Source organism: Cupriavidus sp. Agwp_2, assembly GCF_040784895.1.
In the GTDB taxonomy this organism is placed as follows: Bacteria; Pseudomonadota; Gammaproteobacteria; order Burkholderiales; family Burkholderiaceae; genus Cupriavidus.
Window position 1 is genome coordinate 676,108 of the sequence record NZ_CP088083.1, and the last position, 113,889, is coordinate 789,996.

A 113,889-nucleotide genomic window follows, 5' to 3' on the forward strand; every position below is an offset into this window, starting at 1 on the left:
TCAACCGGATCCGGTCCAGGGTCCGGTCAAACGCCTCCAGCGTATCCGCGCGCAGTTCGGCAATGATGTCCCAGCGCCCATTGGTGGTATGCAGCGCCTGCACGTTGGGCTCGCCCCGCAGCGCCTGCAGCACCGTGCGCGCCTTGTTGCCTTCCACCGCGATCGTCATCCACGCGCGGATCCGGTGCGCCTCGGCCTCGGGCCGCAGGCGCACGGTATAGCCGACGATCAGTCCTTCCTTCTCCAGTTTGTCGATCCGGTTCTGCACGGTCGCGCGCGACACGCGCAGTGCCTGCGCCAGCGCGGTGACCGGCGTGCGTGCGTTGTCGCGCAGCAGGGAAAGCAGCTGTTGATCGGTGGCGTCCATGTGGGTATCGGGGGTTCTGGCGATTTGCCAGTGAAGTCTGTCGTTTTGCTAAGTGGAAGGCGCAAATTGCGCAACTTGCTGGCTATTAGTTAACACCAGCCTGCACCAGAATGCAATCGACTGATTTGTTTCCAGAACCCCAGAAAAAAGGAGCCGCCGTGATCCACACCCCCACGATCCTGATTGTCGAGCCGACCTTCTACGACGTGTCGTACAGCATCAATCCGTGGATGGACCCCGACGCCTGGGCGCGCGACCCGCGCGGCATGCACCGCAACGCCATGCAGTCCTTCGACGCGCTGCGCGCGGCGCTGGGCCGGGCCGGCTTCGCGGTGGAAGTGGCGGCCGGCGCCCCCGACCTGCCCGACATGGTATTCCCGGCCAATGCCGCCGTGGTGCTAGACGGCCGCGCACTGCTGGCGCGCTTCCGCTACCCGCAGCGGCGCGGCGAAGAAGCGCCGTTCGCGGCAATCTTCGGCGTGCTGCGCGAGCGCGGCCTGCTCGATGAAGTGGCGCTGCTGCCCGAGGGCTGCTTCCAGGAAGGCGCGGGCGACTGCATCTGGGATGCCGGCCGCGGCCACTTCTGGGCCGGCTTCGGTCCGCGCTCGTCGCATGAGGCGGCCACCGCCGTGTCGGAATTCTTTGGCAAGGAAGTGGTGGCGCTGGAGCTGGCCACCGAGCAGAGCTACCACCTCGACGTATGCTTCTGCCCGCTGTCCGGCGGCGAGATCCTCTACTATCCGCCGGCCTTCAGTGAAGCGGCGTTGCGCGAGCTGCGCGCACGCCTGCCGGCGCGCCTGCGCATCGAGGCCAGCGCCGACGACCTGCGCCACTTCAGCGTCAACGCCGTCAACCTGGACGACCAGGTGGTGATGACCCGCACCACGCCGCACCTGCGCACCGAACTGGGCCGGCGCGGCTACCAGCTGCACGAGGTCGACCTCTCGCCCTTCATGCTGTCCGGCGGCGGCGCGTATTGCATGACGCTGCGGCTCGACCGCAGCAGCGGGCCCGGCGTCGCCGCGGCCGCGGCCTGATGCATCCGCCATCGACAGCCAAGGAAACGATCATGAAAGAGACCGCCCGGTCGCTGTTCCTCGACGCCAACGACGTGGCCCGGCTGGTGGCCGCGGTCGGCGTTCAGCCCGCCATCGTGCAGATGGCCGACCATGTCCGCCAGGACTTCCTGCGTTGGGATGCCTTCGACAAGTCCGCCCGCCTGGCCAGCCATTCCGCCCGCGGCGTGATCGAGCTGATGCCGGTGAGCGACGGCATCCAGTACGCGTTCAAGTACGTCAACGGCCATCCGCGCAACGCGCAGCATGGCATGCCGACGGTGATGGCGTGTGGCATGCTGGCAGAGGTGGAAACCGGCTTCCCGCTGATGCTCGCCGACCTGACGCTGGCCACCGCGCTGCGCACCGCCGCCACCTCGGCGCTGGCCGCGCAGGCGATGGCGCGGCCGGGTGCGCGCACCATGGCGCTGATCGGCAATGGCGCGCAGGCCGAGTTCCAGGTGCTTGCCTTCCACGCCATGCTGGGCGTGCGCGAGATCGCCGCCTACGACATCGATCCCGCCGCCACGGCACGGCTGATGCGCAACCTTGCCGGCGTGCCGGGACTGGCGATCCGCGCCGCGGCATCCGTGCAGGCCGCGCTGGACGGCGCCGACATCGTGTCCACCGTGACCGCCGACAAGACCCGCGCCACCATCCTGACACCGGCGCAGGTGCGCCCGGGCATGCACCTGAACGCGGTCGGCGGCGACTGCCCCGGCAAGACCGAGCTGCATGCCGATATCCTGCGCCGGGCGCGCATCGTGGTGGAGTACGAACCGCAGACGCGCATCGAGGGCGAGATCCAGCAACTGCCTGCCGACGCGCCCGTGACCGAGCTGTGGCAGGTGCTGGCCGGCGACGCGCCGGGCCGTGTCACGGCCGACGACGTGACGGTGTTCGATTCCGTGGGATTTGCGCTGGAAGACTACGCCGCGCTGCGCTGGCTCTATGCCGCCGCGCATGCCCGGCGGGCGGGCAGGGCGGTGGAACTGGTGGCGATGCCGCCGGATCCGCGCAATCTCTATGGCTGGATGATGGCGCAGGCTGAAGACCGCGAGGCCGGGCTGGAACTGCCGCGGCTGGCATCGCTGGCCTGACCGCGAACGCGACTCCCCTCGTTGCGAGGGGGCGCTCGACTCAGCCGGCGCGCCCCATCATCAGCTGGGCGCGCAGGAAGCCCTTGACCTCTTCCAGCGAGGGCGTCTTCAGGAACACCATGATGCCCCAGTGCTGCAGCGCGTCGGCCACGCCATCATAGGCTTGCCGGTTGGTGATCACCGCAAAGATCACGTGCTGGCTGGCAAAGAAATTCTGCAATTTCTCGATGGTGGCCGACTCGGCGTCGTTGAGTTCGTCGACGTAGTACAGCACCACGCGCGGATGCGCGCTGACCGAGGTGATGACGGTGTCAAGCACATCGTCGACCACCACGCTCTTGAGCGGCAGGCCCCACTTGCCAAGCTGGCCGTGGATGCGCTGCGCTTCCTGGTGGTTGGGATGGAACACCACCAGGTCCAGGCCATGCGGCGCCGCCGCTTCGTGCCCGATGCGCGTCGCCAGCAGGCGATGCACGGTTTCCTTGTGGATGCGCCGGTGGCCGCCGTTGGTCTTCCAGGCGCCCAGTTCGCCGCGCTCTACCATCTTCTGGACAGTGCCCAGCGAGACATTGAGCAGTTTTGCCGCTGTACGCGTGCTGTAGTAAGGCTTTTCAGCTAGTGCCGGATCCAGTTTCATCCAATCACCCGTAGTCCTGAAGGCAGTCCGCGCCGGCAAGGCGCGCGCGGCACCAGACACCTGCGCCGCGTATGTCACTGCCAATGGTTGACTGACCCTGTGTCCTGGCCCGCTCCCCCGCCGGCCGGACGATTATTTATCGTCGAATTGACGTTTTTGTTATTTCCCGCAGACTGCCTGCAGATGATTGCTTTGCATGTCCCGGTTCCGGATTTGCCGGAAGCCCATAATATGCCGCAAAGGTCAGGCAATCAGTAAGAAAAAACTACAAATCCATCGCACTTTTGTTTTTCAACGCACATTGAAAACTGTGCCGTGCCATGGGAACGCGCAGTCAGTAACGCAGACACCGTGGTGCCCGGGTGGTTCCCCGCGCCGCTGTCCGATTTGTGGCAGTTGCTGAATTCAGCGGCCGCTCCAGAGCATGCCTGTCAGGCAATGATGCAACGCATGGCATGCGAGCTGCGATGACAGACCTACCGGTCTTGCAGGCCGTGCTTGCGCACCTTGTCGAACAGCGTGGTCTTGGCCACGCCAAGCGCCTCGCTGGCGCGGCTGAGATTGCCGTCGTGCCTGCGCATGGCATCGGCGATCAGCGCGCGCTCGAACTGGTCGACCGCCTGCGCCAGCGGCAGCGCTGCCGGAGCGGCAGTGCCATGGCCCGGGTTGCAGCCCAGCCCGAGGACGTGGCGCTCGGCCAGGTTGCGCAGCTCGCGCACATTGCCCGGCCAGGGGTAGGCGACCAGCGCCGCCAGTTCGGCCGCGCTTGCGGGCACGACCTCGCGCTCGAAGCGCAGCGCCGCCTGCGCGACGAAATGCTCGAACAGTGGCGGCACGTCTTCGCGCCGCTCGCGCAGCGCCGGCAGCTCCAGCGTGATCACGTTCAGGCGGTAGTACAGGTCGGCGCGGAACTGGCCGGCATCGGACAGCGTGCGCAGGTCGGCCTTGGTCGCCGCCACCACGCGCGCGTTGACGGGCACCGGCTGGTTCGAGCCGAGCCGCTCCACCACGCGCTCCTGCAGCACGCGCAGCAGCTTGATCTGCAGCGGCATCGGCATGCTTTCGATCTCGTCGAGGAACAGCGTGCCGCCTTCGGCGTGTTCGATCTTGCCGATGCGCCGGCGCGCGGCGCCGGTGAACGAGCCTGCCTCATGGCCGAAAATCTCGCTTTCGAACAGCTGCTCGGGCAGGCCGCCGCAATTGATGGCGACGAAGTGGCGCGCATGGCGCGGGCTGGCCTCGTGCAGGCAGCGCGCCACCAGTTCCTTGCCGGTGCCGGTCTCGCCGTGGATCAGCACGTTGGCGTCGGTGCCGGCGAGGTCGGCGATCAGCCGGCGCAAGCGTTCGACCGCGGGCGAATGGCCGATCAGGCGAGTTTCGAGTTTTTCGCGTCCGGCCAGACGTTCGCGCAGTTCTGACACTTCCAGCGCGAGCCGGCGCTGCTCCAGCGCGCGGCGCGTGGCATCGACCAGCTGCTCGGGCGAGAACGGCTTTTCGAGGAAGTCATAGGCGCCTTGCTTCATCGCCTGCACCGCCAGGCCCACGTCGCCGTGGCCGGTGATCATGATCACCGGCAGCGCGGGGTCGCGTTCGCGCAGCTGCGCCAGCAGCGCCATGCCGTCAATGCCGGGCAGGCGGATGTCGCTGACCACCACGCCGGCGTAGCCGCGATCCACCTCGCGCAGCGCCGCCTCGGCGCTGCCCACGCCGCGCGTGGCCAGCCCCTCGAGGCGCAGCGCCTGTTCGCAGCCCAGGCGCACGTCGGCATCGTCCTCGACGATCAGTACGGTCAGTTCAGCCGGCATGCTTGGGATCCTGTGCCCTGGCCTCGTGCGGCGCCAGCGGCAACACCAGCGTGAAGCAGGCACCGCCGTCGGGGTGGTTGGAGGCTGACAGGCTGCCGCCGTTCTCGTTGAGGATGCCGGCCGACAGCGTCAGGCCCAGCCCCAGGCCCTGCCCGGCGGGCTTGGTGGTGAAGAACGGCTCGAACAGCCGCGCGAAGGCTTCTTCGGACAGGCCTGCGCCGTTGTCGCGCACGGTCAGGTGGACCATGCCGCCGGTCACGTGCGCATGCAGCGCGATGCGCGGCGCGGGCCGGCCGATGACCGCATCGAGGGCGTTGCCGAGCAGGTTGACCAGCACCTGTTCGAGCCGGTTGGGGTCGCAGACCACGGCCAGTTCGGGATCGATGTCGCGCTGCAGGTCGGGCTGTACCGCTTCCACGCGGGTTTGCAGCAGGAACAGCGCGTTGTCGACCGCCTCGCCCAGCCGGGCATGCCTGAGGCCATTGCCCGACTTGCGCGCGAACGACTTGAGCGCGCCGGTGATGCGGCCCATGCGCTCGACCAGCCCGATGATGGTGTCGAGGTTGGTGCGTACGGTGGCATAGTCGCCGCGCTCCAGGAACTTGCCGGTGTTGCCGGACAGCGTGCGCAGCGCCGCCAGCGGCTGGTTCAGCTCGTGTGCGATGCCGGTCGACATCTGGCCCACCGCGGCCAGCTTGCCGGCCTGCAGCAGGCCGTCCTGCGCCTGGCGCAGCACGGTCTCGGCGCGGATGCGCTCGGTCACTTCGGCCTGCAGCCGGTGGTTGACGGCGGACAGGTCGGCGGTGCGCTCGGCCACCTTGCGCTCCAGCTCGCTGTTGGCGGCTTCCAGCGCGGCGCGCGCGGCCAGCCGCTCGTTGACGATGCGCCGGCGCACGTTCCAGGCCGCGCCCAGCAGCAGCACGAAGGCGGTCAGCACGCCCGCCAGCGCGGCACTGTTGAGCGCCGCCAGGCGCGCCTGAGAAGTATTGGTCAGCAGCGTCAGCTCCCAGTCGGTGCCGGGCAGGGCGGCGTGCTGGGCCAGCATCGGCGGGCCGCGGCGCAGGCGCACCAGTTCGTCGCTGCTGCCGACGTTGCCACCGGTGGCAACGGTGCCACCAGTGCCACCAGTGCCACCAGTGTCCCCGTTTCCGTTCGCGAGCTTGCGCACCGAGACCAGCGGCAACTGCGGCAGCGGCGCGCGGTTGTACTGCAGGCTGCGCGACAGCCGCTGGCGCGCCTCGTCTGACAGCGGGCGCAGTGCGGCCAGCTTCCATGACGGGTCCGAGGCCAGGATCACGACGCCGTTCTCGTCGCTCAGCAGCATCTGGCTGTCGGCGCCCTGCCAGCGGTTTTCCAGCGGTTCCAGCCCGATCTTGACCACCGCCACGCCGGACGGGTTGTCGCGCTCGCCAAGCGGTGCCGACAGGTAGTAGCCGGATTCGCTGCGCGTGGTGCCGACACCGTAGAAGCGGCCGAGCTGGCCCTCCATCGCAGCCTGGAAGTAAGGCCGGAAGCTGAGGTCCTCGCCCACGTAGCTGTCGGGGCGCTGCCAGTTGCTGGCGGCCAGCACCTTGCCGTGCGCATCGAGCACGTAGACCACGCGCGTGCCGGCGCGGGCATTGAGCGCGGTCAGGTATTCATTGGCGCGGGCCACGCGCGCGGTGTCGTCCGGGCGCAGCAGCAGCCCGGCGATGCGCTCGTCCAGCGACAGCAGGCCTGGCACGTAGTCGTAGTGCGCCAGCTCGCTCTCCAGCGCCTGCGTGTACAGGCGCAACTGCACCTGGCCGCGCTCGGCCTGGCGCGCCAGCGCGTTGTCGTAGCTGTAACGGTAGCCGAGCGCGCCGGCCAGCCCGACCAGCACGGCCAGCGCCAGCAACGCCAGCAGCGGTGCGGCGCCGCGCAGGCCGTGGGGCAGGCGGGCGGGCATGGCGTGCGTGGCTTGCGTGGCGGTGGGCGCGTGCGGGGTATCGCCGGGAGGGTGGAGCGGGCCGGTCATCAGGAAGTCTGGTCAGGCTAGGGGCGAAGCGGACGCGCCGGCAGGACAGTGATCCATGGCAGTCTTTTCCGGGGCCAGGGCGGCGCGGGTGCCTACTTTTACCACACCGGCGCGACCATGCCCGTGTCATGGATGCAAAAAGGCCCGGTTGCCTTGTCGGCAACCGGGCCCTGGCACACCTGGCAGGCTGTGTTACTTGCCGGCCACGGCCTGGACCGATGCCAGGCTGGTGGTGGTATCCGCGACGACGGGTTCTTCCTCGTCGGACAGTACCGGCGCGCCGATGGCGCCTTCGCTTTTGGCGACGACGGCGGTGGCAATGGCATTGCCGAGCACATTGGTCACGGTGCGACCCATGTCGAGTACGTGGTCGATGCCCAGCACCAGCAGGATGCCGGCCTCCGGCAGGCCGAACATCGGCAGCACGGCGGCGACCACCACCAGCGAGGCGCGCGGCACGCCGGCGATGCCCTTGCTGGTGACAAGCAGGACCAGCAGCATGGTGATCTGCTGGCTCAGCGACAGCTCGATGCCATACACCTGGGCCACGAACAGCGCGGCGAACGAGGTGTACATGATCGAGCCGTCCAGGTTGAACGAATAGCCCAGCGGCAGCACGAAGTTGGTGATGCGCTCCTTGACGCCGAAACGGGTCAGCTGGTCGATCACCTTCGGGTAGGCCGATTCGCTGCTGGCGGTGGCGAAGCCGATCATCAGCGGCGTGCGCATGCCCTTGAGCAGGCGGAACACGTCACGGCCCAGGAAGAAGTAGCCTCCCGCGATCAGCGCCACCCACAGCAGCGCCAGCGCCAGGTACAGGCTGCCCAGCAGCTTGGCGTAGACCGCCAGCACGCCCAGGCCCTGTGCGGCGATCACCGCCGAGATGGCGCCAAACACGCCCACCGGCGCGAACGCCATCACGTAGTTGGTGACCTTCAGCATCACGTGGCCCAGGCCCTCGATGCCTTCCAGCACCGGCTTGCCCACGCCGTCCTTGACCGTGCCCAGCGCGAAGCCGAAGAACAGCGAGAACACCACGATCTGCAGGATCTCGTTGTGCGCCATCGCCTCGGCGAAGCTCTTCGGGAACATGTGGGCGATGAAGTCGCGCAGGTTCAGCGCGCCGGTCTTCAGGTTCGAGGCGGCGTCCGCGGCCGGCAGCGGCAGGTTCATGCCGTGGCCGGGCTGCAGCGCGTTGGCCATCACCAGGCCGAGCAGCAGCGAGGTGATCGAGGCGCCGATAAACCACATCATCGCCTTCGTGCCGATGCGGCCGACGGCGCGGCCGTCGCCCATGCTGGCGATGCCGGCCACCAGCGTGGCGAACACCAGCGGGCCGATGATCATCTTGATCATCCGCAGGAACACGTCAGTCAGGATGGACAGGTGGTCCGCAATCGATTTCGCGGTGGCGGCGTCCGGCGCCATGTTGTGCACGGCGGTGCCGACCAGCACGCCTAGCAGCATCGCAATGAAGATCAGGGTGGGCAGTCGATTCAGTTTCATCGTGGATCAGGCCTGTGCGTCCGTTCCCCGCGGGCAGGGCCGGACGTCGGTATTGCGGGATGGCTGGCGGGCTTTGGAGGGCACGCACCGGCCATGCGGATTTTTTTCAGCGCGGCAACAGGTGCCAGCGAGTCGCCCGGGCGGCGAGAGGGGGGATGGGCAAGGCGGGGTCAGTCATGTGTTTCCTCCTTTGTTTTTTGGCGAGGCCGGCGCGTTGGGAAGCATGCCGGCCGACCTGTCTGGGCGCTGTAGCGGCGGCCTATATTGCACACGGCGTGCCAGGCGGGAGGGGCCGTCCGCGCTGTGCAACTCGTTGAATTCAAAGGGGAAATCGAAGTGACGCCGGCGCACGGTTCGGAGATCCGGATAGGCGGCGGGGAGGGGTGTTCGGGAATCCGAATGGTGTTCTAGGTGTAAACCCGCGATTTTGGAGGGGTTCGAGGGGCTGGGAGGGTTTGAAATTGCCGCTGGTTTGCCCCCCTCTCCCGCTTGCGGGAGAGGGGTTGGGGGAGGGGGCAGGAGGGTCAACGGCTGAGGCCTGTGGGTTAAACCGAGGGCCTTGCTTGATGTGGTGCCTTGCTAACCCACCCCTCTCCCCATGAGGCCATGAGGGGAGAGGGAGAACATCTTTGCTTAGGCTAGTTCGGGCGGTTTGGGTGCACCTTGCCTTGGCTAGTTCGCGCGGCTTGGGCGCACTTTTCTCAGGCCAGTTCGCTTGTCTTTGGTGAGCTCGCTTCAGCCACCCAACAACCGATAGCACAGCCGTGCCGCCACCCGCGCCCCACACCCATCGCGGTCATACAGCGGATTGAACTCCGCGATATCCGCCACGCGCAGCTTGCCGCTATCGCGCAGCCGCGTGGCGATGGCTTCCACCACCGGCAGCGGCACGCCGTAGGCGGCCGGCGCCGACACGCCGGGCATCACCGCGGCGGGCAGCACGTCGAGGTCGATGGTCAGGTAGACGTGGTCGGCCTCGGCCACCCATTCATCCAGCGCGGCCAGGCGTGCGTCGAGGTGGCGCTCCTGCATATCCACGTCCTCGACATAGCGCACCCCCAGCGTGCTGGCGCGCGCGAACAGCGCGGCGGTATTGCCGAGCCGGCTTACGCCCAGGCAGGCGTAGTCGAAGCGCAGGCCGCGGCGCTGGCAGTCGATGGCGATCTGGTCGAAGGGCGTGCCGGAGCTGGCGGGCCGGCTGCCGCGCAGGTCGAAGTGCGCGTCCAGGTTGACGACCAGCACGCGGCCCCGGTCGCCGTGCGCGTCCAGGTGCGCGCGCAGGCCCTGCCACGTGCCCCAGGCAACCTCGTGGCCGCCGCCAAGCACCAGCGGCCAGGCGCCCACCGCCAGCTCGGCGGCGACGGCATGGCCCAGCCGCTGCTGCGCGTCTTCCAGCGCATCGCCCTCGCAATGGATGTCGCCGCCGTCGATCAGGCGGCCGATACCGTGTGCCGGCACGCCCGCCAGCGCGCGGCGGATTTCGCGCGGGCCGTTGGCCGCGCCGGGGCGGCCCTGGTTGCGCAGCACGCCGGCATCGCAGCAGAAGCCCAGCAGCACCGGCACGCCGGGGGTGCGCGGCGCATCCGGAGTGCGGTGGCCGGCGACGATATCGAACAGGCGGCGGGTATCGCCCGCCTCGCCGGCATCGCGCCGGCCGCGCCAGACCGTGTCGCTGGACTGGGCGAGTTCGGCGAGGTCGCTCATTTCAGCCGGCGTCCCAGGGTTTCGGGCACCATCGCCAGGCCGATCAGCGAGACCAGGCCGCAGCCGATCACGTACAGCGCCGGGGCGTTGGCGTCACCGGTGATCTGGATCAGCCGGGTCGAGAAGTACTGCGCAAAGCCGCCGAAGATCGCGATCGCCACGCAATAGGCGATGGACAGGCCGGTGGCGCGCAGGCGCTGCGGCAGCACCTCGCTGACCAGCACCATCGACGCCGGCGCGGTCATCGACATCGGCACCGACAGGCAGCCCACCACCAGCAGCAGGCGTGCCAGCGACGGCTCGGCATTGATCAGCACGAACGCCGGGTAGATCATCACCAGCAGCGCCACGCGCGACCACAGCACCACGGTCTTGCGGCCGATGCGGTCGGCGAGCCAGCCGGCGAACGGCGACAGCACCACTTGCACCAGCGCTGCGACGCACGCGGCCCAGATGCTCAGCGACAGCGGCATCTTCAGCACGCTCACGGCGTAGTTGCTGATGTAGTAGACGACGATATAGGTGGACGAAGCCAGGCCGATCATCAGCAGGATGCTGGCCAGCACCTGGCGTGCGTGCGCACGCAGCAGCGGCCACTGCGCGGCGTGCTCGCCGTGGCGCGCGGGCGCGGCGGTTTCTTCGAGCCGGCGGCGGATCAGCAGGCCCACGGGGATCACCAGGATGCCGATCAGGAAGGCCAGGCGCCAGCCCCACGCTTCCAGGTCGGCCGGCGCCAGCACGTTGCTCAGCACCAGGCCGGTGATCGCGCCCAGCAGCGCCGCCAGGCCCTGGCTGAACGGCTGCCAGGCGGTATAGAAGCCGCGCGTGCGGTCATCGGCGTATTCGAGCAGCAGCGCGGTGGAGGCGCCCATCTCGCCGCCGATGGCAAAGCCCTGCACCAGTCGCGCCACCACCACCATGATCGGCGCGAGGATGCCGATCTGCGCGTACGGCGGCGTGACCACGAAGATCAGCGAGCTCAGGCCCATCAGCCACAGCGTCAGCGCCACCGCCGGCTTGCGTCCGGCGCGGTCGGCGTACATGCCGATCAGCAGGCCACCGAGCGGGCGCATCAGGAAGCCGACGCCAAAGGTGGCGAACGACATCAGCAGCTGGCCGGTGGGGTTGTCGACGGGGAAGTAGAGGCGGCCGATCAGCGTGGCAAAGAAGCTGTAGACCACGAAATCGTAGAACTCCAGGCCATTGCCGATGGTGATGGCGGCAATGGCGCGCGTGCGCGACAGCGGCGGCTGTGGCGCCGCGACCGCCACGCCGGCGGTGGTGTCGATGGACATGGGTGTCTCCGTGAAGGGTATGGCGACGGCCGGGCGCGCGCGTGGCGGCCCGGCCGGCAAGGCGGCTCTAGGTGGCCCGTGGTGGCCTGTAGCGGCCGAGATCAGCCGCGCAGCATCGGCAGGTCCAGGCCCTGCTCGCGCGCGCAGTCGACGGCGATCTGGTAGCCGGCGTCGGCATGGCGCATCACGCCGGTGGCGGGGTCGTTGTGCAGCACGCGGGCGATGCGCGCGGCGGCTTCATCGGTACCGTCGCACACGATCACCACGCCGGAATGCTGCGAGAAGCCCATGCCCACGCCGCCGCCGTGGTGCAGCGAGACCCAGGTCGCACCGCTGGCGGTGTTCAGCAGCGCGTTCAGCAGCGGCCAGTCGGACACGGCATCCGAGCCGTCCTGCATGGCTTCGGTCTCGCGGTTGGGGCTGGCGACCGAGCCCGAGTCCAGGTGGTCGCGGCCGATCACGACCGGCGCCGACAGCTCGCCGCTGCGGACCATCTCGTTGAACGCCAGGCCCAGCTTGGCGCGCAGGCCCAGTCCCACCCAGCAGATCCGTGCCGGCAGGCCCTGGAAGCTGATGCGCTCGCGCGCCATGTCGAGCCAGCGGTGCAGGTGCTCGTCATCGGGGATCAGTTCCTTGACCTTGGCGTCGGTCTTGTAGATGTCCTGCGGATCGCCCGACAGCGCGGCCCAGCGGAACGGGCCGACGCCGCGGCAGAACAGCGGGCGGATATAGGCGGGCACGAAGCCGGGGAAGTCAAAGGCGTTGGCCACGCCTTCTTCCTTGGCCATCTGGCGGATGTTGTTGCCGTAGTCGAAGGTCGGCACGCCCAGCTTCTGGAAGTCCAGCATGGCTTGCACATGTGCGGCCATCGAGGCCTTGGCGGCCTTCACCACCACGGCCGGCTCGCGCTGCGCGCGCTCGCGGTATTCGTCCCAGCTCCAGCCGGCGGGCAGGTAGCCGTTGAGCGGGTCATGGGCGCTGGTCTGGTCGGTGACCATGTCGGGGCGCACGCCGCGGCGGACCAGTTCGGGCAGCACTTCGGCGGCGTTGGCGCACAGCGCGATCGAGATTGCCTTGCCTTGCGAGGTGTAGCGGTCAATGCGGGCCAGCGCGTCGTCGAGGTCGGTGGCCTGCTCGTCGACATAGCGGGTCTTCAGGCGGAAATCGATGCGGCTCTGCTGGCATTCGATGTTCAGCGAGCAGGCACCGGCCAGCGTCGCGGCCAGCGGCTGCGCGCCGCCCATGCCGCCCAGGCCCGCGGTCAGCACCCAGCGGCCCTTCAGGTTGCCGTTGTAGTGCTGCCGGCCGGCTTCGACGAAGGTTTCATACGTGCCTTGCACGATGCCCTGGCTGCCGATGTAGATCCAGCTGCCGGCGGTCATCTGGCCATACATGGCCAGGCCCTTGGCGTCGAGTTCGTTGAAGTGTTCCCAGTTGGCCCAGTGGGGGACCAGGTTGGAGTTGGCGATCAGCACGCGCGGGGCGTCGCGATGGGTCTGGAACACGCCGACCGGCTTGCCGGACTGGACCAGCAGGGTCTGGTTGTCTTCCAGGCGGGTCAGGGCTTCGACGATGCGGTCATAGCATTCCCAGTTGCGCGCGGCGCGGCCGATGCCGCCGTAGACCACCAGTTCCTTCGGGTTCTCCGCGACCTCGGGGTCGAGGTTGTTCATCAGCATGCGCAGCGGGGCTTCGGTCAGCCAGCTTTTGGCGGTGAGCTTGGTGCCGCGGGGGGCGCGGATTTCGGTGTCGCGGAAGCGGGTGGTCATTTGGGTTGCTCCTTTGTGTGCTGGGCTGGCTTGGTCGGTCGCCTGGTTTTTGGCGACTGCATAGGCATGTATAATCTTGTATATACAAGTACGTATGAATCGGGGTTATCCCCTAGTCGGCTATCTTTTAGGTTCGTTTGTGGAACTACGAGCGCTTGGCGTTGCTTGGCGCGGGTTTTGTTCTGCGGTTTTTAGCCGTCTTCGCGATTGGTGACATGCTGTCGCCTGTTGAACCGCCTGGTTCCGCCCTCCTGGGCGGGTCACTTTTTGGCCGAGCGCCAAAAAGTAACCAAAAAGCGCGTCGCCTGAGCGGCTGGCTATCAATTTGGCGGCGTGGGTGGGTCGGGCGGCGGTGATTTCCGTTTTGGCTCAGTGCCCGTTCGAGCCTGCTAACGCTATGTGAGTCAGGGATAGTGCCTGGCGCTAACCGGCTCTTGAACGATCCCCATGCCGGCCGTAGGCCGCCTGCTACCCGGGATATTGGTGGGACGCCTTCGGCTGCGCTACGCGCGGGCCCAAGGTGGCAGAGCGGCCGATTTCGAACCGTTCACCGACAGCGCACTGCGAGCGCAGCGATGCAGATCCGTGCCCGAGCATGTCATCCGCGAGACTGAGCCGCGCGCAGCGCAGCCGTAGGCGATGACGCGATACCGCTCTCAGCAGGTGGCCTACACCCGTCCTGGGGATTGTTCAAAAGTCGGTTTTCGCCAGGCACCCACACTCACTCACCTGGCGTAGCAGGGTGGAATCGCGACCACGCCTCACTGAGACCAAAACCGCCCATATGACCAGAAGCGCCAAATTGGCTCAGCCAGCCGCAGGCGACGCGTTTTTGGTTACTTTTGCCGCTCGGGCAAAAGTGACTCGCCCCTTCAGGGGCGAAACCGGGGCACATCAACATCCACCAGATGTAAAGCCGCAGCCAGCGATCAGCAATCGATCAGCAAAAGCCTATGATGCAAACCGCCCTTCAAGCCGATGCAACGACCCCGGATGCACCAGCCTGACCGACGTCACAACCCGCCCCGCCGACCATGTCCGTCTACGGATCAGCAAACACGGCTCACCCTTGTCGATGTCGAGCAACCCGCATTCCTCCGGATGCGCCAGCACGGCTTCCACAACGTGCTCCCCTTCGGTCAGCGGCGCGACGCGCGTCAGGTACTGGTAGGGCGTTTCGCGCGTGAAGTCCTGCTCGAGGTAATCCGGCGCGACGGCGGCATTGACGTAGCGGTCTTCCAGCTGGATCGCAACATCGTCTTCATAGTGGACGATGACCGAGTGGAACACGCGCTGCTCCAGCGGTACATCCAGCGCGGTGGCCTGCGCCGGGCCGGCGCGTTCCTCCCGCACGCTGATGACGCGCGCATGATGCCGATGACCCCGCGCGGCAATGTCGTCCGCAATATTGTTGACCGCATACAGCGCCGTGCGCAGCTTGGGCTCGGCGACAAAGGTCCCGACCCCCTGCAGCCGCACCAGCATCCCCTCCGCCGTCAGCTCGCGCAGCGCCCGATGCACCGTCATGCGGCTGACGCCCAGCGCTTCGACCAGCTCGGCCTCCGAGGGCACGCGATGGTGGGGCGGCCAGCTGCCGTCAGCAATCCTGCTGCTGATGTGTTGCTTGACGCGCGCATAGAGCGGCGCCGGCGTGGATGCGAGCGGCAACGGTTTCCCCCGGGTGGCGACAGCCGCCGAATGTATCACGCCCCCTGGTGTTGTTCGACGCCGCGCGGCCCGCACGCTTCCAGGAACGCTTCGAGCGGCGTCGGCCGCCCGATCGCATAGCCCTGCGCATAGTCGACGCCGATTGCGCGCAGCGCGTCGAGCGTGCGTTCGTCCTCGACCCACTCTGCCACGGTCTTCACCCCCAGCCGGTGGCCGATATCGTTGATCGAGCTGACGATCTCGCGGTCGACCGCGTTGTCGGCGAGCTGGCGGATAAAGCTGCCGTCGATCTTCAGGTAGTCGACCGGGAACTGCTTCAGGTACGCGAACGAAGACAGCCCCGACCCGAAGTCATCGAGCGAGACGGTGCAGCCCGCGCGGCGCATCTCGGACACCAGCCGGTTGGCCGCCGACATGTTGTTGATCAGCGCCGTCTCGGTGATTTCCAGCCGGATGCGGTCGGCGGGCAGCGCGCTGGTATCCAGCTCGGCATGCAGGAAGGGCAGCAGGAACGGCTCGCCCAGCGAGTTGGCCGACAGGTTGATCGACACCGACAGCCCCGGCACCGCCCGCAGCCGCTCGCCGTAGCCGTGCAGCACGTTGTGGATGACCCAGCGGTCGACATGGCCCATCAGGTCGTAACGCTCGGCGGCAGGAATGAAGGCGCCGGGCAGGATCATTTCCCCGCTCTCGTCGACCATGCGCACCAGGATCTCGATGTGGCGGTGTTCGCCACGGCCTTTGCCGGCCGGCTGCAGCGCGCGGATTTCCTGCGCGAACAGGCGGAAGCGGTTGGCTTCCAGCGCCGAGTGGATGCCCGCGGCGACCTCCAGCTCGCGGTGGTGGCGGCGCGCGTCGCTCTCGTCGCGGCGGTAGACCGAGACCCGGCTGCGGCCGGCGGCCTTGGCGGCGTAGCAGGCCACGTCGGCGCGGCTCATCAGTTCGCTGACGGGCGGCACGTCGAGGTCGATCGCGGCGATGCCGATGCTGGCGCCGACGTCATAGACCCGGCCTTCCCACGGGAAGCGGCGGCCGCGGATGGCGTCGATCACGCCCTGGCAGACCTGCTCGGCCTGGTCCACGGTGCAATCCTTGAGCAGCAGCGCGAATTCGTCGCCACCGAGGCGCGCCAGCAAGTCGTCCGGGCGCACGTGGTTGCGGATCATGTAGCCGAGCTCGCGCAGCAGCACGTCGCCGGCGCCGTGGCCGGCGGTGTCGTTGACGATCTTGAAGCGGTCCAGGTCGATGAAGCAGAGCGCGGCGCGGTGGCCCTGCAGCCGCGCGTCGTCGCAGGCCTCGCGCAGGCGCTTCTCGAACCAGGTGCGGTTGGGCAGGCCGGTGAGCGCGTCGTGCATGGCCGAGCGCGCCAGCTCGCGCTGCAGCGCGCGCGCGGTGGTGATGTCCTGGAACACCAGCACCGCGCCCAGCACCTCGCCGCCGGCGGTCAGCACCGGCGCGGCGGAGTCCTGCACGTCGTGGCGCTCGCCGGTCAGGCTCTGCAGCACCGCGCCGTCCTGCAGGTAGGCGGGCGTGAGCGTGCGCAGGCAGGCCTCGACCGGGCTGGGGATCGAAGCGCCGGTGGCTTCGTCGACGATGCGGAAGACCTGCTCCAGCGGCAGGCCGCTGGCGCTGGCCATGGTCCAGCCGGTCAGCTGCTCGGCGATCGGGTTCATGAAGGTGACGTGCATGTTGGCGTCGGTGCAGATCACCGCATCGCCGATCGAGCGCAGCGTGATATGCAGCCGCTCTTTCTCTTCGAACAACGCCTCGGTCAGGCGGCGCTGCTCGGTGATGTCCCAGTTGGTGCCGACCAGCGCATGCGCCATGCCATCGGCGCCGCGCGAGACCATGGCCATGGCGCGCACATGGCGCACCGCGCCGCCGGGGCGCAGGATGCGGTATTCGGTATCGAACGGCGCGGCGCCGCGGATGGCCTGGCGCAACTCCGTGCTGACGCGGCTGACGTCTTCCGGGTGCAGCATGGCGATCCACTGCTCCGCCTGCGGCGTGCCCTGCGCGGGATCGGTGCCGTGCAAGGCATGCATGCGCGCATCCCAGGTGATGACGGCGCCAGCGAAGTCCCATTCCCAGATGCCGACGCCGCCGGCCTCCACCGCCAGCTGGATGCGCCGCGACAGCCGTTCCAGCTCTTCCTGCACCAGCCTGCGCGCATGGATGTCTTCCACCTGGGCGATGTAGTGCAGCGGCGCGCCGGTATCTTCGTCGCGCACCAGCGAGACCGCCAGCAGCGCCCAGCGGTACTGGCCGTCCTTGTGGCGGTAGCGCTTTTCCATGCGGTAGGACTCGATCTTGCCGTCCACCAGCAGCGCGGCCTGGCGCAGGTCGTCGGCCAGATCCTCGGGGTGGGTCAGCTGCTGGAAGGTGATCGCGCGCAGTTCCGCGTCGCTGTAGCCAAGCAGCTCGGTCATGGCGCGGTTGACGGTCTCCCAGCGGCCGTCCATGGCCACCAGCGCCATGCCGATGGCCGAGTGCTCCATGGCCTGGCGGAAGCGCTTTTCGCTGCCGCGCAGGCTGGCGCGGCCGTGGCGGTTCTGCTCGGTCAGGTAGGCGATGCAGACCGGGAACACCATGATCACCGCGGCCGACAGCGGCACCGCTTCATGGCCGTGCCCGACCAGCATCAGCGCCTGCAGCGACAGCGTTGCCACCAGCGTCAGCAGCGCGGTGGCGAACGGGTTCCCGGACAGCGCCACCAGCACCAGCGGCAGTGACATCGCGGCAAAGGGGTCGTGGCCCTGCCATTGCGCGAACGCGCCGATCGCCAGGCACAGCGCCAGCAGGCCGGCCTGCGGCGCCAGCGCCGGCCGTGCCAGCGCGGCGCGCACGCGCCCGGGCGTCATCGACAGCATCATTGGCAGCAGCAGCGCCATGCCCAGCGCGCTGGCCTGCCACCAGGTCCACCACACCGACGCGAACGCGGTGCCATGCAGGCTGGAGATGGCCGCGGCTCCGGCGGTGGCGCCCAGCGCCGGAGCGACGATGCCGGCGACCGCCAGCATGACCGCGAACGACGCCAGCGGCCCGTGGCGGACCAGCCCGGCGTGCCGGTCCAGCAGGCGCAGCAGGCCGGTGGCGCACAAGATCTCGGCCAGGTTGGCGCCGGCCAGCATCAGCGCGCTGGCGGTGCTGTCGCCGGCGGCATGGTTGGCCAGCAGGTTGGCGCCCAGCATGCCGGCCAGCAGCCACGGTGTTTCGCGTCGGGGCCGGTGCAGCAGCAGACCCAGCGCGAAGGCGTTGGGCAGCCATACCGCGGCCACGTTGCCCGGCAGCCGCGCCAGCCAGAGGCCAACCGCCGCCAGCACGAAATAGCCGGCACCGGCCAGCAGCAAGGGCTGCCAGCGGCGCGGCGCGGCGGAAAGGGCGGTGGCGGCCTGGTGGCTCGGCGGGGCCGTATCGGGCGTCATGGACGAGTGCGGTGCAAAGGGCGATGCGAATCGGTCGGAGCCGGGCGGCAGTTCCGGCGCGCCAGCGCGCCGGGGGTATGGGCCCGGCAAGGCGCGCGGACGGACTGCCGCCCAGCGTAGCGGCAACTGTAACGGGGATGGGCACCCGGGCAAAAGCCGGACAGCGGGGTGCCGGGGGCGTTGTTGCCACTGGTGTTCGGCCCGTTTTTTTGGTAGGGGGGGTGACGCGGCGGGCGCGATCGGGTATGGCCGGCGATGACCTCGCGGGTAATCGCGGCACTGCGCCGGGGCATCCATCATGCATCCATGGCCTGCCAGACGGGCCGAACGGATTCCCAACCCGCACAGGAGCACACCATGTCCGCCGCCGTCCAGTCTTTCCAGTCTGCCGCCCCCGCCGCTTCCGCCGCCCCCGCCGCTTCCGTTGATCACGCCACGCTCGCCGATCGCTACCTCGCCGCCTGGAACGAGACCGACCCCGCGCGCCGCCGCGAGCTGATCGCGCTGGCGTGGACCGAATCGGCCAGCTACGTCGACCCGCTGACGCGCGGCGACGGCCATGCCGGCATCGACGCCATGATCGCGGCGGTACAGGGCAAGTTTCCCGGTTTCCGCTTTACCCGCGTCAGCCCCGTCGACGCGCACGGCGAGCACCTGCGCTTTACCTGGGAGCTCGGGCCCGCGGGCGAGCCGGCGCTGGTGGTCGGCACCGATTTCGCCACCGTTGCCGCCGACGGCCGGCTGGCGCGCATGACCGGCTTTATCGACCGCGCCCCCGCCGGCCTGGCCTGAACGCGGCAGGCGCGCGCGCCTGTGTGGCCTGCCCCACCGACAGCCCCCCGCCCGCTGGCTGCAAGCTGTTGCATCCAGTGCGGCGGACAGGGGAGCGAAGATGGCGCGTGTTCTGCGGGTGGCGGCGTGGGGGCTGGCCGGCGTGGCCGCTGCCGTGGCCGTGGCGGCCTATGCCGCGGTCTGGGTTGGCGAGCGCAAAGCGTCGCGGACCGTGGCGGTGCAGGTCGCGCCGCTGGCCTTGCGCGACGACGCCGCCGCCATCGCCCACGGCAAGTACCTCTATGAATCGCGCGGCTGCATGGAATGCCACGGCGCCGGCGCCGGCGGCAAGCAGGTATTCGACGATCCCAAGGGCCTGCGCGTGCGCGCGCCGGACCTGACCCGCGGCAACCCGGCCATCGCCACTTACCGCGCCGAGGACTGGGTGCGCAGTGTGCGCCATGGCGTGGCGCCGTCGGGCCGGCCGCTGCTGATCATGCCGAGCGAGGACTACAACCGCCTCAGCGACGAAGACCTGGGCGCGATGGTCGCCTACCTGCGCAGCCTGCCGCCGGGCATGGGCGCGCCCGCCGAGATCACCCTGCCATGGATGGTGCGCGCGCTGTACGGCGTGGGCGTGGTGCGGGACGCTGCGTCCAAGATCGACCACAGCCTGCCGGTGCAGCCGGCGCAGGTGCCGGCGGCCACGGCGCAGTACGGCGGCTATGTCGCCAATGCCTGCCTGGGCTGCCATGGCCATGACTTCAGCGGCGGCAAGATTCCCGGCGCGCCCCCCGACTGGCCGCCGGCGGCGGACCTGCGCCCGGTCTCGGGCGGCGCCATGTCGCGCTATGGCCAGGCCAGGGGCTTTATCGAGATGATGCGCAGCGGCAAGCGGCCCGACGGCTCGCAGATCAGCCGCGTGATGCCGTTCGACTCGTTCGGGCGCATGAACGATACCGAGCTGACCGCGCTCTACCTGTACCTGGCGGACATGCCGCGGCGCTGACGTCGGGCTGCCAGCGCGCGCCTCGCATCATTGCCTTGCCAGCCGGCGTCCCGCGGCGATGCCCGGCAGCTCCACCCAGCGGTGCAGCAGCAGCGCCAGGACCAGCGCCAGGCCGGCGTCGATGGCAAAGCGCAGCAGCTGCAGGCCGGTCTGGTCGGGCGTCAGTTCCGGCATCAGCCGCTTGACGGCTTCGATCACGGTCGGGTGCACCAGGTAGAGCGCGTACGACAGCTCGCCCAGCCACACCAGCGCGCGCGGCACGCGCAGCATGCCGGTATGCTCGGCCGCGACCGCGCCCGCCAGCAGCAGTGCCGCCGGCACGCCGCGCCCGGCCAGGCTGAAGTCCGTGCCGACCAGCGGCAGCGACAGCGCGAACGCCGCGCAGCCGACGGCCAGCATCCCCAGCGCGATCGACTGCGTCAGCAGGTGGCGCCAGCGCGAGTAAGCCCACGCCAGCAGGCAGCCGAGCAGGAACTCCAGCACCAGCGGGTTGCTCGCCATCGCCAGCCATGGCGACGCGAAGGGGTAGCCTTGCGCGGGATCGGCGACCAGCGTGCCGAAGCGCCACCACGGCAGCACCAGCGTCGCCAGCGCGAACAGTGCCAGCACCACCCAGAGCGCGCGCCGCCCGGCCAGCAGCAGCCCGAGCGCGAACGCGGCGTAGAACGCGATCTCATAGTTGAGCGACCAGCCCACGTAGAGCGCCGGATAGCCGTAGTAGGGCGCATGCGCGGTCGTGGTGGGCAGGAACGCCAGCGACGCGGCGAACAGCGCGGGCGTCACCGGGTTGAGCAGCAGCGCGTGGATCACCGACATGGCCCAGTACGGCGGCGCCAGCCGGAACGCGCGGCGGACCAGGAAGCTGAGCGGGCGCTCCGGGCGTGGCCGCGCCAGCACCGCGACCCAAGCGATGATGAAACCGCTGATGACGAAGAACACATCGACGCCGACATGGCCGCGCTTGATCACGTTGGCGGTCAGCCAGCCCAGCACGGGCGCGTCGGGCCCGCCCAGCGCGAGGCCGGAATGGTAGACCACCACGAAGGCCGCGGCCAGGCCGCGCAGCGCCTGGATGCTGTCGAGCCGGGCAATGGCGGGGGAGGTGCGGGAGGTGGCGGGCGCGGCGGGCGCGTCGGCGCCGCGCGGGCGCGCCGCGGGCTGCACGGCGCGTGGCGGTGCTGGCGTACCCGTCAACGGATGGTGGCGTTCTGGAATAGTCGACGGCACTGTTTCAGCGGCAGGAATCCGCAAGCGGTGAATCCATGAGGGACAGCGGCCGGATGCACAAAGTTCGTGCAAACGCCGTCAAAACGCGCGTTTGCGCCGCGCGCGGCGCACGGCCTCCGGCAAGGTGACCGGAATTGCACTATCCTCCCTTGTCCCGTACGCCATGCTGCGTGCGCGGGCAGTGCCCCCGCATCCCCACGCCTTCGCCATGCGCCGGTTCCCGCTGGCGCGGACCGCGTGCGGGCCCGGGCACACGCCATGACCAGTGGGCAACGTACCCAAGGAGTGTCCCCCAATGACCACCTTCAACATCAACGTCAACGGCAAGACCCGCGCGGTCGACGTGGATCCGTCCACGCCGCTGCTGTGGGCGCTGCGTGACAACCTCGACATGACCGGCACCAAGTTCGGCTGCGGCATGGCCGCGTGCGGTGCCTGCACCGTGCATATCAACGGCCAGGCCACGCGCAGCTGCGTCACGCCGGTTTCCGCCGCCGCCGGCGCCAGCATCACCACCATCGAAGGCGTGGACACCGACAAGGTGGGCCGCGCCGTGCTCGACGCGTGGGTCAGGCACGACGTCGCGCAATGCGGCTACTGCCAGAACGGCCAGGTGATGAGCGCGATCGGCTTGCTGCGCAGCAAGCCGCGTCCCACCGATGCCGATATCGACCAGGCCATGGCCGGCAACCTGTGCCGCTGCGGCACGTACCAGCGTATCCGCGCGGCGATCAAGGACGCCGCGCGCGCGCTGGCCTCGGTGGCCTCGGTGGCCTCGGCGGCCTGAACCGGAGGAACCGATCATGCGAATCCGAGGCATCGAAGCACTGGCCGGCGGCCAGGGCGGCAACGACGGCGCGGCGCAGGGCGGTGGCATTGCCACGCTCAGCCGCCGCGGTTTCCTGAAACTCACCGGCCTGGCCGGCGGCGGGCTGGCGCTGGGCGTGGCCCCGCTGGCGCAGGCACAGGAGGCGGGCAGGCTCAAGGCACCGCCGCCGCAGGCGTTCCTGATCATCGCGCCGGACAACACCGTCACGGTGGCGGTGAACCGGCTCGAGTTCGGCCAGGGCGTGCATACCGCGCTGCCGATGGCGCTGGCGGAAGAACTGGATGCCGACTGGCGCAACGTGCGCGCGACGCTGGCACCGGCGGGCGACGCGTACAAGGATCCCGCCTTCGGCATGCAGATGACTGGCGGCTCCACCGCGCTCAACCACTCGTTCGAGCAGTACCGCGAGCTGGGCGCGCGCGCCCGCGCCATGCTGGTAACCGCCGCCGCGCAGAAGTGGCAGGTCGATCCGGCCAGCATCAAGGTCGAGCAGGGCGTGCTGGCGTCGGGCAGCCACCGCGCCACCTTCGGCGAACTGGCACAGGCGGCGATGGAACTCCCGGTGCCGCAGCGGATCACGCTGAAGGACCCGTCGCAGTTCCGCATCGTCGGCAAGCCGACGCAGCGGCTGGACGCGCGCGGCAAGATGGCGGCGACCACGCCGTTCGGCATCGACACGAAGCTCGACAAGATGGTGGTGGCCGTGGTCGCGCGCCCGCCGCGCTTCGGCGGCAAGGTGAAGTCGTTCAATGCCGACAAGGCGCGCGCGGTACAGGGCGTGCATGGCGTGATGCAAGTGCCGGTGGATCGCGGCGGCACCGGCGTGGCCGTGGTCGGCAGCGGCTACTGGCCGGCCAGGATGGGGCGCGAAGCGCTGGAGATCCAGTGGGAAGACGCGGGTTCCAAAGTCTCGTCGCAGGCGCTGTTCGACGAGTACGCGAAGCTGGCTGCGCAACCGGGTACGGTGGCACGGCCAGGAGAAGGAGACATCGGCGCGGCCATCAACGGTGCCGCGCGCAAGATCGATGCCGAGTTTCGCTTCCCGTACCTCGCGCACGCGCCGATGGAACCGCTCAACTGCACGCTGCAGCCCGAGGTGTCGGGCGGCAGGCTGCAGGCGGTCAAGGTATGGGTGGGGTCGCAGTTCCAGACCGTCGACCAGGCCGCGATCGCGCGCACGCTGGCCCTGGCACCCGACAAGGTGGTGCTCAATACCATGATGGCCGGCGGCGGCTTCGGCCGGCGCGCGGTGCCGACCTCCGACTACCTGGTGGAAGCGGCCAACGTGCTCAAGGCCTGGGTGGCCGCCGGGCATACCGAGCCGCTCAAGGTGGTGTGGAGCCGCGAGGACGATATCCGCGGCGGCTACTACCGTCCGCTGCACCTGCACCGCGCGCGCATCGGGTTCGATGCGCAGGGCAAGGTGGTGGGCTGGCAGCACACCGTGGTCGGGCAGTCGATCCTGAAGGGCACGCCGTTCGAGCCCTTCATGGTCAAGAACGGCGTCGACGCGACCATGACCGAGGGCATCGTCGAGAACGACTACGACCTGCCGCTGCAGATGTCGGTGCATCACCCGCAGGTGGATGTTCCGGTGCTTTGGTGGCGCTCGGTCGGCAACACGCATACCGCCTACGTCAAGGAAACGCTGGCCGACGAAATGGCCGCCGCCGCGAAGCAGGACCCGGTGGCGTTCCGGCTGGCGCGCCTCGACGAAAAGAAGCACGCGCGCCACCGTGCCGCGCTGCAACTGGCGGTGGACAAGTCCGGCTATGGCAAGCGCAAGCTGCCCAAGGGGCATGCGTGGGGCGTGGCGGTGCACGAGTCGTTCAGCACCGTGGTGGCCTACGTGGTCGACGTGTGGCTGGTGAAGGGCGAGCCGCGCGTGCACCGCGTGACCGCCGGCGTGCATGCCAACCGCGTGGTCAACCCGTTGTCGGCCGAGGCCCAGATCCAGGGCGGCTGCGTGTTCGGGCTGGCGATGACCAGGCCGGGGTTTGCCATCGAGATCGAGAACGGCGCCGTGAAGAACAGCAACTTCACGGACTTCCCGCCGCCACGCATCACCGATGCACCGGTGGTGGAGGTGTTCTTCGTGCCCTCGCAGGAGAACCCCACCGGCCTGGGCGAGCCGGGCGTGCCGCCGATCGCGCCCGCGGTGGCGAATGCGCTGTTCCGGCTGACCGGCAAGCGGCAGCGGCAGTTGCCGTTCGAGCTGGCGTAGGCGGCCGCCAGGGGCTGGCCGGATCACCGTGCCGATGGCGATATCGGCCACGCGGGCGCTATCGCGGTAAGGCAGCTCCGCCAGCTCACGCAGCGCCAGCACGTTGCGATAGGCCAGCGGCAGCTGGGGTAAGGGGGGTAGGCGGCCCTATTGCCTTTGCCCTGCGAGCCGCGTAGAACGTAGGGAAACCGGCGCCGCCAGCGGCGCCGCAGCCGCCTGCCATGCGCGGCAGCGCACAATGGAGGATCGAGGTGTGGCCATGGAGACCCAAGACAGCGCGCTGACGCTTGCCCTGTTGACCGAACCCGCGCGCGCCACGATCTGCCGCGCGCTGCTGGAAGCCGGCGAGGAAGGGCTGCCTGCCGCCGAACTGGCGCGGCTGGCCGGCCTGAGCCTGCCGCGCGCCGCGCATGTGTTCCAGGAACTGGTGCAGGCCGATGTGGTGGCGCTGGCGATCCGCGAGCGCCAGGTCTGCTACCTGCTCAAGGCCAGGCGCGCGGTGCGCGAGGCGCTGGGCTATATCGACAGCAGCGGCCTGGCTGACTGACCGGCGCGGCTGACACGCCGGCGCCATGCCGGCCGGCTATTTCCGCACCTGCTCCAGCGCCCGCTTGCGCGCGGCCTCCTGATCCTGCATCAGCCGGTAGGCCGCGTAGTACTTGAAGATGTTGCGCACATAAGTGGTGGTCTCGATGCCGATCTTCTCCGCCACCACGATCTCGACATTGTTGAACCACTTGTCGGGATCCAGGCCGCGCGCCGCCGCTTCCTTGCGCATCTTGGCGATATTGCCCGGCCCGGCGTTATAGCTGGCAAAGGCGAACAGCGGCCGGTTCGATTCCGAGAAATGCGCGTCGGGGAAGTACTTCGTCATCAGCCGGTCCATGTACTTGGCGCCGGCGTGGACGTTGGACTCGGCCATCCGGATATTGCCGACATTCAGCTCCTTGCCGGTAGCCGGCATGATCTGCATGATGCCGACCGCGCCGACGTGGCTGCGCGCCTCCTGGTTCAGCTGCGACTCCTGGAAGCCCTGCGCGGCCAGCATCAGCGGGTCGAAGCCATAGTCCTTGCCGTACTTCTCGAAGAAGGCGATGGTCTGCTGGAAGCGCTTGTACTCGGCATCCTCGGTGTTGTTCTTGATCTGCTTGACGCGCTGCATGGCCTGCTTGAGCCGGTACTCCGCCACGCCCTGCTTCTTGACGAAGTTGACGTAGAAGTCCTCGATCGCCTGCCGCAGCTGCGGGCTGTTCTTGCGGAACGCCCAGCCGACATGGCCGCCTTCGCGCACGGCCAGGTCTTCGCGCACCTTGATGTCCGGCAGGATCTGCGCCCACATCGCGGCCTTCCAGTCATCGACCACGACGATCTGCAGCACGCCCGCGTTAAGCATCTCCAGCGCGTCTTCATCTTCGAGCGCCTCAGGCAGCATGACCAGCTTCATCGGCGCCTTGCCCGCATGGCGCAGGCGGTCGTTCAGCACGGTCAGGCTGTCGAAATAGCTGCTGGCGCGCCGTACGTGCACGGTCTTGCCGGAAAGGTCGTCGAGACGCTGCAAAGCCGGCGCCTTCGGCCCGGTGACCACCAGCTCGCGCACCGGCTTGCGGTCGCGCGGCGCGGCGAAATCGACCTGCTTCAGCCGGTTCTCGGTCTCGGTCAGGTTGCCCGCGGCGATATCGCCAAGCCCCGCCATCAGGTCAGGCAGCAGGCGGTCGCGCGTGGTCGGGATGATGATGATCGTCAGCGGGCGCTTGCCGAGATCGTCGGCGTATTTCTTGTTCAGGTAGCGCTCGAAGTCACGCACCAGTTCCGCGGTCAGTCCGCGCTCGCGACCCTTGTCGCTGAAGTAGAGCGTGCGGCTGTATGGCACCAGCACGCGGATCACGCGGCTCTTGAACATCACGTCGAAGTCGCCGGTACGGGGCTTGTTGGCAAGGTTCAGGCCACGTGGCTTGGCGGGGATTGCCTGGCTTGGCGGCGCGGTCGCGGCAGGAGCCGTCGCAGCGGGCGCGGCTTTTTGCGACGGCGGAATTTGCTGCGCCACGGCAGAGGGCGCGCGCAGGCCGAGGATACCCATCAGGCCGGACAGAAGCAGGCCTGCCAACCAGAAAGACGGGCGGACAGCGGGCATGGCGTGGATTGCAAGCCGCGCAAGCATGCGCGCGGCTTGCCCATAACGAGTCTAGGCGCGATACGGCAGCTTGCAAGCGGGAGGCAGCGCGCGGCCCGCGTAAAGGCAGCGCAGGGATGCGCAATCCAGGAGGAGCGCGTCGAGGGAGTGAAAAGAAGGCGGCCGGCTTGCGCCGGCCACCCATGGCATTCGCGCTTGCGCGATGCCGCTATTGCTTGGGCGCTGCCATTTCCTGGCGGGCAGTGGAGTCCGCGGCCTTGTTCTCGACCTTGCGCTCTTGCTTGGCCTCGCTGACTTCTTCCTTGTACTCGCCCTTGGCGGCCTTCTTCTTCGCCTTGTATTCGTCGGAGGCGCGTTTGCGTGCCTCGCGGCGCTCGACCAGCGGGTCCTTGGGCGGTTCGATCTGGGTCACGCCGGGCGGCACGCCCTGCGCGCCCGACGGGGGTGCCGCGGGCGCGGCCGTGGTCTGGGCCAGCACGGTGGCGCAGCTGAGGCCTGCCAGGCCGGCGGCAATCGCGCCGACGATCTTGGGAAGGCTAGCGGGCTGTTTCGGATCCATGGAAAACCTCCAGAGTTGTTGTCGGAGGCGCCGGTAGTGGAGGGGCCCGGCGCGGCTTTGACCGCGCATCGCCGCCGTGGCGGGGATGCAGCGGTAGCACTCAGTCTAGGCAGCGGGGCGGTGTTGCGCTGTCGGGCGCACGCTGATGCGCCGCCGGCGTTACTCCTACACGGCCGCGTTGATGCCTGGCCGCAACAGACTCCTGTCAAGGGGCCCGGCCGCCACATCGTGGCCGGCGCGGTTCAGCGAAACGCAGCGAGGCTCAGCGAAACCCAGCGAGGCTCAGCGAGGCGGTGACAGCGCCACGCCGAGCAGCGCGGCGATCAGCGGGCGGTCCTTGCGCACGTCCAGGCAGCACAGCGCGTAGTCGATCGACAGCAGCGCATCGTCGACCGGCACTTCCTGCAGTCCCGGCAGCGGGATGCATTCGATCTGCGTGACGAAGCTGATGCCCATGCCGCTGGCCACGGCATGCAGCGTGGCCTCGCGGCTGTTGATCTCCATCGCGCAGTGCAATGCCACGCCATGCTGCGCGCAGGCGCGCTCGACGCGGTCGCGCGTCTTCGAGCCCGGCTCGCGCAGGATCACGGACTCGCCGGCAAGGTCCTGCAAGGTGATCGCGTGGCGCGACGCCAGCCGGTGCCCGCGCGGCACCACCGCGACGATGCGTTCGCTGCGGTAGGGGGCGATGTGCAGTCCCGGCACGGGATCGGGTTCGGCCACGATGCCGACATCGATGTCGAAATCCTGCAGGCCGCGCAGCACCGAGTCTTCCGAGCCGATCGTGACGGTGAGGTCCAGAGAAGGATACGCGCCGCGGAAGCTCCGCGCCAGCTCCAGCGCGATCGGCGGCGAGACCGCGCCCACGCGCACCAGCCCGGTCTTGAGCTTGTGCGCGCTGTGCAGGAACTGCATCGCTTCCTCTTCCTGCCCGAACAGTCCCTGCGTGATGGCGTAGAGGCGCGCGCCGGTATCGGTCAGGCGCACGGTGCGGCCGGCGCGCAGGAACAGTTCAACGCCGAAGCGCATCTCCAGCGCCTTGACCTGGTCGGTCACGGTGGGCTGCCCGATATGCAGGTACTGCGCCGCGGCAGTGAAGCCGCCGGTGCGCGCCACCGCGTGGAAGCAGCGGATCGCCTTGTAGTACTGGTGGAACATGTGGGGTCAGGGAGGACGGCCGCGGCCCGGTGCCGCAGGCGTCAAGAGTCTCCCACAGCCACACGCCGGCGCCCACGCAGGGTTTCCCCCGAGGCCACGCGATCCATCGGTTTTTCCGCATCGGCCCGTCAAAGATGCGATTGGACTGCCCTCTGGCGGTCTCCCACACTTCGGTCAACGCAGGGCGCGGCGCACGCCGCTCCCGCCCCGCCACAAAGAAAAGTGAGGAGCCCCCCATGATCCATGCGTATTACAACCCCGTCTCGATCCACTGCGGGCCGGGCAGCCTTGACCGGCTGCCTGCCTTGCTGCACGGCCGCCGTGCCGTGGTCGTGACCTTTCCCGAAGCCCGCGCGCTGGGGCTGGTCGCGAGGCTCGAGGCGCTGCTCGGCGCCGGCCTCGTTGCCGTGATCGAAGACGTACAGCCCAATCCCGACGTGGCGCAGCTGTCGGGCCTCTACAACCGCTTCTGGGAACAGCCCGACGCCTGCGACGCGATCGTCGCGGTCGGCGGCGGCAGCGCCATCGACACGGCCAAGGCGCTGATGGTCGGCACGGCCGGAACGACCGGATCAACGAGCGGCGGCCGCTTCGATTCGCTGCTCAGCCTGCTCGCCACCGGCAAGCCGTTCGCGCCGGCGCAGGTCAAGCCGCTGATCGCGGTGCCGACCACCGCGGGCACTGGCAGCGAAGTGACGCCATGGGCCACGATCTGGGACGCGGCCAACCAGAAGAAATACTCGCTGCACCTAGACGCGACCTGGCCGGAGGCGGCCATCGTCGACCCGGGGCTGATGGTGTCGGTGCCGCTGGGCACGACGGTCTCCACCGGCCTCGACGCGCTCTCGCACGCACTGGAATCGGTGTGGAACGTCAACGCCAACCCGATCTCCGACACCTACGCGGTGTCGGCGGTGGAAGACATTTTCGAGACCCTCCCGGCGCTGGTGCGCAACCCGGCCGACATCGCGCTGCGCGAGCGCATGGCGCTGGCCGCGCTCAAGGCCGGCCTGGCGTTCTCCAACACCAAGACCGCGCTGGCGCATTCGATCTCGTACGAAATGACGCTGCGCCACGGCCTGCCGCACGGCATCGCGTGCTCGTTCACGCTGCCGCTGGTGCTGGAGAAGGCGTGGGCGCGCCGCCCCGACCGCGACCGTACGCTGCAGCGGCTGTTCGGGCCGTCGCTGGAAGCCGGCCAGCAGCGCCTGCGCGCCTTCCTGCAGGGGCTGGGCGTGAAGACCGAGTTTGCCGACTACGGCGTCTCCGACGAGGAGGCCGGCGCCATGATCGCGCGAGCGCTGGACGGCGCGCGCGGCAGGAATTTCATCGGCGCCGTGCCGGCTTAGCGGGGCGTCCGCCACGGGCAAGGTTTACCCCGGCCACCAGAGCCCCCCAGAGCCCGCAATACGGGCCGACAATACAACAGGAGACAAGAATGGAAACTGCCGATCGCATCCAGGTGGGGGCGTTCGTCGCCCCGGCGGCGCAATCGTTCCGGCGCGCACAGTGGCGCATGCTGCTGGCCGCGATGTTTTGCTACTTCTTCTTCTACACCGGCCGCCAGACCTTCGGCTTCGCCATCCCCGGCATCCAGCAGGAATTCGGTTTTTCCAAGGAAGCGCTGGGCTGGGCCTCCACCTGCCTGTTGTGGTGCTATGCGATCGGGCAGGCCATCAACGGCAACCTTGGCGACAAGTTCGGCGGGCGCCGCGTGATGACTGCCGGCGCGATCCTGTCGTGCGCGGCCAACTGGGTGGTCAGCTTTGCCGTGGGGTTCAAGAGCCTGGCGATTCCCTGGGGCATCAACGGCTACTTCCAGGCGCTAGGCTGGGCGCCGGGCAGCCGGCTGCTGTCGAACTGGTGGGGGGCCGGCGAGCGCGGCAAAGTCTATGGCTTCTACGTGTTCGCCGCGGGCTGCGCGTCGGTGCTGTCGTTCGTCACGTCGATCGTGGTGGTCAATATCCTGCACCTGGACTGGCGCTGGATCTTCCGGCTGCCGGTGCTGCTGATGCTGGTAGGCGGCATCACCTTCTACCTGATCGTGCGCGAACGTCCGGAAGACCTCGGCTACAGGTCGCCGGATACCGGCGTGGCCAAGGGCGAGGATGGCGGCCAGGGCACGCATGCCGGGACCGATGCCGATGAAAGTTCCTGGTCGCGCTACAAGGCCGTGCTGCGCAACCCGCGCCTGCTGATCGCCGGCCTGTCGATCGGCTTCCAGAATGCCGCGCGCTATGGCCTGATCGTCTGGGTGCCGGTGCACTTCCTGGGCAAGGACTGGAAGCATGCCGACAGCCTGATCGACCCGGCCTGGATCTCGGTGGCGCTGCCGGTGGGCATGGCCTTCGGCGCGCTGTCCAACGGCTGGATCTCCGACCGCCTGTTCGGCTCCAGCCGCAGCAAGGCCATCATGCTCTACATGGTGCTGGGCGCGATCGCGTCGATGGTCATGTACCAGCTGCCCACCGGCATGGGTGCGATCGTGGCGCTGTTCCTGGCCGGCTTCTTCGTCTACGGCCCGGCCTCGTCGTTCTGGGCGCTGTGCCCCGACCTGGTCGGCGCCAGGCGCGCCGGCACCGCGACCGGCATCCTGAACTTCTTTTCCTACCTGCTCGCCGGCCTGGGCGAGCCGCTGATCGGCCGCATGCTGGACCACTCCGGCAACACCTCGCTGGTGTTCCCGATCGTCGCGGCCAGCTGCGTGATCAGTGCCGTGATCGCGGCCTTTATTCGTCGCTGAACCTCCGTCGCTGAACCTCCGCCGCTGAACGAAGCGGCCGGCGCCGCGCCGGCGCCTGCCTTGTTTCCATCCTGAAGACACGCCCTGAATCCCGGGGCATCGACATCATGAACGCATCCCACGCCATCCCTGAAATCCGCCACGACATCCGCCACCACATCCGGCACGAAGCGCTGCGCATCGCCGGCGAAAAGATCTACCGCGAAGACGTGATCGAGGTGACCTACCCGTACACCGGCGAAGTCATTGCGACCGTGCCCAAGGCCACGCTGGACGACGTGCGCCGCGCCTACCGCATCGCGCGTGATTACCAGCCCACGCTGACGCGCTACGAGCGCTACAGGATCCTGATGCGCGCCGGCGAGATCATCGCCTCGCGGCTGGACGAGATCTCGCGCACCATCACGCTGGAGTCCGGGCTGTGCCGCAAGGATTCGCTGTATGAAGTGGGCCGCGCCTCTGACGTGCTGCTGTTCGCCGCCAACCAGGCGCTGGTCGACGACGGCCAGGTGTTCTCGTGCGACCTGACGCACCACGGCAAGAGCCGCAAGGTCTATACGCTGCGCGAACCCTTGCTGGGCGTGATCACCGCGATCACGCCGTTCAACCATCCGCTTAACCAGGTCATCCACAAGGTCGCGCCGGCGGTGGCCACCAACAACCGCATGGTGCTCAAGCCCAGCGAGAAGACGCCGCTGGCGGCCTTCATGCTGGCCGATATCCTGTACGAGGCCGGCCTGCCGCCGCAGATGCTGTCCGTCGTCACCGGCGACCCGCGCGAGATTGCCGACGAGATGCTGACGCACCCCGACGTCGACCTGGTGACCTTCACCGGCGGCGTGCCGATCGGCAAGTACATCGCGGCCACCGCCACCTACAAGCGCCAGGTGCTGGAACTGGGCGGCAACGACCCCATCATCGTGATGGAAGACGCCGACCTGGAAGAAGCCGCCACGCTCGCGGCCAGCGGCTCGTACAAGAACTCGGGCCAGCGCTGCACGGCGATCAAGCGCATGCTGGTGCATGAAGCCGTGGCCGACCGCTTTGTCGAGCTGCTGGTGCAGAAGACCGAAGCCGTCAATTATGGCGACCCGATGGACCCGAAGGTCGACATGGGCACCGTGATCGACGAGGCCGCCGCGATCCAGTTCGAGACCGTCGTCAATGAAGCCATCGCCGCCGGCGCGACGCTGCGCTACGGCAATATCCGCTGCGGCGCGCTGTACTCGCCCACGGTGCTGGACCACGTCGATCCTGGGATGACGGTGGCCAGACACGAAACCTTCGGGCCGGTGTCGCCGGTGATCCGCTTCAGGGATATCGACGAAGCGATCCACATCTCCAACGGCACCGCCTACGGCCTGTCGTCGTCGGTCTGCACCAACCGGCTCGACTACATCACGCGCTTCGTGCGCGAGCTGAAGGTTGGCAGCGTCAATGTGCGTGAAGTGCCCGGCTACCGGCTGGAACTGACGCCGTTCGGCGGCATCAAGGACTCCGGCCTGGGCTACAAGGAAGGCGTGCTGGAAGCGATGAAGAGCTTCTGCAATACCAAGACGTATTCGCTGCCCTGGTAAGCCCTTGCCTTCAGGCGTTCGAGACTGGTCGCAGCGTGCGGAAATGCGCGGCGACCAGCGCGGCGAATTCCTCGGCGATGGTCGAGGGCGACCAATGGCCTGAAAACGCCATGCGGACATCCACGCCGCAGCGCGGGGACAGCGGCACCACGCGCAACGCGTGCGCGAACACGTTGGCAACGTACTGGATGCCGATGCCGATGCCGATGCCGGTGCCCTGCGCGGCCATCGTGCAGATCGTGCCGGAATAGGTGGTCTCGATGGTGGCAGCGGGCTCGGCGCCGACGCGGCGCATGCTTCGCTCAGCGCCACTTGCAGCGGGTCGTCGGCATTGAGCGTGATCAGCGATTGCCCGGCGAGGTCGCGCACATGCAGCGACGTGCGGCGCGACAACGGATGGTCCGGATGCATGACACAGACCGCGTGGCTCCGGTGCATGATGCGCACGTTGAACTGGGGATGGTCCAGCGGGCTGGTGCTCAGCACCAGGTCGTACTGCCCGGTCAGCGATCCGTCGCGCAGCGCATGCGCGCCGACGGTCTGCACGTTCAGGTGGATATCGGCATGCCGGGCCGAAAACTGGCCGACCACCGCGGGCAGCACGCCCAGCCCCAGCGACATCGCCAGCGGCGAGTCGCGGCTGATCCTGAGCTACCAGGCGTTGCGCCAGTTCCATCCGCGCGCGTCGATGGACAAGGCGATCCAATGGGTCAGCCACATCGAGATCAATCCCGCCTCGTCGCGCGTGCTGCTGCTGCATCGCTGGACCGAGCGGGTCGAGGACGAGACCTGCTTCCTGCACCGGCTCGTCACGGTCAATCCGGACGGCAGCGACTTGCGGCTGCTGGAGTGCTCGGACCATCCGCTGCCCCAGCTCGCCGACGATTTCGATCCGAACGCGGTCGGCACCTTCGACTACGAGAAGTCCGAGTACCAGATCTCGCATCCGCTCTGGCGCGATGACGACACCATCATCGTGTGGGGTCCGCATGCGGGCAGCATCCACTACCACCTGTACCAGGACCGCGAGGAGGGCAAGCGCGGCGAGGTGCGCGTGGTCGGCGACGGCGTGCTGACCGAGAACGGGCATATGACGTTCTCGCCGGTGAATCCGCGCTGGCTGCTCAGCGACACCTATCCCGATGCGCAAACCAACGAGCGCACGCTGTTCCTGTACGACATGCAGCAGGGCATGCGCCACGACCTGGGACGCTTCTACACCAGCCCCGCGCTGAAGAAGGAGAACCGCTGCGACCTGCATCCGCGCTGGAGCCGCGATGGCCGGCGGGTGTGCATCGACTCCATCCACGAGTCGGAGCGCCAGCTCTACGTGATCGACGTGTCGCCGCTGGTTGCAGCGTGATGGCGCGGCGGGCGTGCCCGGACACCAGTCACGCCCGCGCTGCGGCGCGCTATTCCGCCTTCACATTGGCGCCGCGCACCACTTCGCCCCAGCGCTTGAGTTCCGCCGCGGTGAAGTCCTGGAATTGCTTGCCAGGCATGTAGCTGGGCAAGGCGCCATCGGCCTCCATTGCGGACCTGAGCTTCGGCTGGGCCAGCGCCTTGCCCACGGCGGCCTGCAGCTTCTCCAGCACGTCCGGTGGCGTCTTCGCCGGCGCCACGATGCCGGCCCATGAAGTGACCTCGAATCCCGCCAGCCCCGCCTCGGACAGCGTCGGCAATTGCGGCAACGCCGGCGAGCGCTGCCCCGACGTGACGGCAAGGCCCTTGAGCTTGCCGGACTTCACGTGCGGGATCATGGCGGGAATGGTCTCGATCGTCATGGTGACCTCGCCGCCCATCGCGGCCAGCATGGCCGGGCCGCCGCCCTTGTAGGCGACGTGGGTCAGGTCGACCTTGCCCATCGACTTGACCAGCTCGCCGCTGAGGTGGCCGGGCGAGCCGGAGCCCGCCGACGAGAAGAACACCTTGCCGGGATTGGCGCGCATGTAGGCGAGCAGTTCTGCGGACGTCTGCGCCGGCAGCGCCGGGTTGACCGCCACCACCAGCGGGTAGCGCGCGACCAGCGCCACCGGCTCGAAGCTCTTTATCGGGTCGAATGCCAGCTTGGGGTAGATCCAGGGATTGATGGCCTGGCTGCTCAGCGTCGCCATGAACAAGGTATAGCCGTCCGGCGCCGCCTGTGCGACATACTGCGCGGCGATGTTGCCTGCCGCGCCCGGGCGGTTCTCGACCACCACCTGCTGCCCGAGCGCATCCTGCATCTCCCTGGCCAGCAGCCGGGCCAGCTTGTCGGTCGAGCCGCCGGCGGCGAAGCCGACCACCAGGCTGACCGGGCGCGCGGGATAGCCGCCCTGCGCGTAGGCAGCGCAGCACGCGGTCGCGGCCACGCCGAAGACGGCCAGGGTTGTGCGGAGGCGCCGGAAAGGTTGCCGCTTGCGCTGGGTGGCTTGCATGTCTGTCTCCTGTGTGGACGTTTGTCGTCGTCGTTGTTTTCGTTGTTGTTTTCTTTATAGTTTCACGCCGCGCCTGGATTGCCGGCAACCAGCGCTGGAACATCTTCGTGCATCGTGCCGCGCAGCGCACCGGGCATGCTTACCGGCGCGGCGCACAGCAGGGCGTTCATCTGTGACAGCTCGCGCAGCGTATCGAGGTGCAGCGCGCTGGTCTCCACGCTGGCCGTGCGCCGCTGCGACACCCGGGCGAGGTGGCGGGCGGTGAAGCGTTCGGCGCGCGCCTGGAAGCGCGCGGCGCAGTCGTTGAGCAGCGCGTGGGCGGCGCGGTCGCCGGCGACGAACAGCGACATCCGGGTACGCAGGTTGGCCGCCAGCATGTCGCATAGCTCCAGCAGTTCGGCGCTGCCCTCGTCCGAGAAGCAATAGTTGCGGCGCAGCTTGCGCTGGTCCAGGTCGACCAGGGTCCGCTCGGCGATATCGCCCGCATATTCCAGGTTGATATTGAGCAGCATGATCTCGTCCCAGCGCATGGCGTCCTCCGCGCCGAGCTTGCCGGCATCGACGTCGGTCAGGTACATCTTGACCGACGAGTAGAGTTCGTCGACGCGGTCGTCCAGCGCGCAGCAGCGCGCGTTCGCGGCACGGTCGTTGGCGACGATCGCCAGCTTCATGCCGGCGAGCATGTCCTCGATGACGTCGCCGATGCGCACGACTTCGCGGGTGGCATTGCCCAGTGCCACCGACGGATGCTGCAGGTCGCCCTGGCTCAGGTAACGCGCGCCGCGCGACGCCGCCCCGGCGGGCGCATCGGGCAGCCATCGCGCGCACAGGGCGGCCACCGGTCTGACAAACCAGATCAGCGTTGCCGCCAGCGTCAGGTTGAAGGCCATGTGGAAGTCGATGGCCATGGTGGCGGCACTGCTGCCGATGCCCGCGAGCAGCGGCGGCACGGCGTCCAGCAGCGGCAGGAACACCAGCACCCCCGCGATGCGGAAGAGCAGGTTGGCAAGCGATACGCGCCTGGCCGCGGGCACGCTGGCGGAATTGGCCAGGCAGGCTATCAGGCCGCTGCCGAGATTGGCGCCAAGCACCAGCGGCAGCGCGGTCTCCGGCGCGATGACGCCACCCATCGCCAGCGTTGCGGTCAGCAGGACGGCGGCCAGGCTGGAGTACGCCAGCAGGGCCAGCAGTGCGCCGATCACCACCGCGAGCAGCGCGTCATGGCCGAGCGAGGTAAAGATGGCGCGCACAAGGTCGGCATGCAGCAGCGGTGCGGCGTAGAAGCGGATCAGCTGCAGGGCCAGCGTGATCAGCCCGAGTCCCACCACGACCTCGCCCGCGCGCCCGCGCAGGCTGGCCTTGCCGGACAGCCGCATGGCGATGCCGGTCACCAGCAGCAGCGGCGACAGCCACGAGATATCGACCGACAGCAGGCGCGCCATCATGCTGGTGCCGACATCGGCGCCGAGCACGATCGGCAGCGCCGCCGACAGCGACACCAGGCCCTCGGCGACGAAGGCGCTGGTCATCAGCGCCGTGGCGCTGCTGCTCTGGATCAGCGCGGTCACGCCCAGCCCGGCCGCGAAACCGCGCGCCGGGCTTGCGGTGCCCGCTGCCAGCACCAGCCGCAGCCGTGGCCCCAGCAGTTCCAGCATGCCGTGGCGCGTGACATGCGTGCCCCAGATCAGCAGGGCAACGCCGGACATCAGGGAAAGCAGGATCTGCATGGCGCCTCGCTGTGCCTGCGTGCTTCGGTGGGCGTGTTTCGGTGGGGGTATTTCAGTCGGCGTGGTTCAGTCGGCGCAATTCAGCGCCAGCCGCAGGATGTCGAAATTGCGCAGCCGCTGGCCGGCCGGCGCGCTCACCTTGCGGTTGAACAGCAGCGGCACCTTCTGCTCGGACAGGCCGCCGTGCGAACGCAGCGGCACGTCGAGGCCGCTCAGGTCATGGCGTGCCGGCGTGGTGCCGATCACGGTCAGGCGCTCGCTGACCACCACCAGGTCGCCGATGCGGTCGGCCGGCAGTTCAAAGCGCTCGCAGGCGGCGCGCTTGTCGAGCACCAGCTCGATGCCCGGCAGCGCGGCAATGGCTTCGTGCACCGCGCGCTGGTCGGCGCCCGCCGGCAGGTACACCGTGGCGTATGACCCCAGTGCGCCATGGTGGGCGACGTACGGGTCGGTGATCGGCAGCAGCACGCGCGTGGCTGCCGTGCCAAAGCGATCGTCCAGCAGTTGCTGCAGGTACAGGATGTTGGCCTTGCCGAGCGAATCGGTCTTGGCATTCATGCCATGGTCGGCGGTCACGCCGATGACCGCGCCGAGTGCGTCGAGCCGCTGCAGGTAGCTGTCCATCATCGCGTAGAACGCATTGGCGCCGGCCGTGCCGGGCGCGTGCTTGTGCTGGATGTAGTCGGTGGTGGACAGGTACATCAGGTCCGGCCGCTCGGTTTCGAGCAGGGCCACACCGGCGGCGAACACGAACTCGGACAGGTCCGCGCTGTAGACCGAAGGCAGCGGCATGCCGACGCGGGCCAGCACGTTGTCGATGCCGTTTTCCTCGACACTCGCCTGGTCGGCCTTCTCCGCCGAGAAGCAGATGCCCTGCAGGCCGTGGCCGAGCAGGGCGCGCAGCTTGTCCTTGGCCGTCACCACGGCGACCTTCGCGCCAGCCTTTGCCGCGGCGGCCAGCACCGTGGGCGCGCGCAGGTAGCGGGCGTCGTTCATCAGCACCTCTTCGCCGGATTCGGTGTCGTAGAAGAAGTTGCCGCAGATGCCGTGCACCGACGGCGGCACGCCGGTCACGATCGACAGGTTGTTGGGGTTGGTGAACGACGGCACCACGCAGTCGCCGGTCAGCACCGTGCCGCGTTGCGCCAGGCTGGCAAAGAAGGGCGCGACGCCGGCCTGCACGGCCAGGTTGATGTACTCCTGCTCGCAGCCGTCGATGCAGACGATCACGGTGGGGCGGGCGGGAAGCTGGTAGCGGTGTCCGTTGGCTTCGATGTGGGCGTTCATGGCGGGTCTCGTGGGAGGGAGTCGGTAAGCCGCCGCCGGATGCGGGGCGGCGCGTTTTCTTGAGACCATGCTAAGGTTTCCAATAAACTCACACAAACGAGTTTATTTCCCACAATCTGTCAGGAAATATCACAGTGCCGCATAAGCTACCTCCGCTCAACGCGCTGCGCATCTTCGAGGTTGCGGCCCGCGCCGGCAGCTTTTCCGCGGCGGCGCGCGAGCTGCACCTGACGCATGGCGCGGTCAGCCGCCAGATCGAGATCCTGGAGCAATGGCTGGGGCAGCCGCTGTTTATCCGCCAGGGGCAGCGCATGGTGCCGACGGTGCACGCGCAGGCCTTCGGGCGCGAGGTCAGCGCCGCTTTCGACCATCTCAGCGCGGCGTCGGAGCGCTATGGGCGCATCGCCACGCGCAAGGTGGTGCGCGTGAACGCGCCCGCCACCTTCGCCATGCGCTGGCTGATCCCGCGGCTCGATGATTTCCGCCAGCAGCAGCCGGAAGTCGATGTACGGGTGTCAACTGCCTTCAGCAACGAGGCCGGGTTCAACGGCACCTTTGACGTCGCCATCCGGCGCACGCTGGAGCGCGGCGAGCAGTTCGAGTCCGTGCCGATCTTTGCCGAATACCAGACCGTGATCGCCAGCCCCGCGTTGCTGGCGCAGGCGCCGGTGCGCGATGTCGAAGACCTGGCCGACAGCGTGCTGCTGTACACGGAGACGCGCCCCGGCAGCTGGGAATCGTGGCTGCAGCAGGCCGGCCATGCATCGCTGCGGCCGGTGCGCACGCTGCGCTTCGACCATTTCTTCGTCACGCTGCAGGCGGTGGTGGACAGCCTGGGCTTTGCCATCGGCACCTTCCCGACGCTGGCGGCGGATCTTGACGGCGCACGCATTGCCACGCCGTTCGACGCTATCCGCGCGCCGGGCAACACCTACCACGCGCTGGTGCCACGCGATGCCGACAAGCCGCTGCACCTGCGCGCGTTCGTGGAGTGGCTGGTGCAGCAGGGCGAAGCGCCGGCGGCGGACGCCGGGCGCAAGGGCCGCCGCCAGCGGTGAGCGGTCAGGTCACCGCTTCAGATCACCCCTGCCGCGCGCAACGCCTGCATCTCCTGCCGGGTCAGCCCGGCCGCGGCGTAGATCTCTTCGTTGTGCTCGCCGACTGACGGCCCGGTCCGGGGCACGGCGGGCTCGTACCCGGAGAAGCGCGGCACGTGGCACGGCGCGGGGACCGAGCCCAGGTCCGGATCAGGCAGGCGCACGATGGCCTCGCGCGCGCGGAAGTGCGGGTCTTCCAGGATGTCCTGGATGGTGAAGATCTTGCTGAACGGGATCTGTTGCGCCTCCAGCGCCGCCGCGACGGCATGGTAATCGTGCGCCGCGAACCAGGCGCCGATCGCGTCATCCAGCGTGTCGAGGTGCTGCACGCGCGCCGGATTGGTGGCGTAGCGCGGATCGTCCGCCAGTGCCGGCTGGCCGATGGCCGCGCACAGGCGCCGGAAGATCGGGTTGGACGACGCCACCATCGACACCCAATGGCCGTCGGCGGTCGCATACATGTTGGACGGCGCCGTGTAAGTGGCCCGGTTGCCCGCGCGCTGGCGCACCTGGCCGAGCTGCTCGTATTCCACCGCGAGCGGCTCCAGCAGGCGGAACAGCGCCTCGGTGGCGGAGAGGTCGATATCCCGGCCGCTATCCCGGCCGCTATCCCGGCCGGGGGCGGCGGGATCGCGCCTGCGCTCCGCCGCGGCGGTGGCGATGGCGAATGCGCCAAACAAGCCGGCCACCACGTCGCCGGCCGGATAGTTCATGTGCAGCGGCGGACCGCCCGGTTCGCCGGCAAGGTTGGTGAAGCCGCTCATCGCTTCGAACACGCGCGCGAAGCCGGCGCGCGACGCATACGGGCCGGTCTGGCCGAAGCCGGTCAGGCGCAGGATGATCAGGCGCGGGTTCGCTTCGCGCAAGGTCTGCGCGTCGAGGCCCCAGCGGTCGAGCGTGCCGGTGCGGAAGTTCTCGACCAGCACGTCGAATTCGGGCAGCAGCCTGAGGAACAGCGCGCGCCCCTGTGGCTGCCGCACGTCGAGCGAGATGCCGCGCTTGCCGCGATTGGCCACCTTCCAGTAGAGCGGCAGGCCGTCCTTGACCGGTGCCAGGCCGCGCAGCGGATCGCTGCCGTCGGGCAGTTCAAGCTTGACCACGTCGGCGCCCATGTCGGCGCACAGCGTGCAGGCCAGTGGCGCGGCCAGCACCGTGGCCATGTCGAGGATGCGCAGGCCGGCGAGGGGGCCCTCGGTCTTGCCGTTGCCGTTCACAAGCGAGGTCTGGTTCATGCGTCCACCTTGATGTCGCGGGCCTTGATCAATGCCGCCCAGCGCGTTGCCTCGGCCAGCAGCAACTGGTCGAACTGCCTGGCGTCGAGCGGGAGGATTTCCGCATCCAGCGCCGCCAGCCGGTTGCGCACGTCGGCGCTGCCCATCGCCGCCTGCAGCGCGGCGCCAAGGTAGTCGACGATGGCCGGCGCCGTGCGTGCGTGGACGGCCAGGCCGTACCAGGACTGCACCAGCGCGTCGGGATAACCCGCTTCGGCGATGGTCGGGACCTCCGGCAGCGAGCGCGTGCGCCGCGCGGCATTGACTGCGAGCGGCCGCACGCGTTTCGACTGGATCAGCGGCAGCACCAGGTTCTGCGACACCAGCGCGAACTGCAGCTGTCCGCGCCCAAGGTCCAGCACCGAAGGCGGCTGGCCCTTGTAGCCGACGTTGGTCACGCGCACGCCGGTGGCTTCGAAGAACAGCTCCTGCGCCAGGTGCAGCGAGCTGCCGGCGCCCGGCACCGGCACGTTGACGGCGCCGGGGCGCGCCTTGGCCCAGGCCGCGAACTCCTTCAGCGTCTTCACCGGGACGTCGTTATGCACCACGAACACCGACGGCACCGCGGCCACCGAGCCGATGGCGCGGAAGTTCTGCACGCGAATGCCGGAGTCCGGGTAGAGCGTCTGCGCCACCGCCAGCACCGGCGTGACGCCCAGCATCGTGTAGCCGTCCGCCGGCGCGCGGCTGGCGAACTCGACGCCGATGCGGCCATCGGCACCGGGCTTGTTCTCCACGACCACGCGCTGCGGCAGGTCGAGCGACATGCGGTCAAGCGCGGCGCGCAGGGTCACATCGACCACGCCGCCGGCCGGGTAGGGCACCACCGCGCGCAGCGGCCGCTCGGGGAAGTTGCCCGGGCCGGTGCCGGCGCGGGCCAGCGCTGGCAAGAGGCCGGGCGCGGCCATCATCAGGGCGGTCTGGAACGCAGTCCTTCCGAATGCTCGGCGATCCATGCTGTCTCCTCGTTCTCGTATCTGTCTGGTCTATTTGCCTGCGGGCGGCAGGTAAGGGCGCAGGCATTCGAGCGACTGGCGCGTCTGCCGCACCAGCCGGTCCATGATCCGCGCCACGGGCTCGACTTCCTTTACCCAGGCCACGCTCTGGCCCGCCGCCTCGTACATCAGCGGGGCGATCCCGTGCTCTTCCACTGCCGCCAGCAGCCGGCCGGTCAGGGCCTGCTGGTAAGGCATGTCGAGAGGCGCCGGGGCGTCGGCCGCCGCCCATGCATCGGAGAAGGCGCTGCGCACCACGCGGCAGGGCTTGCCGCTGTGCGCGCGCGTGATCACCGTGTCTTCGCTGCCGGCGGCCAGCAGCCGCTCGGTCAGCGCGGCCGGCAACCGGTGCTCGGCGCTGCCCAGCCACACGGTGCCGAGCCACGCGCCCTGCGCCCCCATTGCCAGCGCCGCGGCGATCTGGCTGCCTTCGCCGATGCCGCCGGCGGCAAGCACCGGGCGCCCCTCGGCGGCCGCGATGATCTGCGGCACCAGCGTGAAGGTGCCGATCGTGCCGGTATGCCCGCCGGCGTCATAGCCCTGCGCGACCAGCACGTCGACGCCGGCCGCAATGGCCTTGCGCGCATGCTTGACGGCGCCGACCAGCGCCATGGTGGTCTTGCCGGCACGGCGCACCCTGGCGATGGTGTCGGCCGGTGTGCCGACACCCGCCGCGAACACCTCCACCTCGCTCTCCGCCACGGCCGCGACCTGCTCCTCGAACAAGGCCTGCGAACGCACGTACTGCGAGAAGAAGTTGCCCGCCGTGGCCGGCGGTACGGCAAAGCGCTCGAACAGGCCGTCGACGAAGCGGCGATGTCCTTCGGGAATCGCGGCGCTCACGTCCTCGGGGGTGGAGACGCCCGGCAGCGTGGTGGGCAGCAGCAGGTCCACGCCCACCGGCACGTCGGGGCACAGCGCGCGCAGGTCGCGCAGCTTTTGCGCCAGTTCGTTGGGGCCGTCGCGTGCCGCGGCATACACGCCGAGCCCGCCGGCATTGGAAATGGCCGCGGCGACTTCGATGCTGTGCGCGAGCCCGAACACCGGGTAGCGGATGCCCAGCCGGCGGCACAGCGCGTTGGCCAGGCTCTGGTCGGCGGTGCTTGCCATCATTGCGCTCCGAACAGGTTTGGCTCGAAATCGAGGCAGGGGTGTTGCGGCATCGCCGACGCCGTTTTCATCACGTGCCGGCCGATCAGGTTCTTGTGGACCTCGCTGGTGCCTTCGCCGATCTGGTTCATCTTGGCGTCACGCAGGAAGCGCTCGATCGGATACGCATTCAGGTAGCCGTTGCCGCCCAGCAACTGCGCGCAGTCCACCACCACGCGCATGCACAGGTCGGTGCTGTGCATCTTGGCGATCGAGGCGTGGATCGAGGTCTCGGGGTCCTTGCGGTCGTAGCGCTGCGCCGAACTGTAGACCAGGCAGCGCGCGGCCTCGATGCGCGCGGCCATGTCGGCCAGCATCCACTGGATGCCCTGGTGCTCGCCCACCGCCTTGCCCGACACCTGCCGGTGCCCCGCGTATTGCGCGGCAATCTGCAGCGCACCGGTCATCCGCCCCAGCGCGATCGCGGCATGGCCGACGCGCGCGCGCACCAGCGTGTCCTGCGCCAGCGCCATGCCCTGTCCCTCTTCGCCGAGGCGATGCGAGACCGGCACGAACACATCGTCGAGGCGGACCTCGGCGATCGGCACGCCATGCCAGCCGAGCTTGGGAATGATCGGCGAGACGCTCAGCCCTTCCGCATCGCGCGGCACCAGGAACGCCGTCAGCCCCTTGCTGCCGCCGGGGCCATCGGCAAGCGAGGCCACCGCGACAAACATGTCAGCCACGTTGGCGCGGGTGATGAACTTCTTCACGCCGGACAGTCGATAACCGCCGGGGGGCCGGCTGGCGACGGTGCGCAGCCGCGCGAGGTCCGATCCCGCGCCAGGCTCGGTCAGCGCGAAGGCTGACTGCTTGCTGCCGTTGGCCAGCAGCGGCACCGTCTGCGCGCAAAGCTCCGCGGAACCGCCGGCGACGATCGGGCGCGACGACAGGTCGGTGCCGGTGACGATCGATGCCGCCGTGCTGCACGTCCGCGCAATCTCTTCGATGATCCTGACGCGCAGCAGCATCGAGGCGTCGGTGCCGCCGAGCGCGGTGGGAAACGCCGTGGCGATGACGCCGCTTTCCGCCAGCGTGCGGAAGGTGTCCCACGCGAATTCGTCGTCGCGGTTCACCGCGTTGGCCCTGGGCCCGATGGTGTCGCGGACCAGTGCCTGGACACGGGCCAGCATGTCGTTCTCCGCCGCATCGAGCGGCGCCAGCGGATGGTGTTCGGCGGACAGGGGCATGAGGCGCAATCTCCTTGGTGGTGGTGTGCGATTGCCTCTAAAGATAGAGAGGCGGTATCCTCGGATCAATGCCGGTATGGGAAAGCAGATATCTCCACAGGAGATAGCAGGAGGGGATATGCATGCGGATGCGGGACACGACCTGACGCTCAAGGCGTTGACCACCTTCGTCGCCGTGGCGCGCACGGGCAGCGTTTCGGGCGCCGCGGCGCAGCTTGGCCTGGCACAGTCGGCGATCAGCCGGCAGGTCGCCGAGCTGGAGAAGATGTTTGGCGGCCCGCTGTTCTACCGCACGGGGCGCGGCGTGCGCCCGACGACGCTGGCCGCGCAGGTGCTGGCCGATGCCGAGCCGCTGCTGGACGGCGCCAGGCAGCTGGTCGAGTCGGCGCGCGGCCGTGCCGGCAACGTCAGCGGCATGGTCACGCTGGGGCTGGTGCCGGCGGTGGCGCCGCTGCTGTCGAGCCGGCTCTACGCCGCCGTGCAGGAGCGGCTGCCCGCGGTGAAGCTGCGCATCGTGGAGGGCTACAGCGGCGAGATGGAGACGCAGTTGACCCAGGGCAGCATCGATCTCGCCGTGCTGAACCGCTATCGTGCCGAAGGCCGGAACAGCTACCGCCGGCTGCTCGATACGCCGCTGATGCTGGTCGGGCGGCGCGAGACCCACCAGGCGCACTGGCGCGCCGCGGGCGGCAGGCCCGCTTCGATGTTGCTGCGCCAGCTCGGCGGCGTGCCGCTGGTGCTGCCGGTGCCGCCCAACGCCATCCGCAACCTGCTGGAAGAGGCTGCCGCCGCGCACCGCATCGCGTTCAACATCTGCATGGAGGCCAGTTCATCGGTGGTCATCAAGCGGATCCTGTCCGACCATGCGGCGTTTTCCGTGCTGCCATACCACGCGGTGGCGGCCGAGCTGGAGCGCGGGGAGTACGACGCCGTGCCGTTGGCGGACCGCGCCATGCGGCAGAGCGTGGTGCTGGCGACAAGCAGCCAGCGTCCCTTTACCGCCGCGGCGCGGCAGGTGGCGCAGATGATCCCCAAACTTGCCGAGGCGCTGATCGGCGAAGGGAAGTGGCGGCGGTGATGGCGTTCAGCGGGCGCTCAGCGGGCGCTCAGCGGGCGCTCAGCGGCGATCCCCGCTGTCCGCGCGCTCCAGCAACCGCCCCGGCAGCGCCAGCAGCAAGGCCACGGCACCCACCGCCAGCAGCGCGGCAAGCAGGTCGAAGGCCAGGTACAGGTCGCCGGTGCGGGTCTTGATCGCACCCACCGCGATCGGGCTGAGCAAGGCCGCCACGCCGCCCAGGCTGCTGACCAGCGCGATGCCGGCGGGGGCCTGGTTGCCGCCCAGGTAGGCCGGCGGAATCGTCCAGAACACCGGCAGCGCGGCCAGGCACGCGGCGGAGCCGACCGTCATGCACGCCACCGCCGGCATCAGTTCGCCGCGCAGGACGCCCATCAGCAGGAAGCTGGCGGCCGCCACCAGCAGGCAGCCCGCCACATGCCAGCGCCGTTCCAGGCGGCGGTCCGAACTGCGCGCGAGCAGGTACATCGTCAACAGGCCGAGTACATAGGGCAGGGTGGAGATCCAGCCGATGCGTGCCATGTGCGCTTCACCGAAGCCCTGGATCAGCGTCGGCATCCAGTAGGCGATGGTGTTGGTGCAGGCATAGATGGACAGGAAGGTCAGGCCGATGACATAGATGCGTGGATCCCTGAGCAGCGCCCGGATGCCGCCGTGCTGGCGCGCGTGGCCTTCCTTGCCGAGGTCGCTCGCGAGCATGGCCTTCTCCGCCGGCGTGAGCCACGCTGCCTGCGCCGGACTGTCGTCGAGGTAGCGCCAGGCAACCAGGCCCAGCAGCATTGCGGGAAGGCCTTCCACCACGAACAGCGCCTGCCAGTCGCGCAGCCCCAGCCACCCGTCCAGGTGCAGCATGATCGCCGCCGCCAGCGGGCCGCTGATCATGCCGGCGAAGGTGCCCGACATCAGGAACAGCGACGTGATCCGTCCGCGGCGCTGCGCCGGGAACCAGTAGGTCAGGTACAGGATGACGCCCGGGAAGAAGCCGGCCTCGGCCACGCCCAGCAGGAAGCGCGCGACGTAGAGCGCCTCGGGCGAATTGACCTGGCTGGTGGCGACGGTTGCGAGGCCCCACAGCAGCAGGATGCGCGTGATGGTCCGGCGCGCGCCGGTCTTCTGCATATAGAGGTTGCTGGGCACCTCGAACAGGATGTACCCGGCGAAAAAGGCCGCCGCGCCGATGCCGTAGGCCGCATCCGAGAGACCCAGGTCGCTGGCCATGCGCAACTTGGCGAACGAGATGTTGATGCGGTCGATCGTGTTCAGCACATAGGCCGCGAACAGGAACGGCAGCAGCCGCCACGTGATCTTGCGGTAGAGGGCGGCAAGCGAGCCGGCATCCTGCAGTGGTGCCGAAGCAATGGCCGAGGCGGGGGCGAGTGGTTGCACTTGGTACTCCTGGGCTTTGCGGCTGTTGTCTCCCCGCTCCCGCAAGCGGGAGCGGGGAGCAAGCCGGTCGCGGGGTCAGGCTGCGGTTTCCCGCATGGCGCGGTCCAGCATCGGCACCGCGAGTTCGCAGGTCTCGATGCCTTGCAGGCTGACGATCTTCAGCACGGCCAGGATCTGCGCGCGCGTGGCGCCGAGGCGCAGCGCGGCTTCGATATGCCGCTGGGTGCCGTGGCCGTACATGTGGGTGATTGCCGCATCGCCGGCGATGCAGAGGAACTCGATCCACAGCGGCGGCAGGATGTTGTCCTGCCACAGGCCGAAGCCCATCGCCAGGAATTTCTCCAGGTACTGCGGATCCCAGCGGTACAGCGTTTCCCACAGCGGATTGAACATGCCGTTGGCGCGCACCGCGTCGCACACGGGCGTGGCGCCGGGCGTGACTGACGCAACAGCGGGTTCATCGGAGATGCCGGCACGCGCCAGTTCCTCGGCCAGTGCCGGCACGCCGACCGCGCAGGCATGGATGCCGACCACGCTGGCGAGCTTGAAGACTTCCAGGATCTCGGCACGCGTGGCGCCCAGCCGGATGGCTTCGCGCACGTGGCGCGACACGCCCGGCTTGTACAGGTGCGTGGCGGTGACGTCGATATTCAGGCGGATCAGCGCCACCAGCTTGGGGTCAAGTACGCCTTCGGCCTGCGCATCGCGGGCCAGCGCGACCCAGCTGGCAATCCACTTGGGATCCCATTCGGTCAGCGGATCGAGCTCGCTGCCGAGCGCACCGGTGTCGCGCAGCGCCTTGTAGTGGGGAAAGAGGTTGTGTTGCATGGCTGTCGAAATCCGGGATGGGCTCAGATGGCCGAGCCGCCGTTGGGGCTGATGACCTGGCCGACCAGGTAGTGTTCGTCGCTGGCGAGGTGCAGCACGGTGGCGGCGTATTCCTCCACGGTGCCGAAGCGGCCCGCCGGGCAGCTTTGCCAGAGCCGGTTGCGGCCGTCTTCGCCGATCTTTTCCAGGTATTCATTGAAGGCCGGCGTCGCGACCCCACCGGGCGCCATGGCGTTGACGCAGATATTGGCGCCGGCCACTTCCAGCGCCACGGAGCGGGTGAAGGCAACCACCGCGCCCTTGGTGGCGCTGTAGTGCGGGCTGTGCGCGCTGCGGGACGAGATCCCGGCAATCGAGGCGATATTGACGATGCGGCCGTAGCGTTGCGGCTGCATCAGCCGCAGCGCCTCGCGCGTGCAGTAGAACGTGCCGTGTACGTTCACGCCCCAGTAGCGCAGCCATTCCTCGTCGGTGATCTCGCTGGTAAAGCCCAGCGACGCGCGCGGCACCGGTGTCTGCAGGTACGCGTAAAGCTTGTTGCGGCGCTCGGTGTCCACCGGTCGGTTCGGGGTCAGCGCGGCGTTGTTGACGAGGATATGCACCGTGCCGAAGGTCTCGCGCGCCTGCGCGAACATGTCGGCCACTTGCTGGCTCGACGATACGTCGCAGACGACGGAAAGGCAGCGGCGGCCTTCGGCCAGCACCGCTTCGCGCGCCGCGGCCAGCGATGCCGGGTTGATGTCGCAGATCACCAGGTCGGCGCCTGCGCGCGCCAGCGCCACGGCGATGCCCTGGCCCAGGCCGGGGCCGACGCCGGTCACCACGGCGATCTTGTTGGTCAGTTTCATGATCGGTTGCTGCAAAGGGGGCTGTGTTCAGAGGCCGACGGCACGCGCGGCCGAAGCATCGCGCGCCGTGGCGGGTGACTGCGCTCAGACGCTGCCGGGTACCGGGAAACCGCGTTGGCCCGGCTTGCGGTTCGGTGCCATGCCGAGCTGGCGGATGGTCTCGTCGGCGCTGTCGTACCACTCGTCGATCTTGTAGATGCGGCGCGCTTCCTTGCCGTTGGCCACATCGCGGCCAAGCTCGCGCGCCAGGCGCACGGTCTGCTCGATCTGCTGCACGGAGGTCATGCGCTCGCCCTTGCGGCCCCACAGGTTGTCTTCGATGCCCACGCGCACATGCAGGCCCAGCGCAATCGCCATCGCGTTCATCGGCAGCACCGCGCGCATCGCGCTTTCGATCGTCAGCACCGCGCCGTCCGGCGTGCGGCGCGCGAATTCGATCATGTCGGCCGGGTGCAGGCCCGCCGCGCCGCCGCCGATGGCGACGTAGTTCAGGATCAGCGGGCCGCGGTACAGGCCCTTGCGGATCAGGCGCTCCACCGTCTCCAGTTGCGCCACGTGGCCGAGCATGAAGTGCGGCTGGATGCCGGCCCTGGCCAGGCGCTCCAGGTGCTCGATGAAGAACGACGGCTTGGAGTCGACCACCATTTCGCTGTACGCGTTGAAGTATTCGGGCTTCTCGAGGATGGTGCCCTGCACGTCGTCGGCGGTCAGCATCTCGCAGATATTCATCTGGCTGGTGTTGATCGCGATCGTGACCTGGTCAGGCTTCGGATCGAGTGCGGCCAGCATGTGGCGCGTGTCATAGTCCAGCCACTCGGCGGCCTTGCCTTCGCCTTCGGGCGCGAACGAGATCGAGCCGCCGACCTGCAGCACCATGTCGGGCACGGCTTCACGCAGGCGCGCCAGCATCTCGTTGAACATCGAGATGCGCTTGGAGCCCTTGCCGTCCGACTCGCGCACATGCACGTGCAGCACCGTGGCGCCGGCGTTGTAGCAATCGACCGCCTTCTGGATCTGCGCATCCATGCTGACCGGGATGTCGTCCGAGTCGGAGGGCAGCCACTGCGGGCCGTAGGGAGCGACCTGGATCACCAGTTTTTCCTGGTTTTCGGGAAGCAGGCTGTCGTCGAGAAAATGCATGGATAGTCTCCTGATGGTGAAGCCCTCTGCACGGGGGCGGTGCAGGTATTCTGGACGCCGGCCGCATGCGGCGTTTATCCTGCTGTCACTATTTCCTATCCCTTTGGCACAGCTGGTGAAAACCCGAACGCTGGGGCCCGGGAAGCGCTCCGGGCACGGCTTGCCGTGCCATCCGCGCCGTGCTGGCATGACCAGTCGCTTATGTTTCCGCGGTTTTATTTCATTGGTTTTTGCGGCCGGACCGTGCGCAAAATCCCGGTGCACACACGCCACCGATGCCATCGGCACCATCGACCTCGGGCATCGCATCCACAGAAGCGGCGTGGGCTTACGGAGACAATATGAAATCAAGCCCGACATGCCGCGGCAAGCGCGCATGGCATCTCGCAGTACTGACCGCCACCGCACTGGCAGCCGCCCCCGTCCTCGCGCAGGGCACATGGCCGTCACGCCCTATCCGCATGGTCGTGCCGAGCCCGGGCGGCAGCGGCCCCGACGTGCTGGCGCGCGTGTTCGCCGAACAGATCTCGCAAGCACTGAAGCAGCCCGTGGTGGTCGACAACAAGCCCGGCGCCAACGGCCAGCTGTCGGTCGATGCCGTCGTGCGCGCGCAGCCGGACGGCTATACCGTGCTGCTGGCGAGTGCCTCGGCTACCGTGATGAACCAGGCGATCCAGCCGAAGCTGCCGTTCAACATCGTCGATGACCTGGTGCCGGTCGCGCAGATCGGCTCGGGCGGCGTGCTGCTGGTGGTCACGCCGGACTTTCCGGCCAGGGACATGAAGTCCTTCGTGGCAACGGTCAAGGCGCAGCCCGGCAAGTATGACTACGGCAGCTGGGGGATCGGCTCGGGCGGGCACCTTGCCATGGCGCAGCTGCACACGCTGGCGGGCATCGATCTGACCCATGTGCCCTACAAGGGCGTGCCGCCGATCCTGACCGACCTGCAGGGCGGCGTGCTGAAGATCGCCTTTGTCGATATCACCACCTCGGTGCCGCTGGTGAAGAGCGGCAAGATCCGCCCGCTGGGCATCACGGGCAAGCACCGCGCGCCGGCGTTCCCCGATGTGCCGACCATGGCCGAGCAAGGCTTCCCGATGACCAACGAGGGCTGGTACGGGCTGTTCGTGCCTAAAGGGACGTCGCGCGAGATCGTCGCGACGCTGAACCGGGAGATCAACAAGGCGCTGCGCTCGCCGGCGCTGGGCACGCGCTTCCAGCAGCTCAACATGATGACCGATCCGCCGCTGACCACGCCGGACGAGTTCGCGCGCACGGTGCGCAACGACTATGCCACGTGGGCCAACGTGGTCAGGATCAACGGCATCAAGCCGGAATAGCGGGGCGCGGGGGCGGGGCGCGGGGCGAACAGCAGGCAAGTCAGCCGGCCGCGGCCAGCTCCGCGCAATGCTGGAACAGCTCGATGGCCGGCGAGGGGGCCTTGCCGGCCAGCGTGAAGGTGGACACCGGCAGCAGCACGCCCGGTATCTCCAGCGGAAGGACATGGGCGAGGCCGCGCGCTTCATAGGTGCGCGCCAGGCGCCCGGTCATCATCGCCACCGCCTGCATCGCCTCCAGCAGGCCCAGCACCAGGCCAGCCGATACGGACTCGACATGGTTGGCCGGCACCTCCACCTTCATGCGCCGCAGCGACGCGTCCAGGCTCTGGCGCAGCCGCGCCGTGCGCGGCGGCACGACCCACGGGTACGCCACAAGGTCGGGCCAGTCCACCGTCGCGCAGGCCGCCAGCGGATGTTCCGGGTGGACCGCCACGCGCATCACTTCCTCATACAAGTGGCGCTGCTCGATGTCCCCGGCCGTGGCACGTTCCGATAGCGCACCCAGCACGATGTCCAGCCGCCCCGTGCGCAACTGGCCCATCAGCACGTCCATCGGCGCCTCGTACACCGCGATATTCAGCGTCGGCCTGCGCGCCTTGGCCAGCGCGATGATGCGCGGCGCGAGCGCCAGCGTCGAACCCGGCATGGCGCCGACGGCAATCGATGCGCATGCGCCTTGCCCCAGCGCCAGCAGTTCATCGCCGGCGCGGTCCAGTTCGTCCAGGATCGACTGCGCATAGCGGACAAAGATCATGCCGTGCGGCGTGGGCTCGATGCGGCGGGGCTGGCGCACGAACAAGGGGTAGCCCAGCCCTTCCTCGACCTCGGTCAGCGCCTTCGATACCGCCGGCTGCGTGATGTTCATCGCGTTCGCGACACGCGCGACCTGCCGGTACTCCTCCAGTGCTATGACCAGACGGAGATGGCGCAGCTTTAGTCCGCTGCGCAGGAAGCCGATCGCATCCATGCTGAAAACCCCTAGAAACCAAGCGTGATTCGTTGCGGCGCGGCCGGTGAAGGCAAGGCGTCGCCGTGGGCGATATTACCTTTTGGTTTGGTCAGTCGCATCACTTTTCATTAGTCATGCGCACGCTGCCTTCGCACAATGGCTGCACCGGCCCGGCACTGGCGCCGAGACAACAAGGAGACAGCAATGGAAGCAGCACAGACGGCAGCAGCACTGAAGGCGGTGGAGACCCCGGCGGCGTGGGAGGCCAGCGACATTGCCGCAAGGGAGGGTGAATGGGTGGTCTGGCTGGGCGCGGACGAAATCGCGCAACTCGACGCAGCGCTGGCGCATACGAAATCGCTTGGGCTCGCCGTGCCGGCCATCTGCAAGGAGACATTCCCCCTCGGCAGCCTTGCCGCGAAGCTCGAAGTCCTGCGCCATCGCCTGGAACGGGGGCTGGGCGTGGTGCTGCTGCGCGGACTGCCGGTCGAGCGCTATTCCAAGATGGATGCCGGCACGATCTACTGGGGCATCGGCATGCACCTGGGCCGCGCCGTCGCGCAGAACGCGTTTGGCGACGTGCTGGGCCACGTCTGGGACCTTGGCAAGGACCCGAAGGAAGACATGACGGCGCGCGGCTACCAGTCCCGCCATCGGCTGCCGTTCCATACCGATGGCGCCGACGTGGTCGGCCTGCTGTGCCTGCGCACGGCGCGCCGTGGCGGCATGAGCAGCATTGCCAGTTCGATGGGCATCCACAACGCCATGCTGCGCGAGCATCCCGAACTGCTGGCACGGCTGTACCAGCCCTTTGCCTTCGACCGCCGGCACGAAGAAGCGCCGGGCCAGGCGCCGTACACGATGACGCATGTCTTCAGCTGGCACAACGGCCGGCTGTTCAACCGCTATATCCGCAGCTTCATCAATACCGCGCAGCGCTTCCCGGACGCGCCGCGTCTGGCGCCCGAGGATATTGCCGCGCTCGACCAGTTCGACGCATACACGCAGGACCCGCGCTTCCGCATCGACATGGCGCTGGCGCCCGGCGACATGCAGTTCCTGAACAACTACGTCGTGCTGCACTCGCGCACCAGCTACGAGGACCATCCCGAGCTTGACCGCAAGCGCCACCTGCTGCGGCTGTGGCTGTTCACGCCGGGCCTGGCCGACGTGCCGGAGAGCTTCCGGCTGCGCTACCTGCTGACCGACGCGTGGGCGAAGAACCCGCGTCCGCCGATCTATGACGTCAACCAGATCATGGGCGTGACCACGCATTGATGCGTACCGCGCGCCAACTCTCTTCAGCCATCCCAGACAAAGGAACCCCGCAATGCACGCCCCCATGATTTCCCTGCACGGCAAGACCGCCTGGATCACCGGCGGCTCCAGCGGCATCGGCCGCGCCTGCGCGCTGTCGCTGTGGCAAGCCGGCGCGACCGTCGTGATCTCCGCGCGCAGCGAAGCGGCGATCGCCGCGCTGGCCGCCGAATGCGGCAATGAGCGCGTGATCGCGCTGCCGCTGGACGTCTCCGACCGCGAGGCCGTGGCCGCCGCCGGCCGGCAGCTGCAGGAGCGCGTCGGCGCCATCGACATCCTCGTCAACGCGGCCGGCATCAACGTGGTCAACCGCAGGCTGTCCAGGCTGACGCCGGCCGACTGGGACCAGGTCATCGACATCAACCTCAACGGCGCGTTCTACTGCATGCACGCGGTGCTGCCCGGCATGCGCGACAAGGGGGAGGGCACCATCATCAATATCTCGTCGTGGGCGGGGCGCCATGCGTCGGCGCTGACGGGCGCCGCCTACGGCGCCAGCAAGCACGCCATGGCGGCGATGACAACTTCCGTGGCGATGGAGGAGTGCGCCCACGGCATCCGCGCGTGCGCCATCTATCCCGGCGAGACCGCCACGCCGATCCTGATCAACCGGCCCACGCCGCCCGCCGCGGAAGACCTAGCCCGCATGCTGCAGCCGGAAGACGTGGCCGACGCCGTGGCGTTCGTGGTGTCCCTGCCGGCGCGCGCCACCGTGAACGAGCTGGTCATCAGCCCCACCTGGAATCGCGCCTTCCTTGGCTTCCAGCCGCCGCTTAAGCGCGGCTGAGCGCGGCTGAGCAGCTTAGCAGCACCGGCGGCCGACACGGCCGCTGCCATGGTGCGAGCAGCACCTGGCAGCGGCGTGCGGTCAATGCATGGCAGGACAATCCCGGAAGAAGACAACCATGAACCGACGCAGATGGTTGCAGGACCTGATCCCCGCCGCGATGGCGGCGTGCCTCGCCCCAAGGGTGTTCGCTCAAGCCGCGGCCCCTCCGGCGTGGCCATCGCGGCCGTTGCGGATGATCGTGCCGGGCGGCGCGGGCTCGGGCACCGACCTGATCGCCAGGGTGTTCGCCGAGCCGCTCGCGCGCGCGCTGCGGCAACCGGTCGTGGTGGAAAACCGCGCGGGCGCCAACGGCATCGTCGGCAACAACCTGGCGGCCAAGGCGGCACCCGACGGCTATACCATCCTCTTCAGCAACGCCTCCGCCATCGCAATCAACGCGGCCCTGCGCGACACCATGCCCTACGACACCCTCAGGGACCTCGCGCCGGTGATCCAGGTCAGCGCCGGCGGGGTGCTGCTGGTGGCGACGGCCGAGACCCCGGTGCGCGACCTCGCAGGCTTCGTCGAATACGTCCGCGCGCATCCCAACATTGCGTACGGCACCTGGGGCGTCGGCTCGACCGGACACCTGGCGATGGAAGCCATTGCCCGCGCGCGCGACCTGCGCATGCGGCATATCCCGTACAAGACCATGGGGCAACTGCTTACCGATCTGCAGGGCGGGGTCGTCAGCATTGCGTTCGTGGATGCACGCTCGCCGCTGTCGCTGATCCAGGCCGGCAAGCTGGTGCCGCTCGCCATGACCGGCACGCGGCGCTCGCCGATGTTGCCGGAGGTGCGGACGCTGAAGCAGCAGGGCTTCGACCTGGATCTCGATGGCTGGTACGGCGTATTCGTTCCGGCGCATACGCCTGCCGGCATCGTGCTGCGGCTCAACGAGGAAATCGCCAGGGTGATGGTGGCGCCGGCATTGCAGGCCAGCTTCACGCAGCAGGGCTTGCTGTGGGTCGAGAAGAACTCGCCGGAACAGTTCGCGCGGGTGATCCAGAGCGATATCCGGGCGTGGAAAGCGCTGGCGACGACGGCGCGGATCCAGGTCGACTGAGCAACGGTCCGCTACGGCGGACCGTTTGCTACGCGGCGGCGCGCGTAGGGTACAGCGCTTCGAGCGGCCGGCTCGCGCCGACAGACAGCGCCGCAGCGCGCGCTCCTGCGCATCTTTATACGTTCTTTATACGCACCGATCACCTTTCTACCCGGTTTTTACGACCCCGTCGCTAAGCTGCAAGGCGAAACCATTCAAAGGTGCTTTGTCATGGACGGGATCTACTTGATCGTATTGATCGGCTTCGCGGTGCTGAGCGCAGCCCTGCTCGGGCTTTGCGCTGCGCTCGCGCCCAACGCGCCGGCACGCAGCGAACACGGCGGCCCGCATCACCAGATGCCGGTAAAGAACAGCGCAACGGACAGGGGGTTGTGATGAGCTGGACGGACCTGTTGAGCGGCGCGCTGGCCGTTGCCATTTTTGCCTACCTCCTCATTGCGTTGTTCCGGCCGGAGAAATTCTGATGTCCTCCCAATTCGTGGGCCTGCTGGTCCTCTATCTCGCCGTCCTGCTGGCGTGCGCCCCTTTTCTCGGCCGCTATCTCCGGCGTGCGGTGGAGGACGGCAGCTATTCGCTGACCGCCTGGGGCCGTCCGCTGGAACGGGTGCTGTATCGACTGGGCGGCGTGCGTGCCGAGTCCGGGATGGGGTGGAAGCAGTACGCCATCGCGGTGCTGGCCTTCAACCTGCTTGGCGTGGTGGCGGTCTATGCGCTGCAGCGCGTGCAAGGCATGCTGCCATTGAACCCGCAAGGCTTCGGTGCCATTACGCCGGACTCGGCCTTCAACACGGCCATCAGCTTTGTCAGCAACACCAACTGGCAAGGCTATGCCGGCGAGTCGACCATGGGCTATCTGACCCAGATGCTCGCGCTCACCGTGCAGAATTTCCTGTCCGCGGCAACCGGCATCGCCGTGGTGTTTGCGCTGATCCGCGGCTTTGCGCGCCAGAGCGCCGCCACCATCGGCAACTTCTGGGTCGACATGACGCGGGTCACGCTGTACGTGCTGGCGCCGATCGCGACCGTGATTGCGCTGGCGCTGGTCAGCCAGGGCGTTATCCAGAATTTCGACGCCTACAAGGAAGCCAGCCTGGTCACGCCGGCCGAATACAGCCAGCCGAAGGTCGACGCGGCCGGGCAGCCGGTGCTCGATGCGCAAGGCAAGCCGGTGGCGGAAGACCTGAAGACCGACAAGCAGACGCTGGCGATGGGCCCGGTTGCCTCGCAGGAAGCCATCAAGATGCTGGGCACCAACGGCGGCGGCTTCTTCAATGCCAACTCGGCGCATCCGTTCGAAAACCCGAATGGCCTGGCCAACCTCATCGAGATGCTGGCGATCTTCCTGATCCCGGCGGCGCTGTGCTTCACCTTTGGCGAGATGGTGGGAGACAGGCGACAGGGTGTGGCGGTGCTGGCTTCCATGACGGTCATTTTTGTCGCGATGGCCTGCGTGGCGGCGATGTCCGAGCAGATGGCCAATACGGCGCTGGCCGGGCTGCCGGTGGATCACGCCGCGTCGATGTGGCAGGCCGGCGGCAACATGGAAGGCAAGGAAACACGCTTCGGCATCGCGGCATCGGCACTGTTCGCCACCATCACGACGGCGGCATCGTGCGGCGCCGTCAACGCCATGCATGACTCCTTCACCGCCATCGGTGGCCTGGTGCCGATGCTGCTGATGCAGCTGGGCGAGGTGGTGTTTGGCGGCGTGGGTTCGGGGCTGTACGGCATGCTGGTCTACGCCGTGCTCGCGGTGTTTATCGCCGGCCTGATGATCGGCCGCACGCCGGAGTACCTCGGCAAGAAGATCGAAGTCTACGAAATGAAGATGACGGCCGTGGCGATCCTGGTCACGCCGCTGCTGGTGCTGCTCGGCACGTCGGTGGCGGTGATGGCCGAGGCGGGGCGCGCCGGTGTGTTCAATCCCGGCACGCACGGCTTCTCCGAGATCCTGTATGCACTCTCGTCGGCGGCCAACAACAATGGCAGCGCCTTTGCGGGCCTGTCCGCCAACACGCCGTTCTACAACACGCTGCTGGCGGCGGCCATGTGGTTCGGCAGGTTCTGGATCATCATCCCGGTCCTTGCGCTGGCGGGCTCGCTGGCAGCCAAGAAGCGCGTCCCGGCGAGCGGCGGCACGATGCCGACGCACGGCCCGCTGTTTGTCGTCCTGCTGGTGGGCACGGTACTGCTGGTCGGTGCGCTGACCTATGTCCCGGCGCTGGCGCTGGGGCCGGTCGCCGAGCAGCTGCAGGGCACGGCGGCGGCAACGGTGGCCAGGTAAATCGACCTCTGACAAAAACATATCGAGCATTCCTGACACGTTCGGCCCCTGCACTGACTCGCCAATGCAGGTGCCGTCCGTCTCCAGCGGATTGCGGAGCAACCATGCGACATGAATCGACGGCCCCGGTGGCCAAGGGCGGCGCCAACAGGACCGGCGCATCTGCCTCCAACACGCCTCAGGCGAAGAGCGCGCCGGTGTCGGACCGGCAACACGGTTCGCACCATCATCGCCCGCCAGCGCGCAGCATGTTCGCGCCGGAGCTGGTGAAGCCCGCGCTGGTCGCGGCCTTCAGGAAGCTGTCGCCGCGCGACCAGCTGCGCAACCCGGTGATGTTCGTGGTCTACGCGGGCAGCATCCTGACGACCATTCTTTTCCTGAAGGCATTGGCCGCGCCGGCAGCCGCCGGTGGAGAATCCGCCGGCTTCATCCTGGCGGTTGCGGTGTGGCTCTGGTTCACGGTGCTGTTCGCAAACTTTGCCGAGGCGCTTGCCGAAGGCCGGAGCAAGCAACAGGCCGAGGCGCTGCGCGGCCTGAAGACCACTGTCACCGCGCGCGTGCTCAAGGACGGCAAGCGCGGCAGCGCCACCGAAGCGCGCCCAGCGACCGCGCTGCGACGCGGCGACGTGGTGCTCGTCGAGGCGGGCGAAATGATCCCGGGCGATGGCGAAGTGATCGACGGCGTGGCCTCGGTCGACGAAAGCGCCATCACGGGCGAATCGGCGCCGGTGATCCGCGAGTCGGGCGGTGACTTCTCGTCGGTGACCGGCGGTACGCGCGTGCTGTCCGACTGGATCGTGGTGCGCGTCACGACCAACCCCGGCGAAAGCTTCATCGACCGCATGATCACGATGGTCGAAGGCGCCAAGCGGCAGAAGACGCCGAACGAACTGGCCCTGACGATCCTGCTGGTGGGGCTGACCATCGTGCTTCTGCTGGCCACGGCCACGCTGCAGCCGTTCTCGCTCTACAGCGTCCTGGTGGCCAAGGCGGGCGTGCCGGTCACGATCACCGTGCTGGTGGCGCTGCTGGTGTGCCTGATCCCGACCACGATCGGCGGGCTGCTTTCCGCGATTGGCGTGGCCGGCATGAGCCGGATGATGGAAGCAAACGTGATCGCCACCTCGGGCCGGGCTGTAGAAGCCGCCGGCGACGTAGACGTGCTGCTGCTCGACAAGACCGGCACCATCACCCATGGCAACCGCCAGGCCTCGCGCTTCATTCCGGCGCCGGGCGTGTCGCCGTTGCAGCTCGCGGAAGCGGCGTGGCTGTCGTCGCTGGCCGACGAAACGCCGGAAGGGCGCAGCATCATCACGCTGGCCCGCCAGTTGCCGGGGGTGACCGCGCCGGCGATGGCAAGCCTGAAGCCGGAGTTCGTGCCGTTCAGTGCGCAGACCCGCATGAGCGGAGTGGATCTGCGCGATGACGGCGGCGAGCGTCACGTGCGCAAGGGTGCCGCGGCTGCCGTGCGCCGGTACGTCACGGAACGCGCCGGCAAGTTTCCCGATGCGGTATTGCAGGCCGTCGATGAGGTCGCCCGTGCCGGCAGCACGCCACTGGTGGTTGCCGACGCCAACGGCGATTCGGTGCGCGTGCTTGGCGTGATCGAGCTGAAGGACATCGTCAAGACCGGCATTCGCGAGCGCTTCGGCGAACTGCGCAGGATGGGCATCAAGACGGTGATGATCACCGGCGACAACCGGCTGACGGCGGCGTCGATCGCAGCGGAAGCAGGCGTTGACGACTTCCTGGCCGAAGCCACGCCGGAGGCCAAGCTCAAGCTGATCCGCGAGTACCAGGCAGAAGGGCGGCTCGTCGCGATGACCGGCGATGGCACCAACGACGCCCCCGCGCTCGCCCAGGCCGACGTGGCCGTGGCGATGAACAGCGGTACGCAGGCGGCCAAGGAGGCCGGCAACATGGTCGACCTGGACAGCAACCCGACCAAGCTGATCGAGATTGTCGAGATCGGCAAGCAGATGCTGATGACGCGCGGCTCGCTGACGACCTTCAGCGTGGCCAACGACATCGCCAAGTATTTCGCGATCATCCCGGCGGCCTTTGCCACCACGTATCCGCAGCTCAACCTGCTCAACGTGATGGGGCTGGCCACGCCGGCGTCGGCCATCATGTCGGCGGTGATCTTCAACGCGCTGATCATCGTCGTGCTGATCCCGCTGGCGCTCAAGGGCGTGGTCTACCGTCCGCTGGGCGCCGCGGTGCTGCTGCGCCGCAACCTGCTGATCTACGGCCTTGGCGGCATCCTGGTGCCGTTTGCCGGCATCAAGCTGATCGACATGATCCTGGCCCTGTTCGGCTGGGTCTGATTCGCTTCTCTCTCTCTCTCTCTCTCTACCCCTTCTACGATTCGGAGCATTCATGAATACGCAAGTGCAGTCCCGGCAGCCGTCTCCGGCACCCGTGCAGGGTGGCTTGTTGCGGCCAATGCTGGTGGTGTTCGTCGGCCTTTCGCTGGTGACTGGTCTGCTGTATCCCGGCGTGATCACGGCCATCTCCAAAGCCGTGTTCCCCCATCAGGCAGGCGGCTCGCTCATCGAGAAGGATGGCAAGGTGGTTGGCTCGGAACTGATCGGCCAGCCGTTCTCCGACCCGAAGTACTTCTGGGGCCGGCTGTCCGCCACCGCACCGATGCCGTATAACGGCGCGGCTTCGGTGGGGTCCAACCTCGGGCCCGCCAATCCGGCGCTGACCGACGCCGCTCGCGCGCGCGTCGACGCACTGCACGCCGCAGATCCGGACAATCAGGCGCCGGTTCCCGTGGATCTGGTGACGGCATCCGGCAGCGGGCTCGACCCGCACATCAGCCCCGCGGCCGCCGAATACCAGGTGGCGCGCGTCGCCCGCGTCAGGGGGATTCCGATCGAACAGGTGAAGCAGCTGGTTGCCGCACACACGGAAGCGCCGCTGCTGCCAGTGCTGGGGGACCCGGGCGTCAATGTCTTGAAGCTGAACCTTGCGTTGGATGCCATCGCACGGAAGTAGCACGGTGCCGCGTGCGTGCCACGACGCCGCCGCGCAGAGGCGCGGCGGCACTGGCCTGCCCGCGCGAAATCCCGGCACCTTTATCGAATTTGCACACGGACGCTGCAGCTTTTGATGCCGTTTTTACGCGTCAGTCCATATCGTGGCGAGGCTCCCGGTAACGGGGGATTCCTTCAACTCTCGTCGCATCAACAATGACTGACCTGCGCCATACCGCGGCCGTGCTGCTCGCATGTTCCGCATCTTCCATCCTTGCCTTCACTGCCATGCCCGCCATGGCGCAATCCCAGCCTGACGCCGAGCCGTCTGCGCATACGCTCACGGCCAACCTCTCGATCGCCACCGACTACCGCTACCGCGGTCTGATGCAGACGAACCGCCGGCCGGCGATTCAGGGCGGGTTCGACTACAGCCATGCGAGTGGGTTCTACCTCGGCAACTGGAATTCGAGCATCAGCTGGCTGGGAGACAGCAATCCCGAGGTGTCGGCCCCGATCGAGATGGATTTCTACGGCGGCTACAAGAATACGTTCGGTGGCGACTGGACCTACGATCTCGGCATGCTGCAGTACTACTACCCGGGCGACTACCCGGCGAACTACACGCGCCCGTACACCACCGAGGTGTACGCGGCCCTGGGCTACGGTCCGGTGACGCTCAAGTACTCGTACGCCCCGACCAATCTCTTTGGCTTCGCCGACAGCAGGCACAGCTGGTACGTAGACCTGACCGCCAACGTGCCGCTCAATGTCTGGGACCTTACGCTGAACACCCATGTGGGTTACCAGAAGGTGCAGGTCGCCAATGCATCGTATATGGACTGGAAGATCGGCCTGACCAAGGACCTGGGCAAGGGACTCGCGCTGGCCGTGGCCTACATCGACACCAATGCCGACAAGGCGGTGTACACCAATGCCAGGGGCCGCTACATGGGCCGTGGCACCGCATGGGCTTCCTTGACGAAGACGTTCTGAGCGCGCGTGGCCGGCGCTGCCGATTTTGATGCGGATTTAATGCGTCGGCCTTATCTCCTTACATCAAATTTAGACGGCGCTGGCTAGCATGAGGGCATGTTCAACACGTGACCCGCAAGCGCGGGTTCATCCCAACATGCGATAGTCAAGCCTGGCCCGTTGATGCTGGAGGAGGCCATTGCCCTGCTTCCTCAGCCATCCGTGGCGCGGGATGAGCATCTGGCAGCCTGAAAGTCCTGCCTGTCGAGACGACGATGAAACCCCCTGTCCCACTCTTCTTCACCTGCGCGGTGTGCGGGCACGTTCACTCCGAGACCTTGCAGGATCTGGTCTCGGGGAAGGCGCCGCGGCCGCTGACTTGTCCTGCCTGCCACCGCGAGCTGGGCATCGACTGGGGCTGGGTCACTGACCAGGCGGCCCAGCCAGGGCTCATCTCCACAGAGCGGTAGGGCACTCGCCCGTACCGCCTGCTCCCACCCCGATCGCCCGTCCGGGAAAACCCCCATAAAGCCGCTGTCTTGAAATGGCCATACCCTGTCCCTATAATTAGCACTCGTCGGGGGTGAGTGCTAACAGCATCAAGTGCCCCTTGCGACACCTGAACATTTCAGACGGCCGTCGCCTCGGTAGCCGGCCGATTTGTGATCGAAAACTCACTTTTGTATCTAGGAGTCCGTATGAACCTGCGTCCTCTGCACGACCGCGTGATCGTGAAGCGTCTGGACAACGAAACCAAGACCGCGTCCGGTATCGTGATTCCCGACAACGCTGCCGAGAAGCCCGATCAAGGCGAAGTGCTGGCGATTGGTCCCGGCAAGAAGGATGACAAGGGCAACAACATTGCCCTGGACGTCAAGGTCGGCGATCGCGTGCTGTTCGGCAAGTATGCCGGCCAGGGCGTGAAGGTGGATGGCCAGGAACTGCTGGTCATGCGCGAAGAAGACATCATGGCCGTGGTCAACAAGTAATTCGTTACTTGCAGCACACCACCCGTACAGATTTCAGGAGATTCAAGAATGGCAGCTAAAGACGTAGTGTTCGGCGACGCCGCACGTGCCAAGATGGTTGAAGGCGTGAACATCCTCGCCAACGCAGTCAAGGTGACCCTGGGCCCGAAGGGCCGCAACGTGGTGCTGGAGCGCAGCTTCGGCGGCCCGACCGTGACCAAGGACGGCGTGTCCGTGGCCAAGGAAATCGAGCTGAAGGACAAGCTGCAGAACATGGGCGCCCAGATGGTCAAGGAAGTGGCTTCCAAGACCAGCGACAACGCCGGTGACGGTACCACCACCGCTACCGTGCTGGCCCAGTCGATCGTGCGCGAAGGCATGAAGTTCGTTGCCGCCGGCATGAACCCGATGGACCTGAAGCGCGGTATCGACAAGGCTGTCGGCGCCGCCGTGGAAGAGCTGAAGAAGGTCAGCAAGCCCACCACCACCAGCAAGGAAATCGCCCAGGTTGGCGCGATCTCGGCCAACAGCGACACCTCGATCGGTGAGCGCATTGCCGAAGCCATGGACAAGGTCGGCAAGGAAGGCGTGATCACCGTCGAAGACGGCAAGTCGCTGGCCGACGAGCTGGAAGTCGTGGAAGGCATGCAGTTCGACCGCGGCTACCTGTCGCCGTACTTCATCAACAACCCGGAAAAGCAAGTTGTCCAGCTGGACAGCCCGTTCGTGCTGCTGTTCGACAAGAAGGTCTCGAACATCCGCGACCTGCTGCCGGTGCTGGAGCAAGTGGCCAAGGCCGGCCGTCCGCTGCTGATCATCGCTGAAGACGTCGAGGGCGAAGCCCTGGCGACCCTGGTGGTCAACAACATCCGTGGCATCCTGAAGACCGCTGCCGTCAAGGCCCCGGGCTTCGGCGACCGCCGCAAGGCCATGCTGGAAGACATCGCCATCCTGACCGGCGGCACCGTCATCGCTGAAGAAATCGGCCTGACGCTGGAAAAGGCCACCCTGAACGACCTGGGCCAGGCCAAGCGCATCGAAATCGGCAAGGAAAACACCATCATCATCGATGGCGCCGGCGACGCAGGTGCGATCGAAGGCCGCGTGAAGCAAATCCGCGCCCAGATCGAAGAAGCGACCTCGGACTACGACCGTGAAAAGCTGCAAGAGCGCGTGGCCAAGCTGGCTGGCGGTGTTGCCGTGATCAAGGTTGGCGCTGCCACCGAAGTCGAAATGAAGGAAAAGAAGGCCCGCGTGGAAGACGCCCTGCACGCCACCCGCGCTGCGGTGGAAGAAGGCATCGTCCCCGGCGGCGGTGTGGCCCTGCTGCGTGCCCGCGCTGCGATCTCGGCACTGACCGGTGAAAACCCGGACCAGAACGCCGGTATCAAGATCGTGCTGCGCGCCATGGAAGAGCCGCTGCGCCAGATCGTGCTGAACGCCGGTGAAGAAGCGTCGGTCGTCGTTGCCAAGGTCATCGAAGGCAAGGGCAACTACGGCTACAACGCGGCTTCGGGCGAGTACGGCGACCTGGTCGAAATGGGCGTGCTGGACCCGACCAAGGTCACCCGCACCGCACTGCAGAACGCCGCTTCGGTGGCTTCGCTGATGCTGACCACGGACTGCGCTGTTGCCGAATCGCCGAAGGAAGAGTCGGCTCCGGCAATGCCGGGCGGCATGGGCGGCATGGGCGGCATGGAAGGCATGATGTAATTTGTGCCGACCGACTGCCGGCAGGCTGTCACAGCAAAAACCCCCGCGGGTGCGAACCCGCGGGGGTTTTTGTTTTTAAACTGGGAACGCTTTCACCAAGATCCGCATGTTTCACCGGCGAATCATACTTTCCCGGGTTAAAGGACTTCGTGCTGAGCACCGCCATTTGACGTATATGGTTTTGCTGACAACGTGCCAGAATCTGCTCAGGGGGCAGGTATTGCTGCCATGTGCAAAGCTGGTGGTTCATTCAATACCCAGGGGAAAAACGGCTCCTGTGCGCACATTGAATGTCAAGTGGAGATGGCGAAATGGCTATTTTTTTACGATCGCAAAAAGGGGCCGCCGCCGTTGAATTTTCCCTTGTGCTTCCAATTTTCATCGTACTGGTTTTTGGAATCATTGAATTCAGTTTGATGCTTTATGACAAGGCCGTGATCACAAACGCTAGTCGGGAAGCAGCAAGAGCGGGGATCGTGCTGAAATCGCCAAAAATGTCGGTGGACGAAATCAAGGCGGTTGCCCTGAATTACTGTGAGAACTACCTGATTACCCTCGGTGGGGCGACTTCACCGGTCGTTAGTGTTCCGAGTGGTGCTGGCGGGGCATTCGGCAGCTCACTGACTGTTTCCATATCATATAACTATTCAGGTCTGGTTCTGGGGAAATTCATTAGTAGCCTTTCAGGGCCGATTTCCCTCGCCGCTACCACGGTGATGAAAAACGAGTAAGTTTAGTCTTGGGGTATGAGTCATGCGTCTTCATCAGAGTCGGAACTTATTGGCGTCGCAGAAAAAATCCGCCAGAAATTTGTACGGTAAGCGGTGCGGTACTACTCGGCACCGTGGTGGCATCGCCGTGTCGGCTGCCCTCATGATGGTGATGTTGATCGGTTTTGGGGCACTGGCGATAGACATCGGATACTTGCTCGTGGTCCGTAACGAGCTCCAGAACGCTTCAGATGCTGCGGCCCTGACCGGCGCCCAATGCCTGTATCCGCGTAGCGAGTGTTTGAACCAGACCAGCCCCAGCCCCGATTGGTCTACTGCGGAGCAGAGGGCAACAGCAGCAGTTTCCCTCAATAAATCGTCAGGTGTTGTACTGACTGATGGTCAGATAAATACCGGTTATTGGAACGTCAAGCGCACCCCGTACGGCATGCAAGCTCTTCCGATGACGCCGGTTGCAAACGATGCGGCAGCGATACAGGTCACCATAACCAGGCAAAGTGGGATGAACGGAGGGCCGGTTAGTACCTTTCTTGCCACTGTTCTGGGGGTCCCTTCCGTTCCGGTGTCTGCGACCTCCGTGGCTGTCATTACATATCCTGGTTCCGTGGGGCCGGGAGGTCTTTTCCCGGTTGCGATGACGAAATGCCTGTTTGACAATTATTGGGACTCGGCTAACAACAGGCCAAAAACTGCCACCAGCACCGACCCCCTTCCCGGGCAAACAGTTGGGCAAACCGTTGGACAGCCGTATGTGTTCCGGATCGGATCATCCTACCACGTGGGTCCTTGTGAGTCGGGGCAATGGACAACGTTTCAAGATGTGATAAACAGTGTGCAGGGTTTGCGTGACCTGATCTCCGATGGTAATGCAAAGGGAATAAGCATTGGGGATACTCCGGGTACCTATATACAGCCTGGCACGGAAAATGCGCTTTTCAATGACGTTGATGCCTGTAGCGCAGCTGGGGATAAATCGTGCGAGTATGTTACCATTCCCGTCGTGTCGACCCTTGATCCGAAGACATATCAGGTGATTTCAGCTTTTGCCTGTCTCCATATTCTGTCGGCGAAAAATGGGAGTGATCCGTATCTTCAGGTGCAAATGAGCGCAGATACTACCCATTGCGAAACGGAGAACGCGGGGGGTAGTGGGCCGGCTTATGGTGCGCTAACTCCACCGAGGTTAGCCTTATAGCGATTGCCTGCGAATTACCGCCGTTGGCTCTGAAAACGGCGGCAATCTCAACCTTGGTGTGCGTCATCGTCAGATATCAACTACGCAGCACCAGTCAAACCGTGGATTTTCCGGCTCGCCGGTCCGCCGGCTGACATAGCCTCGGGGATTGCACACCACGCGCGAATCGTCGATGCAATAGTCGAAACTGGTATGGGTATGCCCATGGATCCACAGGTCCGCCTGCGCCACCAGGTCTGGTCGGCGCGACAGGAACCCGCCTGACACCAGGTCATGTGAATAGCGCGGGTCGAGACTGCCCAGGTCCGGCCCATGATGGGTGACCACCACGGTTTTTCCCTCAAATGGCTGCGCCAGCTGCGCAGCTAGCCAGGCCGAAGCAGCCTTGTGGCGCGCCAGCGCGTCCTCCGGGGTGAAATGGCGGGCTTTGCCGTCGCTGCCATCAAGCTCGATGAGACGGTGATCGAGCATCACACCCGCGCAAGCCTCCATCGATGCCTCGCGCCGGTCAGCGCCGAACAGCGTGTAGTCTGTCCACCACGTTGTGCCCAAAATACGCACGCGGCCATTGGCGCTGTGGAACTCGGCAACGGCGCCGTTTAGCACCTGTATGCCAGGGTGCTCCGCCGCAGCTTCGGCCATCAGCCGCTCGACGGCGTCGAAACGGCCCTCGTAGTACTCATGGTTGCCGGGCACATAAACCACGGGCTGCGCAAACGTGTGCGCGGACCAGTCGATGCCGTCGCGGCCGTTGGCGATGTCGCCGGCCAGCACCACGACGTCGGCCTCGCAGCCAGGCACTTGCTGCGGCATGTTGTGCTCGATATGCAGGTCGCTCAGGATGCGCAGTTTCATGGGAACTCCGGGGCGATTGGGTCTGGCTGGTATGCGCCGCGCTGGCGGCGGGGGCAGTGGTGGCATTCTTAAGAAGCCTGGCGCCGCGGTCAAGTCCCCCGGCTCGTACGCGCGCCGCCAAAGCAAAAAAGCCCGGAACCAGGTCCGGGCAAGGGACTGTCTGGCCGGCGTTGCACCGGGAGACAGCCGGGGGAACCGTACGGGTTACCCGTGAGTCCTATCCTCCCTGTCCTGCCATGGACGGCAACAGGACGCGATAGATCTGGATAAACGCCGGCCCCAGCAGCACCAGCAGCAGCGAGGGGAAGATGGTGAAGATCAACGGGAACAGCAGCTTGAGCGCGATTTTGGCGGCCTGTTCCTCGGCGCGCATGCGGCGCTTGGTACGCAGCATGTCGGACAGAACGCGCAGCGATTCGCCCAGGCTGGTGCCGAAGCGGTCGGCCTGGATCAGCATCGAGGCAAACTTGTCCACATCCTCCACGCCGGTGCGCAACGACAGGTTGGACAGTGCCTTTTCTTTGGAGAAGCCTGAGCGCAGTTCCAGCAGCATCAGCTGCAGCTCGTCGGCCAGCACCGGACAGCGCAGCGACAGTTCATCCGCCACGCGCATCAGCGCCGCGTCGAGCCCGAGACCGGCTTCCACGCAGACGGTGAGCAGGTCGATGACGTCGGGGAATTCCTCGAAGACCGTGCGCTGGCGTTGGGCTACCTTGCGCGACAGCACGATATTTGGCACGTAGTATCCGATCGCCCCCAGCACCGCGAGCAGCGCGAACATCATAAAATGATCTTCGGAGCCGGGCTGGGCGCTGGCCACTGCTAACCCGATCATTGGCAGTGTGATCGCCAGCAAGGTCTTGGCGCCGAAGTACAGCGGCGCGGCGTTGGCGTGGCGCCAGCCTGCGTTCATGAAGCGCACGCGCAGCGGGGAGCTTTCCCAGCCCTCCTTGGGCAGTGACAGCCGCGAGACCGGCTGCGCCCACCGCACCAGCTTCTCGATCAGCGCATTGTGTCCGCCGGGCGCAGGCCCGAACTGGCCTGCCTGCCCGGACAGTTGCTCGACCCGGCCGCGCATGCGGTTGGGCGAGAACACATAGAGCACGCCGAAAACCGTTCCGAACGCCGCCACGAAGACCAGCGCAAGCACGATGAACTGGTCGGCCTGGAACCCCTGGATGATGCCTTGCATGATGGACTCCCGTCAGGATGGCTGTCCAAAGCCTGCTTGTCGAGACACTGCACTCTGCTTCCGCTCTCGCTGCCCACCCGCGTCAGACTCGGATGCGGATGATCTTGCGCATCCACAGCACGCCGAAGATCATCGACACCACCGCCACGCCGATCATCCGCAGCCCGAGCGGGTCCTGCCACAGCACCTTCATGAACTCCGGGTTCACCACCAGGATCATTCCCGCAGTGCCAAAGGGCAGCAGTCCAAGCACCCACGCCGACAGGCGGCCTTCCGCCGACAGCACACGGATCTTGTCGAACAGCTTCAGGCGCTCGCGCACCAGCGTGCCGATGGTGTCCAGGATCTCTGCCAGGTTTCCGCCGCTTTCGCGCTGAATCAGCACTGCGATGACGAAGTAGCGCAGGTCCGGCACCGGCACACGGATAGCGAGGTTGGTCATGGCCTCGTCCAGCGCCACGCCGTAGTTGATCTCTTCGAAGGTGGTGCGGAACTCGGGGCCGATCGGCGCCTTCATTTCCTGGCCAACCATTCCCAACGCGCCGCTGAACGCGTGGCCGGCACGTAGTGCGCGGCTGATCATGTCGACCGCATCAGGCAACTGCGCTTCCAACTGCTTGAGCCGCTTGGCGCGCAGCCGTATGACGTGGAGAATCGGCAGGGCGCCGGCGCATACGGCAAACGTGAACGTCACCGGGATCGGCAGTGGCAGCAGCGGGGTCAGCGCCACAGTGCACAGCACCACCGTCGCGCAGTAGCCTAGTAGCTGCGCCACCGACCAAGTGCTGCCGGACTGCTCTAGCCAGCGGTCGAGCCCGCCGATGCGCGGCATGCTCATCAGCCAGCGCTGCATGCGTGGCGAGTCGCTGAGAAGGCGCTTCTTCAGGATCGACAGATGCTCGGCGCCGACCTGTCCGCCTGCGGACAGGGCGCGCAGCCGGGCCTCGATGCGGCGGGCGGCAGGGCCGTGGTAGCTGTTCCACCACAGGTAGATGCCTTCGACGCACAGCACCACCGCCACGAACAGCAGGATGCCGAAAGCATAGAAGATGGTGCTCATTTGCGTCTCCCCGTTTGGCGTCGGTCCGTCGTGCCGCGCTCAGACTTCATAGCGCTGCGACGGGTCGTATGTCTCGTCGGGCAGACCCACGCCGAATACGCGCAAGCGCTCTGCGAACTTGGGATAGACCCCGGTGGCGCGGAAGTGTCCGCGCACCGTTCCGTCCTTGTCCACGCCGGTGCGCTGGAACGTGAAGATCTCTTGCATGTTGATGATGTCGCCTTCCATGCCGGTGATCTCCTGGATGCTGACGATCTTGCGGCGGCCATCGGTCATGCGTGCCGCTTGTACGATCACCGTGATGGCAGAGGCGATCTGCTGGCGCATCGCCTTGGCGGGCATGGTCAGGCCGGCCATGCTGATCATGTTCTCCAGCCGCGTCAGCGCGTCGCGTGGCGTATTCGCGTGGATGGTCGTCAGCGAGCCTTCGTGCCCGGTGTTCATCGCGTTGAGCATGTCGAGCGCTTCGCCGCCGCGCACTTCGCCCAGGATGATCCGGTCCGGTCGCATGCGCAGCGCATTGCGGACCAGCGAGCGCTGTGTGATTTCGCCCTTGCCCTCGATATTGGGCGGGCGCGTTTCCAGCCGCAGCACATGCGGCTGGCGCAGCTGCAGCTCGGCCGCATCTTCGATCGTGACTACGCGCTCGTCTTCCGGGATGAAGCCCGACAGGATGTTCAGCAGCGTGGTCTTGCCGCTGCCGGTCCCGCCCGACACCAGCACGTTGACCTTGGCCTGCGACAGCGCCTGCAGCATCTGCGCCATCGGCGGCGTCAGGCTGCGCAGGTCGACTAGGTCCTTGACCTGCAGCGGATTGACCGAGAAGCGCCGGATCGACAACAGCGGCCCGTCGATGGCCGAGGGCGGGATGATCGCATTCACGCGCGAGCCGTCCGGCAGGCGCGCGTCGACCATGGGGTTGGTCTCGTCGATGCGCCGGCCCACGCGCGACACAATCTTCTCGATCACCTTCATCAGGTGCGCATCATCGTAGAACACCACGCTGGTCAGTTCCAGCTTGCCGCGCCGCTCGACATAGGTCTGGCGCGCAGTATTCACCAGGATGTCTGACACCGTGGGATCCGTCAACAGAGGCTCCAGCGGGCCGAAGCCGAACATCTCGTCATAGATTTCCACCGTCAGCTGGCGCCGTTCGTTGTCATTGAGCAGTACCTTCTGCTCGTCGACGATCAGGTTCACCAGCGCGGCGATCTCCAGGCGCACCTGTTCCTGCGGGTAGCGCGCCAGACGTTCCAGCTCGACGCGGTCCAGCACGGTCTCGTGTACGTCGCGCTTGAGTGCGTGGTATTCCGCCGAGGTAGAGCCGCCGGCTGACGTCGCAAAGTGGATGGCCGCCTGGCCATTGGCGGCTAAGGCGGGAATGGACTGTGCCAGCAGTTCGCGGATCGACATGAGTGGCTCCTTGCGTGCGGATTCGTGTTTGTGGGGCGGGGTTTGTCAGGCACTCTTGGCGAGCAGCATCAGGCGGCGCAGCGGTGATACCGATTCGGGAACGCTACGGCGCGCGGTCTCTGGCGCGCTGGACAATTGCGCGGCCATTGCCTGAAGCGCGCGTGCGATGGCGCTGCGCCGTTTCAGCTTGGCGACGGGCTCGCCATGGTTGACGGCTTCGTCCACGGCCGGGTCTTCAGGTAAGACGTAGGCGGCTTCGGCGCCGAAGATTTCCTCCATCTTCGAGCGCGAGACGTCGTTCCTGCGTCCGGTCCGGTTCAGCACCAGGCGGACCTTGTCGCCGGGATAGTGAAGGGCGCGCAGGATATCGAGCAGCCGGCGGCCAGGGCGCCCACACGCAATGGTGGGTTCGGCTACCATGCAGATGCGGTCACTGTGGTCGAGTACGCTGATGGACACCGGATCGATGCTCTGGCCAAGGTCGAAGATCACGAAGTCATAGCCCGATCGCACCACGGAGAGAATCCATTCCAGCTTTTCCTTCTGAATCTGGCCAGCCTTGATGGGGTCGGGGGTTCCAGCGAGCACGTCAAAGCCATTGTCGACGCGTACCAGGCAAGCTTCGAGAAAGGCCGCATCAATGCGGTCAATCTGGCCGCAGATTTCGGGCAGTGTGGACGGCGGCGACTTGTCGCTGACGATGTATGACAGGTCGCCAAAATGGCGATTCACGTCCACGACCAGCACCCGCTTGCCGAAATGCCGGGCTAACGCGTCGCCAAGGTTGGCAGCGACGAAACTGGTGCCGGTGCCGCCTTTGCACGATATTACTGAGAGCACCTGTACGGACTCCTGCGCGCGCGGAACATGGGTAGCTTCCACTCGCTTCAGCGCATCGGCAAGCTGTCCCTTTTCCAGCGGCCAGGACAAGACGTCGCGGACACCGGCGCGCATTGCCTTGATCAGCACCTCGGAGCTGGGTGCTTGCGTGAGCAGGATGCACGGAAGGTCCTGATACTGCTGGCGCAGTGCTTCAATGGACTGGATCTGCGCCAGAGTGATGGCTGGCAGTTCTAGGATAAGGAGGTCGGCCATGCGAAGCCGGCTGGCATGGAAGGGGAGCCGCGCTAGGCCGTCCTGCAGAGAACTGACGTGAAAGTTCCCGACCGAGGCACAAAGCCGGTTGAGCTCCGTCAGTCGGTCGGTTTCTTCTGATGCGATCAGGATCTTCAACATGATGTGCTCTGGCTTCGATCGTTCATTGGCGTCGGTTGGATTCTTGATCGTCCTAGCGCGCGCCTCCCCCCATGCCGACGCCACCGTAGCCTCCGGCGCCGAAATCAATGGTGAGGCCGGGTGAGCCGCCTTGCTGACCGTTCACCAGCGAACGATCAAGGTTCTTCATGGCTGCCACCGCGGTCTTGCCATCGGTGCCAGTCACGGCAGGCAGTCCGGCAGGGGCATCGGGATTGATGATCTGCATTTGCGTGACCGTAGCCAGCGCCACACCTCGCTGGCCGTCCCACACTGGCGTGGAAGTCATGCAGCCCGCCAGCCCCAGGCAGCACACGCTGCTCAGTACCAGCGCGGCGGTGCCGCGCGTCAGCTTCAGTGTCTTGTTCATGGTCGTTCTCCCGGTTCTGCTGGTGCCGGCGGATCAGTTGCCGCCGGACGTGGTGCGGGCCGTCGTGCCGGTCTCCCTGGCCAGTGCCAGGCGTGCGGCGGTGGCTTCGATGCGGGCGATGCGCGTGGCTGTGTCTTCCGGCGGCGGAAGTGCCGCGGGATTGCGAGCGGGTGCCCGAGCCCCCTGCGGCGCCGCGGCCGGGGGCGGGGTTACGTCATCCAGCGGCTTGCCTGTGGGCACAGCTGAGATCGACGTAGACGGCGCGCCGTCCGCGCGGGGTGCCGTTGGCGCGGTGGCGGGTGCCGCTGCCGGCGCCGTCGGCTGCGATGGCGCCGGCGCCGGTTGAGGCGCGGGCTTGCCGCTGCCCTCCATATTGCCCATGAAGTACAGCGACAACGGGTTCGGAGTGGAGAAGCTGTCGGTTGGCAGCGGGTAATTGTTGGTCGCCATCGGCTTGACCAGGCGCGGCGTGATAACGAACACCAACTCGGTCAGGTCCTGCTGGTACTGGGTGCTGCGGAACAGCGTCCCCAGCACCGGCACTTCGCCAGCGCCCGGCAGCGCCTTGAGGGAGCCGCGCGCGCTATCCGTCAGCAGGCCGCCGATGGCAAAGCTCTCTCCATCGCGCATTTGCACCGTAGTAGAGGCGCGGCGGGTGGTGATTACAGGGAGGATGGTCTGGCCTGCCAGGGTGCCGCCGCTTACGGTGGCGCCGGTGGGCGACAGCTCAGACACTTCCGGCGACACCTTCAGGTGGATGCGGCCGTTGGCGAGGACCGTGGGCGTGAACTTCAGCCCCACGCCGAATTCTTCTTCCTGCAGCGTGACGGTGCCGGCGCCATTCAGCACATTGGCCTGCGCCACCGGGATATAGATCTTGCCGCCGGCGAGGAAGCTGGCTTCCTGGCCGCTGATGGTGACCAGGTTCGGTTCAGCCAGGATCTTCACGAGGCTGTCGTTTTTCTGCGCATCGATGGCGAACTCGAACGGCTTGTTGTTGGCCTTGCTGCCAAAGAACGCAGCCGATGCGCCGGTCAGCAGCGAGGTCACCAGGCCGCCGCTCCACGAGCCGAACCCGCCCTGCAGGTTGACCGAGGAACCGAGTTGGTTCAGCAGCGTCTTGGAGACTTCAGCCACCTTCACTTCCAGCATCACCTGCTGGGGCGTGTCGACCGACAGCATGTTCAGTACGCCGCCCTTCTTGCTGGCATCACCCTGCGCCGCATTCGCATAGGCCTGGGCAATGTCCATGGCCTGCTGCGCGGCTTGTGCGTTCGTGACGCTACCAGTCAGCACAAGGTTGTCCGCGGCGGTCATCACACGGATGCCGGGTTCGCCGGGCAACAGCTGCCCCAGCGAAGTCTGCAGGCCGCCTGCGTCCGCGTTGACCACCACATTGATAACGCTGCAACTACCGCTGCGACCTTGAACGATCATGTTGGTCGTGCCCACTGCACGGCCCACCACATAGAGCGTCTGTGGCGATACCATCGTCGCTTGCACCACGTTGGGATTTCCCAGCGTGCGGTTGCGGACCGGCTCCTGCAGCGAGATGAGCTGCGACTTGCCGACCGGCACCATCACGCTGGATTCATTGCGGATCGCACCGGTGCAGTTGGGCCCGCGCACATCGGCGGTTGGCACGGCTGCGGGTGCGGGGCCTTGTGCCAGCGTGGCAGGTGCGCCGGGCGTCATGCTGATGGTCAGCTGCATTGGGCCTTGCGTAGCCTTCGTCCCAGCGGGTGCGGTCGCTTTAGTCAGGTTCCCGGCTTCGATTGCCGCCTGCGCGGCGGCAGCCAGCGGCGTAGAGAGGATGGCGGCGAGCACCAGAATGCGGGTGGCGCCTGCGGCTTCGGAACGCTTATGGTTCATTTTGAATCTCCCCCCGGAGAGGCTGTGATGCATCACGATTCGTTGAATGCTGTGCGAGATGCTGTTCAGAAGCACTCGATTCCACCCTGAATGCCAGCCAGGACGCCGATACAGTTGCCGGAACGTGCCGGTTGTGCTGCCACCGTGCGCGTCTTGACCACCGTACGGGTTGCCGTCTGCGTGATCACCTTGGCTGCGGGTGCTTCCGGAGCCCGACCCAGGAGAGTGCCTTTGGTGGCACCGCCCGTCTTGGTGTCGGCAATGTCCAGCTGATTGCGCAGGACCAGGGACAGCGTTCCCACGCTACGTGCCACGTCCAGCTTCTCGGCCTGATCGGGCGTGACCTCCAGCGTTACCGCGTTGACGACCTTTGGCTGCGTGTCGTCGCGGCTGACCTGCTGGGCCACGGCCAGTACCAGAATCTTCTCCAGCACGATCTTGGAGATGCTGCCGTTCTGCGCCGTCCTGGCTTCCTCGTTGGTGTTGACGATCACGTCGACATAGTTGCCCGGCAGCGCGAAGCCCGCCACGCCCACCACATCGTTGACGCGGACCGTGATGGCACGCTTGCCGTCGTTGATCACCGCGGACAATCCACCCTTGGTACCGATGGGTGCTAGCTTGGCGTCCAGAATGGGCTCGCCACGCTGCAGGCTGGTGCGGACCACCCGGCCTTCCAGCAACTTCAGATCTTCGAACGCACCCGGGGGGACGCTGCCAGCGGGCCAGCTGACCAGCCGCAGTTGGCCGCCATTGAGCGGCTGACCCAAGTTGAGGTCGTTTGCGGCCACGACCACCTGCTTGACGGAGCTTGACGATTGCTGGACCAACCAGCGAGAAGCCGATACCACGGCTGCCAGGCCGGCGGCCAGGGCAATCAGTAGCATCAGGATTGCGCGTGTGTTCTTCATGATGACTCTCCCCCTAGTGTTTCTGAATTGACCGGTATCGCTCAGTTCGCGGCGCGGTGGTCGTCGGCCCCGCGGCGGGCGGCAACAGCCTTTGACATGCCGTCGCCCGACGCCCGTAGGCCGTAGTAGGCTTGCCAGGCAGCCAGCAGGCCTTCCTGTGTGACGTGAGGTGCGTGGCCGTGATAGCGCACGCCCGATGCCACCAGCCGGAGCAGGTCGCGCGGAATGCAGGCAAGTAGTGGCATGTCGCTGGCGAAGTGCAGGCTGTCGACCAGGAACTCGAAAGCAGCCTCGGTGCTGGCAAGCCCGAATTCGCTGGCGGTGCGCTGGTACACCTCGCGGTAGTCGTCCACGGAGAGCGGGCCCACGAAAAGCTTGCTGCCGAGTCGGCGCAAGAATGCGTCGTCGCCAAGCTCCGCCGGCTCCAGGTTGGTCGAGAACACCGGCCAGACGTCGAAGGGCACCGAGAAGCGCACGCCGGTCTGCAGTGTGAACATGTCGATGCTGCGGTCCAGCGGCACGATCCAGCGGTTCAGCAGATCGCTGACGCCAACGAGCTGGCGGCCCAGGTCGTCGACGATGTAGATGCCGTTGTTGGCTTTCATGTGCGGCGGTGCCTGGTAGAAGCCGGCGGTGCGATCGTAGCGCAGGTCCAGCATCGAAAGCGTCAGCTCCCCGCCTGACAGCACGACCGGGCGGTGACACAAGACCCAGCGCCGATCCAGCGTCCGGCGTGCCAGCGACGCTTCGCTTTCATCGAAAGGCACATGAACCAGCGGATCAAATACCTGGATGATTTCGCCAGCGACCGTGATGGCATGCGGAACCGGCACGGCGCCAGGCAAGAGCATGCCCAGGCGCTGCGCCAGATAAGTCTTGCCGCTGCCTGCCGGTCCGTAGATCATCAGGGCCCTGCAGGTATTCAATGCCATGCCGATAGCGTCCAGCAGATGGACCGGGATCACGAGGTCATGGAAAGCCGCGGTGACGTCTGCTTTAGTCACTGCGGCATGGCTCACGGAGTGACGCTTTACGGCGTGGAGGTAGGCGTCCAGCGTAACCGGCGCGGCGCCGGTGTAGCTGCAGCGTGCCGACGCTTCTGCCGCACGGGCATAGCCGGCGTCGGTAAGGCGAAAGCGTACGTCCAGGTCGCTGGCGCCGCGGTGGGCAATTTCCAGCAGGCGCTCGCGTACGGCCACTGTCGCGACCTCATTCACTACGGTGGCCGGGAGCTTCAGGGTCTCGGTCAGCACCGAGAGCGTGACAGTGCGGTGCAGGTAAGCAGCCTTCATCAACAGGCTGAGCAATTGTGCGATCTCGAGGCCAGTATCGGCGATGGAGCGCGGCAGCACATGCCATGGCGGCAAAGGCAGGACGCCGTGTTCCGTGTCGGCGTTCTTCACGGTCGCGACGGGCTTCAGAAGCCGCGGTGTTTGACCTGTGTGGTGAAGCTCGTTCATTGCCGTCCCCCGTCTGCTGATCTGTGCGTGCCGGTCTTGAATGGCCTTGCCGTAAACCGGGCCTGTTGTGTCATGGTCGGCGATGTCAGGTGGCGGAGAAGAGCATCGCCAGCGTCCCCACCGCGATGGCTACGCCATAGGGCATGGACCCCACGGAAGCGCAGCTTGATCCCGTTCGGAAGATGGCGCCGAGATTTCGCACCAACAGCTTGTGTTGCCCCGACATTGCTACCTGCACGAGCGCCCATGCACCTCCCAGCACGAACGCCGCCATAGCAATCTTGAACGCCACGGTGGCACCGAGCCATGCGCCAACCGCCGCCATCAGCTTGACGTCGCCGGCAGCCATGCCTCGCAGCAGGTAGAAGGGTAGGAAGATGCCAAGACCAGTCAGCCAGCCGAGCGCCCATGCGTTTGCGCCGGCGGTCGCGCCATGAAGGGCGAACTGCGCCGGCAACGCCAGCATCCAGGCGCCAAAGGTGAGCCAGTTTGGGATGCGGCGGCGATGCAGGTCGATCGCTGCGGCAGTCAGCACGATCGCGATGGCGGTCGGGCCAATGAAAGGGGAGAGGTCGAACGTAGCAAGCATGATTGGCTCGATTGATTCTTTACTGCTATGCAGCACTCAGGGCATCGACGGCATCTTGGTGGCAACCATTTCGTAGAGGGCTTCCACCGCATCGCCCAGGATGCCTACGCCACCGAGGGCTGCCATCGCAATCAGCACGCAGATCAAGGCATACTCGATCGACGTCACGCCGCGCGCATGTCGACGAAGATGCATTCTTTGCAAAATGACGGGTGGCATATCGGGGCTCCGGCAATCTCATCGAATCACGCTTCGGAATTGCGCGAACCGGGATCCGGTCCGCGCAACCTTGCTTCTTGCCTGTCCGACTACTTCTGCGGCAGCTCGGCACCAATCCAACTGAAGACCGAGTTGAGCTTGGTGCCGATGGTTTGCACGGATACGAGGATCACGACCGCGATCAAGGCAGCGATCAGGCCGTACTCGATGGCGGTGACGCCGTCTTCGTCGCGGACGAACTGCTTCAGGGCTTGGGTCAGGGTTTGCATGACAATCTCCTTTTGTGGCAAGGTGGCCCGAAAGTGGGCTTCACGAATCAACTGCAGAATCAGCGTCGGGAAAATCGGCTACTCGGCGGCGCGCAGATGGCACAGGCATGGAACGGCCAGCAGCCGGCACCGGCACCTATTCTGCGCGGGCTGCGAGCCAGCAGACGGCGCTTGGCCGACGCGTGAGTCGAGCGCGCAGCGTGGTGGCCATGGCTGCTGGGCGCTAAGCTGCGCAGCGGCACACTGCCGCGCCGACGCGCATGGGCAGCGTAGACGGCTTTGCGGTGCGAAACGTCGGATTCGCGGTCAGCTGGCATGTGAGGCTCCCCTTGTTTGCATTCGCTGCCTGCAATCGCTGTGCGGGCAGTTACAGAGCGTGAAGCAGTGCGCTGCGTGCTTGGCATAGGCAAGGCGTGGGCCAGCTCCCCGCAGATCGTTGTGGCACAAGGGCTTGCGGACGGCGGCCAGGCATGAGGGGGCCTGGCTCGCTGGAAAATTGCGGCATTTCGGGGGGCGTAGTTGCCGCCTGGAAACGCTTTCCACGTAAATGAATATGGATGACGCGACTTTTGGATGAGGGACATTGCAGGGGAGCGCCGGGCGCGGTGGCGTGGCCTTGCTGCGCGCCTCAACCAAACGCATGAGGTTCCGTCCGGTTCCTACCGCGCTTGGGTGAGCGCCCTCCCCGCTGGCGCGAGTTGTCTTCGCTGCCGAACGACAGATGGACGAAGCGCCGGTCTTCAAGGCGAACGTTTCCGGATAGAAACGTTGGTCGCCGCGGCAAGCGCGGAAGCGACAGCATTGCGCAATGGGCTACCGCCCTGGATCCGTTTCCAGGCATAGGTTTTATCCTGTGCGTAGGCATTGATTCAAGATCGAAACGTTGGCGGCTGCGGTGCTGTTTCTCGGAGCAGAAGGCGTGCAGACGTGTCGGACCCGCCTTGCATTCGGCCTGGGGCGCTATAAAACTGAGCGAAATCCTAGCGCTTTAATTGCCAGGCCCGGGGCGGGCATTGCGCGCACAGACAAGAGAAAAGAGCGGGGGCCATGATCCAGACATCCATGCAGCCAGCCAGGCCCGAGCAGGGTGCACGCCAGGCGTGGCTTGGCCTGGAGCGCGTGCGTCTCTACAGCGCCGCCTTCCTGGTCTTGTTCGTGCTGCTGTTGGCAACCTGGGCCTGGCATAGCAAGGGCTTCACCGACAGCAACGTCACTCGTCCTGGGGTCGATTTCTCGGTGTTCTGGAGCGCGTCCTATCTGGCGTTGAGCGAAGGCCCCGTACATGCCTACGACATTGCAAAGCATCTTGAGGTAATGAGGGAATACGGTGCGCAGGGCGTTGGTAGTGAGACCGTGCTGCCGTGGCTGTATCCGCCCACTTTCCTGCTGATGGTGTTGCCGCTGGCGCTGCTGCCGCTGGCGTTCAGCTATGTGCTGTTCGTGTTCGGCAGCGGCTACGCCTACCTTTGTACTGTCAGCTGCCTGCTGAATGCGGGTGCGCCCGCCCGCAGTGGGTGGTGGGTGCCGGTCGTCAGCGCGCCAGCAGTGCTGCTAGCAGCCATCCTGGGCCAGAATTCTCTGTTGACCGCAGCACTCGCCGGCAGCGCCGTAGGGCAGCTCGGCAAGCGCCCGGTGCTTGCCGGCGTGCTGGTGGGGTTGCTGGCAATCAAGCCACAACTGGCGTTGCTGTTGCCGGTGGCGATGGCGGCTGGCAGGCACTGGCGTGCCTTGATGAGTGCCGCGGCGACGGCGGCACTCTTCTTTGCCACCAGCGTGGCGGTCTGCGGCTGGGAGACGATCCCTGCCTTTCTACAAAGCCTGGCTTGGGCTCGCGAGAACCTGATCGAGGGCACTATCCAGGGCTGGTATGGCATGCCATCGGTACTTTCGGCGGCGCAGCTTGCAGGGCTTCGGCCGACAGCCGCGTATGCAGCGCAGGCACTGTGTGGGCTTGGCGCTGTATTGGCGGTCGCGTACGTCTGGTCCCATACCATCGAGACGCCGCTGCGGGCCGCTGTGTTGGCCGCAGCAACCCTGTTGGCCGCCCCCTATGTGCGCCACTACGAGCTGACCTGGATGGGCATTGCCGTAGCCGGCCTGATTGCCGACGGCCTTCGTCATGGCCTGTCATCCAAAGAGCGGCTGCTGTTCGTGGCGGTGTGGCTGCTGCCTTTGTTCGAGCATGCCAACCCGCAGCTTCAAATGCCGCAGATTGGCCCGCTCTTGTCCGCGCTGTTGGTGATCGATGTCATGTGGCGCGTCATGTCGCGGCCGGCTGTACCGACCGCACCGGCCACCGTTAGGGACTGACATGCAAGCAGCGCGCTTCGGTCCCCGCCGGCAACTGTTTGGCACTGACGCAGGCCACTGGCTAAACATGCCGCGCGTGCGGTTATACGCGTGCGTGGCGCTGACGTCTTACGTGTTATGTCTTTCGATCTGGACGGTCCGGGCATGCGTGCTGCAAGTGCCTGGTGTGTTCCCGCCCGGCGGAGATTTTGTGGTGTTCTGGAGCGCAGCAAAGTTGGCGTTGGGCTGGGGCGGGGGCGCACCCTATGACTACGCGCTGCTTAAGCAGGTAGAGCAGGCGGCTGTACCCGCCCTAGCCGTCGGCGATGGCGTTTTGCCCTGGTTGTATCCGCCGACTTTCCTGTTGTTCGTCTTGCCGCTCGGACTGTTGCCCTATGGGCTGGCCACATTTCTCTTTATGGCGGGGGGCGCCAGCTGGTACGCCTGGGTCACTTGCCGCATGCTGCCGCGCGAAATCTGGGTGGCGGGCATTGCATTCCCGGGGATGGCGGTAGTGCTGCTTACCGGCCAGAACGCGTTGTGGCTGGCGGGCTGTGCAGGGCTTGCATTGACCAGCCTGCGTACCCGGCCGGTACTGGCGGGTGTGCTGATGGGGTTGGTCACGGTGAAGCCGCACTTGGCGCTGATGTTTCCGGTCGCGCTGATTTGTGCGCGCAACTGGCGCGCATTGGGCGCCATGGCGAGCACAGCCCTGGGCTTGTCGTTGATTTCACTGCTTGCATTCGGCACGGAGCCTTTCGTCGAATTCCTGCAAAATGCCGGGGCCGCACGCGCGGAGCTGGAGCGCGGTGCGGCGCTGTTGACACGCATGCCAACCGTGTTTGCTGCAACGACGATGCTGTCGGGCCGTCTGCCCTGGTCTTATGCGCTGCACTGCAGCGTTGCTGCGGTGGCGCTCGCGGCGGTGATTTATGCGTGGGCGCGCCCATGCAGTTTCGCGCTGCGTGCAGCGGTGCTTGTCTGCGCCGGACTGCTGGTACCACCTTACCTGTACGACTACGACCTCGCCTTTCTGGGCCTCGCCATCTGCTGGCTGGGCATGCACGGTTACCGCAACGGCTGGCTGCGAGGCGAGCGCGAATTACTGGTTGTCTTGTGGTTGTTGCCGCTGTGCGGCATGTCACTGTGCAGTTGGATCGGCTTCCAGCCGATGCCGATTGGACTACTGTCCGGGCTGGCGCTCGGCGTCTGGCGGATCTGGCAGGAGCGGGCAGGCAAGGCATCGCGCGATGCCTGATGAATAGGCGCGCTGCAGTTTAAGCGCAGGGGAGGGAATGGTCATGAGCAACTATGCTGGGTCGCCGCTGCTGTCGCTGGTGGTACCTTTCTATAACGAGAGCGAGGCGTTGGATGCGTTCTTCATGCGTGTGGTGCCGATCCTGGAATCGATCTCGAGCACACGCTTCGAGATTGTCTGCATCAACGACGGCAGTTCCGACGATACGCTGGGCAAGCTGGTAGATGTTTCGCGGGGGGACGCGCGCATCCGCGTCATTGACTTGACGCGCAACTTCGGCAAGGAGGCGGCGCTGACCGCAGGCATTGACGAGGCGCTGGGCGATGCCGTGATCCCGATCGACGCGGATCTGCAGGATCCGCCGGAGCTGATTCCGACGCTCGTGCAGCACTGGCGCCAGGGCGCCGAGGTGGTGCTGGCGCAGCGAGCGAGTCGCGCTACCGACTCGTTCTTGAAGCGACTGACCGCGGCAGCGTATTACCGCGTGCACAACAGCCTGTCAGACCTCAAGATACCCGAGAATGTCGGCGATTTCCGCCTGATGGATCGCGCCGTGGTCAACGCACTCAAGCAGCTGCCTGAGCGGCACCGGTTCATGAAGGGCTTGTTTGCGTGGGTGGGCTTCAGCACGGTGGTTGTTCAGTATGAGCGCGCACCGCGCTGCGCCGGAAAGTCCAAGTTCTCGGGAAGGCGGTTGTGGAACCTTGCGCTGGAGGGTATTACTTCCTTCAGTTCGGTGCCCTTGCATACCTGGACCTACATCGGATCGGTCATCGCAGCGCTTGCATTCTGCTATGGCGTCTATATAGTCATTCGCACTCTGCTGCTGGGGGTGGATGTTCCGGGCTATGCGTCCGTGCTGTCAGTGCTTCTGTTCTTTGGCGGCTTGCAGTTGATTGGGCTGGGTGTGGTGGGTGAGTACATTGGTCGTATCTATGACGAATCCAAAGGGCGTCCCATTTACTTGGTGAGGCGCCGCTACCAAGAGCACCGTGAGGGTCGCACTGTCAGAAAGGGGAAAGTGATTTCCCTGGTTGCGAACGAGCAGCGTTCCTGACGCGGGCCACGTAAGGAACGGGGGGAGTCATGGATCGGAGCCATCGTCCGGGAAGCGAGTTGGAAGCAGTGAAGTCGCGCCATTGGCTGAGCCTGGCGCGAATCAAGACGTATAGCGTCGCCATGCTGGTCATCTACGTTTCCGTGGTGATGATCTGGGGCTTGAAAACAAAGGGATTTACCAGTGATTCGATCGTTCGGCCCGGCGTGGATTTTTCGGCATTCTGGGCGGCATCGTACCTGGCTCTGAAAGGGCAGGCTGCTAGCGTCTATGACTACGACGCGCTGAAACCGGTCATTGCCGCATTCGGCGCTGTGCCGGGGGGCGGGAAATTTTTCCTTCCGTGGGCGTATCCGCCGACGTTCCTGCTCTTTGTCGTGCCATTGTCCTTGTTGCCATTTGCGGCGAGCTACACCGTCTTCATCTGCGGAACTGCCGCCATCTACGTTTCCTCGCTCATCAGATTGATGCGCTTCTCTGGTGTGCCACGGCACGCAGTGTGGCTACCCGTGCTGGCCTTTCCCGGTGTCCCCGGCGCTGTCTTGATCGGTCAGAACTCTTTGCTGACGGCCGGTATTGCGGCGTGGTCGGTAATCCTGCTGAAGCGCCGGCCGGTTGTGGCAGGCGCACTGATCGGCCTGCTCAGTGTGAAACCGCAATTCGGGCTTTTGCTTCCCGTGGTGTTGGTAGCGGATCGCGCCTGGAAAACGTTCTTCACCGCCGGGGTGACGGCTATAACGTTGGGCGCTTGCAGTATCGCTCTTTGGGGATGGGAAACGGTACCGACCTTCCTGGGGAACGGCACGCATTTTAAGGAGACCGTGCTGGAGCAAGGCGGGGTCGGATGGCGCTTCTCGCCGACGATCTTTGCGATGTTGCGCCAGGCGGGAGGGTCGGTGGCGGCTGCGTATTGGATACATGGGCTATGCGCAGCGTTTGCCATCTGGGCTTTGATCAGGGTTTGGCGTAGCTCGGCTTCGACAGGTCTGCGCATCGCGGCCCTGGCGGCATCCACGCTTCTGTTCAGTCCATATCTCTGGTACTACGAACTGACGTGGCTGGGCGTAGCGATTGCGGGCCTGGCGGTCGAGGGTGTACGGCGCGGCTGGATGGCACGCGAGCGGGAATTGCTCGTGCTCGCGTGGTTGCTGCCTTTGCCTTTGGCGCTGAATGGTCACGGCTATTTTCCGCCGATCGGTCCTCTCGTGACTCTGTTGTTGCTGCTTGCCGTCCTGCGCAGGGCAGTGACGGACGGCAGGGAGAATTGACCTTCCGTAGCGCGGCAACGAGGTTGGCTGGAAATGCGGCGAGTCATTTATTTGTCGCGGACGTAAGCGACGGCAACCGCATCCTCATGGACCTTTTTCCATCCGGGGAAGCCGTTGATTACCGCTGCCGCAGGGCTGGATGGCTCCAGGACGGCCCAGGTAATCTTATAGTCCGCTATCAGTGCTTCCAGTACCTCGCCGTTGCCGGAATACGCCTCCATGTACCGGCGGACGAAATTGTCGCCGTACAGATCTGCGCGACCGTCGATTACCGGCGCAATGCCGGAGAAGATCAGATAGCCACCGAAGTTGTAGCTGTTGAATACTGGTCCGGAACCCCCAGCTGCTTTGGCTGCACGGACGGCATTCGTGGGAAAGGTCGGACCGTCATCACGATTGATGCCGTGGGCGAGGAATGCAGCACTGCAAAGAACGAGGATCGTGCATAGGAGAGTCGTTGCGCGAAGACGCTGGAGCGAGGGCAATAGCTTTACCTCTGGTCGAATTGCTGCGCGGAGTTGCGGCGCGACGGACGGCAGCAGGAGGAGCGGAGCAAGCAGCCCGGGAAGCTCGGCATATCGGACGGATGTCAACGCTAGATAAACAAGCCCGAAGACCATTGCTATCCTGGTCGCGGGCAAGCGGAATCCGAAGTACAGCGCACCAAACAGGAGGAAAACCAGCCAAAGCACTATCGGTTGGAATAGCCGGAATTCGGGTGGTTGCCATTCGCTGATGATGCTGAGCGCATAAGGCATATTGGAAACATGGAAGACGAAGAACAGACCGTCCATGCCATTTGGTGTCATCAGTCCCATCAGGACGGTGAGTGCCAGAAACGGTGCCCATGCCTTCGCAGCCTGGACTGGTTTGCCATCCATGAGCACTGCCTCGAATGCCAATGCGCTGGCCAGCACGATGCCGAGCAGAAAGCTGGCATGCAGGTTGGCCCAGACGAGCATGACAACAAGAAGCCAGGGGGATGGGCGTTCTCCGCGCTCGCGTGCAAGGACAAGCGGGGATGCCCAGACTACCAACAACGGCCAGGCCAGGGTATGAGGGCGTGCCAGCAGATGTTGAGCGAGCGTCAGGAAGGCCAGCGCTACGCCGGCAGCGGCATGCAGCGGTTCAATGTAGCGCAGCAGGAAACGCAGTAGCATGGTCAAGGTGAGGCCGGCTGCCAGCGCCGCGACCAACACCGGTCCGGCCCAGCCCAGCCAAGCGTAACCGATGGCAAGGATAACTTCCGCGAGCCACTCGTGCGTGATCCATTTTTCTCCCCGAAAAGAAAACGAGAAAGGGTCTGTCATGGGCACTGCGTGGTTGGAAATGATCCATTCCCCAGCAGCAATATGCCAAAGCGTGTCCGCGTCGGCCAGCAGGCGGCCCCCACTAAACGAAAGGAGCGATGCCAGGCTCAGGCCGAAGACGGCAAGCCAAAACCACTGTTTGGTCGCCGCCTTTTGTAGCGGGCTCCTTTTTTGGGCCTTCGCCATCCAGGTTGTAGAGAGTTTCATGTGCGTCTCAATGGCTATAGTGCGAAGCGGATCCGTCAGCCGCGGAACAGCTTCACTGGAACAGTTCAGTGGTCAACTTGCATGGCGTGCATCCTCGCGCTGAATGCCCGTCAGGATGCCTCTAGCGCAGAGGCAGGGAAGCGGCTAATTTTTTTGCAAGATACGCGCCATCGTCCGCCGCTCCATTGCGTCGCTGGCTGTTGCTTTTCTTATCCGTGCGCCTGGTGCGTTGCCGGCAACGCCATGGTCCTGCTGTTTCGAAGACGATTCGTGCTTAATATTCGGAAATTTGTTGCGAAATCTCGGCTTCGCTGCGCGTGCGGCCAGGGTTTTGCAAAAAAGAATGAGTCGGATCGCAGCGCATGCGGTGCGGTTGGGCGCATAGGCGCAAATTTCCATAGCGCCTGCTTCGGCGAGGCGGAGGTGTGGGGTTGAGAGCAATGGGGATGCTAGCGTTTCAGCAAGGAAACGCAAGACGCCGATGTTGACGCCCCCGCTCTCGATCGAAATAGGAAAAGTTGAAGCGGCACGCGGCAATGCATCGAATCGGGCAGTGATTCACTCTGGAAACATTCATGTCGGGCACCTATTACAGCGAGCCGGACAGGTCGGATTCTGCTTGTATATCGTTTCGTCGCTAAGGAAAATAAGGCGAGCATTCTTCCAAAAAAATAGCGCCAGACTCGCGGTGCTGCAGCCCAATATGAAGAACGGGGGAGCGATGAGCCAGGACCATAGCGCGCAAGCTGCGCCAGGATCGGTAGTCTCGCAACATTGGCTGGGCTTGGAGCGCATCAGGATGTACAGCGTTGCGATGCTGCTCGTCTATGGCGGCCTGCTTCTGATATGGGGCTTGCGGACCAAGGGATTCACCGCGGATTCGTTGGACCGGCCAGGTGTGGATTTTTCAGCCTTTTGGAGTGCGTCGTATCTGGCGATGAAGGGGCAGGCGTTGCGAGCCTACGATTATGAGGTGCTCCAGCCTGTCATCGCGGCATTCGGCGCCGCGCGGGGCAATGGAAGCTTCTTCTTGCCGTGGGTCTATCCACCGACATTCCTGTTGTTGGTGATGCCGCTGTCCGTGTTGCCCTTTGCCGTGAGCTACCTTATCTTCATCGGTGGCACGGCTGCCCTATACATCGCTGCCGTGCTTAGAATCTTCGCCGCGTCCGACATACCGCGCCATGCGGTGTGGTTGCCGGTGTTGGCTTTCCCGGGAGTCCATGAGGCCGCGATGCTTGGCCAGAATTCCCTATTGACAGCGGGTATGGCTTCCTGGGCGATGATTCATCTGAAGGCTCGGCCAGTGTTGTCGGGTGTGTTGATTGGCTTGCTGAGCGTCAAGCCACAGCTGATGGTAATGCTGCCAATGGCCTTGGTTGTGGATCGCGCATGGACGGCTCTCGGCAGTGCCGCGGCGACGGCAGCAATGTTAATGGCCAGCTGTATTGCCTTTTGGGGGTGGGAATCCGTCGCCGCTTTTTTGGATGTCGGCACGCACTTCAGGCAGACGGTACTGGAGCGTGGAGAGATTGGATGGCGTTCTTGCCCGACTGTGTTTGCCATGATGCGCATGGCGGGCGCGTCGGTGGCGGCAGCATACGCAGGGCACTTTCTCTGCGCGGTGTTAGCAATCGCAGTCTTGCTCAAGGTCTGGCATGGCCGCAATTCCCTGGCACTGCGCATTGCAGTCGTGGCCGCGTCGAGCCTGCTAGTGAGCCCATACCTTTGGCATTACGAGTTGACCTGGATGGGAGTTGCGATTGCGGGCCTGGCGGTCGATGGTGTTCGACGCGGTTGGATGTCAGGGGAACAGGAGCTGTTGCTAGTGGCTTGGCTGCTCCCTTTGGTGTTGAGCTTGAACCACCAGGGATATTTTCCCCAGTTCGGGCCGCTGATTATGCTGCTCCTGCTGATAGCTATCCTCAGGAGGGCATAGACTATTCGCGATAGGTCCAGCACCGATGCGCCAGGTAAGTGAAGGCCGGCACCGTCAGTACGACGCCGGTCAGGCCGGCCCAATAGCTGGCGCCCAGCGACTGCGCGCTCCATGAAATGCCCGTGGTCAGCCCCAGCCCGAGCAGCGAGACCGTGGCAAAGCGGGCGAGGGTGTGGCTGTGCAGGCTGGAAGAGAAACTCCACAGCGTATTGAGCAGGCACGAACAGGCGGTCGCGCAGGCGAAGGCAATACAGTTTGCGGTGACCGGCGAGACCTGTGCCGCGCTGACCAGCGTTGCCGTGACGGCGACATGGACCCCCGTCGAACTCGCACCGGAAACCAGGAACCGCGCTACCTTGCGTAGTTCAGCCGCGCTGGCGCCGGTCTTCACGATGCGCGCACGATCGCCATCAGCGAAATGCCGAACGGAAGCGTGCCGCGTGCGAGCCAGTGGCGTTCGGTGCTGAACAGGGCGTGTAGCGTCCGGTTGACCGGCTGGGAGGGAAGCCCCGCACCCGTTGCCTCGTCGCTGCCGCGTAGGCGGTCGCTGACCCGGGCGCCAATCGCCAGCGGGGACAACAGCGTGTTGAAGTAGGAGATTCGGTCCAGGCGCAGGCCACATCGCGCCACCAGCGATTGCAGCGATTGCCTGCTGTAGCGGCGCTGATGGTGCAAGAACACATCGTGGCGGCTCCACAGCCACTGGTAGGCGGGCACAGTCACCAGTACGGCCCCGCCGGGCTTCAGCAGTCGTCCCGCGCAGGCCAGAGACCCGGCATCGTCCACAATGTGTTCGAGGCAGTCGAGCAGGCAGACCAGGTCAAAGCTGTGGTCCGGGAAGGGCATGTCGTCCGGACACTTTCCGCTGCGTATGTCAAAGGCCCCTTGGGTCTTGATGCGGGCCAGCCGCAGGGCCGTGCCGTCCATTTCCACGGCGCTCACGTTGCCGAACTGCGCAAGCATGGCCAGGTTGCCGCCGGTGCCCGATCCGATCTCCAGGATAGCGGCATCACGCGGCAACGCCATGCCGGCCAAGATGGTGGAGAGTATGTCGCGCCGTCCGCGGAACCACCAGTGGCTGGCTTCCATATCGGCCATTTCAAGATAGGCATCTGGGGACATCTTCGATTCCTCTGCAAGCGGAACGGTCAGCCCTGGACGCAGACCATGCCAAGGTCCCCCTTCTTCACCTGCAGCTTGTAATCCCGCATCAGCCTGAACAGCGTCACGCGCGAAATCCCAAGCTCCGCGGCGACGTCAATGAGCCGTTCGTGATTGCGTTGCAGCGCCTCGATAATGGCGTTCTGCTCCGCGGCCTCGCGGATTGCCGCGAGCGTCAGCGGGCGTTCCTCGGCGGGTGCGGCCAGCTCCAGGTCCGCCGGCTGGATCACGCCGTCTTCGCACATTGCCGCGGCGTGGCGGATGCGGTTGATCAGCTCGCGCACATTGCCCGGCCAGTTGTGTTGCTGGATCGCACGCAAGGCCAGCGGCGAGAAGCCGCGGATGCGTGCCGGCGACTGCTTGCGTACGCCTTCGAGCACGTGCTCGGCGATCAGCATGATGTCGCTGCCGCGTTCGCGCAGCGGGGGCTGGCGCACGCGCAGCACGCACAGGCGGTGGTAAAGGTCGCCGCGGAAGCGCTCGGCGGCAATGGCGGCCTCGAGGTCGACGTGGGTGGCGGAGACGATGCGGACGTTCACCTCGACCGATTCGGTGCCGCCCAGGCGCTCGATGCGCCCGGTCTCCAGGAAGCGCAGCAGGCTGGTCTGGCTTTCCAGCGGCATGTCGCCGATTTCATCGAGGAACAGGGTGCCGCCCTGCGCCATCTCGATGCGGCCGGGCTTGCGCTTGGTCGCGCCGGTGAAGGCACCGCGCTCGTAGCCGAACAGCTCGGACATCAGCAGCGTGGGCGGGATGGCGGCGCAGTTGACGGCCACGAACGGGTGCGAGGCGCGCTCCGACGCGCGGTGGATCGCTTGCGCGGCCAGTTCCTTGCCGGTGCCTGACTCGCCGGAGATCAGGACAGGGGTGTCCCAGCGCGACACCTTCTCGATGCCGCGGAACAGCGTCTGCATGGCCGAGCAGCTGCCGATCATGCCGTCGGGGCGCAAGGTGCCGGGGGTGGCGCGCTGCACACCGGGCCGCAGCTGCGCCATGCCATGCGCATGGCCGAGCGAGTGGGCCAGCTCGGCGTGCTCGAACGGTGCGGTGTAATAGTCGACGAAGTACAGGCCAAGCAGCCGTCGCGCGGTCTCGGTCAGCGCCTCGCGCCCGGCGACGGCGCCGATCCAGCCGATCTGGGGTTGCGCGAGCCAGGGCTCGAACGATTCCAGGTCGGCGTCACTGAAGCCGCTGTGCAGGTCCAGCAGCGCGGCATGGGGCTGGTTGCCGGCTGGCAGGGCATGGAGGTCTTCCAGGCAGGACGCGAAGCTGAGTTTCCAGCCACGTTGGGCAAGGACCCGGCACAGCATGGCGTCGTGGTGCTGCGACAGGTACAGCAGCGGGCGGTTGGCATACGCGCTCATACGATTTCCCCGGATTTCTTCTTATTTAACGAAGCCGGCGGCGGCGGTTGCCGCGCACCGGATTCGGTGGCCCTGAGGCCCGCGCCAGCGCCACGCACTATGGATGCGTCACGCGGGCGTCCTCCCCGAATTCTGTTTTGCCGTCCCGCTGTTGCGCCGCGTAGTCCGCCGCTGCCGCGCCGATGTCGATGGCATCGGTCACGGCAGCGGCGTCTCGCCGCGCCTGCATGGCAGGCCGGTCAGCACCCCATTCATCCAGACGCGCCGGCAAGCCGGTACATCCGCGTTCCCCTTTGCCGCCCGGTGGTCCGGACTGGCGGGGTCTTTCCAGGTTCCACGGGCCGCGCGCTTGCGCGCGGCCCGTGTCCCGAAAGACCTCCTCTGATCTTGTCGGCAACCGCTGCAAAGCAGGCAGCAGCAAGCTCCGGTGCGGGCCAGTTCCAGCCGCGTGGCCCAACGCTTACAGCACCAGCCCGACGCCCCACCCTGGGATGCGAGGGTCGTTCTGAAACTGATCTTCGGCGAACGCGTGCCATATGTTTGCCGCTTCCGTTTCAGACTTCCCCTGTGTCGGGCTTCTGTTCGCGGAGACATAAGTGCGACGAACGTGCCAGAGTGCAGCAGGCCTTTGATTTGAAAAGGAAATCGTGAAAAGCGCGCGCGCGGGTCGCCGGCGAGCCGTCAAAAAACGTTCGGATTTTGATACATCGTTGGCAAGTTTCATGCTGCAGTGCAGCATGTCAACGGTGACACATGCCAGCGATACGTCACACGTTAACCAGATGATGTGTCGAATGGCGTACCTGGAGGCATCCGTTGCCATCCGAAAGAGGGGAAGCGGTAATTTCAACGCTCAGGCGTCATGAAACCTATGCTGCACGCGGAATCGCGCTCCCGGAGGTTTCATTTCCGTTACAACCAACTGGATCTTTTGCAGCCGGCGTGGCCTGCCGAAGACACCTTGTCTCAGCCTTTTGGCGCTTTGCAGCCAGGTGTGTCTGTGCCGGGAGGCGTCTGCGCCGGACGTTGACAGGCATTTGCGGGGTTCCGCGCATGAGCTGGCATGCCCAGCCTCGCCTGTTTGGATGAGTATCGTGGGACGTACACGCGTGCCGGCACGGTCAGCAAAATGGTTGCATCGGTGAAACTCGGAGGGATTTCGGATCCGGGCGAAAGTCCGCTTCCAAGGCACGGCGCCGCGGTTGTGATCGCCCGCCAGCCGTTGAAAAGCCTGGAGTTATCGAAAATGATTCGTATTGCCAACTTCGGCGTACGAAACAATTTCATGAATGAAACTGATGCTGTTGCCCGCCGACCGTTGGAGGCGTCTGCGTGGCCTCGGCGCGCACCTGCTCCTGCAGCCAGGCGTGGAAGGCATGGATCGCCTTTTCCCGCGGATTGCCTTCGCGCCAGGTGACCCAGTAGTGCAGGCTGGACGGAATGCGGGTCGAGCCTATCTGCACCAGCTGGCCGGTGGACAAGTAATCGTGCGCCAGTTGCGCGCGTGCAGTCGCCACGCCCAGCCCGGCCACCGCGGACTGCAGCATCAGCCCTGCATCCTGGAAGATCGGGCCGCGCTCGGGCTCGTCGCCCGGCAGTCCGGCGGCTTCCAGCCAGTCGCGCCACGGGCGCAGTGCAAAGCGCAGCATCGGCAGGCGCGGCACGTCGGCCAGTGTGAAGCCGGGGTAGCGCGCCAGCAGCGCCGGGCTGGCCACGGCGATGACGTGGTCCTCGATCAGGTTGTGGCATTCGAAGCCGGGCAGGTCGACGCGCTGGTGCCAGATGCCGACGTCGACGCTGTAGGGGTCCGGCGGGGTGATCTCAGCGTGCATCCGCAGGTGCAGGTCCAGCGACGGCACCTGCTCGTGCAGGCTGGGAAGCCGCCGGATCAGCCACGCGTTGGCCAGGTCCTCCATCACGCTGACCTGCAGCCGCACCACCGGCGGCGCGGCGCTGTTGCCAGCCTCGCGCAGCGCGCTTTCGATGCTGTCGAGCGCGGCACGCACCTGTTCGGCCAGCCGCGCGCCGGCGCTGGTCGGGGTCATCTGGCTGCCGGTGCGCTGGAACAGCTTGGTGCCCAGGCTGGTTTCCAGCCCGCGGATATGGTGGCTGATGGCGCTGTGCGTAAGCGCCAGCTCTTCGGCCGCGCGCGAGAAGCTGCGGTGGCGCGTGGCGGCCTCCAGCGCACGCAGCGCTTGCAGCGGAGGCAGGTGAACGGGGCGATTCGCGGGTTTGCCGGGTGATTTGGCCATGGCCGTCAAATTCTACTCACAATTGCCGCGGGTATGTTTCGTTGGCCTTGCACCGGAATGGGGACGACAATGCAGCCCATGACGACTACCACTTCTTCTGCCTTGTCTTCGGCCCCCGCGCCAACACAACAAGCTGACGCCCGCTGGCGCGTGCTGGCCGTATTCTCGCTGGGCTTCCTGGTTTCTTATGTGTTCCGGGGCGTCAACCTGGGCTTCGCGCCGCACCTGACGCGCGAGCTGGGGCTCAATGCCGGCGACCTCGGCCTGCTCACCAGTTTCTATTTCCTCGGCTTTGCCTGTGCCCAGCTGCCGGCCGGCATCCTGCTGGACCGTTTCGGCCCGCGCCGCACCGAGGCGGCGATGCTGCTGGTGGCGGTAGCCGGCTCGCTGGTGTTCGCGCTGGCGCCGGGCATGGCCGGGCTGGCCGCCGGCCGGCTGCTGGTCGGCGTGGGCGTGTCGGTGTGCCTGGGTGCCGCCATCCAGGCGCTGTCGATGTGGTTCCCGCTGTCGCGCATGCCGCTGCTCAACGGCGTGGTGATGGCGATCGGCGGGCTCGGTGCGGTGCTGGTCGGCACGCCGCTGTCGTGGCTGCTGTCGCTGACGGACTGGCGCACGATCAGCGCCGGGCTGGCCTGCGTGTCGCTGGCGATGGCGGTGCTGCTGTGGTTCGGCGTGCCCGACAAGCCGCGCGCCGGCAAGGAAAGCCTGCGCGAGCAACTGCGCGGCACGCGCCAGATCCTGGGCAGCGAGCGGTTCTGGCGCGTGGTGCCGCTGACGCTGCTCAACCAGGGCGTGTTCCTGGCGGTGCAGACGCTGTGGGTCGGTGCCTTCCTGCGCGATGTGTCGGGCTTCGATCCGGCCACCAGCGCGCGGCTGGTTTCGGTGATCGGCTTTGCGATGATGGCGGGCTGCGTCGGCTCGGGCTGGGCGGCGCGCCACCTGGAACGCATCGGCGTGAGCCTGTACGCCTTTGCCGGCATCGGCATGACCGGGTTTATCGTGGTGCAAGGGCTGCTGATGGCACAGGTGCCACTGCCGCCGGCGCTGCTGTGGGCAGCTTACGGTGTGTTCGGCTCCAGCGGCATCCTGACCTATGCGGTGCTGGCGCGCAGCTTCCCGGACGCGCTGATCGGCCGGGCCACCACGGCGCTGACGCTGACAGTGTTCCTGGCCACCTTTGCGTGCCAGGTAGGGGTTGGGTTGGTGCTGGACCTGTGGCCGTCGAGTGCAGGCCATTATCCGAAGGCGGCCCACCTGACGGCGTGGGCGGGGCTGGTTGGGCTGCAGGTGCTGGCTGCGGTCTGGTATCTGATGGGGGCGCGCCGCGCGCCGGCCCGCTAGATCACCATCGGCCGGTCATCCAGCTCATTGGGGTTGTGCCCGCCGTCCGACGGGAAATGGGTAGCCAGCAACTCATGGACGCGTGCCACCGTGGCCAGCACCGGTGCCACCGACAGGTCCTGCTTCAGCCCGTGTGCCAGCTCATCGCACAGTTCGCGCCAGATGGATGGCCCCACGCTGGCGTCGATGCCGCGGTCGGCCAGCAGTTCGACCGCGTGGTCGGCCAGGTTGATATAGAGCAGCACGCCGGTATGGTCGGCGGTATTCCAGACTTCGAGCGCGCCGAACAGGAAGCGGGCGCGCTCGCGCGGGGTCACGCCGGCCCAGGCGTGGCCCATCGGCAGGCTGGCTTCGATGACCACGCGGATCTCGCCGCGATGGCGCGCCTCGCCGGCATGCACCGCAGCATGGAGCTGCTGCTGGGCCTCGGGCGGGAAGTGCTTGCGAGCGGTGCCGGCGGTGGTGGCGAGATGGTGCAGGGCACGTCGGAGATGGGGCATGGTCGTCGCTTATCTGTTACCAGTTGCCGGATGCGCCGCCGCCATCGAAGCCGCCGCCGCCTCCGCCGCTGAAGCCGCCGCCACCTCCGCCGCCGCCGCCGCCGAATCCGCCGCCACCAAAGCCTCCGCCGCGCCGGCCCCAATCCTGCCCCATCCCATAGCCGCCCAGCCCGCCCAGGCCGCCGGCGATCACGTCACGGCCGCGCCGGGTAGTGACGATCTGCGGCCCGCGCGAGCGCAGCATGGCGCCGATAAAGAAGAACAGGATGATCGCCAGCGGGAACAGCACCGGCAGCCAGTCGTCCAGCCCGGAGGCCTGCTGCGCCTTGCGCGGCTGCGGGCCGGCCAGGCCTTCCTTGTCGATGGTGGCCTGGATCGCGGAGATGCCGGCCGCCAGCCCGCCGTAGAAATCGTTCTGGCGGAAGTGCGGCGCCATCACGTCCTGCAGGATGCGCTTGGACATGGCATCGGTCAGCGACCCCTGCACGCCGCGGCCGACCTCAAGGCGCATCTTGCGCAGGCCGGGCGGGTTGTCCTTGGCGATCAGCACGATCACGCCGTCGTCGATGCCCTTGCGCCCGGCACGCCAGGCGTCGGCCACGCGGATGCTGTAGGCGTCGATCGGCTCGGGATCGGTGGTCGGCACCATCAGCACGAAGATCTGGCTGCCGCGCTGCTGCTCGTATTCGCCCAGCACGTTTTCCAGGGCGGTGCGCTGCTGCGAGGTCAGCGTGCCGGTCAGGTCGGTGACGCGCTGGGTCAGCGGCGGCACCGGGACAAAGCCGTCGGCCGCCAGTGCCGGCGCGCACAGCCATGCCGCCAGCCATAGCAGCAGCGCGGCGAAGGCCGGCCGCCACGCGGACGGCCGCGGCATCGGGCTGGTCAGGCGCATGGCCGCTGCCTCAGAACTTGACCGCGGGGGGCGTCGAGATGGCCTTCTCGTTTTCCACCGTGAATGAAGGCTTGACCGGGTACTTGAAGATCATCGCGGTCAGGTTGGTGGGGAAGCTGCGCGCCAGGATGTTGAAGTCCTGCACCGCGGCGATATAGCGCTGGCGCGCCACGGTGATGCGGTTCTCGGTGCCCTCCAGCTGCGACTGCAGGTCGCGGAAAGAGGCGTCGGCCTTCAGTTGCGGGTAGTTCTCGGACACCGCCAGCAGGCGCGACAGCGCGCTGGACAGTTCGCCCTGCGCCTGCTGGAAGCGCTTGAATGCTTCCGGGTCGTTCAGGGTCTCGGGCGAGACCTGGATGCTGGTGGCGGCGGCGCGCGCCTTGGTCACCGCTTCGAGCGTCTCGCGCTCGTGCGTGGCATAGCCCTTGACGGTGTTGACCAGGTTGGGGATCAGGTCGGCGCGGCGCTGGTACTGGTTGATGACCTCGCCCCAGGCCGCCTTGACTGCCTCGTCCTTGGACTGGAAGTCGTTATAGCCGCAGGCGGTCAGCAGGCTGGCCATGGCCGCCAGCAGCAGCCAGCGCAGCACGGACAGCGGCGAGCGCAGTGGCAAAGGCAGGGAGGAAGAAGCGCGCATCGTGGGGCTCCGCAGGTTAGGCATGATGGCATGGACAAGCGAATCCCAAGTGTAGCGCACCGCCTTTCTGACAGGTGACGGCCAGGCGACGGCCAGGCGACGCCCGGCGCGTCGCCTGCCGGCGTGGCCTCAGGCCGCCGCGAACGCCTTGCGCGCGGCGTCGAAGGTGGCGCCCAGGATGGCGTCGTCGTGCTGTGCCGAGACAAAGCCGGCCTCGAACGCCGACGGCGCCAGGTAGACGCCGTTGTCCAGCATGGCATGGAAGAAGCGGTTGAAGCGCGCGGTGTCGCTCTTGGTCACTTCGGCAAAGCTGCCAGGCACGCCTTCGCGGAAATACAGGCCGAACATGCCGCCGATGGCATCCGCGGCGAACGGTACGCCGGCCGCCCGCGCGGCTTCGGCCAGGCCGTCGGCCAGCTTGCGGGTCTGCGCCGCCAGCTTGTCGTAGAAGCCGGGCGCCTGGATCAGCTTGAGCGTGGTCAGGCCGGCGGCCACCGCCAGCGGGTTGCCCGAGAGCGTGCCGGCCTGGTAGACGCCGCCCAGCGGCGCCAGCTTTTCCATGATGTCGCGCCGCCCGCCGAAGGCCGCCGCCGGCATGCCGCCGCCAATGACCTTGCCCAGGCAGGTCATGTCCGGGCGAATGCCGTAATGGGCCTGCGCGCCGCCCAGGGCCACGCGGAAGCCAGTCATCACTTCGTCGAAGATCAGCACCGCGCCGTCGCGGCTGCACAGCTCGCGCATGGCTTTCAGGAAGGCGTCGCTGGCGCGCACCAGGTTCATGTTGCCGGCCACCGGCTCGACGATCACCGCGGCGATCTCGCCGGCGTGCCTGGCGAAGGCCTGCTCCAGCTGCTCGACGTTGTTGTACTCCAGCACCATGGTGTGGCGCGTCACGTCGGCCGGCACGCCGGCCGAGGAGGGCGCGTTCTGCGTGGTGTCGGCAAAGGTCAGCAGGCCGGAGCCGGCCTTGACCAGCAGGCTGTCGGCATGGCCGTGGTAGCAGCCCTCGAACTTGATGATCAGGTCGCGGCCGGTAAAGCCGCGCGCCAGGCGCAGCGCGCTCATGGTGGCCTCGGTGCCGGAAGACACCAGCCGCACCTGCTCGATCGACGGCACCAGCTTGCAGATTTCTTCGGCCATGGTGATCTCGCCCTCGGTGGGCGCGCCGAACGAAAAGCTCTGGGCGCAGGTTTCCTGTACCGCGCGCACCACTTCAGGGTGGGCATGGCCGACGATCATCGGGCCCCAGGAGCCGATGTAGTCGATATAGCGCTGGCCGTCGGCATCCCACATATAGGCTCCCTCGGCGCGCGTAATAAAGCGCGGCGTGCCGCCCACCGAGCGGAAGGCGCGCACGGGGGAGTTGACGCCGCCGGGAATGGTCTGCTGGGCGCGGTCGAAGAGCTGCTGGTTACGGGACATGGCGTTGAGTGGAATCAAGGACTGCTGGGAACGTGGCGGCGCGGCCGGACAGTCCGTAGACATGCAGGCAATACCGATGAACTTCACGGCAATTGCCTGTCAATCCGGCGCTAACATGCGCGAACACGGCGGAACTGGCACGATTCTGGCTGCCGCCGGCTGGCGCGGGCGGCACGGTTTCGGTACCATCTGCGCTGGATTTTAATGGAGAGTGGCCAGAGCCTGTTATGGAATACAAGACTTGGATGTGCCTGATCTGCGGCTGGATCTACGACGAAGCCGCAGGCGCGCCGGAAGACGGCATCGCCCCGGGAACCCGGTGGGAAGACGTGCCCATCAACTGGACCTGCCCGGAATGCGGCGCGCGCAAGGAAGATTTTGAAATGGTGGCCATCTGAAGCTGGCCGCCTGAAGGCACGACGCCAGCTTGCGCGCCATCGAGGCTTCACAGAAAGCCGCCAGACTGGCAGCGCGCGTCGCGCCGATACGACAGAACGCCGGCAAGGGACCGCTGCCCCGGATTGACGGCCCAGCGGCGTCTTGTCACACTCTGTTGCAAATTATGTGGCCGTCCATCCGCCATTGGTAGGGAAGACGGCAGGCAGGTGCGGGGTCCACGCACCGCCGCTGCCGGGTCTGGCCCGGCCTTGAAGGGAAAGCAGAATTATTTGTCGGGGGTCCGTCGGGGCGCGCATGGGTCGCGCTGCTCCGCACGGGTGTTCTCTAGTGCTTGCCGGCGCGCCGCATGGTGTGGCCGGTCGCGGGAACAACATGCGGGTCGCTCAAACAGAAGAAAACCAGCGGGTCAATGCCGCCGGCGTCAGCGTTGCGGCGCCTGGCGTGCCAATGCCGGACACCCTGGCGCACGCGCGCCGCAAGGTCCTGGTCATCGACGATTCCAGCACCATCCGCCGTACGGCGGAGATCTTCCTGTCGCAGGCGGGATACCAGGTGATGCTGGCCGAGGACGGCTTCGAGGCGCTGGCCAAGGTCGGCGAGCTGCATCCTGACCTGGTCTTCTGCGACATCCTGATGCCCCGGCTGGACGGCTACCAGACCTGCTCCCTGATCAAGAAAAGCCCGCGCTTCCACACCATCCCCGTAATCATGCTGTCCTCGCGCGACGGCGTGTTCGACCGCTCGCGCGGGCGCCTGGTGGGAGCGCACGACCATCTTGCCAAGCCGTTCACCCGTGAAGCGCTGCTGCAGGCCGTGCAGGCCTGCCTGCCGGACCACGGCGCCGCCTTGCCGGCATGCTGACGGCCTGAACGAATCGAAGGAAACCTCATGACCGCCATCAACAAGATCCTGATCGTCGACGATTCCCCGACCGAAGCGCTGTTCATGTCCGACCTTCTCGGCAAGCGCGGCTTCAAGGTCTCGGTCGCCGGCAACAGCGACCAGGCCTTCGCGCGCCTGGAATCGGAAAATTTCGACCTGATCCTCATGGACGTGGTGATGCCCGGCCAGAACGGCTACCAGGCCACCCGCGCGATCAAGCGCGACGACCGCTTCAAGGACATCCCCGTGATCATGTGCACCAGCAAGGGCCTGGACACCGACCGCATCTGGGGCATGCGCCAGGGCGCGTCGGACTACATCGTCAAGCCGGTGGACGGCGAGGAACTGCTGGGCAAGATCGCCGCGCTGTCGCACTGAGTTGCCAGCGCCAGCCGTACGGGATGCCACTGCCACCAGTACCGGGGACCGCCACATGAACGCGCCACGCCAAGACCTACGCGCCCGCCAGACCCGCCTGCAGGACTACCAGGCCATGCTGGCCCGGCGCCTGCGCGAGGCGCGCAGCCTGCCCGCCGCCGACAGCTACCTGGCGCTGCAGATCGGCACGCGCCACTGGCTGCTGCCGCTGGCCGAGACCGGCGAGGTGCTCGACATGCGCCAGCCCAGCCGCGTGCCGCTGACGCAGCCGTGGTACAGCGGGCTGGTCAATGCACGCGGCAGCCTGCTCGGCGTGATCGATTTCAGCCTGTTCTGCGGCGGCGCGCCGACGCCGGTGCAGCCAGGCAGCAAGCTGGTGGTGCTGTCGCGCCAGGTGGAGCGCGCCTGCGCGGTCCTGGTTACGCGCGTGGCGGGTTTGCGCCATGCCGCGGATTTGGGCCTGCCGCACGAAGAGGCGGCACAAGAACCAGGCGAAGCGCCGGCTTGGGAGGGCCAGCGCTTTGCGGATCGTGAGGGACGCGACTGGCAGGTGCTCAACGTGCGTGCGCTGCTGGAGGCGCCGGCGTTCCTGCAGGTGGGCCGCAGCGCGGACTGAGGCGGCGTGAACCACCCCACGCCGCAACCGGGCAGGAAATACCGGACGCTACAACCGGGCGCTACAACCGGGCAATAACAACCAGGCAATAACACGCGCGGGCCACGGGCTGGCGCACCCGGCACGAGCCGCCGGGCACAACAACGAATAACGGAAGAGGGTGCCATGGGTTTCAAGAAATTCAGCCTGGGCCGGCGTACGCCGGCAGCCGACGCCGCCGCTGCGGCCGCCCTTGGCGGCGGCCCGGAAGCCGCACCCGCCGCACCTGCCGCACCCGCGGCGCCCGCCGGCCTTGGTGCCACGCCGCTGGAGCACGTGTCGGCGTGGCTGGGGCGCATGCCGTTCTCGTCGCAGCAGCGGGCGCTGACGGTGGGCGTGGTGGTGTCGCTGGTGGCGCTGCTGGGCTCGGTGTACCTGGACAACCGCATCGCCAACAATGCCGCGGCGCAGATCGAGATCGCCGGCGACATGCTGATGCACTCGCAGCGCCTGGGCAAGGCGGTGCCGGTGGCGTTGCTGGGCAATGCGCAGGCCTTCAAGCAGCTGCGCGAGTCCAAGGAAACGCTGGCGAACGACTTGAAGGCGTTGCAGGAAGGCAGCGACGAAAAACGCGTGCGCGCCACCAGTGGCGACGCCGGCCCGCTGCTGGAAGCCGCGATGACCTCGTGGAAGCGCTCCGAGAAGAGCGCGGCCGATGTGCTGGCGCAGCAGCCGGTGCTGACCACCATCGGCCAGACCCTGCAGGTCTTCAACGCCTCCAACCCCGAACTGCTGGAAGCCGCCGAGCAGGTGGCCGCGATCAAGCTGCAGTCCGGCGCCAATGCGCGCGAGGTGGCGGCGTCCGCGCAACTGGTGATGCTGACGCAGCGCCTGGGCAAGAACCTGAACGAGTTCCTGGCCGGTGAAGGCGTCAACCCCGAAACCGCGTTCCTGCTCGGCAAGGACACCAACACCTTCCGCGAGACGCTGGACGGGCTCATGAACGGCAGCGAAGCGCTGCGCCTGGGCGCGGCCACCGATGACGAGACGCGCGGGTACCTGAAACAGCTGTCGCAGCGTTTCGACGCGGTCCAGAAGACCACCCAGACCATCCTGCAGAACCTGCCCGGCCTGATCGCCGCCAAGCGCGCGCAGCAGCAGATCTTCAACGACAACGAAGCGCTGCGCGGCGAGCTGTCGGCGCTGCAGCGCGCCTATGCCGAGTCGGCGCGCTTGCGCCCGGTGACGCTGGGCGCGACCGTGGTGTCGGCGCTGCTGACGCTGCTGTGCCTGGTCGGCCTGGCCGCGCTGTACCTGCGCGATTCGCGCATGCGCGCGCTGGAAGCCGAGGCGCGCGAACGCGAGGCCGAATCGCGCCGTCTCGACGAAAAGCGCAACAACGACAACACACAGAAGGCCATTCTGCAGCTGATGAACGAGTTGCAGGACATCGCCGACGGTGACCTGACGCGCCAGGCCACGGTGACCGAGGACATCACCGGCGCCATCGCTGACTCGGTCAACTACACTGTGGAAGAACTGCGCGAGCTGGTCGGCCGGGTGCAGCAGACTGCCGGCGAGGTGACGCAGGCCTCGGGCCAGGTGCACGCCACGTCGACCCAGCTGGTGTCGACCACTGAAGAGCAGTCGCGCCAGATCCGCCAGACCGGCGAATCGGTGGTGGAGATGGCGGACCGCATCACGCAGGTGTCGCGCGGCGCGGCCGAGTCGGCCAACGTGGCGCGCGCCTCGCTGTCCGCCGCCGAGCAGGGCCAGCAGGCGGTGCAGAACGCCATCACCGGCATGAACGACATCCGCGAGCAGATCCAGGAGACCTCCAAGCGGATCAAGCGGCTGGGCGAGTCGTCGCAGGAGATCGGTGAAATCGTCGAGCTGATTTCCGACATTACCGAGCAGACCAACGTGCTGGCACTGAACGCCGCCATCCAGGCCGCATCGGCCGGCGAAGCCGGGCGCGGCTTCTCGGTGGTGGCTGAAGAAGTGCAGCGGCTGGCCGAACGCTCCGGCGAGGCTACCAAGCAGATCGGCGCGCTGATCCGCACCATCCAGACCGATACCCAGGACGCCGTGCACGCCATGGAGCGCAGCACGCAGGGCGTGGTCGAAGGCGCGCGGCTGTCGGACAACGCCGGCGCGGCGCTGGTCGAGATCGGCCGCGTGTCGCGCCAGCTGGCGGAGCTGATCGAGCAGATCTCGCAGTCCACCTCGCACGAAGCCGACCTCGCCACCACCGTGGCGCGCCATATCGAACGCATCCTGCAGGTCACCGAGCAGACCACCACCGGCACGCGCCAGACTGCGCAGTCGGTGCGCCAGCTGACGCTGATGACCGAGGAGCTGCGCAACTCGGTGCAGCGATTCAAGATCGCCTGAGTGGCCGGATGACGCCTGCGACCGCTTCCGCGCTGCGCGGCGCCTGCTGCCACGCCTGCTGCCACGCCTGCCAACAAGCCAACCCAGCGCCTGCCTGCCGCCGCGGCGGGCCGCCCGCGGCCGCCCTGGCGGCGCCGCAATGGAAGCCGTCATGTCCATGAATTTCCCCATCCCGCGCGAAGCGGACGGCGCCGGCGCATCGGCGCCGGCCATGCCCGAACCGGAAGCAGCACCGCTGCCGCCGCGACAGACAGCCACTGCCGGGCCGGCCGACGCCGGCGGCGCGGCGCGCGACCTGTCCGGGCTGGCCTGGCTTGCGCCGAGCCTGCGCGGCGCGCTCGAAGACGCGGCCGCGGAACTGGGCCACTACGTCGAAGAAATCCGCCAGGCGCCCGAGGCGCTGGGCGCGCGCGATACCACCTCGCTGCGGCTCGCCGGCCAGCACCTGCACCAGGCCGCCGGCGCAGTGCATATCGTCGGGCTGCGCGGCACCGACCCGTACTGCCAGGCGCTGCGCCGCCTGCTCGAAGCCATCGATGCCGGCCAGCTCGCCGCCGATGCGCAGGCGCTGGCGGTGTTCCGTGCCGGCGTGCAGGCACTGGCTGAATATGTCGACGACCTGATGGCCGGCGACGACGAGGCCCCGCTGCGGCTGTTCCAGCCTTACGCCGGCGTGCTGGCGCAACTGCGCGAGGAGCGCGTGCATCCGGCCGACCTGTGGCTCGACGAGCTGCAGATGCTGCCCGGCATGCTGCTGCCGGCGCGCAGCCCCGCCGCCATCACGCGCGCGCGCCAGCAGTTCGAAGCCACGCTGCTCAAGGCCATGCGCCTGCCCGCTGCGTGCCAGGACGCGGCCCTGCTGCGCGAGGCCTGGCTGCCGCTGCATGCGGCGCTGGACGAAGTGCGCGCCAACGAGCAGGAACCACGCCGCGCCGCCGACCATCCGGACCGTGGCGTCTGGCATGTGCTGGGGCTGGTGTTCCGCGCGCTGGCGCATGGGCTGCTGCCGTCCGACCTGCTGGCAAAGCGCTTTGCCGGGCGTGCCAACCTGCTGCTGCGCCAGTACCAGCAAGGGCATGTGCGCGTGCCGCAGGCGCTGCTGAACGACGCCGTGTTCCTGCTGGTCTGCACGGGTCTGGCGAAGACGGCTCCCGGCGATGCCCTCCAGGCCGATGGCGCCGCTGCCGTGCGCAGCGACATCGCCCGTACGCTGGTGGCTTTCCGCCTCGATGCCGCGCACGCGGTGGCCGATGCCGACTTCCGGCTGCGCTACTACGGCTGGCTCGACCCGATCGATACGCGCAACCTGCAGCAGGCCGCCGCGGGGCTGGAGCAGGCGGCCGCAGGCGACCAGGGCGGCTGGGAAACCGCGCTCGCCGCGCTGGCCGAAGCCGCACAGCCGCTGGCCCAGCCGGGCCTGCAGCACTGCCTGGCACAGGCGGCGGCGTCCGCCGCGGGGTGCGACTGGGAACGCAGCCGGGCGGGAGCGCTCGGTGCCACCGGCATCGCGCTGTTCCTGACGCGCGCGCTGGCCCTGCCGTGGCGCGTGCACGGACAATCCGCGCATCCCGCCGCGGCGCGCTTTGCCGCGCAGTGCGAGGCGCTGGCCGATTGCCTGCACCAGTCGGTCTCGGATCCAGACGTGGGCGCGCCTGCGTGGCTGGCCAGCATGGTCGACGAAGCGCGCGCGCAGGCGTTGCGCAGCGAGGCCGTGGCGCAGCTGCGCGCGCAGCTCGACAGTGGCGAATCGTGGCTCGACAGCTATGACCGCAATGCGGCGCGCGCCGATGGCGCCGGCCACCTGCGCGATGCGCGCCAGGCGTTCGCGGCGCTGGGCAACACGCTGGAGCGGCTGCAGGCGACGCCGGCGCTGCCGGCTGTGCTGGCCGGCGACGCGGCCAGGGCCACGGCTGCGGTGCAGGCCGTCAACGCGCGCCTGGCCGCGGTTGGCGATGCCTCATACGCTTCCGACGCCGCTACGCGCACCGAACTGCTTGCCGCCGTGGCGGCGGAGCTCGGCACCGTCCATGCCTTTGCCGATGCACTGGAATTCGGCCGTGCCCGCCGCCACGACCTGCCCGCCGAAGCGGCAGCCGTCGAGGATGTGCGCGCACCGCAGCATCCGCTCGCTGCCGCCCGCGATGCCGCGGCTGAAGCCCTGCAGGCCGGGCCCATGCCCGACGCGCCGCAGGTGCAGCGCCTGCGTGCCGCGCTGCAGGCGCTGGCCGACCAGGCCGCGATCGACGACAACGCGCCGCTGCGGCGCCGCGCCGCCGACGCCACCACGCAGTGCAATGCCTGGCTGGCCGGCAGCGACGATGCCGCCGGGCGCCTGATGCTGGCGCTGGCCGATGCCGCGGGCGAACCCGATCCCGCGCCGCTGCCTGCCGCCGCCACAGCGCCGGCTCTGCCTGCTGCTGGTGACAGCGCCGCGGTCGATGCCGAACTGCTCGACATCTTCCTGAATGAAGCCGACGAGGTGCTGGGCGGCATTGCCGGCGACCTCAACGCAGGCGTCGAGGCGTTGCGCGATACCGATACGCTCAGCCGCGTGCGGCGTGCCTTCCATACGCTCAAGGGCTCGAGCCGCATGGTCGGGCTGCATCGCTACGGCGAAGCCGCGTGGGCGGTGGAGCAGGTGATGAACCTGTGGATCGCCGAGGCGCGCGCGCCGGTGCCGGCGCTGCTGTCGCTGCTGCGCCGCGCGCACGCCGAGCTGTCGGCGTGGGTGGCGCAGCTGCATCGCGACGCGGGCGCGGCGCACGATATCGCGCCGCTGGTGGCGACTGCCGACACGGTGCGCGACGGCGTCCAGCCGAATGCCGACGAGGCAGTCCCAGCCGAGCCCTCCATTCAGGAGGAGGCTCCGCCAGCGGTGTCCGCGGACGACAACCAGCCGGGCGCGGCGGCACCGCAGGACACGGCCGCAGACGAAGACAACGTCATCCCGTTCCGCCTCGCCGGCGGACTGTCCAGCGACGAGGACAACTACAAGGTCATCGGTCCGGTCCGCATCGGCCTGGCGCTCTACAACGTCTACCTGCAGGAGGCCGACGACCTGCTGCGGCAGTTCGCCACCGATATCTCCGAATGGCGCCACGAGGGGCGTCCGTGCCCGAGCGAGCTGGCACTGCGCGTCGCGCACACGCTGCAGGGCAGTGCCTCGACCGTGGGGCTGGAGCCGGTGCGCGAGATCGCCGAAGCGCTGGAAGGATTGCTGCTGCAGCTGGGCTCGCACCCGGTGGCGATGCATCCGGGCGACTTCCGCCTGCTGGAGCAGGCGGCGGAGCGGCTGCGCGGCATGCTGCACCAGTTTGCCGCGGGCGTCTGGCCGCAGGCCGATGCCGGCCTGCGCCGCGGCCTGGTGGAATTCGGCGAGCGCGCCTTGCTGCGTCCGCGCGTGGCCGTGCCGGCGTCGCCCGCGCCGGTGGATGGGATGGCGCAGCTTTATGGCCAGCCGCTGCACGCGGACAACGAAGCGCCGCTGGTGCCTGCCCCGGCCCGGCCCGCGCCGCCTGCGCATCATGATGCCGTCGTGATTGCGCTGCCGACCTCGCACCGGCCGCCGGTCGCGGCGGAGGCCGACGACGGCGACGGCGCCGCACCCGACCCCGCGCTGGTCCAGATCTTCCTCGAGGAAGCCCAGGGTACGCTGCCCGAGCTGGGCAAGCTGGTGCGCACCTGGGAGGCGGCGCCGGTGGACACGCGCCACGGCGGACTGGTGCTGCGCGCGCTGCATACGCTCAAGGGCAGTGCGCGCATGGCCGGCGCCATGACGCTGGGCCAGGCCGCGCACGAGATGGAGACGCTGCTCGATGCCAGCCTGCGTGCGCAGGCCGGGCAGGGCGTCGACCCGCAGCTGTTCGCGCGCCTCTACGCCTGGTACGACCGTATCCTCGCGCACGCTGAAGCGCTGCAGGCCGGCCGCCTGCTGCCCGCAGACGACCCCGACGTGGTCAACGGCCTGGGCGTGTCCCCGCGGGATGAGGCAGAACCCTTTGCAGAAGCGCAGCCAGGAGCGCTGCCAGAGGCGCAGCCAGGAGGGGCCGCGGATCCTGTTGCCGATGCCGCCGTTGCGGTTGCCATGCTGCCGGTCATGCCCGGGCCCGCGGACGTGATGGTGCCAATGCCGCCCACTCTGCCCACGCCTGCCGCCGAGCCGCAGCGTGCGCTGGTGCGCGTGCAGGCGCGCGCGCTTGACACGCTGATCAACGAGGCCGGCGAAGTCGGCGCGACGCGCGCGCGGCTCGACAGCGAGCTCGACGCGATGCGCACCTACCTGGGCGAACTCAACGACAACGTCGCGCGCCTGCGCGGCCAGTTGCGCGAGATCGAGATCCAGGCCGAATCGCAGATGGCGTCGCGGATCGCCGACGCACAGCACAAGCAGGAGTTCGACCCGCTCGAATTCGACCGCTTCACCCGCTTCCAGGAACTGACGCGGATGATGGCCGAATCGGTCAACGACGTGGCCACCGTCGAGCAGAACCTGCAGCGCGGCTTCGACCGCGCCGCGGGCGACCTGGCAGCGCAGGCGCGCCTGACGCGCGGGCTGCAGCGCAGCCTGATGCAGGCGCGCATGGTGCAGTTCGACGCGCTGGCCGAGCGCCTGTACCGCGTGGCGCGCCAGGCTGCCGCCGAGACCGGCAAGGAGGTGCGGCTGCTGATCAAGGGCGGCACGGTGGAGATCGACCGCTCCGTGCTGGATCGCATGGCCGGCCCGATCGAACACCTGATCCGGAACGCGGTGGTGCACGGGATCGAGCCCGCGCTGCAACGCCGCGCAGCCGGCAAGCCCGCCACGGGCGCGCTGACGCTGGAAGTGCAGCAGGAAGGCAATGAAGTGGTGCTGCATTTCGTTGATGACGGCAACGGGCTGGACCTGGCGCGCATCCGCGCGCGCGCGGTCGAGCGCCACCTGCTCGCGCCGGACGACGACGCCGGCGAGGCGCGCCTGACCGAGATGATCTTCACTCCCGGCTTCTCCACGGCCGAGGCGGTCTCCGAGCTGGCCGGGCGCGGCGTCGGCATGGACGTGGTGCGCGCCGAGACCGTGGCGCTGGGCGGGCGCATCACGCTGGAATCGAAGCCCGGGCGCGGCACCACCTTTACCGTGCACCTGCCGCTGACCACGGCCATCACGCAGGTGCTGGTGTTTTCGCTGGGCGCGCGGCGCTATGCGGTGCCCAGCGGCATGATCGACCAGGTGCAGCAGCTGCGCGCGCCGGCGCTGGTGGAGGCCTACAACCAGGGGCGCCTGGTGGTGGCCGGCGCCGAAGTGCCGTTCTTCTACTTCGGCGCCTTGCTGGAAGAGGGCAACGCCGTCGCGGCTGGCCGCAAGTACTCGCCGGTGGTGCTGGTGCGCAGCGGCGCCGAACGTGTCGCCGTGCACGTGGACGAGGTGGTCGGCAACCGCGAAGTGGTGGTCAAGCACATCGGGCCGCACCTGGCGCGGCTGGAAGGCATTGCCGGCGCGACCACGCTCGGCGACGGCGAGATCGTGCTGATCTACAACCCGGTGGTGCTGGCGCAGCGCCTGGTGCGCGAGCGCGGCCAGCCCGCGCCGCAGCAGATGGTGCCCGCGCAGTCCGCGCCGGCGCTGGCGCCGCAGCTGGCGCCGCAGTTGGCGCCGCAGTTTGCGCTACCCGTGGCCGGGCCGCTGGGCGCGGTTGCGGAACTGGCCGGCGACGGCAGCGCCGCCCCGGTGGGCGGCCTGGCGCTGCAGCCCACGGTGATGGTGGTCGATGATTCGCTGACCGTGCGCAAGGCGACCCAGCGCCTGCTCAGCCGCGCCGGCTACCAGGTGGTGCTGGCGCGCGACGGCGTGGATGCGCTCAAGCAGCTGCAGGACGTGATGCCGGATGCGATGCTGGTGGATATCGAGATGCCGAACATGGACGGCTTCGACCTGACCCGCAACGTGCGTTCCGATTCGCGCACGACGCATATGCCGCTGGTCATGATCACCTCGCGCACGGCGGACAAGCATCGCCGCTACGCGGAGGAGATCGGTGTCAACGTCTACCTCGGCAAGCCGTATAACGAGGACCAGCTGCTGGCCACGCTGCAGCGCCTGCTGGGCGAGCGCGCGGCGGGGACGGCGGCTTCGGTGGCGCAGATGCTGGGCGAGGGGCCCCAGGACTGACGGTTTGCTCCCCTCGCCCGCTTGCGGGAGAGGGAGACCACCGGCAGCCGCTCGACCGCCTGCAGATAAGAAAAAGCGCGGCATCGCAAGACGCCGCGCCCTTCCTCTCCTCCGGCAACGCCGCGCTGCGGCGCTCCCATCCTCAACCTACCAGCGCATCTGGCTGTTGCGCCCGCCGGTGCTCACCGTGGCCGTCTTGGTCCGGCCCTGGTAAGTCGCCCGCACGTTGTACGTACCGCTCGGCGCCTTCAGCAGGCAGCGTGGCCCGTCCGCGACAAAGCTCGCGACTTCCTTGTTGCCGCGCATCAGCTTGACGTCGACGTCCGACAGGTACTCGCCGCGTTCGCCCTGCGTAAAGAGCAGGCTCATGTTGTAGTTGCGTGACTGCCGTTGCAGCGCGACCTGCTCGTCTTCGGCAACGCCGCCGCAGATATAGGTCACCGGCCCCGCAGTACGCTGCACCATCGCGTCACGCGGTGGCGGAGGCGACGGTGTCGTCAGCGGCGGGCGCGGCTGGGCCGCGGTGGGCGGCGGCGCGGCTACGGCGGGTGCGGCGGGTGCGGCGCCTCCCGGTGCAGGGGTGGGTGACGCCACTGGCGGCGGCGCGGCAGTGCCTGGCGCCGCAGCCGGCGGGGCAGGCTGTGCTACCGGCGGCGGCATGGCGGTCGGCGGCTGCGTTGCAGGCGCGGTCACGCCTGGGGTCGGCGCGATGGCACCGGCAGGAACTGGGGCAGTCGCTGCCGGGGCTGGCGCAGGTGCAGTCGCTGCCGGGGCTGGTGCAGGTGCAGCGGGAGCTGGCGTTGGCGTGGCTTCGACCACGGGTGCCTGGGCATGGCTGGCGGCAGGCACGACGGCGAGCAGCGCGACCACGCCGGCGCTCAGTGCAATCACGATGCGCTTGACGCGCGTGCGGCGTGCGAGACGCGCTTCAACGCGCTCAAGCGACTGGGTCGGGGCAAACGGGGGCAGGTGCGGCATCGTGGCCTCCTTGGCGAACTTCAGGATTCACATGCCCGGAGGACCCCGTGTGGATCACTCCGGGTGTCTTCCTTTCCATGCTAGGGCGCAAGCCGCGGCCACACTGCCGGGCTTGGTCCTACATCCGCGTCAGCGGACCGCGCGTCGTCGGCAGAGGGGCGGCGCGCCAGACACTTGCCGGAATCCCAAAGAAAAACGGCGCCTCCCTTGCCGGAAAGCGCCGTTGCCGGGCCTTGAGCGAAGCGCTTGCCTACCTTCGGCCCACCAGTCGTGCCGGCACCGACAGCGTAAGCGCCGCGCCCACCACCAGGCACGCGGCCAGCAGGTACATGCCGGAGTCCGTGCTCTTGGTCAGGTCCTTGAGCCAGCCCACCGCGTACGGGCTGAGGAAGCCGGCGAGGTTGCCCAGCGAGTTGATCAGCGCAATGCCGGCGGCCGCGCCGGTGCCCGCCAGGAACGATGTGGGCAGGCTCCAGAACAGCGGCAGCGTGGTCAGGATGCCGATGGTGGCCAGCGTCAGCGCGAACATGGCCAGCGTGGTATCGGTGGCCCAGTGCACCGACAGCAGCAGGCCGAACGAGCCAAGCAGCGCGGGGATCGCGATATGCCAGCGCCGTTCGCCGCTGCGGTCGGCGCTGTACGCCACCAGCACCATGCCGATCACCGCGCAGCCATACGGGATCGCGGTCAGCAGGCCGATGTCGAGCGCGCTCTTTACACCGGTCTGCTTGATGATGGTCGGCAGCCAGAAGCTGACGCCATACAGGCCCATGACGAAGCAGAAGTAGATCGCGCTCATCAGCCAGACGCGCGGGCTGAACAGCACGGTGCGGATCGGCGGGTCTTCCTTGTGTGCGTCTTCGGCGGCGATATTGCGCTCGAGCAGCGCCTTTTCCTCGGCCGTGAGCCACCTGGCGTGCGCGATGCGGTCGTCCAGGTAGGCCAGCACCCACAGCCCGACCAGGATCGAAGGCACGCCTTCCAGCAGGAACATCCACTGCCAGCCCGCCCAGCCATTGTGGCCGTCGAAATTCTGCATGATCCACCCCGACAGCGGGCCGCCGATCACGCCCGACAGCGCGATTGCGGTCATGAAGAAGGTGGTGGTGCGGCCGCGCCGGTTGGCCGGGTACCAGTAGGTCAGGTACAGGATGATGCCGGGGAAGAAGCCGGCCTCGGCAATGCCCAGCAGGAAGCGCAGCACGTAGAACATGGTCGGCGTGGTGACGAACATCATCGCCGCCGAGATCGCGCCCCAGGTGATCATGATGCGCGCGATCCAGATGCGCGCGCCCACCTTGTGCAGAATCACGTTGCTGGGCACTTCGAACAGGAAGTAGCCGATGAAGAAGATGCCTGCGCCCAGCCCGTAGACGGTCTCGCTGAACTTCAGGTCGTTGAGCATCTGCAGCTTGGCGAAGCCCACGTTGACGCGGTCCAGGTAGGCCACCACGTAGCACAGCAGCAGGAAGGGCACCAGGCGCCAGCTCACCTTGCGGTAGGTGGCGTCTTCAAAGGCGGCGCCGCCGACGCCAGGGTTTACTGCGGTCGTTGTCATGCTGTCTCCTGAGGATGGTTGCGTTCTTGCGACGCGGTACAGCGGTATTACGACAAAGGAAATTTACGACAAGGAAATGCCGGTGGGGCAGGGCTCAGACGCAGCGCCCGCCGTCGACTTCGATGCAGGTGCCAGTGATGAAGGCGGCTTCGTCGGAAGCCAGGTAAAGGCAGGCGTTGGCCACGTCCTGCGGGGTCGACATGCGCCCCATCGGGATGGTGGCGAGGAATCTGGCACGGTTCTCGGGCGTGTCGGGCATGCCCATGAATTCTTCGAGCAGCGCGGTGGCGCCGATCACCGGGTTGACGCAGTTGACGCGGATCTTGTCCGGGCCCAGCTCCGCCGCCATCGCCTTGCTGGCGGTGATGACCGCGCCCTTGCTGCCGTTGTACCAGACCAGGCCGGGACGCGGGCGGATGCCGGCGGTGGAAGCGATATTGACGAACACGCCGCCGCCGCGCTGGCGGAAGTGCGGGACAAAGGCACGCGCCGACCAGTAGATGCTCTTGACGTTGACCGCGTAGACGCGGTCGAACTCATCCTCGGTGATCTCCAGGATGGACTTGTTGCGATGGGTGGTGCCGGCGTTGTTGACGACGATATGCACGTCGCCGAAGGCGGCCAGCGCGGCCTCGCGCATGGCCTCGGTATCGTCGCCGCGCGAGACGTCGGCGCGCACCGCGCGCGCCTGGCCGCCGGCCTCGCGGATCGCCGCGGCAACGCGCTCGGCGGCGTCTTCGCGCAGGTCGGCCACCAGCACGCTGGCGCCCTCGCGCGCGAAGGTGTGGGCGATGCCTTCGCCGAAGCCGGAACCGCCGCCGGTGACGATCGCTACCTTGTTGGCCAGTCTCATCGCTTGTCTCCTTGTGTTGTGGTTTTCGGTGATCGATGCGGGTAAGCGTTCAGTGCGGCGATGTCAGTGCGAAAACGGCCCCCGTCCGCGCAAGGCATTCGCGACCATCATCACCGCCAGCAAGAACGGCAGCGCCACATACAGGCACCAGTGCACGCGATCGCCCATGACGTCGCCCCACTTGCGCTTGAACACCTGCAGCCGCGGCATGCCGGAGGGATTGGTGGCGCGCTTGTTCCGCACATGCCACGCCATCCAGAAAAAGAAGATGGCAAAGGCGATGGAAAGGAAATTGATGTTACCCATGTTGAATGGCGATGGTTTTCAGTGTGGTGAATCCATACAGGGCCTCGAAGCCCTTCTCGCGGCCGTAGCCGGACTGGCCGGTGCCGCCGAAGGGTAGCTCAACGCCGCCCCCCGCACCGTAGTTGTTGATAAAGACCTGGCCCGCGCGCAGCTTGTGCGCCAGGCGCAGCTGGCGGCCGCCGTCGCGGGTCCAGACGCCGGCGACCAGGCCGTAGGGCGTGCCGTTGGCCAGCGCGATGGCATCGGCCTCGGTGTCGAAGGGCATGGCCGCCAGCAGCGGGCCGAACACTTCTTCCTGCGCGAGCCGGTGCGCGGGCGGGACATCGCGGAACAGCATCGGCACCTGGTAGTAGCCGGCCTCGGGCGCCTCGGCCACGATCTGGCCCTGCGCCATGACTGCCACGCCGGCATGCTGTGCGTCGGAGACGAAGTCCCACACGCGCTGCTGCTGCTTGCGGCTGATCAGCGGGCCGCATTCCAGGTCGAGTTCGGCCGGGCCCACGCGCAGCGACTCGAACACCGACGCAATCCGGTCAAGCAGCGCGTTATAGACCGGCCGTTCCACCAGCAGGCGGCTGCCCGCCGAGCAGGTCTGGCCGGCGTTCTGCACGATGCCGTTGACCACCACCGGCACCAGCGCGTCGATGTCGGCATCGGCAAACACGATCTGCGGTGACTTGCCGCCCAGTTCCAGCGTGACCGGCACGTGGTTCTCGGCGGCCAGCTGCGATACCAGCTTGCCGGTCTGCGGCGAGCCGGTGAAGGAGATGTGGTTGATGCCGGGATGGCGCGCCAGCGCGGCGCCGGCCTCGTGGCCGTAGCCGGTGATGATGTTGAGCGCGCCTTCGGGCAGGCCGGCCTCGGCTGCGATCTCCGCCACGCGCAGCAGCGACAGGCAGGCGTCCTCGGCCGGCTTGACCACGCAGGCATTGCCGGCGGCCAGTGCCGCGCCCACGCTGCGCCCGAAGATCTGCAGCGGGTAGTTCCACGGAATGATGTGGCCGGTCACGCCATGCGCCTCGCGCACCGTCAGCACGGTGTAGCCGGGGGTGTAGGGGATGGTCTGGCCGTGCAGCTTGTCGACCGCGCCGGCATAGAATTCGAAGTAGCGCGCCACGGCGCGGGCGTCGGCGCGGGCCTGGCGCAGCGGCTTGCCGGTGTCGCGCGCTTCCAGCGCGGCAAGTTCGTCTTCCTGGGCGATCAGCGCCACGGCAACGCGGTTAAGCAGGCGCACGCGCTCGGCCGGGGCCATCTGGCCCCACGCGCCGTCGGCGGCCTGGCGCGCGGCGTGGACCGCGACGTTGATGTCGGTGGCGTTGCCACGGGCGATCTCGGCAAAGGGCTCGCCGTTGGACGGGTCGAACACCTTGATGCGCAGGCCGTTGTCCGGTGCGATCAGGCGGTTGGCGACAAAGTGCTGGGCATGCATGGGTGGCTCCGGGGCAGCACGGCGGCTGCGGCTATTCAGTGTCGGCTGAAGAATGCGCCATTATCGCGCACGGCGGCGTGGCTGCAACGCGTTGCACCGGGCAGAGAGGGCAGAATGGGGCTGGCTTGTCAGCAACCGGTCAGGCGCGAGCCGTTATAATGCCCGCCATCCGACAACATAGCGCAGGCATCTGGAGAACCGCATGAGCTTCAACCTCGTAACCCCGGGCAAGGACATCCCCAACGATTTCAACGTCATCATCGAGATCTCGGCCCAGAGCGATCCGGTGAAGTACGAAGCCGACAAGGAAACCGGCCTGCTGTTCGTGGACCGCTTTATCGGCACCGGCATGCGCTATCCGGCCAACTACGGCTACATCCCGCAGACCCTGTCGGGCGACGGCGATCCGGTGGACGTGCTGGTGCTGTCCCCGTTCCCGATCCTGGCCGGCGCCGTGGTGCGCTGCCGTGCACTCGGCATGCTGAAGATGACCGACGAGTCGGGTGTGGACGCCAAGCTGGTGGCCGTGCCGCTGGACAAGCTGTCGCCTGCTACTGCCTACATGAAGGGCCTGTCGGACGTTCCGCAGAACCAGTTGGACCAGATCAAGCACTTCTTTGAGCACTACAAGGCACTGGAAGCCGGCAAGTGGGTCAAGGTCGAAGGCTGGGCCGGCATCGAGGAAGCCCACAAGGAAATCACCGACGGCGTGGCGAACTACAAGAAGTAAGCTGAACCTTCGCTGAAGAAACCCCGCCGCGGCGGGGTTTTTTGTTGCCCGCCGCCTGATGGCGGTTAGGACCTGCCCGCGCGGCTTGCGCTACGCTGGGCCGGTGTCGAACGAGAAGGAGAACCACACCATGAACCGCACCACACCGGGCATCAAGCCGATGCAGAGCCTGCCGGAAGTGCTGTCGCCATCGCGCCGCTATGACCGGCTCGCGGTGGGCTTCCATTGGGTGGTGTTCGTGCTGGTAGCCCTCGCATATGCGGCCATCGAACTGAAGGGCAATTTCGACAAGGGCACGCCGGTGCGCGCTCTGGCCATGGATATCCATGAATGGGCCGGGGCGCTGGTGCTCATGCTGGCGCTGCCGCGGTTGCTGTGGCGGCTGGTGCGCGGCGCCCCGGCGCCCGAGCCCGGCCCGCGCTGGATGCGGCTGGCGGGCAAGGCCATGCACTGGATGCTGTACCTGTTTATCCTGGCGCAGCCGCTGCTGGGGCTGTTGGCGATGAATGCCGGCGGGCACCTGCTGGCGTTGCCGTCGCTGGGGATCGAGGTGCCCGCGCTGGTGGCGGCGGACCCCGCGCTGAAGGATACGGTCAAGGTTATCCACGAAACGCTGGGGACCGCGTTCTACCTCGTCATCGGGCTGCATGCGATGGCTTCGCTGTTCCACCACTACATGCTGGGCGACAACACGCTGCGGCGCATGTGGCGCTGAGCGCCACGGCGGCTCAGGAACGGGCGAAGGGATTGCGTTCGTTCAGTTCGTCCAGGTAGGCGTCGATGCCGTGGCGCTCGCGCGCGAGGAAGCGCTCCACGGCATCGGCAAAGTCGGCATGCGCCAGCCAGTGCGCCGAGCGCGTGGCCACGGGCAGGAAGCCCCGCGCCATCTTGTGCTCGCCCTGCGCGCCGCCTTCGAAGGTGCGGATGCCGTGGGCGATGCAGAACTCCAGCGGCTGGTAGTACGCGGTCTCGAAGTGCAGGCAGGGGTGGTATTCGAGTGCGCCCCAGTAGCGGCCGTACAGCGTGCTGACGTGCGGCGCATCGTCGTACACCAGCAGCGACGAGGCGATCGGCTGGCCCGCGCGCTCGGCCACCACCAGCAGCAGGTGCTGCGGCATCGCCGCGCCGATGCGCCGGAAGAAGTCCAGGTTCAGGTAGGGGGTGGAATGGTGCTCGCGATAGGTCTGGCGATAGCATCGGTTGAAGAAGCGCCAGGCCTCGTCGTCGATCTCGCTGCCGCGCAGGTGACGGAAGGTGATGCCGGCCTGCGCTACCTGACGCCGTTCGGCGCGGATGTTCTTGCGCTTCTTCTGTGACAGCGTGGCGAGGAAGTCGTCGAAGCTGGCGTAGGGTTTGCCACCGCTTTCGCCATTGCCTTCACCACCATTGGTCCAGTGGAACTGCACGCCGTGCCGCATCAGCATGCCGGCCTGCTGCATCAGCCCGGCTTCGGCCTCGTCGGGGAAGAGGACATGCAGCGACGACATGCCGCTTTCCGCCGCCAGCGCCAGCGCCACCTCCAGCAGCAGCCGGCGGGCTTGCGGATCTTCAGCGATCAGCCGCGCGCC

Annotated in this window: 97 protein-coding genes and 2 pseudogenes (2 of these 99 cut by a window edge); 41 read left to right on the forward strand and 58 right to left on the reverse strand. The window is 66.9% G+C overall.

Annotation, left to right across the window (positions count from 1 at the left end):
• On the reverse strand, window positions 1-367 hold the 5' portion of the coding sequence (locus LPA45_RS03160) for an Lrp/AsnC family transcriptional regulator (protein ID WP_116317273.1). Its footprint begins 53 nt before the window's first position; only the first 367 of its 420 coding nucleotides appear in the window; its start codon is at window positions 365-367; the stop codon falls past the left edge of the window.
• A 158-nt stretch (window positions 368-525) separates the two neighbouring features.
• Between LPA45_RS03160 and LPA45_RS03165 the strand changes: the two genes are divergently transcribed.
• Window positions 526-1,404, forward strand: a complete 879-nt coding sequence (locus LPA45_RS03165; RefSeq protein WP_116317274.1) for a dimethylarginine dimethylaminohydrolase family protein — start codon at window positions 526-528, stop codon at window positions 1,402-1,404.
• A 32-nt stretch (window positions 1,405-1,436) separates the two neighbouring features.
• On the forward strand, window positions 1,437-2,522 hold the full coding sequence (locus LPA45_RS03170) for an ornithine cyclodeaminase (protein ID WP_116317275.1): 1,086 nt from the start codon (window positions 1,437-1,439) through the stop codon (window positions 2,520-2,522).
• Between the two features lie 40 nt (window positions 2,523-2,562).
• On the opposite strand, the gene LPA45_RS03175 is transcribed toward LPA45_RS03170, so the two are convergent.
• The 9 genes from LPA45_RS03175 to LPA45_RS03215 all read right to left on the reverse strand — a co-directional run bounded on the left by LPA45_RS03175 (window position 2,563) and on the right by LPA45_RS03215 (window position 18,327).
• On the reverse strand, window positions 2,563-3,159 hold the full coding sequence (locus LPA45_RS03175; protein WP_116317276.1) for a helix-turn-helix domain-containing protein: 597 nt from the start codon (window positions 3,157-3,159) through the stop codon (window positions 2,563-2,565).
• A 476-nt stretch (window positions 3,160-3,635) separates the two neighbouring features.
• On the reverse strand, window positions 3,636-4,964 hold the full coding sequence (locus LPA45_RS03180) for a sigma-54 dependent transcriptional regulator (protein WP_116317277.1): 1,329 nt from the start codon (window positions 4,962-4,964) through the stop codon (window positions 3,636-3,638).
• Window positions 4,954-6,960, reverse strand: a complete 2,007-nt coding sequence (locus LPA45_RS03185; RefSeq protein WP_116317278.1) for an ATP-binding protein — start codon at window positions 6,958-6,960, stop codon at window positions 4,954-4,956. Before LPA45_RS03185 ends, LPA45_RS03180 begins: the two co-directional genes overlap by 11 nt.
• Window positions 6,961-7,152: 192 nt before the next feature.
• Window positions 7,153-8,466 (reverse strand): dicarboxylate/amino acid:cation symporter, encoded by a 1,314-nt coding sequence (locus LPA45_RS03190; protein WP_116317279.1) that lies wholly within the window; start codon window positions 8,464-8,466, stop codon window positions 7,153-7,155.
• A 735-nt stretch (window positions 8,467-9,201) separates the two neighbouring features.
• Window positions 9,202-10,170 (reverse strand): formimidoylglutamase, encoded by a 969-nt coding sequence (hutG, locus tag LPA45_RS03195; protein WP_116317280.1) that lies wholly within the window; start codon window positions 10,168-10,170, stop codon window positions 9,202-9,204.
• A complete protein-coding gene (locus tag LPA45_RS03200) occupies window positions 10,167-11,465 on the reverse strand; it encodes an MFS transporter (protein ID WP_116317281.1) in 1,299 nt (432 codons plus the stop codon). The genes hutG and LPA45_RS03200 overlap by 4 nt, the downstream gene beginning before the upstream one ends.
• Before the next feature lie 101 nt (window positions 11,466-11,566).
• On the reverse strand, window positions 11,567-13,234 hold the full coding sequence (hutU, locus tag LPA45_RS03205; protein ID WP_116317282.1) for a urocanate hydratase: 1,668 nt from the start codon (window positions 13,232-13,234) through the stop codon (window positions 11,567-11,569).
• Between the two features lie 951 nt (window positions 13,235-14,185).
• On the reverse strand, window positions 14,186-14,902 hold the full coding sequence (gene hutC / locus LPA45_RS03210) for a histidine utilization repressor (RefSeq protein WP_116317283.1): 717 nt from the start codon (window positions 14,900-14,902) through the stop codon (window positions 14,186-14,188).
• A 35-nt stretch (window positions 14,903-14,937) separates the two neighbouring features.
• On the reverse strand, window positions 14,938-18,327 hold the full coding sequence (locus LPA45_RS03215) for a diguanylate cyclase (RefSeq protein WP_116317284.1): 3,390 nt from the start codon (window positions 18,325-18,327) through the stop codon (window positions 14,938-14,940).
• A gap of 357 nt (window positions 18,328-18,684) precedes the next feature.
• On the opposite strand from LPA45_RS03215, the gene LPA45_RS03220 reads away from it, so the two are divergent.
• Together LPA45_RS03220 and LPA45_RS03225 are read left to right on the forward strand one after the other, a co-directional pair.
• A complete protein-coding gene (locus LPA45_RS03220) occupies window positions 18,685-19,119 on the forward strand; it encodes a nuclear transport factor 2 family protein (protein ID WP_116317285.1) in 435 nt (144 codons plus the stop codon).
• Window positions 19,120-19,219: 100 nt separating this feature from the next.
• The gene (locus LPA45_RS03225) at window positions 19,220-20,107 is read left to right on the forward strand and encodes a c-type cytochrome (RefSeq protein WP_116317286.1); all 888 of its coding nucleotides are present in this window, start codon (window positions 19,220-19,222) and stop codon (window positions 20,105-20,107) included.
• Between the two features lie 27 nt (window positions 20,108-20,134).
• Here the strand turns inward: LPA45_RS03225 and LPA45_RS03230 are convergent, their stop codons facing one another.
• Window positions 20,135-21,199, reverse strand: coding sequence for an acyltransferase (locus tag LPA45_RS03230; RefSeq protein ID WP_199414512.1), 1,065 nt, complete (start codon window positions 21,197-21,199; stop codon window positions 20,135-20,137).
• Window positions 21,200-21,629: 430 nt separating this feature from the next.
• Here LPA45_RS03230 and LPA45_RS03235 point away from each other — a divergent pair, with 430 nt between their 5' ends.
• The 3 genes from LPA45_RS03235 (at window position 21,630) to LPA45_RS03250 (ending at window position 24,934) form a co-directional block, all read left to right on the forward strand.
• The gene (locus LPA45_RS03235; RefSeq protein ID WP_116317288.1) at window positions 21,630-22,121 is read left to right on the forward strand and encodes a (2Fe-2S)-binding protein; all 492 of its coding nucleotides are present in this window, start codon (window positions 21,630-21,632) and stop codon (window positions 22,119-22,121) included.
• 16 nt (window positions 22,122-22,137) lie between these two features.
• The gene (locus LPA45_RS03240) at window positions 22,138-24,387 is read left to right on the forward strand and encodes a molybdopterin cofactor-binding domain-containing protein (RefSeq protein WP_367394884.1); all 2,250 of its coding nucleotides are present in this window, start codon (window positions 22,138-22,140) and stop codon (window positions 24,385-24,387) included.
• A 259-nt stretch (window positions 24,388-24,646) separates the two neighbouring features.
• A complete protein-coding gene (locus LPA45_RS03250) occupies window positions 24,647-24,934 on the forward strand; it encodes a winged helix-turn-helix domain-containing protein (RefSeq protein WP_116317290.1) in 288 nt (95 codons plus the stop codon).
• 36 nt (window positions 24,935-24,970) lie between these two features.
• Here LPA45_RS03250 and LPA45_RS03255 read toward each other — a convergent pair whose 3' ends face one another.
• The 3 genes from LPA45_RS03255 to LPA45_RS03265 form a co-directional block, all read right to left on the reverse strand.
• Window positions 24,971-26,518, reverse strand: a complete 1,548-nt coding sequence (locus LPA45_RS03255) for a transglycosylase SLT domain-containing protein (RefSeq protein ID WP_116317828.1) — start codon at window positions 26,516-26,518, stop codon at window positions 24,971-24,973.
• Window positions 26,519-26,726: 208 nt separating this feature from the next.
• Window positions 26,727-27,077 carry a hypothetical protein gene (locus tag LPA45_RS03260; protein WP_116317291.1) on the reverse strand — a complete coding sequence of 117 codons (351 nt, stop codon included), beginning with the start codon at window positions 27,075-27,077 and terminating at the stop codon, window positions 26,727-26,729.
• Window positions 27,078-27,359: 282 nt separating this feature from the next.
• Window positions 27,360-28,235, reverse strand: a complete 876-nt coding sequence (locus LPA45_RS03265) for a LysR substrate-binding domain-containing protein (protein ID WP_116317292.1) — start codon at window positions 28,233-28,235, stop codon at window positions 27,360-27,362.
• A gap of 236 nt (window positions 28,236-28,471) precedes the next feature.
• Here LPA45_RS03265 and psrA point away from each other — a divergent pair, with 236 nt between their 5' ends.
• From psrA to phnY, 3 genes are all read left to right on the forward strand, one after another.
• Entirely contained in the window at window positions 28,472-29,584 is a 1,113-nt protein-coding gene (gene psrA, locus LPA45_RS03270) for an iron-containing alcohol dehydrogenase PsrA (protein WP_116317293.1), read from the forward strand.
• Window positions 29,585-29,673: 89 nt separating this feature from the next.
• Complete coding sequence (locus tag LPA45_RS03275; protein ID WP_116317294.1) at window positions 29,674-30,978, forward strand: MFS transporter; 1,305 nt, start codon at window positions 29,674-29,676, stop codon at window positions 30,976-30,978.
• Between the two features lie 107 nt (window positions 30,979-31,085).
• Window positions 31,086-32,555 (forward strand): phosphonoacetaldehyde dehydrogenase, encoded by a 1,470-nt coding sequence (gene phnY / locus LPA45_RS03280; protein ID WP_116317295.1) that lies wholly within the window; start codon window positions 31,086-31,088, stop codon window positions 32,553-32,555.
• Between the two features lie 10 nt (window positions 32,556-32,565).
• On the opposite strand, the gene LPA45_RS03285 is transcribed toward phnY, so the two are convergent.
• Window positions 32,566-32,850: a hypothetical protein gene (locus tag LPA45_RS03285; RefSeq protein ID WP_116317296.1), complete on the reverse strand. Its 285-nt coding sequence runs from the start codon at window positions 32,848-32,850 to the stop codon at window positions 32,566-32,568.
• A gap of 35 nt (window positions 32,851-32,885) precedes the next feature.
• Window positions 32,886-33,176: pseudogene (locus LPA45_RS03290) on the reverse strand (LysR substrate-binding domain-containing protein); the annotation flags it as partial.
• Here LPA45_RS03290 and LPA45_RS03295 point away from each other — a divergent pair.
• Window positions 33,172-33,918 (forward strand): annotated as a pseudogene (locus LPA45_RS03295) (hypothetical protein); the annotation flags it as partial. The pseudogenes LPA45_RS03290 and LPA45_RS03295 overlap by 5 nt on opposite strands.
• 49 nt (window positions 33,919-33,967) lie before the next feature.
• On the opposite strand, the gene LPA45_RS03300 reads toward LPA45_RS03295, so the two are convergent.
• From LPA45_RS03300 to phnA, 3 genes are all read right to left on the reverse strand, one after another.
• A complete protein-coding gene (locus tag LPA45_RS03300) occupies window positions 33,968-34,972 on the reverse strand; it encodes a tripartite tricarboxylate transporter substrate binding protein (protein WP_116317297.1) in 1,005 nt (334 codons plus the stop codon).
• A 62-nt stretch (window positions 34,973-35,034) separates the two neighbouring features.
• Entirely contained in the window at window positions 35,035-36,699 is a 1,665-nt protein-coding gene (locus LPA45_RS03305) for a Na/Pi cotransporter family protein (RefSeq protein WP_116317298.1), read from the reverse strand.
• A 66-nt stretch (window positions 36,700-36,765) separates the two neighbouring features.
• Window positions 36,766-37,986, reverse strand: coding sequence for a phosphonoacetate hydrolase (gene phnA, locus LPA45_RS03310; RefSeq protein ID WP_116317299.1), 1,221 nt, complete (start codon window positions 37,984-37,986; stop codon window positions 36,766-36,768).
• Between the two features lie 134 nt (window positions 37,987-38,120).
• On the opposite strand from phnA, the gene LPA45_RS03315 reads away from it, so the two are divergent.
• On the forward strand, window positions 38,121-39,044 hold the full coding sequence (locus tag LPA45_RS03315; RefSeq protein ID WP_116317300.1) for a LysR substrate-binding domain-containing protein: 924 nt from the start codon (window positions 38,121-38,123) through the stop codon (window positions 39,042-39,044).
• A 17-nt stretch (window positions 39,045-39,061) separates the two neighbouring features.
• On the opposite strand, the gene LPA45_RS03320 is transcribed toward LPA45_RS03315, so the two are convergent.
• Genes LPA45_RS03320 through LPA45_RS03335 form a run of 4 tightly spaced genes read right to left on the reverse strand, consistent with a single transcriptional unit; the run spans window position 39,062 to window position 43,688 of the window.
• Window positions 39,062-40,315, reverse strand: a complete 1,254-nt coding sequence (locus LPA45_RS03320; RefSeq protein WP_116317301.1) for a CaiB/BaiF CoA-transferase family protein — start codon at window positions 40,313-40,315, stop codon at window positions 39,062-39,064.
• Window positions 40,312-41,310, reverse strand: coding sequence for a tripartite tricarboxylate transporter substrate binding protein (locus LPA45_RS03325; RefSeq protein WP_116317302.1), 999 nt, complete (start codon window positions 41,308-41,310; stop codon window positions 40,312-40,314). The genes LPA45_RS03320 and LPA45_RS03325 overlap by 4 nt, the downstream gene beginning before the upstream one ends.
• Window positions 41,311-41,340: 30 nt before the next feature.
• Entirely contained in the window at window positions 41,341-42,462 is a 1,122-nt protein-coding gene (locus LPA45_RS03330; RefSeq protein WP_233527946.1) for a nitronate monooxygenase family protein, read from the reverse strand.
• Entirely contained in the window at window positions 42,459-43,688 is a 1,230-nt protein-coding gene (locus tag LPA45_RS03335; RefSeq protein ID WP_367394885.1) for an acyl-CoA dehydrogenase family protein, read from the reverse strand. The genes LPA45_RS03330 and LPA45_RS03335 overlap by 4 nt, the downstream gene beginning before the upstream one ends.
• A gap of 118 nt (window positions 43,689-43,806) precedes the next feature.
• Here LPA45_RS03335 and LPA45_RS03340 point away from each other — a divergent pair, with 118 nt between their 5' ends.
• Window positions 43,807-44,766: a LysR family transcriptional regulator gene (locus tag LPA45_RS03340; RefSeq protein WP_116317305.1), complete on the forward strand. Its 960-nt coding sequence runs from the start codon at window positions 43,807-43,809 to the stop codon at window positions 44,764-44,766.
• A gap of 39 nt (window positions 44,767-44,805) precedes the next feature.
• Here the strand turns inward: LPA45_RS03340 and LPA45_RS03345 are convergent, their stop codons facing one another.
• From LPA45_RS03345 to LPA45_RS03360, 4 genes are all read right to left on the reverse strand, one after another.
• Window positions 44,806-46,149 carry an MFS transporter gene (locus tag LPA45_RS03345; protein ID WP_116317306.1) on the reverse strand — a complete coding sequence of 448 codons (1,344 nt, stop codon included), beginning with the start codon at window positions 46,147-46,149 and terminating at the stop codon, window positions 44,806-44,808.
• Window positions 46,150-46,224: 75 nt separating this feature from the next.
• Window positions 46,225-46,977, reverse strand: a complete 753-nt coding sequence (locus LPA45_RS03350) for a carboxymuconolactone decarboxylase family protein (RefSeq protein ID WP_116317307.1) — start codon at window positions 46,975-46,977, stop codon at window positions 46,225-46,227.
• 23 nt (window positions 46,978-47,000) lie between these two features.
• Window positions 47,001-47,825 carry an SDR family NAD(P)-dependent oxidoreductase gene (locus LPA45_RS03355; RefSeq protein WP_116317308.1) on the reverse strand — a complete coding sequence of 275 codons (825 nt, stop codon included), beginning with the start codon at window positions 47,823-47,825 and terminating at the stop codon, window positions 47,001-47,003.
• Between the two features lie 84 nt (window positions 47,826-47,909).
• Entirely contained in the window at window positions 47,910-48,965 is a 1,056-nt protein-coding gene (locus LPA45_RS03360; RefSeq protein WP_116317309.1) for a 3-keto-5-aminohexanoate cleavage protein, read from the reverse strand.
• Window positions 48,966-49,306: 341 nt separating this feature from the next.
• On the opposite strand from LPA45_RS03360, the gene LPA45_RS03365 reads away from it, so the two are divergent.
• Window positions 49,307-50,305, forward strand: coding sequence for a tripartite tricarboxylate transporter substrate binding protein (locus tag LPA45_RS03365; protein ID WP_158577628.1), 999 nt, complete (start codon window positions 49,307-49,309; stop codon window positions 50,303-50,305).
• Between the two features lie 40 nt (window positions 50,306-50,345).
• On the opposite strand, the gene LPA45_RS03370 is transcribed toward LPA45_RS03365, so the two are convergent.
• Window positions 50,346-51,272, reverse strand: coding sequence for a LysR substrate-binding domain-containing protein (locus LPA45_RS03370; RefSeq protein ID WP_367394886.1), 927 nt, complete (start codon window positions 51,270-51,272; stop codon window positions 50,346-50,348).
• 186 nt (window positions 51,273-51,458) lie between these two features.
• On the opposite strand from LPA45_RS03370, the gene LPA45_RS03375 reads away from it, so the two are divergent.
• The 11 genes from LPA45_RS03375 (at window position 51,459) to groL (ending at window position 63,387) form a co-directional block, all read left to right on the forward strand.
• The gene (locus LPA45_RS03375; protein WP_116317312.1) at window positions 51,459-52,532 is read left to right on the forward strand and encodes a TauD/TfdA family dioxygenase; all 1,074 of its coding nucleotides are present in this window, start codon (window positions 51,459-51,461) and stop codon (window positions 52,530-52,532) included.
• A 52-nt stretch (window positions 52,533-52,584) separates the two neighbouring features.
• On the forward strand, window positions 52,585-53,358 hold the full coding sequence (locus LPA45_RS03380) for an SDR family oxidoreductase (protein ID WP_233527947.1): 774 nt from the start codon (window positions 52,585-52,587) through the stop codon (window positions 53,356-53,358).
• Between the two features lie 118 nt (window positions 53,359-53,476).
• Window positions 53,477-54,466: a tripartite tricarboxylate transporter substrate binding protein gene (locus LPA45_RS03385; protein ID WP_233527948.1), complete on the forward strand. Its 990-nt coding sequence runs from the start codon at window positions 53,477-53,479 to the stop codon at window positions 54,464-54,466.
• 210 nt (window positions 54,467-54,676) lie between these two features.
• On the forward strand, window positions 54,677-54,841 hold the full coding sequence (locus LPA45_RS03390; protein ID WP_158577629.1) for a hypothetical protein: 165 nt from the start codon (window positions 54,677-54,679) through the stop codon (window positions 54,839-54,841).
• The gene (gene kdpF, locus LPA45_RS03395) at window positions 54,841-54,930 is read left to right on the forward strand and encodes a K(+)-transporting ATPase subunit F (protein ID WP_116317313.1); all 90 of its coding nucleotides are present in this window, start codon (window positions 54,841-54,843) and stop codon (window positions 54,928-54,930) included. The genes LPA45_RS03390 and kdpF overlap by 1 nt, the downstream gene beginning before the upstream one ends.
• A complete protein-coding gene (kdpA, locus tag LPA45_RS03400) occupies window positions 54,930-56,750 on the forward strand; it encodes a potassium-transporting ATPase subunit KdpA (protein ID WP_116317314.1) in 1,821 nt (606 codons plus the stop codon). The genes kdpF and kdpA overlap by 1 nt, the downstream gene beginning before the upstream one ends.
• Window positions 56,751-56,854: 104 nt before the next feature.
• Window positions 56,855-59,077 carry a potassium-transporting ATPase subunit KdpB gene (gene kdpB, locus LPA45_RS03405; RefSeq protein WP_116317315.1) on the forward strand — a complete coding sequence of 741 codons (2,223 nt, stop codon included), beginning with the start codon at window positions 56,855-56,857 and terminating at the stop codon, window positions 59,075-59,077.
• 52 nt (window positions 59,078-59,129) lie between these two features.
• The gene (gene kdpC, locus LPA45_RS03410; protein ID WP_116317316.1) at window positions 59,130-59,753 is read left to right on the forward strand and encodes a potassium-transporting ATPase subunit KdpC; all 624 of its coding nucleotides are present in this window, start codon (window positions 59,130-59,132) and stop codon (window positions 59,751-59,753) included.
• Window positions 59,754-59,947: 194 nt separating this feature from the next.
• The gene (locus tag LPA45_RS03415; RefSeq protein ID WP_367394887.1) at window positions 59,948-60,727 is read left to right on the forward strand and encodes a TorF family putative porin; all 780 of its coding nucleotides are present in this window, start codon (window positions 59,948-59,950) and stop codon (window positions 60,725-60,727) included.
• Window positions 60,728-61,404: 677 nt separating this feature from the next.
• The gene (gene groES, locus LPA45_RS03420; protein WP_008644494.1) at window positions 61,405-61,695 is read left to right on the forward strand and encodes a co-chaperone GroES; all 291 of its coding nucleotides are present in this window, start codon (window positions 61,405-61,407) and stop codon (window positions 61,693-61,695) included.
• A 48-nt stretch (window positions 61,696-61,743) separates the two neighbouring features.
• Complete coding sequence (gene groL, locus LPA45_RS03425) at window positions 61,744-63,387, forward strand: chaperonin GroEL (RefSeq protein WP_116317319.1); 1,644 nt, start codon at window positions 61,744-61,746, stop codon at window positions 63,385-63,387.
• 28 nt (window positions 63,388-63,415) lie between these two features.
• Here groL and LPA45_RS03430 read toward each other — a convergent pair whose 3' ends face one another.
• Window positions 63,416-63,637: a hypothetical protein gene (locus tag LPA45_RS03430; protein WP_367394888.1), complete on the reverse strand. Its 222-nt coding sequence runs from the start codon at window positions 63,635-63,637 to the stop codon at window positions 63,416-63,418.
• A gap of 61 nt (window positions 63,638-63,698) precedes the next feature.
• On the opposite strand from LPA45_RS03430, the gene LPA45_RS03435 reads away from it, so the two are divergent.
• Window positions 63,699-64,118 (forward strand): TadE/TadG family type IV pilus assembly protein, encoded by a 420-nt coding sequence (locus LPA45_RS03435; protein WP_367394889.1) that lies wholly within the window; start codon window positions 63,699-63,701, stop codon window positions 64,116-64,118.
• A gap of 142 nt (window positions 64,119-64,260) precedes the next feature.
• Window positions 64,261-65,313: a TadG family pilus assembly protein gene (locus LPA45_RS03440; protein ID WP_367394890.1), complete on the forward strand. Its 1,053-nt coding sequence runs from the start codon at window positions 64,261-64,263 to the stop codon at window positions 65,311-65,313.
• 69 nt (window positions 65,314-65,382) lie between these two features.
• Here LPA45_RS03440 and LPA45_RS03445 read toward each other — a convergent pair whose 3' ends face one another.
• From LPA45_RS03445 to LPA45_RS03500, 12 genes are all read right to left on the reverse strand, one after another.
• The gene (locus LPA45_RS03445; RefSeq protein WP_367394891.1) at window positions 65,383-66,168 is read right to left on the reverse strand and encodes a metallophosphoesterase; all 786 of its coding nucleotides are present in this window, start codon (window positions 66,166-66,168) and stop codon (window positions 65,383-65,385) included.
• Between the two features lie 217 nt (window positions 66,169-66,385).
• Window positions 66,386-67,360, reverse strand: coding sequence for a type II secretion system F family protein (locus LPA45_RS03450; RefSeq protein ID WP_367394892.1), 975 nt, complete (start codon window positions 67,358-67,360; stop codon window positions 66,386-66,388).
• A gap of 82 nt (window positions 67,361-67,442) precedes the next feature.
• Window positions 67,443-68,420 (reverse strand): type II secretion system F family protein, encoded by a 978-nt coding sequence (locus tag LPA45_RS03455; protein WP_367394893.1) that lies wholly within the window; start codon window positions 68,418-68,420, stop codon window positions 67,443-67,445.
• Between the two features lie 39 nt (window positions 68,421-68,459).
• The gene (locus LPA45_RS03460; RefSeq protein ID WP_367394894.1) at window positions 68,460-69,833 is read right to left on the reverse strand and encodes a CpaF family protein; all 1,374 of its coding nucleotides are present in this window, start codon (window positions 69,831-69,833) and stop codon (window positions 68,460-68,462) included.
• Window positions 69,834-69,878: 45 nt separating this feature from the next.
• Window positions 69,879-71,069, reverse strand: a complete 1,191-nt coding sequence (locus LPA45_RS03465) for a CpaE family protein (RefSeq protein WP_367394895.1) — start codon at window positions 71,067-71,069, stop codon at window positions 69,879-69,881.
• Window positions 71,070-71,121: 52 nt separating this feature from the next.
• Entirely contained in the window at window positions 71,122-71,457 is a 336-nt protein-coding gene (locus tag LPA45_RS03470; RefSeq protein ID WP_367394896.1) for a hypothetical protein, read from the reverse strand.
• Between the two features lie 33 nt (window positions 71,458-71,490).
• Window positions 71,491-73,329, reverse strand: a complete 1,839-nt coding sequence (locus LPA45_RS03475; RefSeq protein WP_367394897.1) for a type II and III secretion system protein family protein — start codon at window positions 73,327-73,329, stop codon at window positions 71,491-71,493.
• 65 nt (window positions 73,330-73,394) lie between these two features.
• Window positions 73,395-74,240: a Flp pilus assembly protein CpaB gene (gene cpaB, locus LPA45_RS03480; RefSeq protein ID WP_367394898.1), complete on the reverse strand. Its 846-nt coding sequence runs from the start codon at window positions 74,238-74,240 to the stop codon at window positions 73,395-73,397.
• 41 nt (window positions 74,241-74,281) lie between these two features.
• Window positions 74,282-75,700 (reverse strand): ATP-binding protein, encoded by a 1,419-nt coding sequence (locus tag LPA45_RS03485; RefSeq protein ID WP_367394899.1) that lies wholly within the window; start codon window positions 75,698-75,700, stop codon window positions 74,282-74,284.
• A gap of 85 nt (window positions 75,701-75,785) precedes the next feature.
• A complete protein-coding gene (locus LPA45_RS03490; RefSeq protein ID WP_367394900.1) occupies window positions 75,786-76,289 on the reverse strand; it encodes a prepilin peptidase in 504 nt (167 codons plus the stop codon).
• 36 nt (window positions 76,290-76,325) lie between these two features.
• Window positions 76,326-76,484 (reverse strand): Flp family type IVb pilin, encoded by a 159-nt coding sequence (locus LPA45_RS03495; RefSeq protein WP_367394901.1) that lies wholly within the window; start codon window positions 76,482-76,484, stop codon window positions 76,326-76,328.
• Between the two features lie 113 nt (window positions 76,485-76,597).
• Window positions 76,598-76,777 (reverse strand): Flp family type IVb pilin, encoded by a 180-nt coding sequence (locus LPA45_RS03500; RefSeq protein ID WP_367394902.1) that lies wholly within the window; start codon window positions 76,775-76,777, stop codon window positions 76,598-76,600.
• A 1,047-nt stretch (window positions 76,778-77,824) separates the two neighbouring features.
• Between LPA45_RS03500 and LPA45_RS03505 the strand changes: the two genes are divergently transcribed.
• The 4 genes from LPA45_RS03505 (at window position 77,825) to LPA45_RS03520 (ending at window position 82,649) form a co-directional block, all read left to right on the forward strand.
• The gene (locus LPA45_RS03505; RefSeq protein WP_367394903.1) at window positions 77,825-79,087 is read left to right on the forward strand and encodes a glycosyltransferase family 87 protein; all 1,263 of its coding nucleotides are present in this window, start codon (window positions 77,825-77,827) and stop codon (window positions 79,085-79,087) included.
• Between the two features lies 1 nt (window position 79,088).
• Entirely contained in the window at window positions 79,089-80,324 is a 1,236-nt protein-coding gene (locus LPA45_RS03510; protein WP_367394904.1) for a glycosyltransferase family 87 protein, read from the forward strand.
• Between the two features lie 43 nt (window positions 80,325-80,367).
• The gene (locus LPA45_RS03515) at window positions 80,368-81,381 is read left to right on the forward strand and encodes a glycosyltransferase family 2 protein (protein WP_367394905.1); all 1,014 of its coding nucleotides are present in this window, start codon (window positions 80,368-80,370) and stop codon (window positions 81,379-81,381) included.
• 68 nt (window positions 81,382-81,449) lie between these two features.
• Window positions 81,450-82,649 carry a glycosyltransferase family 87 protein gene (locus LPA45_RS03520; protein ID WP_367395007.1) on the forward strand — a complete coding sequence of 400 codons (1,200 nt, stop codon included), beginning with the start codon at window positions 81,450-81,452 and terminating at the stop codon, window positions 82,647-82,649.
• 47 nt (window positions 82,650-82,696) lie between these two features.
• On the opposite strand, the gene LPA45_RS03525 is transcribed toward LPA45_RS03520, so the two are convergent.
• Together LPA45_RS03525 and LPA45_RS03530 are read right to left on the reverse strand one after the other, a co-directional pair.
• A complete protein-coding gene (locus tag LPA45_RS03525) occupies window positions 82,697-84,166 on the reverse strand; it encodes a hypothetical protein (RefSeq protein ID WP_367394906.1) in 1,470 nt (489 codons plus the stop codon).
• Between the two features lie 144 nt (window positions 84,167-84,310).
• Window positions 84,311-84,565, reverse strand: coding sequence for a hypothetical protein (locus LPA45_RS03530; RefSeq protein WP_367394907.1), 255 nt, complete (start codon window positions 84,563-84,565; stop codon window positions 84,311-84,313).
• Between the two features lie 220 nt (window positions 84,566-84,785).
• Between LPA45_RS03530 and LPA45_RS03535 the strand changes: the two genes are divergently transcribed.
• Complete coding sequence (locus LPA45_RS03535; RefSeq protein WP_367394908.1) at window positions 84,786-86,105, forward strand: glycosyltransferase family 87 protein; 1,320 nt, start codon at window positions 84,786-84,788, stop codon at window positions 86,103-86,105.
• A 1-nt stretch (window position 86,106) separates the two neighbouring features.
• Here LPA45_RS03535 and LPA45_RS03540 read toward each other — a convergent pair whose 3' ends face one another.
• The 5 genes from LPA45_RS03540 to LPA45_RS03560 all read right to left on the reverse strand — a co-directional run bounded on the left by LPA45_RS03540 (window position 86,107) and on the right by LPA45_RS03560 (window position 90,882).
• Entirely contained in the window at window positions 86,107-86,496 is a 390-nt protein-coding gene (locus tag LPA45_RS03540; protein WP_367394909.1) for a GtrA family protein, read from the reverse strand.
• Window positions 86,493-87,227 carry a class I SAM-dependent methyltransferase gene (locus tag LPA45_RS03545; protein WP_367394910.1) on the reverse strand — a complete coding sequence of 245 codons (735 nt, stop codon included), beginning with the start codon at window positions 87,225-87,227 and terminating at the stop codon, window positions 86,493-86,495. Before LPA45_RS03545 ends, LPA45_RS03540 begins: the two co-directional genes overlap by 4 nt.
• Window positions 87,228-87,253: 26 nt before the next feature.
• Window positions 87,254-88,630 (reverse strand): sigma 54-interacting transcriptional regulator, encoded by a 1,377-nt coding sequence (locus tag LPA45_RS03550; RefSeq protein ID WP_367394911.1) that lies wholly within the window; start codon window positions 88,628-88,630, stop codon window positions 87,254-87,256.
• A gap of 460 nt (window positions 88,631-89,090) precedes the next feature.
• Entirely contained in the window at window positions 89,091-89,354 is a 264-nt protein-coding gene (locus tag LPA45_RS03555) for a hypothetical protein (RefSeq protein ID WP_147316179.1), read from the reverse strand.
• A 559-nt stretch (window positions 89,355-89,913) separates the two neighbouring features.
• On the reverse strand, window positions 89,914-90,882 hold the full coding sequence (locus LPA45_RS03560; RefSeq protein ID WP_367394912.1) for a LysR substrate-binding domain-containing protein: 969 nt from the start codon (window positions 90,880-90,882) through the stop codon (window positions 89,914-89,916).
• Window positions 90,883-90,960: 78 nt separating this feature from the next.
• On the opposite strand from LPA45_RS03560, the gene LPA45_RS03565 reads away from it, so the two are divergent.
• Window positions 90,961-92,223: an MFS transporter gene (locus LPA45_RS03565; protein WP_317920294.1), complete on the forward strand. Its 1,263-nt coding sequence runs from the start codon at window positions 90,961-90,963 to the stop codon at window positions 92,221-92,223.
• Here LPA45_RS03565 and LPA45_RS03570 read toward each other — a convergent pair.
• From LPA45_RS03570 to hemL, 4 genes are all read right to left on the reverse strand, one after another.
• A complete protein-coding gene (locus tag LPA45_RS03570; RefSeq protein WP_116317336.1) occupies window positions 92,220-92,723 on the reverse strand; it encodes a TPM domain-containing protein in 504 nt (167 codons plus the stop codon). The two genes, LPA45_RS03565 and LPA45_RS03570, sit on opposite strands and share 4 nt — an antisense overlap.
• 16 nt (window positions 92,724-92,739) lie before the next feature.
• Window positions 92,740-93,615, reverse strand: coding sequence for a YgcG family protein (locus LPA45_RS03575; protein ID WP_367394913.1), 876 nt, complete (start codon window positions 93,613-93,615; stop codon window positions 92,740-92,742).
• Between the two features lie 10 nt (window positions 93,616-93,625).
• On the reverse strand, window positions 93,626-94,252 hold the full coding sequence (locus LPA45_RS03580) for a LemA family protein (RefSeq protein ID WP_116317338.1): 627 nt from the start codon (window positions 94,250-94,252) through the stop codon (window positions 93,626-93,628).
• Window positions 94,253-94,381: 129 nt separating this feature from the next.
• Window positions 94,382-95,674 (reverse strand): glutamate-1-semialdehyde 2,1-aminomutase, encoded by a 1,293-nt coding sequence (gene hemL / locus LPA45_RS03585; protein WP_367394914.1) that lies wholly within the window; start codon window positions 95,672-95,674, stop codon window positions 94,382-94,384.
• Between the two features lie 227 nt (window positions 95,675-95,901).
• On the opposite strand from hemL, the gene LPA45_RS03590 reads away from it, so the two are divergent.
• From LPA45_RS03590 to LPA45_RS03615, 6 genes are all read left to right on the forward strand, one after another.
• Window positions 95,902-96,072, forward strand: a complete 171-nt coding sequence (locus LPA45_RS03590; RefSeq protein WP_010813017.1) for a rubredoxin — start codon at window positions 95,902-95,904, stop codon at window positions 96,070-96,072.
• Between the two features lie 373 nt (window positions 96,073-96,445).
• Window positions 96,446-96,934 (forward strand): response regulator, encoded by a 489-nt coding sequence (locus tag LPA45_RS03595; protein WP_317920311.1) that lies wholly within the window; start codon window positions 96,446-96,448, stop codon window positions 96,932-96,934.
• Window positions 96,935-96,961: 27 nt separating this feature from the next.
• Window positions 96,962-97,333, forward strand: a complete 372-nt coding sequence (locus LPA45_RS03600; RefSeq protein ID WP_116317341.1) for a PleD family two-component system response regulator — start codon at window positions 96,962-96,964, stop codon at window positions 97,331-97,333.
• Window positions 97,334-97,388: 55 nt separating this feature from the next.
• Window positions 97,389-97,949, forward strand: a complete 561-nt coding sequence (locus LPA45_RS03605; RefSeq protein ID WP_367394915.1) for a chemotaxis protein CheW — start codon at window positions 97,389-97,391, stop codon at window positions 97,947-97,949.
• A 165-nt stretch (window positions 97,950-98,114) separates the two neighbouring features.
• Window positions 98,115-100,322: a methyl-accepting chemotaxis protein gene (locus tag LPA45_RS03610; protein ID WP_116317343.1), complete on the forward strand. Its 2,208-nt coding sequence runs from the start codon at window positions 98,115-98,117 to the stop codon at window positions 100,320-100,322.
• A 151-nt stretch (window positions 100,323-100,473) separates the two neighbouring features.
• Window positions 100,474-106,467 carry an Hpt domain-containing protein gene (locus LPA45_RS03615; protein WP_367394916.1) on the forward strand — a complete coding sequence of 1,998 codons (5,994 nt, stop codon included), beginning with the start codon at window positions 100,474-100,476 and terminating at the stop codon, window positions 106,465-106,467.
• Window positions 106,468-106,614: 147 nt separating this feature from the next.
• Here the strand turns inward: LPA45_RS03615 and LPA45_RS03620 are convergent, their stop codons facing one another.
• The 5 genes from LPA45_RS03620 to LPA45_RS03640 form a co-directional block, all read right to left on the reverse strand.
• Window positions 106,615-107,061 carry a hypothetical protein gene (locus LPA45_RS03620; RefSeq protein WP_376790638.1) on the reverse strand — a complete coding sequence of 149 codons (447 nt, stop codon included), beginning with the start codon at window positions 107,059-107,061 and terminating at the stop codon, window positions 106,615-106,617.
• Between the two features lie 634 nt (window positions 107,062-107,695).
• A complete protein-coding gene (locus LPA45_RS03625; RefSeq protein WP_116317345.1) occupies window positions 107,696-109,003 on the reverse strand; it encodes an MFS transporter in 1,308 nt (435 codons plus the stop codon).
• Window positions 109,004-109,097: 94 nt separating this feature from the next.
• Window positions 109,098-109,856 (reverse strand): SDR family oxidoreductase, encoded by a 759-nt coding sequence (locus LPA45_RS03630; RefSeq protein WP_367394917.1) that lies wholly within the window; start codon window positions 109,854-109,856, stop codon window positions 109,098-109,100.
• Between the two features lie 63 nt (window positions 109,857-109,919).
• The gene (locus LPA45_RS03635) at window positions 109,920-110,162 is read right to left on the reverse strand and encodes a hypothetical protein (protein ID WP_116317347.1); all 243 of its coding nucleotides are present in this window, start codon (window positions 110,160-110,162) and stop codon (window positions 109,920-109,922) included.
• Window positions 110,155-111,591, reverse strand: a complete 1,437-nt coding sequence (locus LPA45_RS03640; protein ID WP_116317348.1) for an aldehyde dehydrogenase family protein — start codon at window positions 111,589-111,591, stop codon at window positions 110,155-110,157. The genes LPA45_RS03635 and LPA45_RS03640 overlap by 8 nt, the downstream gene beginning before the upstream one ends.
• A 202-nt stretch (window positions 111,592-111,793) precedes the next feature.
• Between LPA45_RS03640 and ppa the strand changes: the two genes are divergently transcribed.
• On the forward strand, window positions 111,794-112,321 hold the full coding sequence (gene ppa, locus LPA45_RS03645; RefSeq protein WP_010813006.1) for an inorganic diphosphatase: 528 nt from the start codon (window positions 111,794-111,796) through the stop codon (window positions 112,319-112,321).
• Window positions 112,322-112,451: 130 nt separating this feature from the next.
• Window positions 112,452-113,036, forward strand: a complete 585-nt coding sequence (locus LPA45_RS03650; RefSeq protein ID WP_376790629.1) for a cytochrome b — start codon at window positions 112,452-112,454, stop codon at window positions 113,034-113,036.
• Between the two features lie 13 nt (window positions 113,037-113,049).
• Here LPA45_RS03650 and LPA45_RS03655 read toward each other — a convergent pair whose 3' ends face one another.
• Window positions 113,050-113,889, reverse strand: partial view of a GNAT family N-acetyltransferase gene (locus LPA45_RS03655; protein ID WP_367394918.1) — the 3' portion only. 414 nt of this gene lie beyond the right edge of the window; 840 of the gene's 1,254 nt are visible here — the last part of the coding sequence; its start codon lies beyond the right edge, outside the window; its stop codon occupies window positions 113,050-113,052.

What these genes read in the sequence shown, in the direction of transcription:
- LPA45_RS03360 (WP_116317309.1), bottom strand. Translation starts at nt 48,965, where the DNA reads ATGCATTTTCTCGACGACAGCCTGCTTCCCGAAAACCAGGAAAAACTG.
- LPA45_RS03170 (WP_116317275.1), top strand. Translation starts at nt 1,437, where the DNA reads ATGAAAGAGACCGCCCGGTCGCTGTTCCTCGACGCCAACGACGTGGCC.
- LPA45_RS03605 (WP_367394915.1), top strand. Translation starts at nt 97,389, where the DNA reads ATGAACGCGCCACGCCAAGACCTACGCGCCCGCCAGACCCGCCTGCAG.
- LPA45_RS03250 (WP_116317290.1), top strand. Translation starts at nt 24,647, where the DNA reads ATGGAGACCCAAGACAGCGCGCTGACGCTTGCCCTGTTGACCGAACCC.
- LPA45_RS03630 (WP_367394917.1), bottom strand. Translation starts at nt 109,856, where the DNA reads ATGAGACTGGCCAACAAGGTAGCGATCGTCACCGGCGGCGGTTCCGGC.
- kdpB (WP_116317315.1), top strand. Translation starts at nt 56,855, where the DNA reads ATGCGACATGAATCGACGGCCCCGGTGGCCAAGGGCGGCGCCAACAGG.
- LPA45_RS03440 (WP_367394890.1), top strand. Translation starts at nt 64,261, where the DNA reads ATGATGGTGATGTTGATCGGTTTTGGGGCACTGGCGATAGACATCGGA.
- LPA45_RS03285 (WP_116317296.1), bottom strand. Translation starts at nt 32,850, where the DNA reads ATGCGCCGCGTCGGCGCCGAGCCCGCTGCCACCATCGAGACCACCTAT.
- LPA45_RS03380 (WP_233527947.1), top strand. Translation starts at nt 52,585, where the DNA reads ATGCACGCCCCCATGATTTCCCTGCACGGCAAGACCGCCTGGATCACC.
- LPA45_RS03265 (WP_116317292.1), bottom strand. Translation starts at nt 28,235, where the DNA reads ATGTTCCACCAGTACTACAAGGCGATCCGCTGCTTCCACGCGGTGGCG.
- LPA45_RS03550 (WP_367394911.1), bottom strand. Translation starts at nt 88,630, where the DNA reads ATGAGCGCGTATGCCAACCGCCCGCTGCTGTACCTGTCGCAGCACCAC.
- LPA45_RS03355 (WP_116317308.1), bottom strand. Translation starts at nt 47,825, where the DNA reads ATGAAACTGACCAACAAGATCGCCGTGGTGACCGGCGTCGGCCCCGGC.
- LPA45_RS03350 (WP_116317307.1), bottom strand. Translation starts at nt 46,977, where the DNA reads ATGCAACACAACCTCTTTCCCCACTACAAGGCGCTGCGCGACACCGGT.
- LPA45_RS03490 (WP_367394900.1), bottom strand. Translation starts at nt 76,289, where the DNA reads ATGCTTGCTACGTTCGACCTCTCCCCTTTCATTGGCCCGACCGCCATC.
- LPA45_RS03340 (WP_116317305.1), top strand. Translation starts at nt 43,807, where the DNA reads ATGCATGCGGATGCGGGACACGACCTGACGCTCAAGGCGTTGACCACC.
- LPA45_RS03430 (WP_367394888.1), bottom strand. Translation starts at nt 63,637, where the DNA reads ATGAACCACCAGCTTTGCACATGGCAGCAATACCTGCCCCCTGAGCAG.
- groL (WP_116317319.1), top strand. Translation starts at nt 61,744, where the DNA reads ATGGCAGCTAAAGACGTAGTGTTCGGCGACGCCGCACGTGCCAAGATG.
- LPA45_RS03640 (WP_116317348.1), bottom strand. Translation starts at nt 111,591, where the DNA reads ATGCATGCCCAGCACTTTGTCGCCAACCGCCTGATCGCACCGGACAAC.
- LPA45_RS03475 (WP_367394897.1), bottom strand. Translation starts at nt 73,329, where the DNA reads ATGAACCATAAGCGTTCCGAAGCCGCAGGCGCCACCCGCATTCTGGTG.
- LPA45_RS03390 (WP_158577629.1), top strand. Translation starts at nt 54,677, where the DNA reads ATGGACGGGATCTACTTGATCGTATTGATCGGCTTCGCGGTGCTGAGC.
- LPA45_RS03325 (WP_116317302.1), bottom strand. Translation starts at nt 41,310, where the DNA reads ATGGATCGCCGAGCATTCGGAAGGACTGCGTTCCAGACCGCCCTGATG.
- LPA45_RS03570 (WP_116317336.1), bottom strand. Translation starts at nt 92,723, where the DNA reads ATGCCCCATCTCCGACGTGCCCTGCACCATCTCGCCACCACCGCCGGC.
- LPA45_RS03385 (WP_233527948.1), top strand. Translation starts at nt 53,477, where the DNA reads ATGAACCGACGCAGATGGTTGCAGGACCTGATCCCCGCCGCGATGGCG.
- hutG (WP_116317280.1), bottom strand. Translation starts at nt 10,170, where the DNA reads ATGAGCGACCTCGCCGAACTCGCCCAGTCCAGCGACACGGTCTGGCGC.
- cpaB (WP_367394898.1), bottom strand. Translation starts at nt 74,240, where the DNA reads ATGAAGAACACACGCGCAATCCTGATGCTACTGATTGCCCTGGCCGCC.
- LPA45_RS03530 (WP_367394907.1), bottom strand. Translation starts at nt 84,565, where the DNA reads ATGGAAATTTGCGCCTATGCGCCCAACCGCACCGCATGCGCTGCGATC.
- hutU (WP_116317282.1), bottom strand. Translation starts at nt 13,234, where the DNA reads ATGACCACCCGCTTCCGCGACACCGAAATCCGCGCCCCCCGCGGCACC.
- LPA45_RS03580 (WP_116317338.1), bottom strand. Translation starts at nt 94,252, where the DNA reads ATGCGCGCTTCTTCCTCCCTGCCTTTGCCACTGCGCTCGCCGCTGTCC.
- LPA45_RS03300 (WP_116317297.1), bottom strand. Translation starts at nt 34,972, where the DNA reads ATGCAAGCCACCCAGCGCAAGCGGCAACCTTTCCGGCGCCTCCGCACA.
- LPA45_RS03635 (WP_116317347.1), bottom strand. Translation starts at nt 110,162, where the DNA reads ATGGGTAACATCAATTTCCTTTCCATCGCCTTTGCCATCTTCTTTTTC.
- LPA45_RS03565 (WP_317920294.1), top strand. Translation starts at nt 90,961, where the DNA reads ATGACGACTACCACTTCTTCTGCCTTGTCTTCGGCCCCCGCGCCAACA.
- LPA45_RS03500 (WP_367394902.1), bottom strand. Translation starts at nt 76,777, where the DNA reads ATGCAAACCCTGACCCAAGCCCTGAAGCAGTTCGTCCGCGACGAAGAC.
- kdpF (WP_116317313.1), top strand. Translation starts at nt 54,841, where the DNA reads ATGAGCTGGACGGACCTGTTGAGCGGCGCGCTGGCCGTTGCCATTTTT.
- LPA45_RS03465 (WP_367394895.1), bottom strand. Translation starts at nt 71,069, where the DNA reads ATGTTGAAGATCCTGATCGCATCAGAAGAAACCGACCGACTGACGGAG.
- LPA45_RS03215 (WP_116317284.1), bottom strand. Translation starts at nt 18,327, where the DNA reads ATGACGCCCGATACGGCCCCGCCGAGCCACCAGGCCGCCACCGCCCTT.
- LPA45_RS03415 (WP_367394887.1), top strand. Translation starts at nt 59,948, where the DNA reads ATGACTGACCTGCGCCATACCGCGGCCGTGCTGCTCGCATGTTCCGCA.
- psrA (WP_116317293.1), top strand. Translation starts at nt 28,472, where the DNA reads ATGATCCATGCGTATTACAACCCCGTCTCGATCCACTGCGGGCCGGGC.
- LPA45_RS03190 (WP_116317279.1), bottom strand. Translation starts at nt 8,466, where the DNA reads ATGAAACTGAATCGACTGCCCACCCTGATCTTCATTGCGATGCTGCTA.
- LPA45_RS03575 (WP_367394913.1), bottom strand. Translation starts at nt 93,615, where the DNA reads ATGCGCCTGACCAGCCCGATGCCGCGGCCGTCCGCGTGGCGGCCGGCC.
- groES (WP_008644494.1), top strand. Translation starts at nt 61,405, where the DNA reads ATGAACCTGCGTCCTCTGCACGACCGCGTGATCGTGAAGCGTCTGGAC.
- LPA45_RS03485 (WP_367394899.1), bottom strand. Translation starts at nt 75,700, where the DNA reads ATGAACGAGCTTCACCACACAGGTCAAACACCGCGGCTTCTGAAGCCC.
- LPA45_RS03240 (WP_367394884.1), top strand. Translation starts at nt 22,138, where the DNA reads ATGCGAATCCGAGGCATCGAAGCACTGGCCGGCGGCCAGGGCGGCAAC.
- LPA45_RS03175 (WP_116317276.1), bottom strand. Translation starts at nt 3,159, where the DNA reads ATGAAACTGGATCCGGCACTAGCTGAAAAGCCTTACTACAGCACGCGT.
- LPA45_RS03375 (WP_116317312.1), top strand. Translation starts at nt 51,459, where the DNA reads ATGGAAGCAGCACAGACGGCAGCAGCACTGAAGGCGGTGGAGACCCCG.
- LPA45_RS03595 (WP_317920311.1), top strand. Translation starts at nt 96,446, where the DNA reads ATGCGGGTCGCTCAAACAGAAGAAAACCAGCGGGTCAATGCCGCCGGC.
- LPA45_RS03255 (WP_116317828.1), bottom strand. Translation starts at nt 26,518, where the DNA reads ATGCCCGCTGTCCGCCCGTCTTTCTGGTTGGCAGGCCTGCTTCTGTCC.
- LPA45_RS03650 (WP_376790629.1), top strand. Translation starts at nt 112,452, where the DNA reads ATGAACCGCACCACACCGGGCATCAAGCCGATGCAGAGCCTGCCGGAA.
- LPA45_RS03555 (WP_147316179.1), bottom strand. Translation starts at nt 89,354, where the DNA reads ATGAAACTTGCCAACGATGTATCAAAATCCGAACGTTTTTTGACGGCT.
- hemL (WP_367394914.1), bottom strand. Translation starts at nt 95,674, where the DNA reads ATGTCCCGTAACCAGCAGCTCTTCGACCGCGCCCAGCAGACCATTCCC.
- LPA45_RS03225 (WP_116317286.1), top strand. Translation starts at nt 19,220, where the DNA reads ATGGCGCGTGTTCTGCGGGTGGCGGCGTGGGGGCTGGCCGGCGTGGCC.
- LPA45_RS03560 (WP_367394912.1), bottom strand. Translation starts at nt 90,882, where the DNA reads ATGGCCAAATCACCCGGCAAACCCGCGAATCGCCCCGTTCACCTGCCT.
- LPA45_RS03545 (WP_367394910.1), bottom strand. Translation starts at nt 87,227, where the DNA reads ATGTCCCCAGATGCCTATCTTGAAATGGCCGATATGGAAGCCAGCCAC.
- LPA45_RS03180 (WP_116317277.1), bottom strand. Translation starts at nt 4,964, where the DNA reads ATGCCGGCTGAACTGACCGTACTGATCGTCGAGGACGATGCCGACGTG.
- LPA45_RS03220 (WP_116317285.1), top strand. Translation starts at nt 18,685, where the DNA reads ATGTCCGCCGCCGTCCAGTCTTTCCAGTCTGCCGCCCCCGCCGCTTCC.
- LPA45_RS03525 (WP_367394906.1), bottom strand. Translation starts at nt 84,166, where the DNA reads ATGAAACTCTCTACAACCTGGATGGCGAAGGCCCAAAAAAGGAGCCCG.
- kdpC (WP_116317316.1), top strand. Translation starts at nt 59,130, where the DNA reads ATGAATACGCAAGTGCAGTCCCGGCAGCCGTCTCCGGCACCCGTGCAG.
- LPA45_RS03625 (WP_116317345.1), bottom strand. Translation starts at nt 109,003, where the DNA reads ATGACAACGACCGCAGTAAACCCTGGCGTCGGCGGCGCCGCCTTTGAA.
- LPA45_RS03185 (WP_116317278.1), bottom strand. Translation starts at nt 6,960, where the DNA reads ATGACCGGCCCGCTCCACCCTCCCGGCGATACCCCGCACGCGCCCACC.
- LPA45_RS03460 (WP_367394894.1), bottom strand. Translation starts at nt 69,833, where the DNA reads ATGTCGATCCGCGAACTGCTGGCACAGTCCATTCCCGCCTTAGCCGCC.
- LPA45_RS03470 (WP_367394896.1), bottom strand. Translation starts at nt 71,457, where the DNA reads ATGAACAAGACACTGAAGCTGACGCGCGGCACCGCCGCGCTGGTACTG.
- LPA45_RS03260 (WP_116317291.1), bottom strand. Translation starts at nt 27,077, where the DNA reads ATGGATCCGAAACAGCCCGCTAGCCTTCCCAAGATCGTCGGCGCGATT.
- LPA45_RS03450 (WP_367394892.1), bottom strand. Translation starts at nt 67,360, where the DNA reads ATGCAAGGCATCATCCAGGGGTTCCAGGCCGACCAGTTCATCGTGCTT.
- LPA45_RS03615 (WP_367394916.1), top strand. Translation starts at nt 100,474, where the DNA reads ATGTCCATGAATTTCCCCATCCCGCGCGAAGCGGACGGCGCCGGCGCA.
- LPA45_RS03365 (WP_158577628.1), top strand. Translation starts at nt 49,307, where the DNA reads ATGAAATCAAGCCCGACATGCCGCGGCAAGCGCGCATGGCATCTCGCA.
- LPA45_RS03335 (WP_367394885.1), bottom strand. Translation starts at nt 43,688, where the DNA reads ATGCCCCTGTCCGCCGAACACCATCCGCTGGCGCCGCTCGATGCGGCG.
- LPA45_RS03275 (WP_116317294.1), top strand. Translation starts at nt 29,674, where the DNA reads ATGGAAACTGCCGATCGCATCCAGGTGGGGGCGTTCGTCGCCCCGGCG.
- LPA45_RS03455 (WP_367394893.1), bottom strand. Translation starts at nt 68,420, where the DNA reads ATGAGCACCATCTTCTATGCTTTCGGCATCCTGCTGTTCGTGGCGGTG.
- LPA45_RS03435 (WP_367394889.1), top strand. Translation starts at nt 63,699, where the DNA reads ATGGCTATTTTTTTACGATCGCAAAAAGGGGCCGCCGCCGTTGAATTT.
- LPA45_RS03505 (WP_367394903.1), top strand. Translation starts at nt 77,825, where the DNA reads ATGATCCAGACATCCATGCAGCCAGCCAGGCCCGAGCAGGGTGCACGC.
- kdpA (WP_116317314.1), top strand. Translation starts at nt 54,930, where the DNA reads ATGTCCTCCCAATTCGTGGGCCTGCTGGTCCTCTATCTCGCCGTCCTG.
- LPA45_RS03235 (WP_116317288.1), top strand. Translation starts at nt 21,630, where the DNA reads ATGACCACCTTCAACATCAACGTCAACGGCAAGACCCGCGCGGTCGAC.
- LPA45_RS03320 (WP_116317301.1), bottom strand. Translation starts at nt 40,315, where the DNA reads ATGAACCAGACCTCGCTTGTGAACGGCAACGGCAAGACCGAGGGCCCC.
- LPA45_RS03590 (WP_010813017.1), top strand. Translation starts at nt 95,902, where the DNA reads ATGGAATACAAGACTTGGATGTGCCTGATCTGCGGCTGGATCTACGAC.
- LPA45_RS03330 (WP_233527946.1), bottom strand. Translation starts at nt 42,462, where the DNA reads ATGATGGCAAGCACCGCCGACCAGAGCCTGGCCAACGCGCTGTGCCGC.
- LPA45_RS03305 (WP_116317298.1), bottom strand. Translation starts at nt 36,699, where the DNA reads ATGCAGATCCTGCTTTCCCTGATGTCCGGCGTTGCCCTGCTGATCTGG.
- LPA45_RS03515 (WP_367394905.1), top strand. Translation starts at nt 80,368, where the DNA reads ATGAGCAACTATGCTGGGTCGCCGCTGCTGTCGCTGGTGGTACCTTTC.
- LPA45_RS03510 (WP_367394904.1), top strand. Translation starts at nt 79,089, where the DNA reads ATGCAAGCAGCGCGCTTCGGTCCCCGCCGGCAACTGTTTGGCACTGAC.
- LPA45_RS03610 (WP_116317343.1), top strand. Translation starts at nt 98,115, where the DNA reads ATGGGTTTCAAGAAATTCAGCCTGGGCCGGCGTACGCCGGCAGCCGAC.
- LPA45_RS03445 (WP_367394891.1), bottom strand. Translation starts at nt 66,168, where the DNA reads ATGAAACTGCGCATCCTGAGCGACCTGCATATCGAGCACAACATGCCG.
- LPA45_RS03200 (WP_116317281.1), bottom strand. Translation starts at nt 11,465, where the DNA reads ATGTCCATCGACACCACCGCCGGCGTGGCGGTCGCGGCGCCACAGCCG.
- LPA45_RS03495 (WP_367394901.1), bottom strand. Translation starts at nt 76,484, where the DNA reads ATGCATCTTCGTCGACATGCGCGCGGCGTGACGTCGATCGAGTATGCC.
- phnY (WP_116317295.1), top strand. Translation starts at nt 31,086, where the DNA reads ATGAACGCATCCCACGCCATCCCTGAAATCCGCCACGACATCCGCCAC.
- LPA45_RS03600 (WP_116317341.1), top strand. Translation starts at nt 96,962, where the DNA reads ATGACCGCCATCAACAAGATCCTGATCGTCGACGATTCCCCGACCGAA.
- phnA (WP_116317299.1), bottom strand. Translation starts at nt 37,986, where the DNA reads ATGAACGCCCACATCGAAGCCAACGGACACCGCTACCAGCTTCCCGCC.
- LPA45_RS03370 (WP_367394886.1), bottom strand. Translation starts at nt 51,272, where the DNA reads ATGGATGCGATCGGCTTCCTGCGCAGCGGACTAAAGCTGCGCCATCTC.
- ppa (WP_010813006.1), top strand. Translation starts at nt 111,794, where the DNA reads ATGAGCTTCAACCTCGTAACCCCGGGCAAGGACATCCCCAACGATTTC.